Raw genomic sequence first — 113,057 nt, 5'->3', positions numbered from 1 at the left:
GTCACCGCCCGGTCGAAGCCACCGACCTCTTCCTGCCGTTCCTCGTCGGCAACGGCTTCGAGGTCCACGTTTCCGATTCGACAGCCATCTATGCCGATGACCGCGTCATGGCCGGGACCGATCTGATCGTGCAGTGTGTGACCATGTCGTCGATCGAGGCGCAGGAGCTGGCCGGGCTGCGGGCCGCGGTGGCGGCCGGCACCGGGTTCACCGGCTGGCACGGCGGCATCGCCGACTCGTTCCGCGCCTCGTCGGACTATCTGCAGCTGGTCGGCGGCCAGTTCGCCACCCACCCCGGCAAGGACCCGGCCGAACGCCCGGGCGACGAGACCGACAACTTCCTGACCCACACCGTCGACCTCACCCCGCTCGGCCGGGAGCACCCGATCACGGCCGGTCTCGACGACTTCGAACTGACCACTGAGCAGTACTGGGTGCTGCACGACGACCTCAACGACGTCCTGGCCACCACCACCCACCCGGTCCGGCCCTGGCATCCGTGGCACCGGCCGATCACCTCGCCGGCCATCTGGACCAGGCAGTGGGGCCAGGGCCGGATCGTCGTCACCACCCCCGGCCACAGCGTCGACGTGCTCCAGGACGCCAACGTACGGACCGTCATCGAAAGGGGCATGCTGTGGGCGAGCCGCACCGCATCGGCATCGTAGGCACCGGGTGGATCTCCGGCGCCTACCTGGGGACCCTGCGGGACCACCCGTCCGTGACGATCGCGGCGGTCGCCGACCTCGACGCCTCGCGGGCCGCGTCGGTCGCCGCCGGCATCGAGGGCTGCCGCGCCCTGCCGGTCGACCAGCTCCTCCGGGACGACTCCATCGGGACGGTCCTCAACCTCACGGTCCCCGCCGCCCATGCCTCGGTCGCCCTGGGCGCCATCGACAACAACAAGCAGGTGTACGGCGAAAAGCCGCTCGCCGCCGACCTGCCCGCGGCCCGATCCGTGGTGGAACGGGCGGCGGCGCTCGACGTCGCGGTCGGCTGCGCCCCCGACACCGTCCTGGGAACCGGCGTGCAGACGGCCCGCGCCACCATCGACGCCGGTCTGATCGGCCGCCCGCTGTCCGCCCTGGCGGTGATGGCGACCCCCGGCCATGAGCGCTGGCATCACCACCCCGACTTCTACTACGCACCCGGGGGTGGCCCGCTGCTCGACATGGGCCCCTACTACCTGACCGCCCTGGTGCACCTGCTCGGCCCGATCGTCGCCGTCACCGGCGCCTCCTCGCGTCGCCGCAGCACCCGGGTGATCGGCTCGGGCCCCCGTGCCGGGGAGGTGATCCCGGTGTCGGTGGACACCCACGTGACCGGCGTCCTGCACCACGCGGACGGCGCCCTCTCCACGATCACCACCAGCTTCGACGCGGTCCGCACCACGGCCGCACCGATCGAGGTGCACGGCGAGACCGGCACCCTGGCCGTCCCCGACCCCAACCTGTTCGCCGGTGACGTCCGCCTCTTCGAGCTGGGCGCCACCGAATGGCGCACCGTGGAGCCGTCCGCCGGATACGCGGACGCGGCCCGGGGCATCGGCCTGCTCGACATGCTGACCACCCCGGCGCCCCGGGCCGGTGGCACCCTGGCCCTGCACGTCCTCGACGCCATGACATCTCTGCTCCGCTCGGCCGACGAGGGCCGCCGCATCGAGCTCACCACCACCACCGAGCGGCCCGACCCGGTCCCCCTGGTGCCGGCCGCGACCTGGCGTTCCCAGCGCCCCGGGTCCCGGTAGGCCCACCGGACCGCGAACGGATCAGCACGCCACCGCCGTCAGGACGACGTGGTCCGCACGCACCTCACCGACCATGGCGAACCCGCACCGGTCGACGTCGCGGCAGAAGGGAAGGTCCCTCGACAGGTCCACGCGCTCGGACGCGGTGGCTCGCGATCCATCTCGCCGTGGCGCCGACGCTGCGCCCGGACACCGCCAGCAGCGCCGCCGGATCGGGACACCGGGCGAGCCCCCGGGTCCCGTTCGACGTCGCCAGGATCAGACGACGGCCGTCGAGCCGCGCCGCCGACATCTCGGCCGGCGAGTTCCCGAAGTCGAAGTCCGCGGGCTTGAGTCCCCTGCTCTCCCCGACCAGAAGGCGATCGGGAGACCGGCGCCGGAGGTCCCGCCCGGCCTCGACCGACGAGCGCAGGCTATCCCCGTCACGCCGCGCTCGAAGGCGACCGCGGCTGTCGTGAAGGCCCGGATGACATCGATGACGACGACCACCCGGTGGGGCGGGAGGTCGGCGTCCATACCCACGATCGACACAGCAACTGATCGTTCCTCGACGCCGTCCCCCTGGCCATCGGTTTTCCACCGCTCGATGCCCGCAACACACCGCCTAGGGCATCCTAGGATCCTGGTCTGATATCTGACGGTCGGGCCGGCCTTGTTCGGCGCGTCACATCGGCTCGACCGCGGGCGCGGCCGGCCGATGGCCGGGACATGAGCGCACGAGGCATCCGCTGGTTCCTGGTCCTGGCCGTGGTGGCCGTCGTGGCGTCCATGGCCACCTACGGATCCGACGGGGGAAACGTCCTGTACGTCGGGACGTACCTGATCCTGGCCGGGCTCGGCTGGCGCGCGGCCCGGCGCGCCGGCGCCGGGTCGCGGCTGCCCTGGGTGCTGATCGCGGTCGCGATCACCCTCTGGCTGGCCGGCGACGCCCTCGAGGTCGCGCAGTACTACTTGGGTACGGTCCCTTCGGTGGGGCTGGCGGACGCGTTCTGGCTGGGCGGTTACCCGCTGGTCGCCGTGGCCCTGACCCTGATGGCCCGCCGCCGGGCGCCGGGTCGTCTGCGCGCCGCCGTCCTCGACAGCCTGACCCTGACGCTGGCCGCCGCAGCGGCGAGCTGGCAGTTCCTCATCGAGCCGGTGCTGCAGGCGGGCTACGGCCTCGCCGACTCGGTGGTGCCCGCCCTGTATCCGGTGGCCGACGTGGTGCTGCTGGCCGGCGTGCTCTTCATCGCGTTGTCGCCGGGTGTGCGGACTGCGCCGACCCGGTTGCTGCTGGCTGCCATCGGCGTCTACCTCGGCATGGACATGGCCTACAACCTTCTCCCGTACGTGCTCGACGGGTCGCTCGTCGATCGCCTGGGCCCGCTGGTCATGCTGGGCAACGCGCTGATGGTGGCGGCCGGCCTGCACCCGGACCGGGGCGAGCTGACCCGGGCCGCACACCGGACCGGCGTGCTGCACCCGGCCCGGGTCCTGTTCCTGGGCCTCGCGCTGATGACCACTCCCCTGCTGACCATGCTGCAGTCGGGCTTCGGCCGCGGTGAGATCGTGCTGATCGCCGCCACCGTCGGGTGCGCCGCCTTCGTGCTCGCCCGGTTCACCGTGGCCGTGCGCGAGCAGGAACGCAGTCAGGCCCAGCTGGCGTTCCAGGCCCGGCACGACCCGCTCACCGGGCTGCCCAACCGCACCGAGCTGACCGACCGCCTGGGCCGCCTGCTGCCCGCCGCGGACGCTCCCGTCAGCCTGCTCTACCTCGACCTGGACGGCTTCAAGCAGATCAATGACGAGCACGGGCACGAAGCCGGCGACGCCGTCCTGCGGGTGGTGGCCCGGCGGCTGTCGGCCGCCGTCCGCGAGACCGACCTGGTCACCCGGCTCGGCGGCGACGAGTTCGTGCTGCTCTGCCCGGCCGCGCCGACGGCCGATGCGGTCGGCCTGGCCGACCGCATCGTGCACGACCTGGCCCAGCCCATCTCGTGGCAGGGTTTGACCCTGCGGGTCGGCGCCAGCATCGGCATCACCTCCGGCGCCCACGACGGCGGGACCGCCCCGGCCGATGTGCTGCGCTGCGCCGACCTCGCCATGTACCAGGCCAAGCGTGCGGGCCGCGGACGCTGGGTCCTCGCCGACGCGACCGCCCCGGCTGCGACCTCATAGCCGGCGCCGCGCCGGTCAGCACCGCAGCCGTTGTGTGCCGAGAGCGAGATCGTCGATCCACAGGTCGAACTCGTTCGGCGTGGGGCCGGCCTGGTAGAGCTGCCAGCCGACCTTGACGGTGTCCACGGCGGGCAGGACGAAGGGAACGTCGTTGCCGCCGTGGTCCGTGGTGGATGCGGTCAGCTCCGGGTTCGCCACACCGTCGATCCAGACGGCGACGCGGTTGCCGGCCCGGTCGAGCTTCCACTCGAAGCACTGCCAGGCGTCCTCGACGACCGGGGCCGATTCCCGCCAGGTGGTCCAGTCCCCGGTGGGTCCGCCGTCGGCGCCCACGCCCCAGAAGACGCCGGGGACGGTCGGGGCGTACTGGCCGCCGACCGGGCGGACGACCTCCGAGCTGCCGCTGCCGGTCGCCTCGACCAGCGTGAAGTGAGCCCAGTCGGGGGCGGTGGGGAAGGCGTCGACGCGCAGGCGCATCCGGCCGAAGAGACGGTCCCCCGGTACGGCGAGGTCGTCGACGCGCAGGAAGGCCCGCCCGTTGCCGACCGTGTGGACATGCAGCACCTTGTCGCCGCGATGAGCCCGCTCAACCGTGAGCGTGCCGCCGCGCGTGTCGACGCCCCAGGCGAGCGTGCTGGGGCCGCCGGTCGGCAGCTGTTGGAAGTCCTCGCAGAAGAGCAGGGCGCGGTGGCAGGTGCCGTGGTGCCCGGCGCCCGCCGCGGCGGCCGGGACGCTGCCCGCCGTGGCGCCGAGGGTCAAGGCCGCGGTGAGCGCGGCGAGAAGATGACGCATGGTTCCTCCTGACAGATGGTCGGAATCAGCGGCGGCTGTCGGCCAGCACGCGATCGCCCGTTGCCACGGCCGGTACGCCACGGCGGCGGGTGATGACCGCGTCAGCCGACCAGGGACCGGCCCCGAGCACCGCGATGGCCAGGAACGCCCAGGCGTAGAGGGCCGGGGTGACCCCGCCGTTCTCGATCGGCAGGAGGCCCTGCGGCTGATGGACCACGAAGTACGCGTACGCCATCGACCCGGAGGCCAGGAGGGCCGCGGGCCGGGTGGCCAGACCGACGAGGACAAGGGCGCCGCACACCAGCTGGATCAGTCCGGCGTACCAGTGGGGCCAGGTGCCCGGCTCGATGGCCTGGCCGGTGCCGCGGCTGCCGCCCAGCACGCCGAAGACCGACGCGAGCCCGTGACACAGGAAGAGCAGACCGACCACGATGCGGAACAACGACCACGCCGGCGCGGTGAGACGGTGAGAGGACATGGGTTCTCCTAGCGGAAACCGAGGGGGACCGAGGGACCGGGGATGCCCGGAGGCTAAACAGGCCGGCCATGCTTACGCAACGACGTTCATCAATGCCTAGGTGACCGACTGGGAGCGCTCCCAAACAATGGGAAAGGTCCGCCGGGTTAGCGGCCGACCCGGGGCACATTGATCACGGCCGCTCGGTTGCTGGCGCCGAACCGCTGGGTTACCGTTCGGGAGCGCTCCCAAACCGGACGTCCCCTTCGGAAGGAAGCACCTTGTCCCCCACTGTTTCCCGGCGCTCCCGGCGGCTGACCCTCCTCGCCGCCTCGATCGCCTGCGCCACGGCCGGCGTCACGATCGCCGGCGCCGCCTCGGCCGGCACGCTCAGCGGCACTCTCTATCGCGACCCGGACACCGCCGTCGCGCGCTGGGTGGCGGCCAACCCCAACGACTCCCGTACGTCGCTGATCAGTTCCCGGATCGCGAGCCAGCCGGCCACGCGCTGGTTGTCGAACTTCAACCTCGGCACCGTCCAGTCCGAGGTTTCGGCCTACGTCGGCGCCGCGGCCGCCGCCGGGCGGGTTCCGGCCCTGACCCTGTACGGCATCCCGAACCGCGACTGCGGCGGCGCCAGCGCGGGCGGCGCCCCCGACCTGGCCCAGTACCAGACCTGGGTCAACGGGATCGCCCGGGGCCTGGCCGGCCGCACCACGCTGATCCTGCTCGAGCCCGACTCGATCGCGCTGCAGACCTGCCTCAGCGCCGGCGAGATCACCGCCCGCGACCAGGCCCTGGCCACCGCGACCCGGACGCTCAAGGCGGCCGGCGCCAAGGTCTATCTGGACGGCGGGCACTCGGCCTGGAACAGCGGGGCCGAGCAGGCCCGGCGGCTGGCCAACGCGGGCGTGGCCGACGGCGACGGGTTCTACACCAACGCCTCGAACTTCCAGTCCACCGCGAACGAGGCCGCGTTCGGCCGCTCGGTGCTGAGCGCACTGTCCGGCCGCGGCATCACCGGCAAGCGACAGGTCATCGACACCAGCCGCAACGGCGGCGCGGCCGGCGACTGGTGCGGCGACGACAACACCGACCGGCGGATCGGGCGCTACCCCACGCTCGACACCGGGGACGCGAACATCGACGCCTACCTCTGGATCAAGCCGCCCGGCGAGGCGGACGGCTGCGCGTACGCGGCCGGCTCGTTCCAGCCCGCCCTGGCCGCGAGCCTGGCGACCGGCGCGGCCGCCCCGCCGAACACCCCGTCCAACCCCACCCCGCCGACGTCCGCACCGACCACACCGCCGACGACGCCTCCGACCGGCCAGCCGGCCGGCGCGTGCGGCGCGACGTACGTGACGTCCAGTACCTGGCAGGGCGGCTTCCAGGGCCAGATCACGGTCAAGGCGGGCGGCGGCGCGGTGAACGGCTGGTCCGTGTCCTGGACGCTGGGCTCCGGCCAGTCGGTGAGCCAGGTCTGGGGCGGCACCCTGTCGGTCAGCGGATCGACGGTCACGGTCCGCAACGCCGGCTGGAACGGGTCGCTGCAACCCGGCGCGACGGCCGAGTTCGGCTTCATCGCCTCCGGCGCGGCCGGCACCCCCGGTCTGACCTGTACGGCCTGACAGTCCGGTGACGGCGGCCCGGTGGCGGGAACACCACCGGGCCGCCGGTCACTTCGCGGTCCGGGCGTCGGCCCGGGTGTCGGCCCGGGGCAGGCGGACGGCGACACGCAGGCCGCCGCCGTCCAATGAGGTCGCGGTGATCGTGCCCCCGTGGGCCCGCACGATCGAGCGGGCGATCGCCAGGCCCAGCCCGCTGCCACCGCTGTGGTCGATCCGCCCGGTGGCGAGCCGGGTGAAGGGCTCGAACAACCGGGCCACCTGCTCGGGTGGGATCACCGGACCGGTGTTCTCCACCGTCAGCGCGGCGTCGGCCGCCCCGACGGTGACGGCGACAGTGCCGCCCGGCTGGTTGTACTTGATCGCGTTGTGCACGAGGTTGCGGACCAGTCTTTCCAGCAGCACCGCGTCACCCTCGACCTCGTACGGGCTCGCATCGGCGCTGAGCTTCACGTCGGCGTCGGCGGCGGTCCGGGCGTGAGAGTCGACGACGCCGGCGGTGATGTCGTCGAGCGGCTGCACGGCCGTCGAGCGAAGGCCCTGATCGGCCTGGCTGAGCACCAGCAGACCCTCGATCAGCCGCTCGTTGCGGGCGTTCGTCTCCAGCAGCTGACTCGCCAGCAGGGTCGACTGGTCGGGCGTCAGCGGTTCGGCCATGCCGACCTCGATCAGCGTCCGCTGCAGGGCCAGCGGGGTGCGCAGCTCGTGGGAGGCGTTGGCCGCGAAGCTGCGCTGCCCCTCGTAGCCGGCCGCGATGCCGTTCATCATCGTGTCCAGCGCCCGGCCGAGCTGTTTGATCTCGTCCCGGCCGCGGCGCGGGCGGATCCGGTGGCCGAGGTTCTGCGGACCGATCTGAGCGATGGCCGGCAGGAGCCGGCGCACCGGGGCCAGCACCCACCACACCAGCAGGCCCACGAGTGGCACGGAGGCCGCCAGCACGATGCCGAACTGGGCGAAGTCGCCGATCGGGATCTTCCGGGTGACCCGGCACACCATGCTGTCGACCTCGAAGCACGGGGTGTAGGTCGGCGGCACCCAGGGAATCTCCCAATAGACGAAATGGGCGACGAAAACGAAGGTCACCGTGCCGAACAGGGCCACGGCCAGACGGGCGCGCAGCCCCATCAGGCCGGCCCGACGCGGTAGCCGGCCCGCGGCACCGTCAGTACCACCTGCGGTTCGCCGAGCTTGCGGCGCAGTGTCGAGACGGTCACCCGCACGACGTTGGTGAACGGGTCGACATGCTCGTCCCAGACCTGCTCCAGGAGGTCCTCGGTGGTGACCGCCTGCCCCTGCGCGCGCATCAACGTGTGCAGGACGCCGAACTCCTTGTGGGTCAGGGCCAGCGGGCGGCCGTCCCGGCTCGCGGTCCGCGTCGCCACGTCCAGCACGATCCCCTCGCGCTCGAGGACCGGGGGCAGGGCCGGAGCCGTACGCCGGGCCAGCGCCTGCACCCGGGCGACGAGCTCGGCGAAGGCGAACGGCTTGGTCAGGTAGTCGTCGGCCCCGAGCCCGAGCCCCTCGACCCGGTCGTAGATGCCGACGGCCGCCGTGAGCATCAGCACCCGCGTCTCGAGCCGGCGGTCGGTGATCCAGCGACACACGTCGTCGCCCGTCTCCCCCGGCATGTCGCGGTCGAGCACCGCGACGTCGTACCGGTTGACCTGGATCTTCTCGATCGCCTCGCCGCCGTCGTAGGCGATGTCGACCGCAATGGCCGCACGCCGCAGACCCACCGCGATCGTGTCGGCCAGCAGCCGTTCGTCGTCCGCCACCAGTACTCGCACCCGAGCAATGCTGCCATGATCGGGATAAGGCGACGATAAGGTCATGGCTTCCAGAGCCAGACATCGCGGACCGTTTCCGGCGGGCCGTACACCTGCGAGACCAGCGATCGCAGCGGCAGGTTGAAGGCCTCCGCGCGCATCACGACGGCCTCCCCGTGCCACCGGGCCAGGTCGGCCCGGACGGCGGCCCGGTGGCTCTCCGGCAGAGCGGGAGCGGTGCGTGTGCGATACGTCTCGATGACGAGCTGCGTCGTCCGGCTGACGGTCGCCGGGCCCATCCGGCCCACGCCGTCCGGGCCGGGGCCGAGGAAGTAGCCCTCGGGCACGGCGAACTCGTGCCGGGCCTGCGCGCTCCAGCCCAGCGTGTCGCGCCCGAGCCAGTTGCTCGGCAGCGGCACCGGGACCAGGGTGCCGCCGGGGCGGACGTACTCACGCCAGGCGCCGCTCGTGACGAACTCGGGCGCCGGCCGTTCCGGCATCGCCGGCACGGGGGTCGGGATCAACGGGACGAGGGCGGCCGCCACCAGGAAGCGAGTGGGGCGCAGCCGGTCCCAGGCCACCGCGACCAGCAGGACGGCGGCGCCGATGACCACGTACGTCAGACGGCTCGGCATCAACAGGTCGAACAGCGGCAGGCCCTCGGGCAGCAGCCCCAGAGGACCCCGGTGCGCGGTCTCCTCACCGCCGAAGCGCAGCACCGGGCCGAGCGAGAGCACCGCGAACACCGCCGCCACCAGGGTCGCCACCCGCGCCGGCACCGAGCTCCGCCACAGCGCGACGGCGAGCACGAGCAGCACCACCGTCAGGGGCCAGCCGAACCAGCTGTTCTGCTCGGTCACGCCCTGCGCGGCCTCGCCGAGAGGACTGCCGGCGAGCGTGTCGCGGGAGAACGTCAGGTACGTGACCGGATCCTCGCCCCAGTGCGTGAACAAGGGCAGACCGGCGAACGACTGCGGCCCGTGGAACTGGAACGCGATCGGGTACGCGCAGAGCGCCCCGGCCACGACCGCGGTCACGCCGAGCCCCCGCAGGAAGGCCGGCGCCCGCCGCCGCGCCCCGGCCGGCCGGAACACCGCGATCAGGATCGTGGCCAGGCCGCACGCGAGCGCCGTGGCCAGCAGCAGCTCCTCGTTGATGAACAGCTGCCACGTCACCAGCAGACCCAGCACCACGCCGTCACGCAGCCACCGTCTACCCGCGCCCAGTCCGAACACCGCCGCGACGATCAGCGGCAGCAGGAAGTTCGACACGAAGTTGGGCTGACCGTTGGCGTGATGCACCACCCCGGGCGCGAACCCGGCGAGCGCCCCGCCCGCGAACGCCGCCGCCCGCGACCGCACGACGAAGCGCTGCAGCACCCAGTACGTCGTCGCGGCGGTGCCCGCACACGCGAGGATCATCCAGATCACGTAGGTGGCGCGGGGCCCGAGCAGCATCGTCAGCGGCGCCAACGGAACGGTCACGCCGAGCACCGAGGTGTTGGCCATCATGTTCACGCCGAGCGGGTAGTTCTGAGCCGTGGAGAACAGCGGGTTGCCGCCGTGCGCCACGACGTGCGCCCCGTGCGCCAGCAGCCACTCGAACCAGGTGTGGTCGATCGGCAGGTGCGCCGAGACCCGCTCCCCCGGCCGGCCGGCGAACCGTCCCATCACGACCACCCCGAGCAGGACGTACGCCGAGACGGCGGCGAGGTGCGGCAGGCGCGGCCGGGCGGGCGGCGCCGGGCGTACCGCCGGTGGTGCGTTCTCCGCAGCGATGGTCATGATCGGCGACCGTAGGGACGGGGAGCTAAGCCCCGGATAAGACAGCGTGGCTCGGATCAGCCGGGCAGCAGGCTGCGCTCCCCGCCGTGGACGCCGACCACCGTCCCGTTCACATAGCTGCTGCGCTCCCCGACCAGGAACAGCACGACATCGGCGATCTCCTCCGGGTCACCGATCCGGCCGCGCGCGGTCACCTGGTCCATGGCGTCGCCGACCGCGGCCAGCAACGGCGCCGTGCCCGGGGTGCGGACCGGACCGGACGAGACGCCGTTGACCCGGATCCCGGCGCCACCGAACTCCGTGGCCCAGTAGCGGGTCAGGGTCTCCAGCGCCGCCTTCGATGCGCCGTAGGCCGCGCCGACCGGTGCGACCGAGGTCGCGGCGGTCGAGCTGATGTTGACGATCACGCCGTGGCCGCGTTCGATCATGCCCGGGACCAGGGCCCCGACCAGCTGGAAGGGCGCGCGGGTGTTGATCGCGAGGTGCCGGTCGAAGCTGTCCGCGCTGGTCTGAGCAGTCGCGGTGAACTCGTACACCCCGGCGTTGTTGACCAGGATGTCCACGTCGCCGGCCTCGGCCGCGAGCCGCTCGACGTCCGCGGCGGCCGAGAGGTCGGCCGCGACGAACCGCGCCCGTCCGCCTCGCTCGGCGATCGCCGCCACCAGGTCCGCGCCTCGGGCGGCGTCGCGGCCGTGCACCAGCACCTCGGCTCCGGCCTCCGCCAGCCGCATCGCGACGGCCCGGCCGATTCCCGCGGTGGCGCCGGTCACCAAGGCCGTCTTACCTGCGAGTTCCGACATGAGAAGCCCCTTTCTGGGTTGTTGAACCCATTCGTATCGCAGATTTATGGGTTTTGCAACCCACTCTGCGGAATGCGCCTTTCTGCAGGTTTGCCTCTGTCGGCTAGAGTGCGGTCTGATCAACATCTGGAGGTCTGATGCACTACGTCTTCATCCCTGGTGCCTGGCACGGCGGATGGTCCTGGCATCCGGTCGGACACCGGGTCCGCGCGTCCGGCCACGGGGCCACGGCGCTCACCATGCCGGGCCTGAGCCTGGGCGACGACCCGGCCGGCCTGCGGCTGAGCGACGCCGTCGACCACATCGTCACCGAGGTCGAGCGCCGCGATCTGCGCGACGTCGTCCTGGTCGGGCACAGCTGGGGCGGCATCCCGATCACCGGCGCCGCCCACCGCCTGGGCGACCGGCTGGCCGGCCTCGCGTACTTCAGCGCTTTCATCCCGCTCCGCGGCCAGTCGATGGCAGCGGCCATGGGGCCGATGGAGGGCTTCGTCACCGACACCATCGCCGCCTCGCCGGACGGCACCATCGGGCTCGACTTCCCCACGTTCCAACAGGGTCTGATGCCCGGCGAACCCGAGGCGCTGCAGCGCGTCGTCTTCGACCAGCTGATGCCGCAGCCCGGCGGTTACATGCTGGACGCGCTCGACGTGGAGGGGGTGGAGACGCTCGGCCGGCCGATCACCTACGTCCTGGCCGAGGACGACATCTCCCTGGCCGCCCCCGGAGAGGAGCTCGCGGCCCGCGTGGGTGTGCGACCGGTCCTGGTGGGCGGTGGCCACGAGGCCCTGCTGACCAACCCCGACGAGGTGGCCAAGGCCATTCTCTCGGCCTGAGCCGGACAGCGCCTCGGCCCTTCGGGGCGCGCAAGGCGGTCATCAACCGCCAGGCCCAGACGCCGCTGATCCCCGGCCGGCCCGTCATGGGCTCCTAAGCAGCTTCGACGCCCTGCGGGCGTGGGCCGACGCGGCCATCGAGCATCAGGAACACGACAGCGGCCGCGGCGACTGCACGCTGACCTCGCTGGCCGGCGAGCTGAGCCCCACCGACGAGCAGGCCCGCGAAGACCTGTGCGACGCCTTCCTGCGGTGGCAGGGCTTGCTCCACTACGGTCTGCGGGCCATGCGCGAGACGATCAGGGTCGGCCGGCGGGAAGGAGGTCGGCCAGGAGTGCCTCGATCCGGGTCCTGATCTCGTCGCGGATCGGGCGGACGGCCTCGACACCCCGGCCGGCCGGGTCGTCGAGCTTCCAGTCCTCGTACCGCTTGCCGGGGAAGACCGGGCAGGCGTCGCCGCAGCCCATCGTGATGATGACGTCGGAGTCCTGCGCGACCTCGTACTGAAGGATCTTGGGCTGCTGGTCGGTGATGTCGATGCCGACCTCGCGCATGGCCTCGACCGCGGAGGGGTTGACGGTGTCGGCCGGGGCGGAGCCGGCCGAGCGGACTTCGACGGCGTCACCGGCGAGGTGCCGCAGCCAGCCGGCCGCCATCTGGGAACGGCCGGCGTTGTGGACGCACACGAACAGGACGCTGGGCTTGCCGGTCATGATGTCGATCCTCCGGTACGGGTGGTGGTCAGCGGGTTCGGGCGGGCCGGGCGACGACGACATCGTCGGCGGCTCGACCGGCCGTGGGGTACAGGGCGAGCAGCAGGCCGGTCCCGACGACCAGGCCCCCGAGCTGGGCGAGGACGAAGCCGGGCACGGACGCGGGCTGAATGCCGGCGAAGGTGTCGGTGAAGGCCCGGCCGACGGTGACCGCCGGGTTGGCGAAACTGGTGCTGCTGGTGAACCAGTACGCGGCCCCGATGTAGGCGCCGACCGCGGCGGGAGCCGCCGAGGCGCGTCCGGAGCGGGCCAGCGCGAAGATCAGCAGGAGCAGTCCGGCGGTGGCGACGACCTCGCCGAGCCACAGGTGCCCGGCCGACCGTTCGCGGGTCGAGAACGTCACCGCGGGAAGGTCGAACATCAGGTTGGCCAGCACCGACCCGGTGATCGCCCCGGCGGTCTGCGCGGCGGCGTACCCGGCGAGCTCGGCGCCGGTCAGGCCGGTGCCGGCGCGACGGCCGAGGAACCAGTCGGCGGCCGACACGACCGGGTTGAAGTGGGCGCCGGAGACCGGCCCGAAGGTCAGGATCAGCGTGCCGAGCGCGAACGCGGTGGCCACCGCGTTCTCCAGCAGCTGCAGGCCGACGTCGCCGGGCGAGAGGGTGACGGCCATGATGCCGGAGCCGACCACGGCGGTGACCAGCAGGGCCGTACCGAGAAACTCGGCGAGCAGGCGGCGCCAGGCGGCGATGGGGTGCATGACACGGAACTCCGGTCTCGGCGGGTCGAGGTGCTGGGCCAGGTGGGTGCGGGCGGCTTCGCCGGGTCCGTCACTCCGCGGCGGACCCGATGTCGAGCAGGGCGGAGAGCTGCCGCATCAAATCTGGCCGGGCCCGGTAGTAGACCCAGCTGGCCCGGCGCTCGGCGGTCACCAGGCCGGACTCCTTGAGCACCCTGAGGTGGTGCGAGATGGTGGGCCCGGAGATCGCGAACGCCGGCGTGAGGTCGCAGACGCAGATCTCGCCACCCTCGGCGGAGGCGATCATCGACATCAGCTGCAGGCGGATCGGGTCGCCGAGAGCCTTGAACGCCTGCGCCAGCGGAACGGCCGCCTCGGCCGGGACGCGGCTGTGGGCCAGGGGCGGGCAGCACGGCGCCACGTCGGCATCGGTGACGGCGGGCGCTGATTTCGACATGCTTCGAGGTTGACAGATATCGAATCCGCGTGCAACTGTCGGTTTCGACGATCGTCAAGTTCGACGGTTTTCGAATCCGTTTCGCCTTGGAGGAGGACGGTCATGAGCGACCAGCATGTCGCCGGTAGTGCCCGGCTGGACACCCTGCCCGTGGCCGTCATCGGCGCCGGGCCCGTCGGTCTCGCCGCCGCCGCGCACCTCGCCCAGCGGGGCATCGCCTTCGTCGTCCTCGAAGCCGGCGACAGCCCCGCCGCGGCCGTGCGCCAGTGGGGTCACGTGCGGCTGTTCTCGCCGTGGCGCTACAACATCGACGCGGCCGCGGCCGGGCTGTTGACCGAGGCCGGCTGGGTCCGCCCCGACAACGACAAGCTGCCCACCGGCGCCCAGCTCGCCGCCGACTACCTGCAGCCGCTGGCCGACCTGCCCGCCCTCAAGCCGCACGTGCGCTACGGCGCCCGGGTCATCGCGGTCACCCGCCTCGGCCTCGACCGCCTGCGCACCACCGGCCGTGACCGGGCCCCGTATCTGATCCGGCTCGCCACCGGCGAGGACGTGCTCGCCCGCGCCGTCATCGACGCCTCCGGCACGTGGGGAAAGCCCAACGTGCTCGGCGCCTCCGGCATCCCGGCGCACGGCGAGACCGAAGCCGCCGCGTACGTCGAGACCGCCCTGCCGGACGTGCTGGGCCGCGACCGGGACCGCTTCGCCGGCCGCCGCGTCCTCGTGGTCGGGGCCGGGCACTCCGCCGCCAGCACGCTGCTCGACCTGGCCGAGAACGCCCTCGGCACCACCGTCACGTGGGCCATTCGCGCGGCCACCCCCGCCCGCACCTACGGCGGCGAGTCCGCCGACGCGCTCCCGGCCCGTGGCGCGCTCGGCACCCGCCTGCGCGAGCACGTCGAAAGCGGCGCCATCACGCTGCTGACCGGTTTCAGTGTCCAGTCCGTCACCGCCGGCCCGGACGGGGTCGAGGTGTCCGACGGCACCCGCACGGTGACCGCAGACCGGGTCGTCGGAGCCACCGGCTTCCGGCCCGACCACGGCATCGTCAGCGAGCTGCGCCTCGACCTCGACCCGATCATGGGTTCCACCCGCGCCCTGGCGCCACTGATCGACCCGAACGAGCACTCCTGCGGCACCGTCCCGCCGCACGGCGCCGACCAGCTCACCCACCCCGAGCCCGGCTACTACGCCATCGGCGTCAAGTCCTACGGCCGCGCCCCGACCTTCCTGCTCGCCACCGGCTACGAGCAGGCCCGCTCGGTGGTCGCGGCCCTCGACGGCGACTGGGCCGCGGCCCGCGACGTCCAGCTCGACCTGCCCGAGACCGGCGTCTGCAACAGCAGCCAGGATCTCGACAGCGACACCATCGACGCCGGCGGCGGCTGCTGCGGCGCCCCCGCTGCCGTGCCCGAGCCGGCCGGGCGCGGCCTGGCCACCGGCGTCTCCGGCGGGCTGCTCCGCACGCCCCTCACGGTCATCACGGCGCCGCCCACCCCCGCCGAGCAGTCCGGCGGCTGCTGCGGCTGACCGCGCACCCTCGGCGCGCGACGGTTGCCTCAGATCAGGAATCGGCCAAGTCGTTCCGCCTGCGAAGCCACAACCGCCGCGCCGTGGCGGTCAGTTCTGGCCGGCCGGGTCGCGGCGGGTGCGGTGGCGGGCCCGGAGCAGTTCGACGGCCACCGGGAGGACCGAGACGACAACGACGCCGATCAGGATCAGTTCGATGTTCGCGCGGACGAAGGCCACCTGCCCGAGGAAGTATCCGAGCGTGGTGACACCGCAGGCCCACAGCGTCCCGCCGATCACGTTGTAGGTCACGAACCTTCCGTACGGCATGTGGCTCGCACCGGCCACGATCGGGGTGAAGGTTCGGACGACCGGCACGAACCGGGCCAGGACGATCGAGCGGGCGCCGTACCTCTGGAAGAAGTCCCGGGCGCGCGCGAGGTTCTCCTTCTTGAACAGCCTCGAGTCGGGCCGCCGGAACAGCGCCGGGCCGAACCGGCGGCCGAACAGGTAGCCGGTCTGGTCGCCCAGCACGGCGGCCGCCGACACCAGCAGGCACATCAGCCACAACGGCTGGTGCAGATAGGTGCCTCCGGCGACCAGCAGGCCCGTGGTGAACAGCAGCGAGTCACCGGGCAGGAAGAAGCCGATCAGCAGTCCGGATTCGGCGAAGACGACGGCGAGGATGCCGATCAGGCCGAACGTCGAGATCAGGTGTTGCGGGTCGAGGACCGACGGCACGTCGCCACGCCTCTCCGGAGGAGGACCAAAACCCCATCATCACCTCGCCTAGGGCCGGTAAACCCCCGTGGGGCCGCCGGGGTGGTGTCCACCGCCACATCGAGCCCGTCGCCCGGGTATCGACCAGGGTCTCCGACGGGCGTGAGTGGCCTCGAATCTCGCCAGGCTTGGGGACGTCGCGGACGCCCGAATCGAGAGGCGGCGGTGGAAAAGCCGCCGGGGGCCGCGCGCCGAATCCGACCCAAGGGGAGTGCGAGCCATGACCACGCTCGAACAACAGACCGGCCAGGCGATCCGACCGTTCACGGTGCGGTTCCGCGAAAAGGCGCTCGACGAGTTGCGCCACCGCCTGGCCACCACACGCTGGCCGACCCGGGAGCTCGTCGGCGACCGTACGCAAGGGGTGCAGCTGGCCACCATGCGGGCGCTCGGCCGCTACTGGGAGAAGGAGTACGACCTGCGGCGGGTGCAGTCCCGGCTGAACGCGCTGCCCCAGTTCACCACCGAGATCGACGGCGTCGGCCTCCACTTCGTGCACGTCAGGTCCCGGCACCCGGACGCCCTGCCGCTGATCATGACGCACGGCTGGCCCGGCTCCGTCATCGAGATGCTCGACTCGATCGGCCCGCTCACCGACCCGACCGCCCACGGCGGCACCCCCGCCGACGCCTTCCACCTCGTCCTGCCCTCCCTGCCCGGATACAGCTTCTCCGCCGAACCGGCCGAGATCGGCTGGGACCTCGTCCGCACCGCCCGGGCCTGGGCCGAACTCATGAACCGCCTCGGCTACCACCGCTACGTCGCCCAGGGCGGCGACGTCGGCGCCGGCGTCACCGACGCCCTGGGCCGGCTCGGCCCCGAGGGCCTGGCCGGCATCCACACCAACCTGCTCGTCACCGCGCTCAACGACCCGGCCGCACTACCGAACACCACCGAGGAGGAACGCGCGGCGCTGGAGGCCATCAAAGTCTTCCAGACCAGCGGCAACGGCTACTTCGTCGAGATGGCCACCCGGCCGGAGACCATCGGGTACGCGCTGCTGGACTCTCCGTCCGCGCTGGCCGCCTGGATGATCGACCACGACACCGACTCCTACCACAAGATCGCCCGCGCCTTCGTCGACGGACAGCCCTCGGGCAACCTCACCCGGGACCACCTCCTCGACAACATCACCGCCTACTGGCTGACCGGCACCGGCGCCTCCACGGCCCGGTCGTACTGGGAGGCGTACGGACCGGACGCTCCCGCCGCGGGCCGCCCACCGCTGCCGGCGCCCCGCGTCCCGGTCGGCTTCAGCACCTTCCCCGGCGAGATCTGGCGGACGCCCCGCAGCTGGGCCGAGGTCTCGTATCCCACGCTCAACTACTTCGGGGTGGCCGAACGCGGCGGCCACTTCGCCGCCTGGGAGGAACCGGAACTGTTCGCGGCGCAACTGCGGGCCGCCTTCCGCCCGCTGCGATGACCGGCTGTCCGCTCCCGTCCGGCCGGACGAATCCCAGAGAAGGTGGCAATTGATGACCTCGTCCACGTCCCAGCCCACTCGACGGCAACTCCTGCAGGGCAGCCTGGCCGCCGGAGTCACCGTCGCCGCGGGCGCCGTGCTGGGCCCGGCCCCGGCCGGTGCGGCACCGGCCGCCGGCCCGACCGCGATCCGCCCGTTCCGGGTTGCCGTCCAGCCGGGCCGGCTGACCGAGATGCGCAGCCGCGTCGCCGCGACCCGCTGGCCGACCCGCGAGCTGGTGAACGACCGCTCGCAGGGCGTGCAACTGGCGACCGCCCAGGCTCTCGCCCGGTTCTGGGCGACCCGCTACGACTGGCGCCGGCTCGAGGCGAAGCTCAACGCCCTGCCACAGTTCACGACCGAGATCGACGGCGTCGACGTCCACTTCATCCACGTACGCTCGCGGCACAGCAACGCTCTGCCGCTCATCATGACCCACGGCTGGCCCGGCTCGATCGTCGAACTGCTCGAGACGATCGGTCCCCTGACGAACCCGACCGCGCACGGCGGCGCCGCGGCGGACGCCTTTCACCTCGTCCTGCCGTCGATCCCCGGCTACGGCTTCTCCGGCAAGCCCGACGAGCTCGGCTGGGACACCACCCGGACGGCACGGGCCTGGGCCGAATTGATGCGCCGCCTCGGTTACCGGGACTACGTCGCCCAGGGCGGGGACGTCGGCGCGGCCGTCACCGACAGCCTGGGCCGCGTCGCCCCGGCGGGCCTGCTCGGCATCCATCTGAACCTGCTCGTCCCGGCGCTGAACGGCACCACCGGCCTGCCGAAGAACACCAGCCAGGAGAAGGCCGCGCAGGCCGCGCTCCAGGTCTTCTCCGCGAGCGGCCGGGGTTATCTGGTCGAGCAGTCGACGCGGCCGCAGACGATCGGCTACGCGCTGCTGGACTCCCCGGTCGCCCTGGCCGCCTGGATGCTCGACCACGACACCGACAGCTACCTCAAGATCTCCCGGGCGTTCCGCGGCGGCCCACCGTCGGGCAACCTCACCCGCGAGCACATCCTGGACAACATCTCGCTCTACTGGCTGACCGGCACCGGCGAGTCGGCCGCCCGGGCGTACTGGGAGAGAACGCAGAGCGCCGGCCAGAGCCATCCGCCGGTGGGCGTCCCGGTCGCCTTCAGCGCCTTCCCCGGTGAGATCTTCCAGGCGCCCCGCAGCTGGGCCGAGATCAGCTATCCCACCCTCAGCTATTACGGCACAGCGCCGCGGGGTGGGCACTTCGCGGCCTGGGAGGAGCCCGGACTGTTCACCCGCGAGCTCCGTGCCGCCTTCCGATCGACCCGCTGAGCCGGGCCCCGGGCGCTCCGCCGTTAGCTGGTGAAGCGCCCGGGACTGCTACGACACGTTCTCTCTCCGATGACGAAGTCAGGAGCAGTCATGTCCGTCGCAGTTGTGACCGGGGCCTCCCGGGGGATCGGCGCCGCCACGGTCGCCGCCTACCGGCCGGGACCCACGAGGCGCTGGCCGGTCTGCACCCGGTGGGCCGGATGGGCGAGATCAGCGACGTCACCGACGCGATCGTCTATCTCGAGAACGCGCCGTTCGTCACCGGCGAGATCCTGCATGTCGACGGTGGACAGAGCGCCGGCGGACAGTGAGGGGCAAAAGATGAACGACCACCTCGACCGGGCCGTGCTCCGTGGCGTCCTCGACGCCTGGCGGGAGGCCGTCGACCGGCATCTCCCCGACCAGGTCGCCGACCTCTTCGCCGAGGACGCCGTCTTCCAGGGGTTGCACCCCTACAGCGTGGGACGGGCCGGCGTGAAGGAGTACTACGCCGGACAACCGATGGGCATGACCGTCGCCTACGACCTCCTGCGGGCTCGCCGGCTGGCCGACGATGTGGTGCTGGCCTGGGTGGCCGTCGAGTTCACCTTCGCGGCGGGCACCCGGGCGCCGCTGCCGCTCGCCCTCACCGTCATCGCGCGCCGGGACCGCGGGACGTGGCGGATCGCCCACTATCACGTGTCGCCGCGGATCGACTGATCCGGACCGGTTCCGTCGGGCCCCCCGTCGAAGCTCCGGAGCCGCCGGACGAACCAGGCGGGGTCGGCCAGGTGGGGGTAATGCGTGGTGACCGGCGCGGTCTCGACCACCGCGCCGGGGATCCGGTCGCTCAGCCACGTCGCATAGTCGTCCTCCACGGGCAGGCCGTGCAACGACAGGTACGGGGTGGGGCGGGCCGGCGTCAGGTCCGCCACGAACGCGGCCAGCTCCTCGGGTCCCCGATCGATCAGGGGCGCCCACACCCCGAGCAGGACGTCGTGATCGACCTTCCGGCGCCGGCTGAGGTCCTCGGCGACAGCGGGGTCCAGCTCGCCGTACATCTGGGCGAAGACGGACGTCAGGAACTCGCGGTGACCCGGACCACGGACGGTCTCGGCCACGTGGCCGGGCAGAGGTGTGGCGGGGAGCGTCTGATCGACGTTGACCACGCCCCGCACCGGGAACCGCGCGGCGTAGGCGGTGGCCACGATCCCGCCGTAGGAGTGACCCACGATCAGCGGCGTCTCCTCGACTCCTAGGCTGTCCAGGACAGCGCGGACGTCGCCGGCCATCGTCAGCGGGTCGTACGGCGCCGCGTGCGGCGACGCGCCGTGCCCGCGCAGATCGACGCGCACGGTGCGGAAGTGCTCGGCCAGCGGCACCCGGTCCCAGAAGTGGCGGTCCTCGGTCAGGCCGTGAACGGCGACGAGGAGCGGCCCGGAGCCGTCGAGGTCGTAGGCGAGCGGAACGGTCGAGATCATTCGCGGAACCGTAGCAGTGTCCGCGCCGACCGGTCCGGCCGTGACGGTCCCGGCCGGGTCACCCGTGTCCGGGCCCGTAGGTCACCCGGGGTGGCCGGCCGCCCGGAGGGCCGAGGCTGGGCCTGTCGAGCCCCGAACCCCGGCCTGCCGACAGCTGCCCGAGGAGCTGCGGTGACCGCGGGAGCGGCGCGAGGCGTACCCACCGGCATCCTGATGGAAGGGCTTTCCCATGGCAACTCTGGGCAACAGCGGCATCGACGTGTTCCCGCTCAACCTGGGCGGTAACACGTTCGGCTGGACCAGCGACGAGTCCACCTCGCACCGGGTGCTGGACGCGTACGTCGACGCCGGCGGCAACTTCGTCGACACGGCCGAGATCTACTCGGCCTGGGCTCCGGGCAACCCCGGCGGCGTGTCCGAGACGATCATCGGCAAGTGGCTCGCGGCCGGAGGCGGCCGGGAGCGGATCGTCCTGGCCACCAAGGTCACCGGGAAGCACGGAGGGCTGTCCGCCGCCACGGTCGCGGCCGCCGCCGAGGGTTCCCTGAGCCGGCTCGGCACCGACTACATCGACCTCTACTACGCCCACTACGACGACCCGGACACGCCGCTGGAGGAGACCGCGGGCGCCTTCGACGCGCTGGTGCGAGCGGGCAAGGTCCGGGCGATCGGGGTGTCCAACTACAGCGCCGACCGTATCCGCGCGTGGTTCGAGGTGGCCCGGCGTCACGGCTTCGCCGTTCCCGTCGCCGTTTCCCCGCACTACAACCTGGTCAGCCGGACAGCGTACGAGCAGGAGATGGCTCCGCTCGCCGCGGCCGAGAACCTCGCCGTCCTGCCCTATTACGGCCTGGCCGGCGGGTTCCTCACGGGCAAGTACCGGGCCACGGGCGATCAGGCGGCCGGGCCCCGCGCGAGCGCCGCGCGGGAGTACCTGACACCCGACGGCCTGGCCGTGGTCGCGGTGCTGTCCGACATCGCCGGCACCCACCGTGTCGCCCCGGCCACCGTCGCGCTGGCCTGGCTGCGCACGCGGCCGGACGTCGCCGCCCCGGTGGCCAGCGCCCGCGCCGTCGACCAGCTCCCGGCCCTGATCGCCTCGGCGACGCTCGACCTGACGCCCGACGAGCGGAAGGCCCTCGACGACGTCTCGGCCCGCGTGACCGGGTGACCGCGGGCCAGGGCGGGCCTGCCCTCAGCCGGCTGCGGCGACCTCGTGGGCGCCGGTGGCGCCGGGCCCGCCCGCCCGGGCGAAAGGATCCGACGGCCGGCGATCGGCGCCGAGCGCATCCCGCAGCGCCGTCCGGTTCGAGATCTGGAGTTTGTCGTAGACCCGGCGCAGATGGGCGCTCACGGTCCGGTGGGACAGATAGAGCCGCATGCCGATCTGCTTGTCGGTGAGCCCGGACGCGGCCAGGTCCGCGATGGCCCGTTCCTGAGGGGTGAGCGCCTCGGCGTGGGTTTCCGCCGCCCCGATCCGGACAGTCCCGGTGGCCCGCAGCTGCCGGTCCGCCCGGGCCTGCCAGGGCTGCGCGCGCAACTCGAGAAAGGTGGCCCGGGCCTCGCCCGAATGCCCCCGCGCGGCCCGGACCGATCCGCTCCGGCGAAGTCGCTCGGCATAGGCGAGCTGTACCCGGGCCCGGTCGTACCGCAGGTCCTTGATGCCGGGGACCGACAACGACCGCTGGAAATGATCGGTCTCGTGCGGGTGCGCCAGAGCCGTGGCGCAGGCGGTCAGCAGGTTCATCCGCGGCGACAGGACCGCGGGGTCGGCGGTTCGTAACAGGGTCACGTAGGCGCGGGCGGCTTCCCGGCGGCCGGTGCGCAGGGCGCAGTCCACGAAGTCCACCGAGGCGGCCATAGCGAGCGGAAGATGGTCGGCGAAGGTGGCCGGCACGGCGAGCTCGGACAGACATCGGAAGGCCTGCTCGAAGTCGTCTTGGGCCTGCGCCATCAGGCTCTGGACGTAGAGGGCGTAGAGCCGGACGGTGGCCGATCCCCGGCGGCTGGCCCAGTCGGCCAGCCGGTCCGCGAGATCCCCGGCCTGCTCGTCCTGGCCCCGCAGGGCGGCGATGACGCCGCTGACCACCCAGAGGGGCCACCGCAGTTCCTGATAGCCGTGCCGGTCGCACATCTCGAGGCCCGCGCCGGCCAGTTGCAGCGCTTCGTCCCAATCGCCGGTGAGCAGATCGTCGAGGCACAGAGCGACCACGGCCTGGATCGCGGTCTCGGTGACCCCGGAGGTGCTGCCGCGCCGGATCAGCGCGTCGTTCATCAAGTCCCGGCCCGGCCCGTCACTCAGCGCCGGTCGCCGCCCCCGTTCCGGGCTGCCGGTCGCGAGCAGCCGCCCGTCGCGGGCAGCGAAGGTCAGTATCGTGGGCGGCTCTTCCCGCAGCGTCTCCGCTTTCATGCCAGCTCCTCCGTCTCCCGATCCCGCCGACGCTGGTGGACCGTTGAGACCACTGTGGTTCACAGCGCGGGCGGGCGACCCCGGGGAACTCACGGGTGACGCCCCCGTGTGCCCTACCGGGCGATGGGGTCGGCCGCCGGCTCGATCAGGTCGTGGATGAGGGTGTGCCGGGTGCCGGCGTCGGCGATCACCTCGGTGGCGAAGACGAGGGCGCCCAGAGCGGCCAGGAAGGCGGCGACCTGGAGGAGTTGCCGGCTGACGACCAGAGCCGGATCACCGAGACCGATCGACAGCAGTACGCCGTCCGGGCGGCCCGACCACTCGGCCACGAGGCCGGCGTCGACCGAGATGACCCCCACGACGACGAAGGTCAGGAAGAGCGCTGCCCCGAACGCCACGACTTCGGCCGCGACCCGGACCACCGCGCGCCCGGCCGCCGCCGACGGACCGAGCGTGTGCCGCAGTCCCAGCACGACAACCAGCAGCGCCGCGACGAAGGTGGCGACCTCCAGCACCACCAGGCGGAAGGTGGCCAGCCGGCCGATGTAACGCCACGTCTCCGAGGTGATGAACAGGATCAGCAACAACCCGAGCATGAGACGCAGTTCGCGCACGGTGACGAGAACAACGTCGGCGCCGCGGGAGGCGAGCTGGGAGCGCACCGTGCCGGGGCTGTGCGGCCGAGAGCGGCGTTTGGTCGAGACGATGGTGTCACCTTGTGCCTGTTGTGGATGCCGGGTGGCGTTCCGGCATCGCCGCTGTCGCTCTGGCCCTCACCCTGACACCGCGATCGGCCGGCGTCCAAGACCGGATAGCTCTCACAGCGAGTGCGAATTTGTCATGACAGTCCCCTACCGTCTACGCCGACCCCCGGGAACGATGAACCCGTCCGGCACCGGGGTGGCGGCACGAGGCCCTCCCCGGGAGTTACCCGGGGTCGCACGCCCGCTTCAGGGCCGAGGGTGGACGACGAGACCGGCGAACGCCGGCCGATGGTGACGAGCTGAGGAGCTGGCATGACGGCGACAACGGGAGACCCGCGTGGCTCGGCCGGCAGTGACTTCGCCGAGCTGAACCGGCGGATCAACGCCGCCGGGCTGCTCCGGCGGAAGCCGGGCCACTACGCCGTACGGCTGGTCGTCGTCTCGCTTCTGCTGGCCGGCGGCTGGGCCGCGTTCTTCGTGATCGGGTCCTCCTGGTGGACGCTGGCCGTGGCGGTCTTCCTCGCCGTGGTCTTCGCCCAGGTGGCGCTCGTCGCGCACGATGTGGCGCACCGGCAGGTGTTCCGCACCAGGCAGGCCAGCGAACGCGCCGGGCTGATCGCGGCCAACCTGGCCATCGGCATGAGCTACGGCTGGTGGGCGGAGAAGCACACGCGCCACCACAACAACCCGAACCACGACGACCTCGACCCGGACGTCGCCCACGAGGTCCTGGTCTGGTCGCCGGCGGTCGCCGCGGGCCGTAGCGGTCTCCGGGCGTTCGTCACCCGCAATCAGGCCTACTTCTTCTTCCCGCTGCTCACCATGCTCGGGATCAGCCTGCACAAGTCGAGCATCGACGCCCTGCGCCACGGCGACGTGAAACACCGGGCGACGGAGTCCGTCCTGCTCGGCGTGCACATCGCCGGGTATCTGGCGGCCCTGTTCCTGGTGCTGACGCCCGGGCAGGCGCTGGCCTTCCTCGTGGTGCACCAGGCGCTGTTCGGGGTGTACCTGGGCCTGACCTTCGCGCCCAACCACAAGGGCATGCCGCACCCCACCGGCAACGAGGACTACCTGCGCAAGCAGGTTCTCACCTCCCGCAACGTCCGCGGCGGGCGGTTCACCGACCTCGCGCTGGGCGGGCTGAACTACCAGATCGAGCACCACCTGTTCCCGGCCATGCCGACGCCCAACCTGGCCGTCGCCCAGCCGATCGTGCGGGCGTACTGCGCGGAGATCGGCGTGTCCTACGAGGTGACCGGGCTGGTCGAGTCGTACCGGCAGGCGCTGCGCCACCTGCACGAGGTCGGCGCACCCTTGCGCGAGTCCCGCCTGGTGCTCCCCTGATCGGCGCCGCGTGCCCTTGGGCGTCCCGGGCACGGCCGGCGCGCGCGTCCCACCCCGGCCGGCTCAGCCGGCGAAGGGCCGGACCGGGAGGCCCTTGACGCCGACGTCGGCCCGGAACAGGGCGCCGGCCAACGGGTCCTCGCCGGTGTCGACGTCCTCCTGCGAGGTGGTGATGAACAGCTGATCGAGCTGCTCGCCGCCGAAGGTGCAGGCGGTCACCTTGCTCGCCGGTACGGCGATCCTCTCCTCGAGCACGCCGTCGGGGCTGTACCGGTAGACGGCGCCGCCGTTGGCGACCGCGGTCCACAGCCCGCCGCCGGCGTCGACGGTCAGGCCGTCCGGGTGGCCGTCGTCGGGCAGCGCCGCGAAGGTGCGCCGGTTCGTCAGCCCGGACGCGGTGTCGTAGTCGAACACGGCGATCGCGCCGGTGGCCGTGTCGTTGTAGTAGGCCCGCGACCCGTCCGGGCTCCACTCCAGCCCGTTGGACACCGTGACCCCTTCGAGAACGACTCGCACGGAACCGTCCGGATCGAGGCGGTAAAGGCGAGCCGCGCCGGGCGTCTGGTCGTACGCCATGGATCCACAGTAGAAGCGGCCGTCCGGGTCGCAGCCGCCCTCGTTCATCCGGACGCCGGTGTCGCTCCACAGCTCGGGCAGTGCCGTCACGGCGCCGTCGGCGTCCTCCAGGGCGAAGCCACGCTCCACGCCGATCACCGCCCCACCGGCCCGGCGGGGCCGGATCACGGCGGCCACCGACCCGACGTGGCGGCGCTCGAACGACCCGTCGGCGGCCAGCGACACCACGTCACCGGCCAGCATGTCGACGAACCTCAGGCCGCCCCAGCCGGAATACCAGACCGGGCCCTCGGCGTGGTAGAACACCGGCTCGGTCACCTGCTCGACATCCATGGAAGACCTCCCGGGGCCATCGTGCCACGAGAGACCGGCGCTCGCCCGGCGGCTCCGGGTGGAGCCGGCAGCGGCGCCGGCGGCGCGCGGTCCCTCGTACGGGCTCAGTACCGGAAGTTGGAGACCAGTGCGGTGAGGTCCGCCGACATCCGTGACAACTCGGTTGTCGCCTGCCGGGTCTCGGTGACGCCTTCGCTGGTGAGCCGGGCCGCCTCGGCGACCCCGGAGATGTTCTCGGCGATCTCACTCGTGCCGGCCGCGGCCTCGTTGACGCTGCGGCTCATCTCGGCCGTGGTCGCGGTCTGCTCCTCCACCGCCGAGGCGATGGTGGTCTGGAAGTCGCTGATCCGGGCGATCACCCGGGTGATCTCCTCGATCGCCGTCACCGCCCCGCCGGTGTCGGACTGGATGGCCTCGACCCGCCGGGAGATGTCCTCGGTGGCCCGGGCCGTCTCCTGCGCGAGATCCTTCACCTCGGAGGCCACCACGGCGAATCCCTTGCCGAGTTCGCCGGCCCGGGCGGCCTCGATCGTCGCGTTCAGGGCCAGCAGGTTCGTCTGCTCGGCGATCGCGGTGATGGTCTTGATGACGTTGCCGATCTCGATGGAGGACTCCCCCAGCTTGTTCATCGTGGCCGCGGTGGCCGCGGTGACGTCGACCGCCTCGGCCGCCACCCGGGCCGCCTCACTGGCGTTCTGGGAAATCTCCCGGATCGCCGCGCCCATCTCCTCGCTGCCGGCCGAGACGCTGTCCACGCTGCGGGAGATCTCCTCGGTGGCCGCCGACACGGTCTCCGCCTGGGCGGAGGCGGCCTGCGCCGAGGCCGCGATCTGCTCGGAGGTGCTGGACATCTGCTCCGACGCGGACGCCAGCGACGCGGCGGACTGGTCGATCGTCGACACCGTCTGCCGCAGCTTCACCATCGCCGTGTCCAGCGACCGGCCCATCAGACCCGGCTCGTCGCGGGAGGTCAGACCCGTCGTGCGGGTCAGGTCACCGTCGGCCAGACCGTCACAGACCCCCTTGACCTTGGTCAGGGAATGCACGATGCTGCGCGCCACCAGCAGCCCGAGGCCCAGCGCGAGCAGACAACCGAGCACCAGCAGCGAGATCGACAGCAGCCGGCCGGACTCGTATCCCGACTGAGCCGCCTGCGCCGAGCTCTTCGCGTCGTCCGACTCCGCCTTCGTCAGCGTGACCAGGTCTTCCCCGACGCCACCCATCAACGGGCTGACCTGGGTGTCGCGAGCGGTCTGCCACGCTCGCAGGTTGTTGTTCTGGCTGGCCGGCACGAGCGTGTCCTGCACGATCTTGCTGTAGGACTGCCAGTCCGCCCGCAGCTCCGCGATGACCGTCGGGTCACCCGTGGGGTCACTGCCCTCGTACGCCGCGATCGCCGCCTCGACGGCCTGCATATCAGCCGCGATCATCCGCTCGTACTTCACCATGGTGGGCCGGTCCTGCGAGATCGCGTGGTTGGCCACGTCGAGCCGGGCCGTCGCCATCGTCGACCTGATCTCACCGACCGCCTGGACGCTGGTGAGGTTGCTGGTGTAGATCGACTGCGCCGCGGCGCTCGCGGCGCTCAGCGCCCGCAACGCCACGATCCCGACCAACACGGCGACCGCCACCGCCAGGCTGATCGCCGTGACGATCTTGAGATTGACGCTCCAGTCACCGAAGGACCGCCGCCCCGCCGTCGGCGCGGCGTTCGCTGTCGTCGTCTTCATCTGTACCCCCGTGTCGTACGAAGGTCCCGGACAGGATTTTCCGCCCGGCACCCATCACGGCGGCCCCCGCCATCCGCAAGGATCCCATCGGACCGATTGCGGAAGTGCTGAGCCGTAAGCGAGGTAACCGCCCCGCCGGAGCGGTCACGCGCCTCCCGGGCCGGTCGGTGCCCACCGCGGACGCGAAGGTCTGAGGTTTAGTCGGGTGGGAAAAGGTTAGCCAAGCGCCCCACCCCCATGGCGAAGAACAAGACGGGAGTTCGACATGTCTGACCAAGAGAACAGCGCCGGAGCGAAGCAGGGCGCCCTGGCCGGCAGCGACGCTCATCCGGAACGAGCCCAGGGCCGGCCCACCGTGACCCCCGAAGCGACCGCGCGTCCCACCCACGGCGGCGCCGCCGGGGACCAGCCGGCCCGCTCCCTGCCGGACGAGCCGCTCAAGCCGCAGGACTGACCCGAGGGCGAGACAAGCCGAAGAAAGGCATGACCAGGCCCGTAACCATCGATGACAACCACATTTAGGGTGAAAACGTACCGTTCGGCCTCGCTCGGGCGTTGAGGAGTGCATGGCTAAGTTTTCGAAGCTCTTCCGTACGGCGGCGATGGTCGGCCTGACCCTCTCCGCGATCACCCTGCCGGTCGCCGGGGGCACCGCCTCCGCCGCTCCGGCCGCACCGCCCGCTCCGGTCGTGACCGTCAAGGCGCCGATGCTCAGCCCCGCGGCCAAGATGACGATGATGCGCAACCGCGGCACCGTCTGCGTCAACGCCCACGTGCAGAACATCGGCTGGCAGGGCTGGCGCTGCTCCACCAACCGCCGCGCCGCCGTCGCCGGCACCGTCGGCCAGTCCCTGCGTCTCGAGGCGCTGGCCGTCTCGACCCGCCGCGCCGGCGGCGTGTGCGCCCAGGCCCACGTGCAGAACATCGGCTGGCAGCGGGCCCAGTGCACCGGCCGCACCGGCACCCTGGCCGTCGGCACCCAGGGCCGCGCCCTGCGCCTCGAGGCGCTGCGGATGACCGCCCGCCCCGGCGTCTGCGCCCAGGCCCACGTGGCCAACGTCGGCTGGCAGAAGTCCCAGTGCGCCGGCCGTAACGGCCACCTCCAGGTCGGCACCGTCGGCCGCTCCCTGAGCGTCGAGGCTGTCCGCGTCCTCGCCTGACCCTGTCCCTCTCCTACCCGGTGACGCCTGCGGAGGCGATCAGTCTCCGCAGGCGTTGCCTTTTCCGGGCGGCCTGCGCACGCCGCAAGCAGCCCGACTCCGAAGGGGCCACAGCGGAACCGGACGACGGTGACGGCACGTCCCAGGGGAATGACGAGACGTTTCGCGGCGCCGGCCCTGCTGCTGATGCTGGCCATCGCTGTCGGCGGCTGCGCTTCCGCCGACACTCCGCCTCCGGGCCGGAACACGAGCCCGACCGGCACCCCGCCGCCCGGCCCGGACACGAGCCCGCCCGTCGCCGACGAGGTCCTTCCGCTCGACTTCTCCCGTACGGGAGGTCTGGCCGGTGTCGACGAGCAGGTGCGCGTCGGCACGGACGGAACGGTGACGACCTCGGAGCGGAGCCCGTTCCGTCTCGACGCCGACCGGCTCGCCGCGCTGAGGCAGGCACTGTCCGAGCCCGCCCTGAGGAGCCCGGCCTCCCGGTCCGCGACCGGCGCGGTCTGTTCCGACGGATACCTCTACCGCGTCCGCACCCCGTCCTGGGCCCGGACGGCCGACGACTGTGCGCCGCGTCAACCGGCGTTCGACCGGGTCGTGGCGCTTCTCCTGCCTCTGGTGCGCAGTGACCCCGCCGAGACACCTTCATCCCGCTGAACCGCCGGCTGTGAGGGCTCCGAGCCGGCTGTTGTCCTCCGGCGGTTCAGTCTCGCCGGGCGGCGACAAAGGCCAGACCGACGACCACTGTGTCCTCGAGCAAGGCGGCGGCCACCGGGGGCCACGACCTCTGATCGGCCCACGTACGCCACCGGGCTCCGACCAGGCTGCCCGCGACGGCGCCGGCCACGGCGGGCAGCAGGGCCCTCGCCGGTTGCGCCCCACCGCGCACGGCGGCGAGGCCCGCGGCGGTCGCGGCCGCAGCCGTCCGCCCGGCCAGCGAGGGTGGGGACAATCTGCTCGGCACCCGCGGGAGCTTGTCCGCGATCAGCTCGCCGATCGCTCCGGCCACCAGCAACGAACGCGCCTTGCGACTGGTGAGACCGGTCCACGGGGCCACGGCGTCACCGGGCGCCGTGGTCAGGGCCACCGCGGTCAGACCGGTGAGACTGCGGCCGCCGGAGACGACACCGAGGACGAAGGACCGGAGAACCGGGCTGATCACGCGCATGGGGCACGGCTACCCGACCGTCCCGATGTCAAACCGGCGCCGTCGCCTCCCCCCGGGCGGCGGAGGCCGCTCGGCGTAAGGGGATCGTAAGCAGCGTGGTCCTGGCGCGAACGGCCCGGCCCCGGTTGGCTGGGGGTCGTGATCCGCAGAGTGCTCTCCAAGCCCATCACCTGGGTCGTCCTGGCGCTGCTGGGCGTCGGCGGCGCCGGGGGCCTGTACTGGTTCCAGCCCTGGCGGCTGGTCACCGACACGACCGTGACGGATACGTTGTCCGTCGAGACGTCCGTGGCCCCTCGCCCATCGGTGTCCTCTTCGAAACCAGCCGCGCCGCCCGCGCCGGCCGCAGTGGTGCTGGCGCGGGGTTCCTTCGTCACGCACGAGCACGACACCGCCGGGACCGCCCGGGTGGTTCGCAACGCGGACGGCAGCCACCAGCTCGAACTGGTCGGGCTGTCCACCTCGGACGGACCCGATCTGCGGGTGTGGCTGTCCGACCAACCGGTGAGCCGCGACGGCTGGCACGTGTTCGACGACGGCCGGTACGCGGAGCTGGGACGGCTCAAGGGCAACCACGGCAATCAGGTGTACCGTCTCCGCTCCGGCATCGACCCGAGCGACTTCAGCAGCGTCAGCATCTGGTGCAAACGCTTCTCCGTGTCGTTCGGCGCGGCCGCCCTGACCTGACCCGGAGCGTCAGCTGTCCGCGGCCAGCGCGTACGAGCCTTTGCCGCCCCGTTTGACCGCGTACATGGCGTGATCGGCCTCGCGCAGCAGGGCGTCGCCGTCCCCGGTCAGATCGGTTGCTGTCGCGATGCCGATGCTGGCGCCGACCCGTGCCGAACCACCGCCGTCGACCGGCACCGGGACCTCCACCTCGCGAACGATCCGGGCGGCCACCTCGCGGAGGTCGTCGTCCGGCTCGGGCCGCAGCAGGATCGCGAACTCGTCGCCGCCGAGCCGGGCCACCGTGTCGGTCGCCCGGACGCAGGTCTGCAGGCGCCGGGCGACCTCCCGCAGCAGGGTGTCGCCCGCCGCGTGCCCCCACCGGTCGTTGACCTGTTTGAAGTCGTCGAGGTCGATCAGCATGGCGGCCACCGGGCCGGGTGTGGTGAGCGCCGCGTCCAGCCGTTCGGCGTACAGCGTGCGGTTGGCCAGGCCGGTCAGACCGTCGTGGAAGGCGTGGTGGCGCAGCCGGGCAGCCAGGGCGTCCCGCTCGGCGAGCGAGGCCCGCAGTCCCTCCTGTGTCACGTGCAGCTCCCGTACCTTGGTGTCGAGCTCACCGAGCAGGCGGGCGTTGTCGCGGAAGGCGGCCAGCTGGCGCAGCACGACCAGCAGCGTGCTCACCGCCGCGCCGCCCAGGGCGATCGTCACGGTCGCCGGCCGGTCCCGCACCACCGCGACGGTCAGCAGCAGATAGGTGACCGCGATCGCCCCGTACGGGAGAAGGCTGTAAGGCTTGGCCCGCCGGGGCTCGAGAGCCGCCGGGCGACCGGCGAGCTGGAGCTGGTTGACCCGCAGGGCGATCGCCAGCAGGGCGTGGGCAGCCACCGTACACGCCAGGTACCAGTGCAGCCGGTTGCCGGCCAGACCGTCGCGGCTCATCGCGTCGGCGCCCGACTTGAGCACCGCACCGCCCGCGGCGATCAGGCCGCAGGCCCGGGTGAACGGCGCGGTGCCGGACAGGACGAGCTTCGCCACCACGAACACGCACAGCATCAGGATCACCGGGCCGGCCAGCACCGGGGCGGCCATGTCGAGCAGGGCCGCGGGCCGGTCCGGCACCACCAGGTACCAGCCGACCACGGCCGCGGCGACCATCACGGTCGCCGTGTCCATCCAGAACCGGGCGCGTTCGCGGCGCGAGCCGAAACCCAGCGGCACCGTGAGCAGCGTCAGCATCAGCAGCGCGCTGCCGGCCGACAGGGTGACCGTCTGGACCGCGCCACCGGTGGCCGCCGGGCCGGCGGCGGGATCGCGGGCGGCGATGACGACCTGCGCGAGGTCACCGGCGAGGTAGATCGCGCCGGCCACCGCGACGACGCGCCAGAACCGGCGGGCCGGCGCCCGCAGGCCGGGCAGGCCGGCGGTGGAACGGGCGACCCAGGCCAGCCCGACGTGAATGGCCGCCACCGCGATCCAGGCGATCACCACCCCGGCCCGCGAGCCCACGACGCCGGTCGCCAGCAGGACGACGACCGCACCGGATCCAGCCAGCAGCGTGGCCAGCAGGCGGTCGGAGACGGCTCGCCGCCCCTGGCCATCCTGCTCCGATACAGCGTTCACCTGGGCCATAATCGGTCGCGCGGCACCACGCTCAAGCACTCGGCGCCGACTGGGGTCTTCGGCACACCCCGGCCCGGCCGGGCTCAAGATGACCGCCGGCGTTCCGATAAGAGCGTTGAGCGGCCGCCGATGAGGACGAAGGACAGCGACCATGGAATCCGCCATCATGACGCCGGCCGGCAGCACGCCCGCGCGAGCCGGCAGCCCGGCCGATCCGCAGATCGACCGGCTGCTGGCGCTGGCCCGCACCCACCTGGGCATGGAGGTCGCCTGGCTCTCGTCGTTCAGCGCCGACCAGCAGGTGATCACCTCCGCGTCCGGCAACACCGCGGCCATGAACGTGGTCGTCGGGGAAGGCACCGAGCTGGCCGGTTCGTTCTGCGCCCGGGTGCTCGTCGGCACCCTGCCGACTGTCATCACCGACGCGCGACGGCACCCGATCACCCGCGACCTGGCCGTGACCCGCGAGCTGAACATCGGCTCCTACGTCGGCGTGCCCTGGCGCGACGCCGACGGCACCGTCGCGGGCATGCTGTGCTGCCTGAGCCGGTCCGCGGAGCCGGACCTCGACGACAGTGCCGTGCGCTACCTGAGCCTGCTCACCGACCTGATCACCGACCACCTCGGCAGCCCCGCGGCCCGGGCCCGTAAGCAGGCCCACCACACCGAGGCGGTCATCCGCGACGTCCTGCGGACCAGCGCCGTCCGCACGGTCGTGCAGCCCGTGGTGCGCCTGGCCGACGGCGTCACCGTGGCCGTCGAGGCCCTCTCGCGGTTCGACCCCGACCTGTTCGCCACCCCGGACCGGGCCTTCGCGGCCGCGAACGAGTGCGGCCTCGGCGTCGAGCTGGAGCTGTTCGCCGCCGAGCGCGCCCTGCAGTTCCGGGACCACATCCCGGACGGCATCTGGCTCGGGCTCAACCTCTCGGCCGAGGCCGCCGGCGACCCCCGTGCCCACGACCTGCTCATGCGGTACGCCGGCCGGGAGATCGGCGTCGAGATCACCGAGCACACCCCGATCGCCGACTACGACGGGCTCAACAACCGGCTGCGACCGCTGCGGGACGCGGGCTTCCAGATCGTCGTCGACGACGCCGGGGCCGGCTTCGCCAGCCTGAGCCACATCCTGCAGCTGCGGCCCGACACCATCAAGCTCGACATCGCCCTGGTACGCGGCATCCACCACGATCCCGTGCGCCGCGCCCTGGCCCGGTCGCTGGTGGCCTTCGCCCGCGAGATCGGCGCCGCGCTGCTCGCCGAGGGCGTGGAGACCACCGCCGAACGCGACACGCTGCTGGAGCTCGGCGTCACCTTCGGCCAGGGCTATCTGTGGGGCCGGCCCCAGACCCTGCCCGCCTGACTCCGCGGCCCGGCCACGGCCGAGCCCGGTGACAACAGGGCCCGACCGATCGCCGGGCCCTGCTCGTCGCGCCGGCTCAGCCGAGGTACTTCTCCCAGGGGCCGGTGATGGCCAGGGTCAGGCCGGGGTCCTGCATGTTGACGAAGAGCACCTTGCCGTCGTCGGTGAAGGTGGGCCCGCAGAACTCCGAGTCGTTGAGCTGGTTGCGGGCGATGGCGTACGTCGGGCCGCCCGGGAACGAGCTCAGCACGTGCGAGGCGCCGGCGCCGTCCTCGGCCAGCACCAGGCTTCCCCACGGGGTGACGGTCACGTTGTCCGGGCCGTCGAAGGTCAGGTCGGTGTACTTCGCCGGCGCGCCCTCCTCGGCCGTGCTCTGGTGGGGGAAATAGGTGACCAGCTGGATGGTCTGGGCCCGGAAGTCGTAGAACCAGACCATGCCGTCGTGCGGGGCCGCGTCGGCCGGCAGGTCGCCGTCCTCCCAGGCGTACGAGTTGACGACGTACACGCCGTCGTCGGTGGCCCAGACGCCCTCGAACTTGCGCCCGCGGGTGACCTGGCCGTCGGCGAACTGCTCCCGCACCGGCTTGGCGCGCGCGTCGCGCTCCGGCACGTCGATCCACCGTACGGGGAAGGGCCGGCCCAGCTGGGCGGAGGTCAGGTAGGCCACGTCCGGCAGCACCGAGCCGTCGTCCATGATGATCTGCATCGCGGCCAGGACGCCCGCGTCCGAGGCCAGCCGGGTGAGCACCCGCGGGCCCACCTTGACGCCGCGCGGCGCGGTCCAGCGGTAGAACAGCCCGTTGGGCCCGTCGGCGTCCTCGGACAGATAGATGTGAGTGCGGTCCCGGTCGATGGCCAGCGCCTCGTGGGCGTACCGGCCGAGGCACTTGATCGGCCGCGGGTCAGTGGTGCCGTCGGCCCAGACCTCGAAGACATAGCCGTGGTCCTTCTGGAAGACACCCTTGCGGTCGCCCTCGGTCCACGGGTCGCCGGCCCGGTCCTCGGTCTCCTCACAGGTCAGCCACGTCCCCCACGGGGTCGGGCCGCCGGCGCAGTTGGAGACGGTGCCCGAGATGGCCACGAACTCGCCGTGGTTGCGGCCGGCCCGGTCGGTCGTGATCACCGTGCAGCCGCCGGCGTCGATCGCGCCCGGGTCGTAGACGGTGCCCCGGACGTGCGGCACGCCGAACTCGGCGCCCGGGTCGATCTCGTGGTTCTGGATCAGGGTGTATCGGCCACGGCCGGCGTCGAAGGCCGCCATGCCGTCGTGGTCGGCCGGGGTCACGCCCTGGCCGCGGTCGAGCCGGGTGACCCCGGTCCGGGTGACCACGGCGTAGCTGAAGCCCTCGGGCAGGGCCAGGATGCCGTCGGGGTCGTCGACGAGCGGCGGGAACGGCACGTGCCCGTTCCGCGCGGGACCGGCCGGGCGGCCCGGGTGCGCCTGGGCCAGGGACGGGACGGCGCCGGCGACGGCGAGGCCGACACCGGCGGCGGCGCCACCGGCCAGAAAGGTACGACGTGAGGCAGGCACGTGAGTCAGCTCCTCTTCCACGAGTGGGACACGGGGAGCCAACTCCGGCCGGCCGACGCCGGCGCACCGTCCGCATGAGGGCCCGGCGACATCGACATGAAGATTCAGGTCTTCGCACCTATCGATCCGGTGACGTGGCTGTGACGAGCAGGACCGTCACCGTGAGCGGCGCCGCCGGTGGGCCGGGCAGTCCGATGTCGGCCAGGGCGGCGCCGCTGATCGCGACGGTGGGCGTCTCGTACACCGGCCACGCCGCCGGGTCGATGCGCCGGACCCGGTAGCGGGCCGTCCGGGACAGGCCGGGGATCCGCCAGCGTGGTGGTTCGTGAGCCAGCTCGTCGAGCTGGACGTAGGCCACGATGGCGGCCGACCGGTCGGGGGCGAGGACCCCGTGCACCCAGACGTCCTCGACGGTGCTGTCCAGCCGGACCGTCCGGCCGGTGTGCAGCAGGCGCCGGTGGGTCCGGTAGAGCTCGATCCACCGGGCCAGCGTGGCCAGGTCGTCGCCGGTCGCGGTGGTCAGGTCCCATTCGATGCCGAAGTGGCCGAACAGGGCTGTGGCGGCCCGGAAGTCCAGCGGGAGAACGCGGCGGGTCTGGTGCGACTCCGGGCCGCTGACGTGCGCGCCGAGGTATTCGGGCGGGACCAGCTGGGCGGTCCACCGCTGGATGGCCTGGCGGGCCAGCGCGTCGTTCTGATCGGAGGTCCAGACCCGTTCGGCCCGCTGCAGCACCTCCAGGTCGATGCGGCCGCCGCCCGAGGCGCAGCTCTCCCACTCGACGTGCGGGAACCGGGTTCGCAGTTCGTCCAGCAGCCGGTAGAACGCGGTCGTCTGGGCGTGGATGCCGGGCCGTCCGTCCACGACGGCCGAGCCCGCGTCGACGGCGTCGCGGTTGTGATCCCATTTGACGTAGTCGATCGCGTGGTCGGTCAGGATCGCGGTCATCTGCTCGAGGACGTGGGCGTACGCCGCCGGCTGGGCCAGGTCGAGGATCTGCTGGTGGCGTTCCTCCGGTGGGTTGCGGCCCGCGGTGGCCAGGATCCAGCCGGGGTGGGCCCGGTAGAGGTCGGAGTCGGGGTTGACCATCTCGGGTTCGAACCACAGCCCGAACTGCAGGCCGAGCCGGTGGACGTGGTCGATGATCGGCGCGAGGCCGTCGGGCCACACGTCGGGCGAGACGGTCCAGTCGCCGAGCCCGGCGCGGTCGTCGCGGCGGCCGCCGAACCAGCCGTCGTCCAGGACGAACCGTTCCACGCCGATGCCGGCGGCCCGGTCGGCCAGTTCGCGCAGCACCGGGAGGCGATGGTCGAAGTAGACGGCCTCCCAGACGTTCAGGGTCACCGGGCGTTCGGTCCGCGGGTGCGCGGGCGTCGAGCGCAGGAAGCCGTGGAACCGGGCAGCGAGCCCGTCGAGCCCGTCGTCGGCCGCCCCGACGTACACCCAGGGGGTCGAGTAGCTCGCGCCCGGAGCCAGGATCACCTCGCCCGGCAGCAGCAGCTCTCCCCCGCCGAGGGCCGTGACGGCCGGGCTGTTCTTGGCCGGCGCCACGCGTTCGAGCCGGTGCCGGTGATTGCCGCTCCAGGCGACGTGGACGCCCCAGACGTGGCCGTGCCCGAAGCCGAATCCCGGTGTGCCGGCGGTGAGCACGGTCGCCGCGTCGAAGCCGGTCTTGCCCCGCACGTTCTCCCGCAGCCACAGCCCGTCGGTGACCGGCCGGCGCTGGGGCGTGCGTTCGCGGGTCCACCGGCCGGTGAAGTCGAGCGACTCGACGGCGTGGTCGGGCACCGGGACGACGGCGTCGAGCGCCTCGAGGTGGTAATCGGTCGAGCCGGTGTTGGTCAGGGTGTGCCGCAGGCGCAGCAGGCCACCGGGCATCGCCTGCACGTCGGTGGCCACAGCCAGCCCGGCGTCCTTGTCGGTGCCCTCGATCGTCGCGCCGCCGGCGTCGGCGCGCAGCGAAGCCGGCCCGAAACGCGTGGACCAGGCGCCCGGTTCGGCGGCGCCCCGGTGGCCGGACAGGCCCGCACGCCCGTACCAGACGTGCGAGCCCTCGGGCAGCATCGGCAGCCCGGCCGGACCCAGCGCGGCCAGGTCGCCGGCGGTGACCGCCGGATCGACCACACCGCACCAGGCGACGGTGGGCAACCGGTCGGGCTGCTCGATCAGGACCAGGCCGGTGTCGCCGGGCCGGCCGATCAGATGCGCGGTCATGCGGTGTCTCCTCGCTGGTGTCCGGGCTTCACTTCACCGCCCCGCGCGTGACACCGGAGATGACCCAGCGCTGGGCGAAGACGTACACGATGAGCAGCGGCGCCATCGCCATCAGATAGCTGGCGAAGGCGGCCGGATAGTTGGTCTGGAACTGGCTCTGGAACACGTACTGGACCAGCGGCAGCGTCGCCGACCCGGGATCGGACAGGATGACCAGCGGCAGCAGGAAGTCGTTCCAGGCCCATAGACAGGTCAGGATGCCCACGGTCGCGTTCATCGGCGCGAGCAGTGGGAAGATGACCCGCCAGAACACCGCCCAGGTGGAGGCGCCGTCGATGGCCGCCGCCTCCTCGAGCGCCCGCGGGATGCTGTTGATGTAGGCGGTGAAGATGAAGATGTTGAACGCCAGGCCGTACACCACGTACAGCAGGATCAGCCCGAGCCGGTTGTCCAGGTGCAGGATCGCCGTCTCCTTGGCGACCGGCAGCATGATGATCGGGAACGGTACGAACAGCGCCGAGACGAAGTAGTAGTACAGCCCCTTGAACAGGCGCCGGTTCATGTTGCGGGCGATGGCGTAGGCGACCATCGAGTTGGTCAGCAGGGTCAGCACGACCGCGCCGACGGTGATGAGGGCGCTGTTGAGGGCGGTGGTGGGAAAGTCGGTGAGCCGCCACGCGTCGGCGAAGTTGGCCCACCGGATGTCGGTGGGCAGCCCGAAGCCGGTGCCGCCGAGCTGGTCGGTGGTCTTCAGGGCGGTGACCACGGCGAAGTAGAGCGGGATGGCGATGGTCAGCGCCAGGACCATGAGCAGCGCGGTGAGCCACCAGTTGACGCCCGGGCCGCCCCGGTCGCGGCGCCGGCGCCGCCAGGTGCGCACGGTCGTGGGGGTGTCGGTACGCCCGACGAGGGTCCCGGTCTCGCTGGCTGAGGTGGACATCAGACCTCGACCTCCCGGCGCCGCAGCACCCGCAGCTGAACGATGGAGAAACCGACGATGACGATGAAGAAGACGACCGAGTTGGCGCTCTGGTAGCCGTACTCGCCGCCCTGGAACCCACCCTTGTAGATGAGCAGGGCCACCGATTCGGTGTCGGTGCCCGGACCACCGCCGGTGAGCGCGACGATGTGGTCGAAAATCTGCAGGAAGCCCTTGAGCGACAGCACCATGTTGATGGTGAAGAAGCCGGCGATCATGGGGAACGTGATGCTGCGGAACCGCCGCCACGGGGACGCGCCGTCGAGGTCGGCTGCCTCGTACATCTCGGTCGGCACGGTCTGCAGCCCGGCGATGTAGATGATGATGTTGAAGGCGGCGGACTGCCACACCGCCAGGATCACGATGGCGATCCAGGCGGTGCTCGCCTTGGTCAGCAGCGACGTCGCCAGCGAGTCGATGCCGATCTTGGTGGCCAGCGCGGGCAGCGAGTTGGAGAACAGGTAGTTGAAGATGTACCCGATGACCAGGATGGCCAGCACGTTCGGGATGAAGTAGATCGCGCGCAGCCCGTTCTTGAACTTGATCCGGCTGTTCAGCCCGACCGCGATGGCCAGCGACACGATGTTGACCAGGATGGTCGCCACCGCGGCGATGAGGAACGTGAACCAGTACGCGTGCAGCACCCGCGGATCGGTGAACAGGGCGATGTAGTTGCGCAGCCCGACGAAACTCGACGGCCCGTAGCCCGGTGAGTCGGTGAAGCTGTAGTAGACGCCCTGCAGGACCGGGATGGTGTGGAAGACGAAGAACAGCAGGAACGCGGGCAGCACCATGAGGTAGAAGGCGCCGGCCAGGCGTACGCCCGGTTTGCGGTGCGACTGTTCGCGGCCGTCCCGCGTACCGGAAGAAGTACCGGCTTGTTCGTCACGGCTCGGTGTCTGGATGCTCATGACGCGATCACCGCTCCCAGTCCCCAGGTCCGTCGTTGGGCGACCTTGTCCCAGTCGTCGTCGAGCTTGCGCAGGAACGTGTTCTCGTCCCCGGTGATCAGGAACTCCTGCAGCAGCGGGCCGAGCGGGATGGCCTGGATGAACTGATGATCGGTGAAGCCGACGATGCGGCCCGACTCGATGTAGCTCTGCACGCCGGTCAGGGCCGGATCGTTGTTGGTCAGGCCTTTCAGCGTCGGGATGGCCACCTGGGCGGCGCAGTAGTCCTGCATCACCTTCTTGTCCATCAGGAACTGGATGAACTTGCTCGACTCGGCCGGGTGCGCGCCGTCGCGCGAAGCGGTGAGGACCACGTCGACCCCGGAGACCAGGGTGGTCTTGGCCGGGTCGTCCGTGGCCGGCAACGCCATGCTGCCGATCGTGAAGTCCGGCTTGCCGTCACGGATCTGCGGTACGGCGTAGCTGCCCAGCAACAGCATCGCCGACTCGCCGCGGGCGAAGGCGGCCGTGCCGTCCTCGTAGCCCTTGGACAGCGGGTCGGGCTGGGTGTACCGGTACAGCTGGGCCAGCTGCTCCGCCGTGCTGCGCCAGCCTTCCGCGAAGGTCGTCGTGCCCTCGAAGCGCTGCTGGAAGAAGTCCGGCGGCTGCAGCTGGGCGGAGAGCGGGGCGAGCGGGGACTGGGCGGTCCAGGCGTCGGCCAGCGTGCCGTAGAACGGGGTGACCCCGGCTGCCTTGAACGTGTCGGCCGCCGCGATGAGCTCCTCGAAGGTGGTCGGGACGGCCACCCCCTGCTCGGCGAACAGCTCCTTGTTGTAGAGCAGCCCGCTCGCGTTGGCGGCGAACGGGACGCCGTTGACCTCGCCGCGGGAGCCCGCGCCGAGGTTGCCGATCACCGACAGGTACGCCGGGGTGACGTCGGCCAGCACCGGGTCGTCACGGAAGTCGCGGAAGATCCGGGCGCTGGCGAACTCGCCGAACGTGCCGTTGGCGTTCAACGTCATCACGTCCGGCACGTCGTTCTTGACCAGCCGGGTGCGCAGCGCCGTCTCCGGGTCGGCCGGATTGTCGACGACCACCCGGATGTCGGGGTTGGCCTGCTCGAACTGGGCCGCGAGCTCCTGGAAATACTGCTGGGCCTCGGCCTTGAACTGGAAGAACGTGATGGTGGTGCGGTCGTCGGAGGAACATGCGGCGAGGACGGCGCCGGCCAGCAGGACGAGGGCGAGCATCGAGCGGGCCGGGCCCGCGGGGGACGAACGTGAGTGTGGGCGGGGCGCCGGCCTCGGTTGGCTGGAGACCGTCGGTGGACGTGGCTGCACGGCAACACCCCCAACATCGATTAATTTCAATCAGAATGAAACTAACCACATCACCGTCCACAGGCAAGAGTCGATCCGTAACCTGGGCACGTGGCTCCCAGCAGCATCGCACCGCCGGCCGACGCGCGCCTGTCCACCGGCGCCCTGGCGGTGACCCGGCACCTGCTCGCTCACGGCCCGGCGACCCGGGGTGACCTGGGCGATCTGCTCCGGGTCTCGTCGGCGTCGATGTCCCGGCTGGCTCGCGCTCTGGTCGAGGAGGGCCTGGTCGCGGAGAACGCCGAGCCGCTTCCCGGAGTGGGCCGGCCCCGGCAGATCCTGTCCGTGGTGCCCGGCGCCCGGCACGTCGCCGGCTGCAAGATCACCGGCAGCACGGCGTACGGCGTGGTGTGCGACATGCTCGGCGACGTCAAGGCGATCACGAAGGCCGCTTTGCCCGCGCGGTCGGCCGACGGCTCCGTGCCGGCGGCGGCCACGGTGCGGGTGATCAGCCAGGTGGTGGCCCGCCTGGGCCGCCGGGTCCCGTCCCTCGACGGCGTCGGCGTCTCGGTGGGCGGCGTGATCCACGATCGCTCCGTCGTACGGGAAGGCACCTTTCTGGGCTGGCGCGACGTCGACCTCGCCACTCCCCTGCGCGACCGCACGGGCCTGCCGGTTGTGGTCACCAACGACGTGACGGCGCTGGCCCGCGAACAGCTGTGGTTCGGCGCCGGCCGGACGCATGCGACCTTCGGAGTCGTCACCGTGGGCGCCGGCCTCGGGTTCGGCGTCGTCCGCGAGGGTCACGTCGTCGACCAGCTCATCGACAACGGGCACCTGCTCGCCCACGCGCCGCTGGACAGCCACGGCCCGCGATGCGGCCTCGGCCATGCCGGCTGTGTGGCGGCGTACCTCAACCGCGACGACCTGGAACGGCACGCCTCCGCTCTTGCCGGGCGGCCGGTCACCCTGGCCGGACTCGTCGAACGCGCCACCGGCGACGCCGCCGCGGCCCGGCTGCTGGACGACGCTGCGCGCGCGCTCGGGCATCTGGCCGCCACCTTCGCCGGCGCCCTGCAGACCACCCGCATCGTGCTGGCCGGTGAGGACGTCGCCACGATCGCCGCCTCGCCGGTGCTGGCCGAGACGGTTGCCGAGCGGCTCCGGCCCGGGCCTCAGGAAACCCAGCGGTGCAAGCTCGACATCACGGTGGCCCCGTCCACGTTCCAGGACTGGGCCCGGGGGGCGGCCGTCACCGGCATCCAACATGTCCTCGGTGCGGTCTGACCCGCCTTTCGCCGCCGCTCCTGACTACGGTGACACGATGGCGCGACTCGTCCACCTGAACGGCCCGCCGGGCATCGGCAAGTCCACCCTGTCGGCGCTGCACATCGACCGGCATCCCGGCACGCTCAACCTCGACATCGACACCCTGCACCGACTGGTCGGCGGATGGCAGAACGAGCAGACCGACAACTGGCCGGCCGTGTGGTCCCTGGCCCGGGCGATGGCGGCGGCCCACCTGGACGGCGGGCACGACGTCGTCCTACCGCAGTACTCCGCCACCCTCGACCAGATCCGGGGCTTCGAGGAGCTCGCGCGCCGGCACGGGGCCGGCTTCCGCGAGATCGTCCTGCTCGACGACCGCCAGCCGGCGATCGACCGGTTCCACCACCGGGCCGCGACGACCGAGGACCCGTGGGTCCGCCACCACCACGAGCTCGTCGAGCGGGGCGGCGGACCCGTGGTGCTGGGCCGCATGTACGACGAGCTGATGGCGGTCGTCCAGCTGCTCCCGAGCGCGACAGTGGTGCCGAGCGTCCCGGGCGAACCCCAGAAGACCTACGAGCTCCTCGAGGAGGCCCTGAGCCGCTGATCCACCCGCGGCGGCCCTCGATCCCGGGACGGGCGGCCACGGGGCAGGACCCGTGCGAGAGCCCCGACATACGGTCATGTGTCGGATGCCCACGCCTTTCCCGGCGGGCAGCATCGTGTCGTACTCGCGATCCGCGACCGACAGCTGAAAGGCAGTTCCATGACCGAGCCTGTCCGACCCGTTCTCGAGCCGGCGGCGCAAGCCTTCGCCGACGCCAACGCCAAGCCGCCCTTCCTGTACCAGCTCACCCCCGAGGAAGGTCGTAAGGTCGCCATCACGGTGCAGACCGATCCGCCGTTCCCGGTTCAGAACGCCGACGTGTCCGACCTGGAGATCGACGGCGGCCCGACCGGCAAGATCCGGGTGCGCATCGTGCGTCCGGCCGGCGCGACCGGGCTGCTGCCGGTGATCCTCTACGTGCACGGGCTGGGCTGGGTCTTCGGTGGCCCCGAGACCCACGACCGGCTGGTTCGTGAGCTCGCCGACGGCACGAACGCGGCCGTGGTCTTCCCGGACTACGACCTGGCGCCGGAGGCCAAGTACCCGACCCAGATCGAGCAGGTGTACGCCGTCGCCGACTGGATCACCATGAACGGCCCCGAGCAGGGCCTGGACACCACCCGCATCGCCGTCGCGGGCGACTCGGTCGGCGGCAACATGGCCACGGTCACCACGATCCTGGCCAAGCAGCGCGGCGGCGTGGAGTTCAAAGGACAGCTGCTGTACTACCCGGTGACCGACGCCGCTTTCGACACCGGCTCCTACACCCAGTTCGCCGAGGGCTACTTCCTCGCCCGCGAAGGCATGAAGTGGTTCTGGGACCAGTACACCACCGACCCGGACCAGCGGAACGAGATCACCGCGTCCCCGCTGCGGGCGACGACCGAGGATCTCACCGGGCTGCCCGAGGCGCTGATCATCGTCGGTGAGGCCGACGTCCTGCGCGACGAAGGCGAGGCCTACGCGGCCAAGCTGCGGACCGCGGGCGTGCCCATCACCACGGTTCGCTACGCCGGCATCACTCACGACTTCGTCGGCCTCAACCCGCTGCGCCGTACCTTCGCGGCCGAGGCGGCGATCACCCAGGGGATCGGCTTCCTCCGCCGGGTGCTCGGCACCGACCTGTAGGGCCTCTCGCCGGCCCGATCCCGACCGGGGCGGGCCGCACCCGCACCGCCGTCGGCCCCGGACCATGCGGGCCGACGGCGGCGACCGACCCCAAGGACGAGCGCATGACCATCGACACCGCTGAGCATGGGGTGGGCAGTAAGCCCGCGCGACGACGCGCTGGACCCGTCCGTCGCCTCGTCGCCGTTCTGCTCTGGATCGTGGCGACCCTGGCCGGCCTCGTCGCCGGCCTCTGGCTGTTCGTCCTGACCGCCGGGGTGTCCGCCGTCCCGGTTGTCTTCGCCGCGGCCGCGGTGGCGGGGTGTTTCCTGGCCGTGGCGGCGCTGGGCCGGCTGGCCGGGCTGGTGGCGGGCTCCGGCCGGCGTTCGCTGCGAACGAGCGCCGTCATCACCGCCGTCCTCGCCGTCGTCGGCGGCTCGGTGCTGTTCTGGCCGCTGACCCGCGACGAATCCCACCCGGAGGCCGCCGCCGGGGTGCGGTACTGGGATCTGGACACCGGCTCACGCCTGGCCTACTTGAGCTACCCGGCCACGACGAAACGCACCACCGGTACGCCCATCGTCTTTCTGCACGGCGGTCCGGGCGGGCCGCTGCGCCCCTTCGAGTACGACTTCTTCCCGCAGTTCACCCGCGACGGGTACGACGTGTATCTGTTCGAACAAGCCGGCGTCGGAGCCTCGCGGGCGCTTCCCCACGCCGCCGATTACACCGCCGCCCGCGCGGTGGCCGACCTGGAGGCTGTCCGGCGGAAGACCGGCGCGGAGCGGATGGTGCTGATCGGCCAGTCCTGGGGCGGTTCCCTGGCCGCCCTCTACACCGCCGCCTACCCGCAGCACGTGGCGAAGGTCGTCTTCAGCGAGCCCGGCACGCTTCCCGGGCCGCCCGACGCGGCCGAGGCCGCCGCGACCGGTACGGCGGCCCCGGGCTCAGCCCCCGGCGCCGCTCCCTCGTTGCTCGCACCCCGCTTCCTCATGGCCGCAGTCCTGGCGCAGACGGCTCCCGCGGCCGCCGAACGGTTCGCGCCCCGGGCCGAGGTCGACCATTACCTGGACCAGAACATTCCCGGCTTCATCCGGCAGTCCTTCTGCGCCCGCGACGGGAACCGCATCCCCGAAGTGGACCTCGAAGGCTTCGACTTCTATGCCAACACGGTCACCAGCAGCACGATCGGCGACCTGCCCGATCCGCGACCGGCCCTGCGCCGTTCCTCCACCCCCGCGCTCGTCCTGCGCGGAGAGTGCAGTTACATCCCGTGGCCCGACACCTACGCCTACACGCGCGTGCTCCGTGGCTCGTCCCTCGTCTACATCAAGGACGCGGGTCACGTGCTGTGGGCCAGCCGCCCCACGGAGACCGCGGCGGCGATCCGGGCGTTCCTGCTCGACCGGCCGCAACCCGTGGCGCCCTATCGGGGCGACAAGGACCCCGCTGCCCGCTGACCGGATGGGAGCGACCGTGCGCCGCTGAGAGCCGGTCAGCGGCGCAGGACATCGCTCAGCTGGGCCCGGCCGGAGACGCCGAGCTTGGGGAACGCCCGGTAGAGGTGGGCGGCGACCGTGCGCGGGGACAGATAGACCTGGTCGGCGATCTCCTTGTTGGTCAGACCGGACGCGGCCAGCTGGGCGACCGCGAGCTCCTGCGGAGTGAGGATCGCCGTGACATCCGGGCCGGGCTCGTCCCGGCCCGCGACCGGCGCCGGGGCGGCCACCCCCGCGGCCCGCAACTCGGCGGACGCCCGGTCAGCCAGCGCCTTCGCACCGCAGTCATCGAAGATCCGGTGGGCCTGCTCGAGGTGCTCCCGCGCCTGCACGATGCGGCGCCGGCGGCGCAGCCACGCACCGAAGGCCAGCTCGCAGCGGGCGATCTCCAGGGCCTCACCGGCGGAGCGCGCCTCCCGCAGCGCCAGCTCGTACAGCTCCCCGGCGCCGTCCTCCGGCGCCAGCACCGCCTGGGCGCGGTGGACGACAGCCCAGATGTACGGCGCGTCGAAGGCCCGCGCCTGCCGTTCCGCGTCGGCGACCACCTCGCGTACGGCCGCCTCGTGCCCACTGCGGAGGCCCACCTCGGCCAGATCGGCGACCACCCAGATCGCCGTCGTCGGATGCACCGACACCTGCCGCAGCTCCAGCCAGGCGTCGCCGTAGCGCCCCTCGGCCATCGCCACCAGCCCGGCCGCCCAGCCGGCCCGGCAGCTGATGATCGCGTGCGGCTGGTGATCCCGCAGGTCGCCGCTGTCCCGGATCCGGGCCGTGGCCTGCTCGAAGTCACCCCGGAACGCGTGCACCAGGGCCGACATCGAGGCCCCGGAGGCCGAGGAACGCCGCGAGTTGCTCAGCACGCCCAGCTCCATGACCCGCTCGCTGTCGGCGAGCGCGCCGGCCAGATCCCCGGCCAGCAGTCGCAGCATCGAGCGTCCGTGCAGGGCGGGCGCCTCGTCGGCGATTGTGCCGCTGGAGTGGTGGTAGCGGCGATACTCCTCCCAGCTCGCCCGGGCGGTCGCGTAGTCGTGCACGGCCTCCGCGACCCGGGCGAGGATGTGGAGCCACTGGTTGGTTCCGGGCGCCCGTTCCCGCCCGTCGATCATCGCCTCGTCGAGGACCCGGGTGTAAAGGCTGGGCAGCATCGGCCTGACCCGGGGAGCCTGCGCGACCGGATCGACCATCGTGAGCACCGCCTGCTGCGCCCAGCCGTCGTGCGAGGCCGACAGCTTCGCCGCCGCTGCCCGCAACCGCGTGGCGACCGCCGCCTCGACGCCCATCCCCCACGCCCGGCCCGCCGCAGCGGCCAGGGACAGGGTGCGCAAAGCCACCGTCTCGGCCGGGGTGGAGGCCTCGAGGCGTTCGACGATCGCGATCAGTTCGTCCAGACTCCGCATCGGGTGGCCGGCCGTCAGCCCGAGCCGGGTCTCGGTGATGATCACGAGCGTCACGTCGGCCGGCCGCCGGACAACCGGGATGAGGTCGCCCAGGATCGCCGAGGCCTCCTTGATCTGCCCGGCCCGCCGTACCAGTTCGGCCGCCAGGGCCAGGCGGTGAATCCGGTCGCCGGGGTCGGGTGAGAGCTCGGCGGCCCGGCGCAGAGCGGCCACGGCGTCGGGGAGCGCGCCGCGCCCCTGCGCGATCCGGGCCACCGCCTCCAGCTCGGCGGCGACCGGTTCGTCCCGCTCCAGCAGAGCGGAGGCGCGGTGCCAGACGGCGCGGACGGCGTCGTTCTCCACGCTCGCCAGCCGGCGATGAGCCGCAGCCCGCTCGACGGTCGAGGCCGCGCCGTAGACGGCCGAGCGAACCAGCGGGTGCATGAATTCCAACCGGTTGCCCCGGACCGTGACCAGCCGGTTGTGCTCCAGCGGGAGCACGTCGGAGGGCGTGATCCCCTCCTCGGCCCCGGCCGCCAGCAGATCGGGCAGGTGAGTGCTTTCGTCCCCGGCCGCGGCCAGCAGCAACAAGGCTCGGCTGGGGCCCGGCAGCACCGCCAGGTCTCCGACGAACGCCTGTTCCAGGCGCCGCGACGTCGGCAGCCGCAGCGGTGGGGCGGACTCCTCGGTCGTCGCCCCGAGTGCCGCCGCGTACTCGTGCAGAGCGAGCGGATTGCCGGCCGCCTCGAGCAGGACACGCCGGCGTGAGCGCCCGGTCAGCCGCGGCGCGACCTCGTCGAGCAGCCGCTCGGACTCGTCGTCGGCCAGCGTCCCCAGCGACAATCGCCGAGCGTCCGGCCCCCCGAAGCTGTCGTCCGGCCCCTCGCCGGGACGCACGGTCGCCACCATCAGCACGGCAGCGTTGCTCAACCGCCGCGCCACGAAATCCAGGGCCGCGGCGCTGGACGGATCCAGCCAGTGCAGATCCTCGACCACCGCGAGGACCGGGCGGCGCGCCGCGACCTCCTCCACCAGCCCCAGCGCGGCCACGTTGATCAGCAGCGGATCGGCCGGACTGTCGGCGACCGCTCCGAACGCCGTCAGCAACGCCTCCTGCTGACGGGACGGCAGGACACCGGCCAGGTCCAGGACCGGATGCAGCAACTCGTGGAGAGCCGCGAACCCCGAACGCTGCCGATCGACGCCGGTGCACCTCAGAACCTCGCAGCCGCCCTCCTGCGCCGCCGTCTCCAGCGCCGCCACCAGGGTGGTCTTACCGATACCAGCCGTTCCCTCGATGACCACGAACCGGCCCCCCGGGCCGATGGCGCCGAGCGAGCGGAGCAGGAAGGCGAGCTCGTCCGAGCGTCCGATCATGCTCTGTTTCTTACCAGGATCTTGCCGATCCGACCGAACCCCACCCGGACCGGGCGCCCGACGGCGATCAGGGGGTCAAGTGACGGATACCCGCCCCAGCCGGCTCGCGCACACTGGGAGACGACGGAAGGAGCGGTCTCGTGGCGGTCGGGCGGTCGGAAGTGGCCCTGCATGGTTCGCAGGCCGGCGCGGGGAGCACCGGCGACGTGACGCTCGAGACATCTCCGGAGGAAACCACTCTGCTGGGCCGGGACGAGGCGCTGGCCGTCCTGGACTCCCTGGTGGCCGGGCTGTCGGGCAGCGGCACCGCCGTGGCCATCACCGGTGCGGCCGGTACGGGCAAGACGGCGCTCCTCGACCACGTCGCCGACCGGGCCGGATCGCGCGGCTACCTGATCCTGCGGGCCGCGGGGCTGCCGTGCGACCGGGCCGGAGCCGGCGCCGGGCTGCACGAACTGGTGCATCCTGTGCTGGACGAGGCCGACGACCTGCCCGGCCCGCAACGGTCGGCCCTGCTGGGACGCTTCCTGCTCTCCCACGACCCCGCTCCCGAGCGGCTGGCCCTCGGCCTGGCCGTCCTGAGCCTGCTGGAGAGACTGGGACGGCGGGGACCGCTGCTCGTCCTGATCGACGACCTCCAGTGGCTGGATCAGGTGACCGTCGAGGTGCTGACCTTCGTGGCCCGGCGCTTGCGGGCGGCGCCGATCCTCATGGTCGGCGCCCTGCGGAACGGCGGGCCGGGGACGGACCAGAGCGTGCGATGGCCGTTCCGGCGTATCGACCTGGGCCCGTTGCCCGACGACGTCGCCCAGCGACTCGTGACGTCCGTCGCACCGGCGCTCTCCGCGGCGGCCCGGCGGCGAGTCCTCAGTGCCGCCGAGGGCAACCCGCTGGCCCTGCGGGAGTTCGCCACGGCGCTGAGCGCCGAGCCGGCCCACCAGGAACAGCCGGCCGGCCGTCCCCTCCCGGTCACGCACCGGATGTCCGCGAGCCTGCTGGCCGGAACCGACGATCTCCCCGAGCCGACCCGCCGGTTCCTGGTGCTGGTCGCGGCGGCCGGGCAGCACCTGTTACCGGAACTCGTACCGGCGGCCCGCCGGATCGGGCTGCGTCCGGAAGACCTCGATCCGGCCGAACAGGCGGGACTCCTGCTCGTCACCGGCGACCGGGTCCAGTTCCGGCAGGAGCTGATGCGGTCGGCCGTCTACAGCGCCGCCACCTGGTCCGAGCGGGCCGAGGCGCACGAGGCTCTCGCGGCCACGACGACGGACCTCGTCCGAGCCACCTGGCATCGCACGGCCCTGGCCCACGACGAGGACGAGGACGCCGCGGCGGATCTCGAGGGAGCCGCCGATCGGCGGACGCGGCGCGGCCGGCTGCCGGAAGCGGTGGAGCTGCTGCGGCGTGCGGCGGCTCTGTCCGCCGGCGGCGCCGAGCGGTCGCGGCGGCTGGCGATCGCCGCCGAACTCGCCCGCCAGGCGGGGCACGGCGCCGAGGCGCACGAGCTGATCCACGAGGCGATGGCGTTGTCGCCCGGCCCTCAGGTGATCGGGCGGTTGCTCGTCACCCGCGCCGCCCTCTCGCTGACCGAGGGTCTGGACGGGCGGTCGGCCGCCGAGGCTGTCGACGCCGTGGCCCGGGAGGCGTCGTCGCATGCCGATGACGGCCGGTGGGACCACGAGACCTGGGCCGCTGCCATGATCGCCGCCGGGTCCCTCGCCTGGTACCACGACCTCCCGGCACCGACGAGAGCCGCGTTGATCAAGGCCATGGACGATGCGGTGACGGCGATCGCCGGCGCCGGGACGGCCGGCTCCGAGCGTAGGGCCGGGCTCACCGAACTGGCTGCGGCCGAACCGACGACGGCGACGCTGCTGACCATCGCCCGGTCCTGGAACGATCCGCTCGGTGACGCCGCGACGGTCCGTCGCCGGCTGCCACCGTTGATCGCGGCCCTGCGGGACCGGCTCCTGACCGGCGCGCCGCCGCCGCGCGACACCAGCCACCTGCTGATCGCGGCCGCCCGCACCGCCGAGTCGCTGCACGACGTCGACCTGTCCGTCCAGAGCTGGAACCTGGCCGCCGACGCCCTCACCGTGACCCGGGGAGCAGCCGGCGACCACGTCCGCCAGCTCACCGAGCGGGGACTGACCCGGATCCTGTCGGGACGGCCCGCCGACGCCGGGGCCGACGCGGCCTGGGCCGGCGAGCTCAGCGCGGAGCTGGGGTTGCCGCTGCTGGGTGATCTGGCCGCGGCCACCCGAGCCCTCGCGCTGGCCTGGACGGCTGCCGGCCCGGCGGCCGCGGGTGAGATCCGCCGCACCCGTTCGTTCCCGCCGCGGACGCACTCCGCCCTGGTCACGGCCATGGCCGGGTGGGCGAACGGGCTGGCGGCGTTGCGGGAGAAGCGGTTCGGTGAGGCCGGGAACGAGCTCACCTCGCTCGGCCCGCACCGGACCATCGCCTGGAACGCGGTCGGCGACCTGGCCGAGGCGGCCGCGGGCAGCGGTGACCCGGAACTGATCACGCTCGCCCGCCGGCAGGTCGACGTGGTCCGGCAGGCCGCCGACGTCCTGGACTCCGACCATCTGCGCGCCGTCGCCCTGCGGGGCGCCGCGGTCCTCGACGACACCGGGGCCGAGCGACATTTCCAGGAGTCCGCGGCGGCCGGCCGCCGGGGCGGCGTACCGCTGGAGCTCGCCCGGACCCTGCTGGCCTATGGCGCCTGGCTGCGCCGGACCGGGCAGATCGTGGCGGCTCGCGAGCACCTGGGCGAGGCCCGGTTCCTCTTCGGCAACGCGGGGGCCGCGCCCTGGGCCGAGCTGGCCACCGCCGAACTCCGGGCCGCCGGCGTCACCGCGAGCGGCAGTGGAGTCCCGAGATCCGGTGCCGACGTGTTGTCGCCGCAGGAGTTGCGGGTCGCCCTGCTGGCCGCCGAAGGGTTGACCAACCGGGAGATCGGAGCGCGCATCGACGCCTCGCATCGCACCGTCGCGAACTACCTGTACGACATCTATCCGAAGCTGGGAATCACCAGTCGCCTTCAGTTGCGGGCCGCCGTCGGTGACGTCGCCTGACCGGTCGGTGCTCCCCCGCCGGATCAGACGCCGGAGGGGAAGGTCTCGGGCTCGCGCGCGTCCGTGACCGGCAGGTGCAGCGGCCGTACGGCCTGCGACTCCGCGATCCAGCAGAAGGCGTCGTAGCGGTCACCCAGCACGGTCGGCACGTAGTTGCCGTGCCTCTCCCGGTCCGGGTGGTAGACCACGCCGATCGCGCGGTGGTCCAGCTCTTCGGTCAGCACGCCCGGCCGGTCGCCGGACGGGAAGACGAAGAGCGCCTGATCGGGCGCGGTCGCCCGCAGCACCTCCTCCAGGGAGTGCCGGCGCGCCGGCGGCACCCGCATGACCTCCATCGGCGCGCCCCAGGCGTCCCCGGCGATGACGGTCCCCCGGTACGTGCCCAAGCCGACCAGCACGACCTGATCGGCGCCGTACCGCTCGCGGGCCAGTTGACCGATGTTCACGTGGCCCGCGTCGGCCATGTCGGTGGCCCGGGCGTCACCGACGTGGGTGTTGTGCGCCCAGACGATCGCCTTCGCGCCGGCCCCGTAGTGCCCCAGCAGCCGGTCCAGCGTCTCGTCCATGTGCCGGTCCCGGACGTTCCACGACTCGCGCCCGCCACGCGCCATCGCCCGGTAGTACCGCTCCGCGCCGGCGACCACCTCGGCGTTCTGCCACGCCTCGAAGCGGCTCGGCTCCTCGGCCGCCCGGCGCCGGAGGTCGACCAGCAGGCGGATCACCTCGTCCTCGCAGTGGGTGGGGACCAGGCGGGTGGCCCAGGCGTACTCCTGGGGGTCTTCGCCGTACGGTTCGAAACAGCGATAAGCGGCCAGCGCCGCCGGCACCTGCTCGGGGTCGTGCTCCCGCAGAAAGGTCAGGATCTCGCGCAGCGACTCCCACAGCGAATAGACGTCCAGGCCGTGGAATCCGGCCCGGGCGCCCGCCTCCCGGGTGCTGTTGTGGTCGCGCAGCCACCGGGTGAAGTCGACGATCTCCTCGTTGGCCCACATCCACGTCGGCCACCGGTCGAACGCCAGCAGCGCCTCCCGGGGATCGACCGGCGCGTCCGGCCGGCACCGGACGCTGCGATCCACCCGTTCGCAGTCCGGCCAGTCCCCCTCGACAGCGACGAACGAGAAACCCTTCTCCTCGATCAGGCGCCGGCTGATCGCCGCCCGCCAGGTGTAGAACTCGTGCGTGCCGTGGCTGGCCTCGCCCAGCATCACGACCCGGGCGTCACCGACCCGGTCGAGCAGCACGTCGAGATCACCGGGGTCCGTGAGCGGCGCGGCCAGAGCGGCCACCTCGTCGCCGTACCGTGCCATCGGCCTGCCCTCCTTCGCTCGCCGGGCCGTGACGCATACCCCAGCGCTCCCGCGGTATGCCAGGGCGGTGGCGCCGCGTTCGTCGCCGGCTCGCGAAGCGTCGTTTCCGATCTGACGGGTACGCCATAGTCATGACGTCACAACCGCAGGAACCGGCCACCGACGACAACGCCGCGACCGACGAGGCCGACGCGCCGACACTGCCGGCCGGCGACGACGTCCGGGTCGGCCCCGACCGGTCCGACGAGCCCGAGGCCGGGGCGACCGAACCCCCTGACTGAGCCCCGGCAGCGACCCCGTCGCATGAACAGTCACACCCCGGGTACGCGCCCGGCATGACGACGGATGAGGGAAACCGGAACGGCGAGCTGCCCATCGACCCGCAGGCCAAGCCGGAAGAGGGCGCCCCGCTCACCCAGGTCGAGACCGACCGCCGGCCGGCCGGCATGCCGGACAGCGACATCGTCACCGAGCCGGACGGCTCGGGCACAGCCGGCGGCGCCTCGGGAAGCAGCGGTGGCGGCTCCAGCATGCCGGGCCATCCGGACGCCGCCCGCTGATCGCGTCGGGCCCGAACGACGACGGCGCCGCCTGGGCCTGCTCGAACCTCACGCCGCGCCGCCGTTGACGAACAGCACCTGGCCGTTGATCCACCGCGACGGGCCGGCCAGGTCGGCCACCACCTGGGCGATGTCCTCGGGCCGGCCCAGCCGCTCCATCGGGTTGGCCTTGGCCGCCGTCGCCACCTGCTCGTCGGTCTTGCCGTCCAGGAACAGCGGCGTCTCCACCGGGCCGGGCGCGACCGTGTTGACGGTGATGTCGCGCCCGCGCAGCTCGCGGGCCAGGATCAGCGTCATCGCCTCGACCCCGCCCTTCGCGGCCGCGTAGGCCGCGTAGGCCGGGTACTGCAACCGGGTCACGGTCGACGAGAAGTTGACGATCGCGCCGCCGGAACGGACCTGCCGCGCCGCCAGCTGGCTGACGACGAACGTCCCGCGCAGGTTCGTCCGGATGATGCGGTCGAACGTCGCCAGATCCATCTGGGCGACGGGGCCCAGCGGCATCGAGCCCGCCGCGTTGACCACCACGTCGACGCCGCCGAAAGCCTCGGTGGCGGTGGCGAACACCGCGGCCATCGCCTCCTCGTCGGCCACGTCCCCACCGGCGGCGACCGCGCGCCCGCCGGCCTCGGCGATCAGGGCCAGCGTCTCGTCGGCCCGGTCCCGGTTGCCGCCGAAGTGCACGACGACCGCCATCCCGTCGCGGGCCAGCCGCACCGCCGCCGCCCGCCCGATGCCACCGGACGCCCCGGTCACGATGGCCACCCGCTCCTGCTTCGCCATGACGACACTCCCTTATCTGAACAAGCCGTATATGAACAAGCTGTCCATATGAAGATAGCACCCGAGCGGCATCGCGACACCGGTGAACAAGGCAAGAGACGGGCTTCACAGCACCGCCGACGACCACCCAGGTGCCGTGATCGGTCAGCGCTGCCGCGTGGGCCGGACGACGACCTCGTTGACGTCGACGCCGTCCGGTTCCCCGATCGCGTACGAGACGGCGCGCGCGATGGCGTCGCCCGGGATGGAGTTCGCCCGGTAGACCCGCATCTCCCCCCGGGCCACCGGGTCGCTGATCGACTCGGCCAGCTCGGACTCGACGACCCCGGGCGAGATGGTGGTCACCCGGATCGACGGATCGACCTCCTGGCGCAGGCCCTCGGTGATCGCCCAGGCCGCGTACTTGGTGCCGCAGTAGACCGCGGCCGTCGGGGACACCTCGTGGGCCCCGATCGACGCGACCGTGACGAAGTGGCCCGAGCCCTGCCGCTGGAAGTGCGGCAGCGCGGCCGCGATGCCGTGCAGCAGGCCGCGCACGTTGACATCGATCATGCGGTCCCACTCGTCGACGAGCAGGGCGTCGAGCCGGGACAGCGGCATCACCCCGGCGTTGTTGATGAGCACATCGACGCGGCCGTGATTCCGGACGGCGGCGTCGACGAACCGGGTCACGTCCGCGCGGTCGGTGACGTCGAGCCGGTCGACGTGCACGTCGCCGCCGGCGTCACGGATGGCCTCGAGCCGGTCGGTACGCCGCGCGCCGAGGACGAGGGTGTGGCCCTGGTCCGCGAGAAGCCGCGCCGTGGCCGCCCCGATGCCGCTGCTCGCGCCGGTGATGAGAATGGTCTTGGCGTCAGTCATGCCTCAACCCTCACCGGACGGACGGTCGCCATCCAGGGCGAAGTGCACCCAGGCTGAGCGCCGCCCCCGGATCAGGGCTGCCCGGCGAACGCTCGGTGGTTGTCGGCCAGCCAGGCCCGGAAAGGACGGGCGGGTGTGCCGGTCAGCACCTCCACGTCGTTGCTCGGGGCCAGCCCTCCGGCGCCCGCGAAGACCTCGAGGAACGAGGTGCGCATGAAGTCCGGCATGTCGTCCAGGAAGCCCACCCCGGTATCGGTCTCGCCGAGCTCCTCGACGACGTACGAGCGGCCCAGCGCCGCGTTGATCTCGGCGACCTGCTCCCGCAGGGATCCGCTCTCGGGACCGGTGATCGAGTACGCCCCGGGCACCGGATGCGCAGCGGTCAGGAGGGCGACCGCCGCCGCTGCGATGTCCGCCGGATCCACGAACGGCGTCCGCATGTCCGGAGACGGCAGGCGTACGACGTCGTCCCGGGCGGCGGCCACCCACGGCACGATGTTGTAGTCGAACCCGGCCGCCCGGAGAAAGGCCGACCGGACCCCGGCCTTGGTCAACGTCTCACCACGGACGAACGCGACCATCTCTACCACCTGGCCGGGCACCACGCGCCCCCGGCCGGCGGCGCCGGGGAACACGTCAGCCCGAGCCTGCTCCGCCTGCTGGACGCCCTCACCACCATGCCGGCCCAGGTCGGCACCGACCTCGGGGTCACCCTGGCCCAGAACCGCCTGGCCGTCGCCCTGATCGGTGACCAGGTCTCGGCGTTCAGCGGTCCCGCGCGAAGCTTCATCCACCGCTTCTTCACCGACCCCGCCACCCGCGGTCAGTACCCGGTCGAGGACCAGGCCGACCAGGCCCGCATCCTGGTCGCCGATCTGCGGGCCGCCATCGCCCGGCGCCCGGAGGACCCGGAAGCCACCACGATGGTCCGCACCCTGCGAGCGGCCAGCGGGCACTTCGCCGAGCTGTGGGACCGTCACGACGTCGCGGTGCGCCGCGCGGACCGCAAACGCATCGTCCACCCTCTGGTCGGCGTCATCGACCTGGACTGCGAGGTCCTGGCCACCCAGCACCAGGACCAGCGCCTGGTCATCCTGAGCCCCCGGGCCGGCACGGAGGCGGCGGGTCAGCTCGAGCTCCTCCGCGTGATCGGCCACCAGGACCTGACCGCGGAGGAGCGGACCGCCACCCCGCCGCCTCGCTGAGCAGACCTGCCCGGCTCGACAGTGCGCCGCGACGCACTCGGACCCGCACGCCCGCGGCCGGCCGGACGCGTACCGGGAAAGTTCTTTACTGATTGACCTTCAGGTCGCCGGCGCCCGGCCGATGGAGACGCTCAGCATCGAGAGACAGCGGGGTGGCCATGGGCCGGTTGAGAAAAGTCAGCGCCTTCACGGCGGCGGTAGCGTTGGGCGCCGGAGCGCTGGGTGGTGGAGCAGCTCCCGCCGCCGCGGCGGAACCGGCGACACACTGGGCCAGTTGGCTGGGGTCGGCCGGCATAGTGCAGGGAACGACGCTCAAACAGATTCGTACGGTCATCGGGGCCGACACCGGCGCGGCTGCCACGCTGACCGGCAAGGGCGTGGGCGTCGCCCTGATCGACACCGGGGTGGCGCCGGTCAGCGGTCTCCCGGCTGCGCAGATCGTCAACGGCCCCGACCTGTCCATGGAGTCCCAGGCGCCCGACCTGCGCTACCTCGACACCTTCGGGCACGGCACCCACATGGCCGGCATCATCGTCGGCAACGACACCGCGACCGGCACCAAGGGGCTGGCGCCGGGCGTCAAGCTCACCTCGGTCAAGGTCGGCACGGCCAACGGGACCGTGGACGTCACCCAGGTCATCGCGGCCGTGGACTGGGTCGTCAAGCACCGCAACGACGACGCCGCCAACCCGATCCGGGTGATCAACCTGTCCTACGGCTCCGGCGGCACGCCCAACACCTGGAACGACCCCCTGGGTTTCGCCGTCGAGAAGGCGTGGCAGGCCGGCATCGTGGTGGTCGCCGCGGCCGGCAACGACGGCAACAGCGCCGGTTCGCTGGCCAACCCGGCGTCGGACGACTACATCCTGACGGTGGGCGCCACCGACACCAAGGGCACCGTGAGCACCAGCGACGACCAGCTGACGTCGTTCACCAACCTGGGCAACGGCGGCAAGCAGATCAACGTGCTCGCCCCCGGCGCCTCCGTCCTGTCGCTGCGCGACCCCGGCTCCTACATCGACGCCACCTACCCGGGCGCGCGCTCGGGCGACACGCTGTTCCGCGGCAGCGGCACCTCGCAGGCCGCCGCGGTCACCTCGGCCGCCGCGGCCCTGCTCGTGCAGGCGCGCCCGTCGGCCACTCCCGATCAGATCAAGAACTGGCTGGTCAAGGGCTCGGTCCGGGTACCCAACGGCATCGCCGCCATTCTCGGCCTGCAGGAGATCAGCGTGAACGGGGCCCTCGCGCGCTCCACCCTCACGACCACGACCACGGCCCAGTCCTGGATGAAGTCCAACGGCAGCGGCACGCTCGACAACTCCCGCGGCGACAGCCGGGTCATGATGGACAACACGCCGCTCGCGGGTCAGCGCAGCGTCTGGGGCAACCTGCCGACCACCACCTGGGCGGCCCGCAGCGCCGCCGGCACCGCCTGGACCGGCGGTGTGTGGATGGGCAACCGGCTGGCCGGCGACGACTGGACCGGCGCGTCCTGGGCGTCGCGGACCTGGGCCCCGGCCGTCTGGTCGGACAGCACGCCGTGGAGCGCCAAGGCCGCGTGGAGCGACCCGTCCTGGGCCGGCCGGCGGTGGACCGGCCGGTCGTGGACGGCCGGGTCGTGGTCGGGCCGCTCCTGGTCGAGCGACGACTGGTCGTCGGCTTCCTGGAGCTGAGGCGGGCTGCCCGGGCCGGGATGCTCATCCCGGCCCGGCTGCTGCCGATGGGGAGAAAGCGGGCGACGACAAGGAGATCTGCCGATGAAGGCAGTGCGGCGGCTATCCGCGGCCGGCCGCACCGGCGTACTCACGGCTGCCCTCACGCTTCTCACCCTGGGCCTGGTGGCGTACCTGTTGTGGCAGGAACCGCTGTCGTACGGGGCGAGCCCGGCGCTGCTGGTCGTCGTCGCGGTGTTGTTCGCTGTCACCGAGCGCTTCACCGTCACCTTCCCGGTGCGGCGCGGGTCGCACACGATCAGCCTGAGCGAGATCCCGCTGGTGCTCGGCCTGGTCACCATGGCTCCGGCGGCGCTGGTGCTGGTGCGGGTGATCGGTGGGGTGGCCGGCCTGACGCTGCTGAGCCGTCAGGGCGGCACCAAGCTGGCCTTCAACACCGCCCTGTACGGCACCCAGGCGGCCGCGGCGGCCCTGCTGTTCCACGTGCTCGTCGGCCCGGCCGACCCGCTGGGGCCGCGCGGCTGGCTCAGCTGTTTCGTGGCGACCCTGGTGGCCGACCTGATCTCGGTCGTCCTGATCAGCGCGGTGATCGCCCTGCACGACGACACCGAGGAGTGGCGGCGGCTGCTGACCGCCGATCTGCGCGACATCCTGCAGCTGCCCCTGGTGGTCGTCACCACGACACTCGGCCTGATCACCGCGATCGTGGTCCGCGACCAGGTCGCCGCCGCGGTGCTGCTGGGCATCCTGGCCTTCGCCGTCTACCTGGTCTTCCACCAGTACGCCCGGCAGACCCAGGGACACGCCCAGGTCGAGGCGCTCTATCGCTTCACCCGGGCGGTCAGCGGCTCGAACGACGCCACCGCGGTGGCCCACGAGGTGCTGAGCCAGGTCCGCGATCTGGTGCGCGCCGAGACGGCGGAGCTGATCCTGCCCGGCGACCCGGACAGCACGCGCATGGCGCTGACCGATCAGCGGACGTTCCAGGTGCACACCGACGCGCCGGACGACGACGCCTGGTGGTCCGCGGCCGGTCGCGGTGAGCCGCTCATGGTGTCCGGTCCACGCGACGCGATGGCGGCGCCGGTGACGCTGGGCGGCACCGTCGCCGTGCTGGCCGTCACGCAGAGCCTGCCCGACATCGAGACGTTCGACCGCGACCACCTGCGGCTGCTGGAGGCGCTCGCCGCGCACGCCGGCGTCGCGCTGACCAACGCCCGGCTCGTGCAGCAGCTGAGCCACAGCGCCCAGCACGACGCCCTGACCGGCCTGCCCAACCGCCGCAAGCTGCTGGCCGACCTCGGCGAGGCGGTCGGCGACGGGCGGGACCCCGCCGTGCGGGTGGGGGTGATCCTGCTCGACCTGGACCGGTTCAAGGACATCAACGACGCCCTCGGGCACACGATCGGCGACGAGGTCCTGCGCCAGGTCGGTCACCGGCTCCAGGCCCGGCTGGGCGACCGGGCGAGCGTGGCCCGGCTCGGCGGCGACGAGTTCGGCCTGATCGCCCGGGCCGCCTCGGAGGCCGACGTGCTGGCCCTCGCGGCCGAGCTGCACGAGACGCTCGGGGAGCCCACAGCGGTGTCGGGTCTCACCCTGACCACTCAGGCCAGCATCGGCGTGTGCCTGTCCCCCCGGCACGGCAGCGACCCGGACCGGCTGCTGCAGCGGGCCGACGTCGCGATGTACGTCGCCAAGCAGGCTCGTACCGGCGTGCACGTGTATCAAGCCGAGGACGATCAGGACACGCCACGCCGGCTGGGGCTGCTGACCGATCTGCGCAGCGCCGTCGAGCAGGGCGCGGTCCGGGTCGCCTTCCAGCCCAAGGTCGACCCGGCGACCGGCCGGGTGATCGGCGCCGAGGCGCTCGCGCGATGGTCGCGCGCCGACGGTCCCGTCCGCCCCGACGAGTTCATCCCGCTGGCCGAACGCTCCGGCCTCATCGCGCCCCTCACCGAGCACATCCTCGACACCGCCCTGGCCGCGTGCGCGTCCTGGCGCCGGGCCGGGCATCAGCTGTCGGTCGCGGTCAACCTGCCACCCCAGATGCTCACCGGCCGCACCGTGGTCCAGGACGTGGTGGAGCGGGCCCTGAGCAACCACGACGTGCCCGCTCACGCGCTCACCCTGGAGATCACCGAGACCGGGCTCATCGCCGACCCGGCCAACGCCGTACGCGTCCTGCAGGCACTGCGGAACCTAGGCGTCACACTGTCGGTGGACGACTTCGGGACCGGCCAGTCGTCGCTGAGCCGGCTCACCGAGCTGCCCGTGCAGGAACTCAAGATCGACAAGAGCTTCGTCGAGGACATCACCCACCACCGCGACCGGCAGGCGGTCATCGCGGCCGCCCAGCAGCTCGGCCACGCGCTCGGCCTGCACGTCGTGGCCGAGGGGGTCGAGACCCGGGCCGAGTTCGACCACGTACGCGACCTCGGCTGCGACTCGGTGCAGGGCTACTACGTGTCGCGGCCCCTGTTCGCGGCCGACTTCCTGGCCTGGCTGGCCGCCCACCCCGGGAGCGACGCGACCGCGCTGACCCTCAGCGGCACCCACCCGCCCACCTGAGGTCCGTAGCCGGCACCGATCGGGCGACGGATAGTTCTCGTACGGCTGGGAATCAACGCGGCATGCCTGACGTCCGCACCCGGCGCCCGAAGGGCCGGCCGTGAGCGAGGGACCACGACTGCCGCGGCGGCCGCCGGAGAGTCCCACCGCCCTGCCCCGGGGCGCGTGGTGGGCGACGCTCAAGCGCACCGTCAAGGAGTTCGACGACGACGGTCTGGCCGACTGGGCCGCGGCGCTGACCTACTACGGCGTGCTGTCCGTGTTCCCGGGACTGATCCTGCTCGCGTCGGTGCTCGGCCTGCTCGGCCAGTCCGCCATCGGACCGCTGGTCGACAGCCTCGGGGCGGTGGCGCCCGGCCCGGTCGAGGAGATCCTCACCAGCAGCCTGACCAACCTGGGCGAGAACCAGCAGACCGCCGGCTCGCTGGCGATCATCGGCCTGGCCGGCTCGCTGTGGTCGGCTTCCGGGTACGTCGGCGCGTTCATGCGGGCCTCGAACGCGATCTACGACGTACCCGAGGGCCGCCCGATCTGGAAGACGTTGCCGATCCGCCTGGCCGTCACCGTCGTGGTCGGCGCGATGCTCGCGGCCGGCGCCCTGATCGTCGTTTTCACCGGTGAGCTGGCGGAGTGGCTCGGCCGTCTCATCGGCGCGGGCCCCACCGCCGTCACCGTGTGGTCGATCGTCAAATGGCCGGTGCTGCTGGTGTTGATCAGTGTCGTGTTCGGCCTGCTCTACTGGGCCGCGCCCAACGCACGCCAGGCCGGGCTGCGCTGGATCAGTCCGGGCGGCGTCGTGGCCGTGCTGCTCTGGGTGGCCGCCTCGGTCGGGTTCGCCGTCTACGCCGCCCACTTCGGGTCCTACAACAAGACGTACGGCACCCTGGGTGGGGTCGCCATCTTCCTGGTGTGGCTGTGGATCTCGAACATCGCGATCCTGCTGGGGGCCGAGCTCGACGCCGAACTGCACCGCAGCCGGGCCATCGCCGCCGGGCTCCCGCCCGGGCAGGAGCCGTACGTGCCCTTGCGCGACACCGAGGCCCTGTGAGCCACTCCGGTCATGCCGGAGCCGGGCCCTCAAGCGGAGCGGCCGCGGCGGACGGCCAGCACGGCGATGTCGTCGGTCGGCTGGTCGCTGCCGATCCGCGCCATGACCGTGGCGCAGACCTCGTCGGGCGGCCCGGCGTGCACGGCGCCGACCAGCGCGGCGATGCCTTCGTCGATGACGCGGCCCCGGCGCTCGACGAGGCCGTCGGTGTAGCACAGCATCAGGGCCTCGGCGGGCAGGTCGACCGGCGTCGTCCGCCTGGCCCGGGTGCTGCCGGTGCCCAGCGGGACATCGATCGGCATGTCGATCAGCTCGGCCGGCCGCCCCGGCGCCGTCAGCACCGGGCGCAGGTGACCGGCCGACGACAGCCGCACGGTCCGCTGGTCGGGGGCGATGGTGGCGTACAACGCGGTGGTCAGGTTGCCGGCCTCGAAGTGGCGGATCTTGCGGTCGAGCAGCGTCAGCACCTCGGCCGGGTCATCGGTGACCAGCGTGTACGCGCGCAGGGCGCTGCGGATGCGGCCCATCACCACCGCCGAGGCCAGGCCGTGCCCGGAGACGTCGCCGATCACCAGCCCGAGCCGGCCGGACGGCAGCGTGAACACGTCGTACCAGTCCCCACCGATGCCGAACTCGTGGCCGGGAACGTACCTTGAGGCCAGCTCCAGACCGTCGACGGCCGGCAACCGGGCCGGGAGCAGGCTGCGCTGCAGCGCCAGGGCCGCGGTCTGCTCGAGCTTGCGGGAACGGATCTGCCCGGCCACGCCGGCCCGGTCGGCGGCCAGCTGCAGCAGGCGTACGTCGTCGTCGCTGAACTGCCGGGGCCGGCAGCTGCCGATGTGCAGAACGCCCACGACCTCCCCGGCGGCAAAGATCGGCACCCCGAGCAGGGAACGGACGCCCTGCTCGATCAGGACGGGACTCACCACGTCGGCGGCGGTCACCTCGGACAGCACGACCGGCTCACGGACCTGCGCGACGTGCCCCGAGAACCCCTCGCCCAGCGGCACCCGGATGCCGCGCCGGATCTCCTGCTCCAGCCCCTTGGCCGCGGTCGGGATCAGCTGCCGGGCGTGCGGGTCCACCAGCATGATCGCCGCGGTGTCGGCGTCGAGCAGCTCGCGGACCCGCTCGAGCAGCTCGTCGAGCAGGTCGACGACGTCGAGCCGGGACAACGCCGCGTCGGTGACCGCCTCGAGACGGCGCAACCGCTCGTCGTCGCGCATTCCGCCGCCGAAAGTCACGCTCACAGCGTACTGAGGCGGTTACCGGCCCATATCGGGAGGCATCGCCGTCACGCCGCGCCGCGGTGCATGATCTCGTGCGGGAAATGCAGCCGGACCGAGGTGCGTCCCGGCTCGCGGCCGATGATCACCACGTCGGCGAGCTGACGGGCCAGCCACAACCCGCGGCCATCGGGCGCCGCGTCGGCGCGTCCGGGCCGCCGATAGCCGGCCGTGACCGGAAGGGGACGGCCCGCGCTGTCGTCGCACTGGACGACGAGGGTGTCCTGGTCGTGCCAGGCGCGGACGCGGACCGGAGCGGCGCCGTGCCGCAGGCCGTTCGCGGCGACCTCGACCACCGCGACGACGACGTCGTCGATCGGTTCGTCGGCGAAATCCCGGTCGGCCGCCCAGGTGTGCACCACCGAGCGCAGCCGGCGAAGGTCGGCCACGCCGGCCAGGATCACCTCCTCGTCGACCTCGGCCGGCGCCGGCGGCCAGGGATCCCTCCGGCCGGCGAGGTAACGCTCCGCATCCTGGTAGGAGCCGGACCGGACGGGCCCGGTCGCGGTGAGCAGGTGCGGGTGCGTGGCGCGGGCCCCCTCGAGAACGGCGGGTGAATGGTGCTGCTCGCCCCAGACGCAGGTCACGGCGCAGCCGTACGGGGCGTAGGTCTCGTTGCACATCGCCTCGTAGGACAGATATGCGGAGGCGCGCAGGCCGGGGTCGGCGCCACCGGTCAGATCAGGCTCGGCGATCACGTGGACGCGGCGGCCGGCCTCGGCCTGGCCGGCCAGATAGCGGCGGAACGACTCGTAGGCGAACCCGAGCCGCTGGTAGAACCCTCGTGGGTCGCTCCAGCGGACGTTGCCGTCGAGCTCGCCGACCTGCCCCTGCAGGGCCGCACGGGTGTCGTGACCGACCACCAGCAGGACCTCGTCGTACCGGCCGGCCGAACGGCGCAGCTCCGGAACGAGCACCGCCGGCAGGTCGGCCGCCGAGCCGACGATCGCGGTGTGCGCGAGATCCGAGCCGTGTTCCCGCACCGATGGCATGGTCATGGTGCGGTCGACGCGAGCACTGCGGACCTCTCGGCGGTGATGGTGGTTGTCATGTCGCGGATCCTCACACTGTTGCTCAGCAGGTCCGATGGCTGAGCACACGAGTAGAACGGTATGAGGTTTCCTTACCCGGCCGGCGTCGCCCTACACCGCCACCCCTCACGCGGTCCAGGACGGGTCGCGGCCGATGAAGCCCAGCAGCCGGGTCTGCGCGTCGGCGCCGGCCGGCACGGGTACGCGCGGACCGTACTGGCCGGAGGCGCGCATCAGCTCCTCCATCGGCTCCATCCCGGTCACCAGCAGCGCCGCGTAGCCGGCGTCGAGCCGGTCGTCCTGGCCGGTGGCGCGGGCCAGGTCCCAGGTGTGCATGAAGACGTCGGTGGTGTAGAAGCGGTCGACTGCCTGGTCCAGCGGCAGCTCGCCGATGTGCGGGTTGGTGAACGCCCGTCCCGGCGTCGCCGGATCGTCCAGCACCGCCTGCACCGCGTCGGCCTGGGTCTGCCAGGCGGCGACCGGGTCCTCGGCCACGCCCGGCCCGCGGGGCAGCTCGAGGCCGGCCCCACCGGCGAGGAACCCGGGGAACCACTCCACGAGGTGGCCCACCACGTCGCGGGCCGTCCAGCCGGGCACCGGCGCGGCGGCGTCCCAGGCCCGGGCGGCGCGGACCCGGTCGGTGAACGTGCCCGCCACGACCCGGTGCCGTTCGGCGGCGGTCAGCTCAGCCAGCATCATCGCTCAGCATCCTCTCCAGTTTGTGGTGACCGTCCCGCAGGCCGATCTCCATCCCGCTGCGCAACCAGCCGTCGCGGGTCTCGAAACTCTCCACCAGCGACTGCGTACGAAGCCTGGTCCGGCCGTCGCCGAGATCGTCGAACCAGGACGTGTTGAGCGCCACCCCGTCCGGGTCACCCTCGTACGTGAAGGTCTGCACCAGACGGTCCGGCCGGATCTCGTGGAAACAGCCGTGGAAAGCGTATTCCTCGGCGCCCCGGACGGAGACGTAACGGAAGCTTCCCCCGCTCCGCGCGTCCCAGTGGTCGATCCGGGTCAGCATGCTGTCGGGGCCGATCCACCGGGCGAACAGATCGGGATCGGTGTGCGCCCGCAGCAACCGCGCCGGGGAGGCCCGGAACTCGCGGACGACCCGGATGATCGGCAGCTTCGGGTCCGCCTCGATGTGGGTCATGATCCGGTCTCCTCGTCCTCCATCGCGCCCAGCACCCGATCGAGACGCTGGTAGCGCTCCTCGGCCCGGCGACGGTACTGCTCGATCCACTCGTCCATCAGGTCGAGCGAGCCGACCTCGAGGCGCACCGGCCGGGGCTGAGGTCCCGGTGGGCGGTTGACCACGCCCGCCTCCTCCAGCACCCGCAGGTGCTTGTAGACGGCCTGCAGGCTCATCGCGTACGGCTCGGCGAGCTCGGCGACGGTGGCGTCGGCCACCGACAGGCGAGCCACCATGTCGCGCCGGGTGGGGTCGGCCAGCGCCGCGAACGTCCGCGACAGGGTGTCGGCCGGCATCCTGATCCGCCTTTCAACTGACTGGTTGAAAGCCAAGCTAGTCGCCGGACTCGACGCGGTCAAGGGTTGTGGTTCCTCATACTACGTTTGACGTTATATCTCGTCACACTTATCATCGTCGCCATGCAAGAAGCCACCTTCCTCATCCTCACGGCGCTCGCGGCTCAACCGCGGCACGGTTACGGGATCATCCAGTCGGTCGAGGCGCTCTCCGACGGCGACGTGAAACTGCGGCCGGGCACCCTGTACGGCGCGCTCGACCGGCTCGCCGGGCAGGGCCTGATCGCGGTCGACCACGAGGAGGCCGTCGACGGGCGACTGCGTCGCTACTACCGGCTCACCGACACCGGCACCGACCTCCTCGCCCAGGAGGCCGAGCGATGGCGCCGGCGGACAGCGGCGGCCGAGGCCCAGCTGGGACGCCGCCCCGGGCTCACGGGCGGTGCCGCGTGACCATGCGGCACCGTCTCCTGCTGGCCTCGTACCCGGCCCACCTCCGCCGCCGCCACGGCGGCGAACTGATCTCGACCCTGGCCGAGATGACCGACGGCCGCCCGACCCGCGCCGATCGCCTGCGGCTGGTCGCCGACGGGCTGCGCGAGCGGTTCCGGCTGCCGGCCGGACGGCCGTGGGGCGCGCTCGCGCTGGTGACGGCCACGCTGGCGACCCTGATCGGCGGGGCGGTCGGCCTGGCCGCCGGCTCGCTGGCCGGCGCGCGGACCTATCCGTCGATGCCCGCGGTGGCTCCCCTGGCCACGCAGATCCTCGGTCCCGAGGTTCAGCCGGAGCGGCTCCGGCGCGAGGGCTCCGAGCTGTCGTTCACGGCCCCCTTGAGCCCGGCGGCCGGCGGCGCCCCGGCCGAGCAGCGGGTACGGGAGATCCACGAGCGGCTGGCCACGGCCGGCTGGGACGTCACCGCGGTCGAGCGCTATCGCAGCTCCGACCAGTGGAGCTTCTCGGCCCGGTCGGGCGGCCTGCGGGTCTCGGTCGTGGGCAACGCCGGGCCCACCGGCTCCGTCGAGGTCCTCGGTCATCCGGTACGCCCCGCGACGTACCTGCCGCTGGTCCTGCTCGGCCTGCTGGCGGGACTGGTGGCCGGCTGGCTGGCGGGCGCCGCGACGGCCCATCGGCTGGCGGCCTCCCCCCATCGGGTGCCGGCCGCGGTGCTGGCCGCGGTGGGCCTGGCCGTTCTCGTTGCGCCGACCGCTCGCCTGTACCAGGGCCTGGTTCTCTTCCTCCGCGAGAACGACGACGTCGGTGCCCCGGTGCACCAGGCGCTCGCCTGGATGCCGTGGCCGTTCCGCGACGCGACCGTGTTCCCGGACAGCATCATGCCGGGCCTGCGGACGCTTCTGATCGGATTGTCGATCGCCGCGGTTGCCGCGATGGTCGCCTACCATCCTCCCGGCGACAGTCCCGAGCCGGTGAGGGGAGCGCCTCACCGGTCCCCTACCCCGGGCGGCGAGGAGTAAAAGCGACCCGCCCGCGGGCTCGCCGACGGCGTACTCTGTGGTTCGCATCCCGGCTCTGGAGGTGCGATGGCCGGATACGGTCGGCGAACAGCCCGGATCATGACCGCCGCGGCGGCAGTCATGGTCGCGGTCGCTTGCGGCTCGACAGACGATGCGAGCCCGCCGCCCTCCTCCCCCACGGCCCTGCCGGCGAGTGGCACCGGCACGGTGGAGTTCGGTGGACGGCCGGTCACCGTGCACGTCCCGGCCTCGTCCGATCCGGCCCGGCCCGCGCCGCTGGTCATCGCGCTGCACGGCTTCGGGTCCAACCCGGACGAGCTGGAGTCCTACCTGAGGCTCACCCCCGAATCCGAACGGCGGGGATTCGTCTACGCCTACCCGGAAGGAGCAACCGACGACCGGGGCGACCGTTTCTGGAACGCCACCGACGCGTGTTGCGTCTTCACCAGCGCGGTGCCCGACGACTCCCGTCACCTCAGCGAGCTCATCTCCACGATCCAGGACACGTATCGGATCGACCCGGCCCGCGTCTATCTGATCGGCCACTCGAACGGCGGCTTCATGGCGCACCGAATGGCCTGCGACCACGCCGAGCAGATCACCGCGATCGTCTCCCTGAATGCCGCGACCTGGAACGACGCGACCCGATGCCGCCCGTCCGAACCGGTGGGCGTGCTGGCCGTGCACAGCACCGCCGACGAGACCGTCGCGTTCGGCGGCGGGGTTAACGGCAGCGCCACCTACCCGTCGGCGGCCACCACCGTCGCCCGCTGGCGCGACCACAACGGGTGCGCCGGCGCCGGCAGCGAGGCTTCCGCTCGCGATCTGGTCGCCACCCTGCCGGGTGACGAGACGTCGGTCCGCGCCTACACGCAGGGCTGCGCCGGCGGGTCGAGCGTGCAGTCGTGGACGATCAACGGCGGCACCCACGTGCCCCAGCTCGGACCGGATTTCGCCCCGGCCGTGACGGAGTTCCTGCTCTCCCAGGTCGATCCGGCCCGGTAGCCGGCGCACCGCCTTCGGCTGTCACAGCGTGACCGCGGTGACCACCAGACCACCGGCCACGGCGAACCTTCCCGTCAGCCGGGTCAGCGACGGGCCGCCGTCGGTGCGGGTGCCGTCGACGAGCAGGCGCGCCCCGAAGGCGCCGGCCGCGGGATCGATGCTCAGCCGGGCCTCGTCGAAGCCGAGCCAGCGGCCGGTGAGCGGATACCACGCCTTGTAGACGGACTCCTTGGCGCTGAACAGCAGGCGATCCCAGTGGATCAGCGGGTCCGTCGCCGTCAGGGCGGCCAGCATCTCAGGCTCACCGGGCACCGTCACGGCATCGTGTACACCGTCAGGCAGCGGGCCGTGCGGTTCGGCGTCGATGCCGATACCGGTCAGCAGCGTCCGGGGAGCGACAGCCGCGGCGCGATAGCCGCGGCAGTGCGTGATGCTGCCGACCACCCCGGGCGGCCACAGCGGCTCCCGCCGGGCGCCGGACCGGATCGGAGCCGGTGGGTGGCCGAGGACGGCCAGGGCCTCGCGGGCACACCGCCGCGCCGTGACGAATTCCCGGCGGCGACCCTCGACCGCGGTCGCGACGAGGTCCTCCTCGCCCGGGAAGGGGGCCTCGCCGGGAAGGTCGTCGAACGCCTCGACGCTCACCACACCCGGCGGGAGCAAGGTGCCGATCACGGGAACACCCTCTTCGGCAGCTGCGGCGCGTCGGCCCGGCTCCGCCACTCCCGGGGGTAGCCGAGCGACACCTCCTCGAAGCGCACGCCGTCGTAGTGGGTCGTCCGCGGTATGTGCAGGTGGCCGTAGACCGCCACGACAGCGCCGAACCGGGTGTGCCAGTCCGCCGTCCGGTTCGTACCGCACCATTGGGCGAACTCGGGATACCACAGCACGTCCGTGGGCTGCCGGACCAGCGGCCAGTGACTGACCAGCACCGTACGGGTGCCGGGCGCGAGCGCGGAGAGCCGCCGCTCACTCTCGTCGATGCGGGCCGCGGACCAGGACTCCCGATCGGGGTACGGATCCGGGTGCAGCAGCATCTCGTCGGTGCACACGACCCCGGTCGAGTACGCGTACTCCAGGGACTCCTTCTTCCCGGTCGTCCCGGGCGCCAGCCACGAGTAGTCGTACAGCTGGAAGAGCGGCGCTACGGTGACCGGCCCGCCCGCACCGGCCCAGACGGCGAACTCGTCCTCCGGGGTCAGGACGCCGTTGTCCCGGCACATCCGCACGAGGGCGTCGTAACGCTCGGCCCCGCGCAGCCGCACCGGGTCGTCGGGGAGCGTCCACAGTTCATGGTTGCCGGGCGCCCAGATGACCGTGGCGTAGCGCTCGCGCAGCAGCCGCAACGTCTTCTCGATGTCGCCGAAGGTGTCACCGACGTCGCCGGCCACGATCAACCAGTCGTCCTCCGACTCCGGCGTCAGGGCGTCGACGACCCGGCGGTTCTCCGCGTAGGACACGTGCAGGTCGCTGACCGCGAACAGGTTTCCCTCGGACACGTCGTCGACTCTATTCACGTCGTGACCCGCGAGCACCGGCGGCTCCACCGTCCGACCGAATGGCCATCGAAAGCAACCTCTCACCAGCGCATTCTTGAGCCCGTCCGGCATTTCCTGTGCGCCCGCACCATTGCACCACCTGGCCGACAGATCTTCAAGATCCATGAACATCATAAATGCGTGAACCATCGTTCACATCGACGCCTTTTTTCGTTCAGGTCCGCGCGCATCACCATCGGTTGACATGAATTGATCCACCCGCATAAATTTGAATCTCTTGCCGATCACGTCCTCGACCATTGTCGCCACGTCGATGCCGGACAGAACCGTCAACTGCCACCACGACAGGATCACGGTGAACAACGCAGGAAATCCGCAATTCCGGCCGGGCTTTTCCGACTCCGCCATCGGCACCGGGCCGCTTTCCCGGCAACAGGAACAGGTCTGGTTCCGGCACAAGTTCGCACCGGACAGCGTCGCCCACAACGCGCAGACGACGATCCGGGTCGTGGGCGCCTTCGATCTCGACCGGTTCGACCGGGTCATCACGGAAATCGACCGGCGGCACGAGACATTGCGTACGACCTATGCGGAGATCGACGGTGAACCGGCGCAGACCGTCCACCCGCCGCGACCGGTCCGGGCGAGACGGATCGACCTCGGCGAGGTGCGCGACGGACAGCAGGAACTGCTCGACCAGGTCCTCACCCGGGAGATGCACACTCCCTTCGCGGTGGCGGTTCCGCCGCTGATCCGCTGGACCGCGGTGCGGCTGGCCGAGGACGAGCACGAGATCGTCCTGGTGGAGCACCACCTGCTGCACGACGAGCGGACCACCGCGCTGCTGATCCGTGAGGTGGAGACCCTGTACAACGCGTCGGCCGAGGGAGTGGAGCCGCCCCGGGCCGAGCCGGCCGTCCGCTACCGGGACTTCGCGCGGTGGCAACGCTCCGCGCTGGAAACCGCGCCGATGCGGTCGCAACTGGCCTACTGGAAGGACCGGCTCGGCGACGCCCCGCCTCGCCTCGATCTGCCGGCGGACCGGCCCAGGCCCACGACGCAGACCTTTCGCGGCGAGACACTGCGGGTCGACCTGCCGCCCGACCTGGTGGCCGCGCTGAGCTCCTTCTGCCGCGACCGGAAGCTGACGATGTTCGGCACCATGCTGGCGGCCTTCTCGGCGTTTCTCCACCGTTACACCGGTCAGCGGGACCTCTGTGTCGGTTCGTCCTTCGCCGGCCGGCGGCCCGGCACAGCAGACGCGATCGGGATGTACGCCAACACGGTGCTGCTGCGGTGCGATGTCGATCCCACGCAGGACTTCGCGAGCCTCGCCGGACAGGCGCACAACGTCGTACGGGAGGCGGCGGAGAACGAGCTGCTGCCGTTCCCGGAACTGGTCCGGGTGCTCAATCCCACCCGGGAACCGGGCCGCAACCCGTTGACCGACATCTTGTTCAGCGCCGACGAATCCGCTCGTCCGAGCCTCGATCTGGCCGGAGCGACCGGGACGGTTCTCGAGCGCGGCAACAGCTCGGCGCGGACCGACCTGAACGTCGTCGTCCTCCCTCGGACGGAAAGCCGAAGCGGTGTCGCCGCACTGCCGGACGGCCGGATCACCATGCTGTGGGAGTACGCCGCCGATCTGTTCGACGACGGGACTGTCCGGCGGATGGCGGACAGCTACCTGCGGCTGCTGGCCGACGCGGTCGCCCGGCCGGCGGCGCGGCTGTTCGAGCTGGCCCTGCTCAGCCCGTGGGACCGCGCCCTGGTGCTGGACGAGGTCAATGCCGACCGCCATCCCCCGGCCGACGCCCCGCCGGTGCACGAGGCGGTCCGGGCCCAGGCGCACCGGACACCGGACGCTCCGGCCATCCGCGACGGCGCCCGCGAGATCGGGTACGCCGAGCTGGTGCGCCGGGCCGACGCGCTGGCCGACGTCCTTCGCCGGAACGGTGTCGCACCCCGGACGGTGGTGGGTGTGTGCCTGCCGCGCGGCGCCGACCTGGTGATCACCGAGCTCGCCGTGCTGTGCGCCGGGGCCGCCTACCTCCCGCTGGATCCCGACAATCCGCCGGCTCGCCTGGCCGGCCAGTACACCGCCGCCGGGGCCGTCCTGATCGTGACCAACGGCGCGGTCGCGAACCGGCTCCCCCGTGACATCGCCCACCTGCTGCTCGACCGGCTCCCGGACCGGGCCGACGTGGGTGCCGCCGGTCCGCCGGATCCGGTGCAGCACAACGATCTGGCGTACCTCATCGCGACGTCCGGCTCGACGGGCCAGCCCAAGATCGTGACGGTCGAACATCGGTCGCTGTCCAACGTGGTGACGTGGCGGCGACGACGCTGCGACCTCGGGCCGGCTGACCGGGTCGCCCAGATCGCCTCGCCCGGTTTCGATCCGTCCGTGACCGACATCTGGCCCACCCTGGTCGCCGGCGCCACCCTGTGCGTGCCCGACCAGGACACCAAGCTCGATCCGGAGCGCCTGGGGTCGTGGCTGGCCGACGAGGGCATCACCGTCACCGAACTGCCGACCGCCCTGGCCGAGCGGGTGCTGACGCTGAACTGGCCGGCCGGAGCGGCCCTGCGGATCCTGATCATCGGAGGGGACCGGCTCCGGATCCGGCCGAGCGCCGGACTGCCGTTCCGGGTGCTCAACGAGTACGGCCCGACCGAGACCACGGCGACCGCGACGGCCGGGGAGATCGAACCGGCCGGCCCGCCGGCCGGGCCACCCGACATCGGCCGCCCCATCACCGGCGTCAGCGCGTACATCCTGGACGGGTGGCGGCAGCCGGTGCCGCCCGGGGTGACCGGTGAGCTCTGGATCGGTGGCGTCGGGGTCGCCCGCGGCTACCACGGCGCACCCGGGCTCACCGCGCAACGTTTCGTCCCCGACCCCTTCTCCGGCGTCCCCGGCGGACGGATGTATCGCACCGGCGACCTCGCCCGGCACCTGCCGGACGGACGGATCGACTTCATCGGCCGGCGGGACCGCCAGATCAAGTTGCGGGGCTACCGCATCGAACCGGCCGAGATCGTCGAGGCGCTGCGCGCGCACCCCGCCGTCACCGACGCGGTGGTGCTGGCGGTGACCGACGAGCGCGGGGACAAACGTCTCGTCGCCTATGTCGAGGCGGAGAACCGACCGGCCCTGCGGCAGGAGGTGCGTGAGCACCTCGTCGTGCGCCTGCCGCGATACATGATGCCGACCGACTTCGTCGTGCTGGACTCGTTGCCGATCAACCGGAACGGCAAGGTGGACGAGCGTGCCCTGCCGGCCCCCGGACCGGCCGAACCCGACCCCGGTTTCCGGGCGCCCGGCACCGGTACGCAACGACTGCTGGCCGATATCTGGTGCCGGGTGCTGCGGCTGGAACGGGTGGGTCTCGACGACAACTTCTTCGACCTCGGCGGACACTCGCTGCTGCTGGCCGCGGTGCAACGCGAGCTGGCCGGCCGGGGCCACGCCCTGTCGATCGTGATGTTCTTCGAGTACACGACGATCCACGACCTGGCCAAGTTCCTGGACGATCGGCACGTGGTCGTGGGCCAGGACGACGAGTCCGGCGCGGCGGCGCGACGAGGCGCCGGACGGGCCCGCCTGGACCGGCGCCGGGCCGCCCTGCGCACAGCCGAGCCGACGACCACCGGCGACTCCGGCACCAGCTGAGCGGGGAATCGGGGCGGCGACGGCACGGCCGGCCGAGGGCCCGGGGCAGTTGCGTCGGCGCTCAGCTGCGTTCCAGCCGCCTGATGAAACGCACGCCCTTCCTCAGGTAGGCGCGCGGATTACTGTCGACGAAGCGAGCCCAATCCGGACGCGGCTCGCCGCGCATCATGGCGTAGCGGGCAAGCGCGTAGCCGTACATCGGCTCGGTGAGCAGGCCAAGGCGGCTTGCCGACCACTGGCCGCGACGGCTGTCCTGATCCGTGGTGTGGGAGAACTCGAACGCTGCGTTCGCCGTGATGACCCCGAAACCGAGGAACACCGTCAACAGCTCGGATACGGGCTGCAATTCTCTGTTGACGAGCCTGCCCTTCCCGGTGAGGAGCCGGTCGTACGCCAACTCGCGCGCGATCGTGGCCAGCAGCAGCAGCGGGTGCCGGCCGAGCGTCGGGTCGAGCGAGATACGTGCGTTCCTGCCGATCCTGCGGTAGCTGCTAGGAGCGTCCGACCGGGTATACGTGTCGGCGGACGTCGCTGCGGGCGACATGCTGCTCGTGCCGGCGACCCTGGTCCATCGCCTCGCCGTCCCGGCCTCCCTCGAGATGGCCTCGGGGAACTTGACGAAGATGCGCGAGTCGTCGACGCCCATGAATCCGCAAACGGCGACGACCGCCCGACGCATGTCTTGCTCGGTGCCGGTATAGGCGCCCGGGAAGAACTCCGCGGTGGGCAAGATGACAGGCGAGCCGAGCCAGCTGGTGCCGAACCGCTCGAGGAACCGGGCCATGCGGCCGTCGATCCACTCCTGCTCATCGGCAGCAACCGGGCATTTAGCCGTGAACAACACCGTCTCCGCGCCTCCCCCGCCGGAGACTAGTGATGGCGAAGAGCGGCGTGATCATGCGAGCATCCGGCTTTCCCGGCCATTCGGATGACGCCTGCGCTGAAGTGACGCTCGCGCCGACGAGGACGTGATCCCGACGGCATCCGCATCCGCCCCTGGGCGACGGTCTGCTGGTGACTCACGGGTACGCAAAGACGCCGCGTCACAAGGCGTCCACCACCCTCCACTGACGACTGGGCCCTGACGAAAGGGAGAGGCTTCCCGACGAAGCGGTCGTCCGAGCCGGCACGGTCCGGCTGGACCACGGCGACCCGGCGGCCGCGCCGGCCGTCATCGACGAGGTCACCGAGCTGTGGACTTTCCGGTTTCCACGGCCGGCTCCTCGGCACTGTGGTGGACGACCTCGCGAAGCCGGTGGATCTTCGACAGCCACGGCGGGATGAAGGAGAGGGCGTTCAGCGCGGCGGCCAGCCAGAACACGCCGCGCAGGCCGATCGCATCGACCAGGAGCCCGCCGCCGGCCGCCCCCAGCGGGATGACGCCCCAGGTGGCGAACCGGAAGACCGAGTTCATCCGCCCGAGCAGGTGCGGTGGCGTCACGGCCTGGCAGAGGCTGACCTGCAGGACGTTGAACGTGAAGGCGCCGAGGTAGGCGATGAACATGCCCAGCGCGAACGTCACCGGCCCGGTGGAGATCGGCAGGATGGCCGAGCCGGCGGTGAACAGCACGATCGAGACCAGGAAGGCGGTCCCGGTCCCGAAACGGCGTGCGAAGGGTTCCGCGAGGAGCGATCCGACCACACCGCCGCCGTTGCCGACGGCCAACGCGACACCGATAACCACCGGGCTCAGGAGCAGGACCTCGGCGGCGTAGACCACCTGCAGCGCGAGGATGATCGCGGAGGCCAGCTCGGCCAGCGTGGCGCACCACAACAGCGGCCGCATCAGGGGATGACCGAAGACGAACCGGAGGCCCTCGCGGATGTCCTGGCGGAGACTGGCCGGCTCGGCCGGCCGGGTCACCGGTGGCGGCTTGCGGATGCGCAGCACGTAGTAGGCCGACGACAGATAGGTCACCGCGTCGGCGAGCACCGCGAGCGGGGCGGTGAGCACCTGCACCATCAGACCGCCGACGGCCGGGCTGCCGACCTGCGCCACCGACCGGGACAGTTCGAGCTTCCCGTTGGCGTCGACCAGGCGGTCGTCGGCGACCAGCGCGGGCAGGATCGACAACTGCGCGACGTCGTAGAACAGCGTGCCCAGGCCGATGAGGAACGTCACGACGTACAGCAAGGGCATGCTCAGAACGCCGAGGCCCAGCGCGATCGGTACGGCGAGCAGAGCCACCGCCCGCATCACGTCGGCCCCGACCATCACGGCGCGCAACGGCAACCGGTCCACCCAGACGCCGGCCGGGAGACCGATCAGCAGAATCGGCAGGTATTCGACCGCCCAGAGCAGGCCGACCTCGAACGGCGACGCGTCGAGGAGGAACAGCGCCACCAGGGGAAGGGCCAGAAGGGTGATGCCGGTGCCGAACAGGCTGGTCGTCTGGGACAGCCAGAGGTTGCGGTAGTCCGCGGCGCCCCACAGGCTCCGGCGCAGGCCCGATCGCCACCCGGTCATTCCACGTCTCCGTCCACATCACGCCGGTCAACAACGGGAAAGATTGCCGACTCCAGGCTTCACGCACGTCACGGGATATCAGGTCACCGTCAATGGTGAAACGAATGGCGGTCGAATGGTCGGCGAGCCATTAGTAGATCCAGCCGTGCCACCTTTGTCAAGCAGCAACGGCAATGGGCGGCGACCCGCACAGTATTAACGCGATTCACCGCATGTCGATCGAAATTCCCCTGATCTTCACCTGATCATCCGTTGTGGACGTCCGAGTGTCCGATCGTGTTGCCACCAAACCTGTCCCGCAACGGTCACGAACGCCCGACCGAGGGGCGTTTTTCCTTCTCACGCGCGATCAACCGTCAGCATGCGGCGTCGACGTTGACAGATGTAAACGGCTGAGGTATTCGATAGCATTGCCAGCTGTCGATCGAATTTGCCGGATCTTCACCTGCTTATTCCCTGTTTCGACAGGGGTCTCTGACTACGCTCCCATGGACGCTGCCCTCCCAGTTCCCCAGGCGATTGCCCGTTCGACGTCACTGCCGTCGGGCCGGCGTCCCGATCGATTCCGACCGGAGAACGAGGTATATGAGCACCGAAGACGTCGCCGACAGCGGTTTTGTCGCCGTCACGGCCATGGCGGGCCGGTTCCCCGGGGCCGAGGACATCGAGGCCTTCTGGGACAACCTCTGTGCCGGCCGGGAATCGGTCTCCGTGCTGTCCGACCAGCTCCCGGCGGCCACCGACGGATACGTGCCGTCCTACGGCCGGTTGACGGACCCGGAATTCTTCGACGCCGACTACTTCGACTACACCTCCGAGGACGCTCTGGTCACCGATCCTCAGCACCGGCTGTTGCTGGAGTGCGCCCACGAGGCTCTCGAACGCGCCGGGCACGGCGGTGCGGAACGCCTGCCGACCGGGGTGTTCGTCGGGGGGTCGATCACCGACCACGGCGCACTGGTCCGGGCCTGGGGCCGCGCCCGGGGTGTCCCGGTGTCGGACTCCCGCGTTCAGCAGGGCAACGACGTCGACTTCCTGGCCACCCGGATCGCGTACAAGCTGGGCCTGACCGGACCGGCCCTGGCGGTGCAGTCGGCCTGTTCCTCGTCGTTGGTGGCGGTGCACGTCGCCATCGGCTCGCTGCTCGCCGGTGACTGCGCCATGGCCGTGGCCGGTGGCGCCTCGGTGCTGGCCGCGATCCCGGAGCTGGTGCACGATCCGGAGGACATCTTCGCCGACGACGGGCGGACCCGTCCGTTCGACGCGCACGGCCGCGGCACCGTGCGGGCCGGCGCGGTGGGCCTGGTGGTCCTCCGGCCGCTCGCCGAGGCGCTGGAGGACGGCGATCCCGTGCACGCGGTCATCCGGGGCACCGCGGTGAACAACGACGGCCGGCGCAAGATGGGCTTCCACGTCCCGAGCGTGGCCGGGCCGGCCGGCGCCGCGCGCACCGCCCACCTGGTGGCCGGGGTCGACGCCGGCGACATCGGCTACGTCGAGGCGCACGGCACCGGCACCGCGCTCGGCGACCCGGTCGAGGTGGCCGGCCTGACCAAGGCGTTCCGCCAGAGCACCGACCGGACGGGCTACTGCCGGATCGGCTCGGTCAAGGCCAACATCGGCCACGCCGACGCGGCGGCCGGCATCGTCGGACTGATCAAGACGGTGCTCTGCGTGGAGCGCGGCGTGCTCCCCGCCAGCCTGAACTTCAGCGCGCCGAACCCGGCGATCGACTTCGCGTCCTCGCCCTTCGTCGTCAACGACCGGACGATCCCGTGGGAATCCGGAGGGCGGACCCGGATCGGCGCCACGAACGTGATCGCCTTCGGCGGCACCAACGCCCACGCGGTGGTGGCCGAGCCGCCGGCCGGACTGCCGACGACGTCCGCCCGACCGGACCAGCTGCTGGTGCTCTCGGCCCGGACCGGGCCGGCCCTGCACACCATGGCCCTGTCGCTGGCCGACCACCTCGAACGCCATCCGGACGCCGACCTGGCCGACGTCGCCTGGACGTTGCAGACGGGCCGGGCCGGGCACTCCCGGCGTCACTTCGTGGTCGCCTCGAACGCCCTCGAGGCGGTCGCCGCCCTGCGCGGCAGCCGACCGGGCGACGGCGGCGAGGGTCGCCCCGGCCGGGGACGCACCGTGTTCCTGTTCGCGGAGCCCGGCGGCGACCCCGCGGGCTCGGTCGCGGCGCTTGCGGCACTCCATGGCGCCGAGGAGGTCTTCCGCGCCCAGCTGGACGCGATCGCCGAGGCCGCGCGACCACAGCTCGGCCACGACCTGCGCCGGGAGCTGCTCGAGACCCCGGCACCGGGCGCGTCGACGGGTCCGGCCGCGCACCTTGCTGTGCAGTACGCGACGGCGAGGCTGCTGATGTCCTGGGGGGTGCTTCCCGACGCCGTGGCCGGGCACGGGCTCGGCGCCCGCTGCGCGATGGCCCTGGCCGCCGAGCTGAGCCCGGCCGAAACAGCCCTTCTGCTCGTCACGGGGACCGCCGGCGCGCCGGTGCCGGGCGGTCCGATGCTGTGCGACGTCGCAGCGGCCCTGGACAGCCCGCCGGGGCAGCTCGTCGTGCGGATCGGACGGCAACCGGGGGCCGCGGCCGCCGGCGATTTCGAGCCGGTGCCGGTCGACGTCCTGGACGGATCCACCCGGTCACCGGCCGGTCTGCGCGCCGCGCTCACCGCGGCCGGCCGGCTCTGGGCCGCCGGGGCGACTGTCGACTTCGCCGCCCTGCACACGGGCGAGCGCCGGCGCCGCCTGCACCTGCCGACCTACCCGTTCGAGCGCCGTCCCTACCTCGTGCCCCACCCCACCCCCCACCTGACGCAAGGAGAGCGACTTCAGTGAACGACATCGAGCGAGCCATCGGATCCATGCTGGTCACGGATCTGTTCGTGGAGATCCCGGAGGACCGGATGAACCCCGAGGACCGGCTCCGGGACCACTTCGGGCTGGACTCCCTGGGCTTCGTCGAGCTGCGGGTCCAGTGCGAAAACACGTTCGGGATCACCATCTCGGACGCCGAGTTCACGCCCGAGAACTTCACCAGCATCCGCAGCGTGGCCGCCCTCGTCGGCACCCTGCAGGGCCGTCCCAAGGTCAGTGCGGATTGACGTCCACGACTCCGACCACCACCACCCGAGAGGACACCTCCATGTCACCTGCCGGCGTGCTCCGCTCGGCCGGGTCGTGGTTCGACCGCGACGTCCAGTTCGACCATTACGGGGGAGAGCCGCTGCCCTTCGGGTGCACCGGGGCGACCGGGCTCGTCCAGCACTTCGTCGAGCTGAGCGGTCAGGACCAGGGACGTACCTTCGACGTGCTCGACGCCAGCGGCGGGTACGGGTCCGCCTGCCTGGGCGCCGGCTCGGAGGTCATCGCCTCGGCCATGGCCACCGCGGTCCGGCAAGCGGGCTACGTGACCGACGAGATCGCCTCGTCGGAACGTTCGCTGCTCCTGGAACGGCTGTTCGGCGCGGGCGGACTGTTCGCCGACCGGTTCCCGGCGGCCGACTACCGGGTCAGCGGACGCAACTCGGGCTCCGAGGGCATGGAGCTCGCGCTGCGTCTCGTCCTCGAGTCGCGCTTCGACCGGCGGCGCCTGCGCGCCGTCGCCGGGGCCGAGCGCCGGGACATCGTGCTCGGGTTCCAGGGGGCGTGGCACGGCTGGTCGGGCGGGCTGCTTCCGCTGCTCAACCGCCGGCACTATCGCGTCGGCCTCCCGACGGTCGACCCCGAGCAGTTCGGCTTCCGCACCGAGCACCTCCCGTTCGGCGACGTCGAAGCGGCGGAGCAGTGGTTCAGCCGCAACGGCGACCGGCTGCTGGCGGTGGTGGTGGAACCCGTCCAGGGCGACGCGGGAATCCTCGTACCGGAACCGGGCTACCTGCGCCGGCTGGCCGCGCTCACCGAGCACAGCGGCGGCCTGCTGGTGGCCGACGAGGTCCTCACGTTCGCCAAGACCGGCCGGTTCTTCGCGATGTCGGACGACGAAGGTCCCGTTCCCACCGACATCACCGTGATCGGCAAGAGCCTCGGCATGGGCGCCCTGTCGACCTCGATGGTCATCGCCCGCCGCGAGCTCGGGGTCCGCCCGACCGGCACGGTGGCGACGTCCGACCTGCGCCCGCTCACCTGTGCGGTGATCCGCGCCGGTCTCGACCACGTCGTGGCCGAGGGCCTGGTCGAACGCTCGGCCGAGCTGGGGGCCGGGCTGGGCCGGCTGCTGCGCGACCGGGTGGTGGCCGAGTTCCCCGACCTGTACCGGGAGGCGCGCGGGGTGGGCCTGCTGTACGGGGTCGAGCTGACCGAGGCGGCCGCGAACCGGGTCGGCGACCTGCGGACCGCCATGATCCGCAGCGGCGTCTACGTGGAGTTCATGTCCGGCGCCGGGCGGCGCTCGCACAACCTGCGCTACGTCCACCCGACGATGCGGGTCGCCCCGCCGCTGGTGGCCACCGCGGACGACGTCGAGGCGATCGTCGCCCGGCTGGTCGCGGGCTCGCGAGCTCTGCGCGAGGCGGCGCCGTGACGGTCGTCCCGGCCGCCGCCCAGCGGGCGCGTCTGCTGCCGGTCCGCCGCAGCGTCGAGCACGCCGACACCGACGCGTCCGGCGTCGTGCACTTCGCCCGGTACCCGGCCCTGCAGGAGACCGCCCTGCTGGCCAACCTCGAACGGCTCGGCGTCGGGCTCGGCGTGCTCGCGAGCGCGGGCTTCGACCTGGTCGTCACCGAGGCGACGACCCGGTACCTCGCGCCGGCCCGCTACCCCGACGAGCTGAACCTGGAACCCGTCGTCGGGCGCTTGAGCGTGGCCCGGGCCCGGATCGACACGACCGTACGGCGGACCACCGACGGCGCCGAACTCGCCACCGGATCCCTGGTCGTGGCCCTGACCGACCGTGCCACCGGCGCACCGTGCGCGCTGCTTCCCGTCCTGCACGCCGTCCTCGAGGAGAGCCGCTCCGATGTCCACCGCTGAATCCGCCGTCGCGACCGAGCAGGACCCGTCCTCCGGGCCGAGCCGGACGATGGGCTTCACCGAGATCAAGACCTGGCTGCGTCACCGGCACCCGATGCTCTACCTGGACCGCGTGCTCGACTACGAGCCCGGTGTCCGGCTGGTCAGCCGGCTCTCGGTGTCGGCCCAGATGGACGCGATCGCGGGACACTTCCCGGAGCGCGCGATCTTCCCGGCCAGCCACCTGAGTCAGGCGTTCGCGCAGTCCGGGATCATCCTGTTCCAGCTGAGCACCACGCGTCTCGCCGAGGACGAGCTGACGCTGGTCGGCGCCATGAACTCACGGTTCTTCCGGATCGTCGCCCCCGGCGACACGGTGACCTTCACCGTGTCGGTCGACCGCCTGCTGGGTCCCACGTTCTTCTTCTCGGGCCGGGCCGTGGTGGGTTCGACGACCGTCGCCGCCTTCCGCGCCAACCTGGTCCGGCGCAAGGCCGCGGACATGGAGCCCCAGTGGTGGTGAGCGAGCCGGGCGGGCACCGGGGCGCGCTGGTCACCGGGATGGGCTGGGACACAGCGCTGGGCTCGGACCTCGACGAGGTCTGGCTGGCGCTGCTGTCGGGGACGAGCGGGGTGGTGACCGTGCCCAGCCCGCACCCCGTGCGCAACGAGCGGGCGGCGGTCGTGGCCGGCCTGCCGATGGACCTCGATCCCGGGCGGCGCCAGTACGAGCTGGGCGCGCGAACCCTGCGGGCCGCGGTGACCGACGCCGGGCTGGAGGTCACCGACCCGAGGCTGAGGCTGATCGCCGGCACGAGCTACGGGCCGCATCTGGATGTCGTACCCGAAGGGCTGGACCGGTGGGGCGACGCCCTCGCCGAAGGGGTGGGCCTGGCCCGGCGCCCGATCACGGTGAGCACCGCCTGCTCGGCCGGCTCGGACGCGATCCTTCTCGGCGCCGCCCTGATCGCCGAGGGGGCGGAGGAAATCTGCGTCGTCGGCGGCGTGGACGTGCTGACCCAGGCCAAGCGGCTGGGGCACTCGGCGCTGGGCACCATGTCCCCCACGGCGCTGCGGGCCTTCGACGAGAGCCACGACGGCACCGTTCTCGGTGAGGGCGCGGGGTTCCTGGTGCTCGAGCGGGACAGCTCGGCCCGGGCGCGCGGGGCGCGCGTCCGGGGCCGGCTCTCCGGCGCCGGCTCGGCGAACGACGCGGCCGGTCCGACCGCCCCGGACCTCAGCGGCGACACCGTCGTCCAGGCGGTACGCGCCGCGCTGACCGCGGCCGGCCGCGGCGCCGGCGAGGTCGGCGTCGTCAACGCGCACGCCACCGGCACCCCGGTCAACGACGCCGTCGAGTGCCGGGCCTTCACGAGCCTGTTCGCCGGTCCGTCGGGCCCGGTGGTGTTCGCGACCAAGGGCGCGTTCGGCCACACCCTGGGCGCCACCGGGGCGCTGGAGGCGGTGGCCGTCCTGCTGGCCCTGCGGGATCAGCAGGTGCCGCCGGTGTGCGGGCTGAAGAACGTGATGCCGGGGTTCCCGCTGCCCCTGCCCGGCGGTGGCCTGGCGCTGCCGTTCACCGGCGAGGTCGGGGTCAGCGTCACCCTCGGGTTCGGCGGGTTCACCACCTGCCTGGTCCTGGAGACAGCCGCGTGACCGGCCACCGGATGCCGGAGCTGAGCGGCGACGGCCTGGTCCGGTTGGCCGAGGCCGCGCTGACCCGGCCGTCCACGACGCCGCCGTCCCGGCGAATCCCCTCCCTGTACGCGGACCCGACCTCCTGGAGCGTCCTGGCGGCCGTCGACGAGGCGTGGGCCCGGTGCCCGGCCGGGGTGCGGGCCGCCCCCGAGGCCACGGGGATGGTCCTGGTCAGCGCCCACGGCACCACGGCGACCATGACGGCGATCGCCCGCGCGGTGCCGGGCGGGCGGCTGTCCCCGTTGCGCTTCGCCGGTGCGAGCGCCGGTGGCCCGGTCAGTCTCGTGTGCCTGGTGCACGGCTTCCGCGGGCCGACGCTCGTGATCACCGCCGAGCCGGACGAGGGCCACCCGGCCGCCCTCACGGTGGCCCGGCACTGGCTGCGGACGGGCGCCGCCGGTCACGTGGTGGCCGGTCTGCACCAGCACGACCCGCACGGGCACCAGGTCCGCTGCGTCGTGCTCGGGGCTCAGCCGTGACGGCCGGCCTGCGACGCTCGGCGGTGCTGACCTTCCTGGACTCGGCGGTGGACGCCGGCCCCGGTCCCGGCGGCACCGCGCCGGCCCGGGCCGGCGCGGCCGCCGTCATCGACGACGTCGCCGGTCTCGGCCTGCCACCCGGCTCCCCCGTGCTGATCGCCGTGCCGAACGGGACGACTACCCTGGCCGTCTTCTTCGGAGCGTTGCTGGCCGGGGCGGTTCCGATACTGCTGCCGCCCGCGGCCGGAGCGGCCCGGATCACCGAGATCGGCCGGCGGCTGGGCGGGGCGGCGCTGATCGCGCCCCGGATCGACGCGGCCCGGTACGGCGCGGCGACGGTGCGCCCGATCGGCGGCCGCTGCGAGGCGGCGCTGCTGGACGACCCGGCGCGCCGGCGATATCAGCCGGGCGAGGTCGTGCTGATGACCTCGGGCACCTCCGGGATCGCCAGCGGCTGCCTGCACGGCCTCGACGCGCTGCTGCGCAACGCCGGCCGGCACGCCACCGCCATCGGCCAGCGCCCCGACGACACGGTTCTGGTGTCCCTGCCCCTGTACTACTCCTACGGTCTGGTCGCCCAGGCGCTGGCCGCGTTCGTCCGGGGCTCGCGGCTGGTCGTCTCCGGCCCGCCGTTCACCCCCCGGTCGTTCCTGGACACGATCCGCCGCCATGACGCCACGGTGTCCTCGCTGACGCCCAGCGCGGCGGCTCTGCTGGCCGCCGACCCACCGGCCGGGACAGCCGCGCTGCGGGTGCTCACCGTCGGCGGCGACGCGCTGGAGCCGGCCCACGTCCGTTCGCTGCTGGCGGGTGATCCCCAGCGGGAGCTGTACCTCACCTACGGCCTCACCGAGGCCGGCCCGCGGGTGACGACGCTGGCCGCGCACCGGGAGCCGGAGCATCGGTGGGGCTCGGTCGGGGTCGCGCTGCCGGGGGTACGGACGTACCTGCGCGACTCCCCGGACGACGGACCGGGCGGGGAACTGGTCGTCGAGTCCGACACGGTGCTGCGCCGGCGACTCCCCGGAGGCGCCCCGACCGTCGCGGGCGCCGTCGCCACCGGCGACCGGTTCGACCTCGACGCCGACGGCTACCACTATTTCCGCGGGCGCTCCGGCGACTCGGTCGTCGTGGGCGGGGAGAAGGTCTGGCTGCCCTCGGTGCGCCGGCTGGCCACCCAGCTGCCCGGGGTCCGGCACGCCAGCACCACCGTCTTCCGGGACGAACGCGACGAGCTGCGCTACAGCCTGGACGTCGCCGTGGACGAACCCGGGCCGCGGCTGGCGGCCGAGATCGAGCGGGCGCTCAACCGCGTCCTGCTGCGCGCCGAGCGACCGCACCGGATCACCCTGTGCCGGGCGACGACCGAGGAGTGGCGTAAATGAATCCCTATCCCGACCCCGTGACCACGACCGTCCCGGCGCTGCGGGCCGTGGCCGAGCGCGTACGGCGGTCGCCGGACGCCGAGGCGGTCCGCTCCGCGCGCGAGGCGGTCGACTACCGCACCCTGTGGGAGCGGTCCGCGCGGGTCGCGGCCCGGCTGGCCCAACTCGGGGCCACCCCCGGTACGGCCGTCGGCGTCCACCTGGAACGGTCGGTGGATCTGGTGGTGACGCTGGTGGGGCTGCTGCGCTCCGGCTGTGTCGCGGTGCCGCTGGACGTCGGCTACCCGGCCGAGCGGCTGCGGTTCATGTGCGCCGACGCCGGGGTACGCCTGGTCGTCGGCCATCACGATCCGCTCGACCGGCTGGGCGGCTTCACCACCGTCGTGACCGACCGGGCCCTCGTCTACGCCACGGCGGGGCCGGCACGGTCCCTACCGGACTCCGTCCCGGCGTTCGAGGCCCCCGAGGTGGCCGGCGAGGACGTCGCGTACGTCGTCTACACCTCCGGCTCCACCGGCCGCCCGAAAGGCGTGCGCTACGCCCACCACAACCTGGCCAACCTCGTGGCTTGGCAGGCCGGCGCCGGCGTGTGCGGCGTGGGCGACCGGACCCTGCAGTTCGCCCCGGCCTCGTTCGACGTCACGTACCAGGAGATCCTGCCCACGCTGGGCGAGGGCGGCACGGTGGTCTGCTGCGACGAGGACGAGCGGCTGGACCCGCAGCTGCTCTGGGACCTCATCGAACGGGAGCGGGTCAACCGGCTGTTCGTGCCGTTCGTGATGATCCAGTCGCTGGCCCTGTTCGCCGACGACACGACCCCGGCGACCCACCCGCTGCGCGAGATCCTCACCTCCGGGGAACAGATGCAGTGCACGGCGGCGATCCGGGCGATGTTCACCCGGCTGCCGGACTGCCGCCTGGTGAACCAGTGGGGCACGACCGAGACCCACGTAGCCACCTGGTACCAGCTGCCCGCGGACGTGTCCGGCTGGGTCGACCTGCCCTCGATCGGCACGCCGATCACCGGCACCGGCGTACGGGTGTGTGACCCGGACGGCCGGCCGGTGCCGGACGGCGAGGTGGGCGAGCTGTGGATCACCGGTGCCGCCGTCGGACCGGGCTACCTCGGCCTGCCCGAGCGCACCGCGCGCAGCTACCGCACCGATCCGCTGGACCCGGACGTGCCCGCGTACCTCAGCGGCGACCTCGGCCGGGTCGGGCCGGACGGCCGCCTGGAGTTCCTCGGCCGGCGGGACACGCAGGTCAAGGTGCGCGGTTTCCGGATCGAGCTCGGGGAGATCGAGAGCGTGCTGTGCTCCGACCCCTCCGTCGCCCAGGCGGTGGTGGTGGTCAGCGGCTCCGCGGCCGAGGAACGTCACCTCCGCGCTTTCCTGGTGCCGAAGGCGGCGCCGGCGGACGCCCCGGCCTGGACCGCCGGTCTCCTGGCCGGCCTGCGCGAGCGGTTGCCCGCGTACATGGTGCCGGTCGGGGCCGAGGTCGTCGCCTCGTTGCCACGGACCCCCAGCGGGAAGGTCGACCGGCTGTCCCTGGCCACTCGAGACACGGCGCCGGCCACGAGCGGAGGAGCAGCGTGATGGACCGGGTCACCGCCGAGCCGGAGATCCCGGCGCTGGACCGGACGGCCGGGCCGTTGCCGATGTCGGGCGCCCAGCGGGCGCTGTATCTGGTCGAGCTGCTGCACCCGGGCACCCCGATGTACAACATCACGGTGGCGGTGCGGCTGGCCGGGCCGCTCGACGTTCCGCGGCTGCGGGGGGCCGTCGCGCACGTCGTCGCCCGGCACGAGGCGCTCCGGACGACTTTTGTGCCCAGTGCCGACCCGCCGTTCGAGCCGGTTCAGCGGGTCGGCGACCTCGGCGTGGACCTGCCCGTCGCCGAGCTCGACAGCGACGGGGACGCCGCGGCGCTCCAGCGGGCCCAGACCTGGGCGGACGAACCGTTCGACCTGGCGCGCGGGCCGCTGCTGCGCACCCGGCTGCTGAAGACCGCTCCCGGGCGGCACCTGTTCGTCGTCACCATGCACCAGCTCGTCTCGGACGGCCCGTCGCTGCAGGTCTTCTTCGACGACCTGGCGCGGGCCTATGCCGGTGAGCCCGGCGCGCGCCCGCTGGATGTGCAGTTCGCCGACTACGCCGCCTGGCAACGGGCCCGCCCGGTCGACGCCGAGCAGCTCGGCTGGTGGCGCGAGCGCCTCGACGGCGTCCCGACGGTGCTGCGGCTGCCGGCCGACAAGCCGCGCCCGGCGGTCGCCGGCCCGCACGGCGGCACCCACCGCCGGACCCTGCCGGCCGAGGTGATGACGCCGGCGCTGACGCTCGCGCGGCAGCTGCGCGTCACGCCTTTCGTGCTCATGCTGACCGCGTACGCGACCTTCCTGTCCCGCCTCGCCGGGGTCCGTCAGGTCCTGGTCGGCGTGCCGGTCAGCGCCCGCGACCGCGTCGAGCTGGAAAGCCTGATCGGGTTCTTCGCCACCACCCTGCCGGTGCTGGTCGAGGCGCCCGCCGACCGGAGCTTCGCCGACCTGTGCCGGTCGGTGCAGGACGAGCTGCTGGATGTGCTGAGCCACAGCGACGTGACGATGGAGCAGCTCGCGCAGGAGCTCGCGCCCGAGCGTGACCCCGGGCACGCCCCGCTGGTCCAGACCTTCTTCTCGTTCGAGCCGGAGCCGGTCGTGAGCCCGCGCCTGGCCGGCCTCGAGGCCACGGCGGTCGACCTGCCGCCGGCCGGGGCGAAGGTCGACCTCGACATGCAGATCTTCCGCGCGGCCGCGAGTGGCGACGACTTCGACCTGACTCTCACCTACCGCACCGATCTGTTCGAGGCGGACACGGTCGCGCGGATGGCCGACGACTTCCAGCGGCTGCTCGTCGCGGCCGTCGCGGAACCGAAGGCCGCGATCGGCTCGTTGCCCGCTCCGGCCGTACCCCGCACGAGGTCCGTGGCGGCGCCGCCGCAGCTACGCCTCGACCTGCCGGCGTCGTCCCACGCCGGGCTGGAACAGCAGCTCGCCGGGATCTGGCGGGAGGTGCTGGACCGGGCCGACATCGGGCTCGACGACAACTTCTTCGACCTCGGCGGCACGTCCTTCGCCCTGGTCACCGTGCACACCCTGATCGGCGCCCGCACCGGAGCCCGCACCTCGCTGGTGTCGTTGCTGGAGTTCCCGACGATCGCCGCGCTCGCGCGGCACCTGAGCGGCGAGCCCCGGACCGAGCCAGCGGCGCCCGAGCCGGCCGGGCCCGCGCGTGCGGCCCGGCTGCGCGAACGCCGGAACCGTTTGCAGCAACGACGACCGGGAGCAGACCGATGAGCCTCGAACAGCGATCCGACGACCTCCGAGCCACGACCACCGCCGCCGTCACCGCGGTCTGGTGCGAGCTCTTCGGGGTGGCACGGGTCGAGCCCGGCGACGACTTCTTCGCCCTGGGCGGGCATTCGATGGTCGCGGTCCGCATGGCGTCGCGGTTGCGGGCCGAGCTGGGGCTGCGGGTGCCGGTCCGTACGATCCTGGAGAACCCGACGGTGGACGGCCTGGCCCAGCGGCTGGCCGAGGCCATCGAGGCGACCACTGCCCCGGGTGCGCCCGGCGCCTCCACCGCTTGACGGATCGAGCGCAGCTTGCCGTTCCATCTCCGTCGCGGCAAGGGATCGGGAGTCAAGCCGGGTCGAGCGGGACAACGAGGTCTTCATCGGCGATGAGGATTTCGCCGTCAAAGGCCGATCGGGCCGCGGCCACGGAGACGGCCCGATCGTTACCCGGCCAGAAGTGGGTGAGCATCAGTCTGCGTGTGCCGGCCCGGGTGGCCCAGTGCCCTGCTTCCTCGGCGGTGAGCAGGTTGCGGTGGGGCTCTCGCAGTTCGCCTTTCCGGTCGGTGGCTTCCATGATGTACAGGTCGCTGTCTCGGCCGAGTTCAGCCAGCAGCGGGTCGGGGCCGGTGTCACCGGTGTACGCCAGCACGACCTGGTCATTCCGCAGACGGACACCGGCATTGGCCACATGGTGCGGAAGCAGGACGCCGCCGAGCTCGAACGGACCGACTGGATACGCTCCGGGCAACTCATGGACGTCGAAGACGGTACGCAGGTCGGCCTCGGGTTCCAGCCCGCTGAGACGACTCAACACGCCTGGTGTGCAGTACAACGGCAGTCTGGAACCGTCTCCTGCACCGTAGAGGCGCATCCGGAACAACCCGTGAAGGTCGATGCAGTGGTCGGGGTGTTCATGAGTGATGACAACGGCGTCCACGGCGCCGTCGGGACAGTGATTCAGCAACCGCGGCAGGGTGGCGTAGCCGAGGTCGAGCACGAGGCGAAAGCCGTCCCATTCCACCAAGAAACCGCTGCAGGCCCTACCCGGCTCCGGGTAGGCGCCGCAGCTTCCGAGCACCGTGACTTGTCGCATCGACACAGCATGCCGCCTCTGCCGCGATGACGGTGATCGCGTGATCGCTCATCGGCATATCCACGAACCCGAGTCGCTGTGGGTGGTAGGCCCGGGTCAGTCCATGGCGTCGAGTTCGGTCCGGAGGCTGTCCGCTTGGTGCCTCAGCTCGCTCGCCCGCCGTTTGTTCGCCTTGTTCCGGCCCGGCCCAGCGGCCAATCGCCGGGCCTGCGCGAGCAGCGCGTCGGCCAGGCCTCCGAGTCCGGCTGCCCGATGCGTGCCGAGCGCTTGCCGAGCGACCCCGACGGCCTCCTCCCCGAGGGCCAAGGCTTCGGCCGCCCGGCCTGCCCGATCCAGCCGCTCGGTCTGCTCCTGCACCAGGTACGCGTACCGCGGCAGCACGCCGGCCCGGTTGGCTTCGGCGGCCTCGCGGATCAGGCGTACGGACTCGTCACCGGTCTCCAGCGCAGCAGCCGGCCGGCCGGCCGCGCCCTGCTTGTCCGCCAGGATCGACAGCGACAGCGCCAGACCCGGCAGGTGCACGGCTCGGTTGTCGGCGACCAACTCCCGACGCAGATCGACCGCTTCTTCCACGAGCGCTGTGGCGTTCTCGGTGTCGGAAACAGCCGCCAGGTCGCTGACCGCCTCAGCGAGCCTGGGCAGGTAGCTGCTCCGCTCTTCGGCGGCCAGTTCCCGGTAGATGGCCACAGCCTCCGCGACCATTTCCACCGATTGTTCGGCCTGGCCGAGGGCAGCAAGCCGGCCGCCATGCGACCGTAACGCCGAGGCGAGCTGCGCTCGGTGCCCGGACTGGGCCGCCACCAGGATGCGGCTGATCGCGACCGCCTCCGCGGTCATCGCCGACGCCTCGTCATGGCGCCGGATCCGGGACAGGACGATCGAACAGTTGCTCAACGCCATGGCCAGCTTCTGCAGCCGGACCAAGCGGTCCACGCCCGGAATCTCGCGATGGAAGGCGACCGCCCGGGTGGCGGTCTTCGCCGCCTCCGTCCAGCGGCCGATCGCGTAGAGCCGATTGGCGTGGTTGAGCAGAATCCGCCCGGACACGGCGTGAACCGCCAGGGACGGCTGCTCCGCGGCGAGCGTCTGCCACATGCGCAAGGCCCGCTCGCTGATCTGGTACGCCTCTTCAGGTTGCCCGGTCTCGGCAAGTGACGCCGACAGAGTCGCCAGGCTGTCGGCCAGCCCGGTGTCGGATCGCAGGCGGGGCAGCTCGATCAGCTCCCGGCTGCGGGCCAGGGCCTCCTGCGCTCGGCCCGATTCGAGCAGCCTGTCGGCCGCGATAATCAACGCCCTGGCCAGCAACGGGACGTCGTGGGCAGTGCGTGCCAGGCTCAGTGCCTCCTCGGCGAGCTCGAGCGCGGCCCTGTGCCGCCCGATCCCGGCCAGATACCACGACTGGTCGGCCGTGGCTCGAGCGAGCAGGGGCAACGCTTGCCCCGGGGCCCGCCGGGCGACGTCGCGCACCATCCGAAGCCCGCGTTCGCCAGTCTCGGCCGCCTCGTCCCGGCGGCCCGCGATGGACAGCCGGGTCGCCTCGTCGATCAGCCGTCCAGCTTGCCGCAACTGTTTGTCCGAGAACGCCTGCCGCCATCGTCCGACCATCGGGCGATCCTAAGTTCTCCAAGGGCCGAACACACCAGACCTACATACCACCGAAGACGAATCCATGATCCGCAGGACCGTCCACCCATGGCTCGACCCCATCTGCTCAGCCCGGATACGACAGTCGAAGCCCTGGTCCTCCTGATCGGAGCCCTTCCGGCAGGTCGGCAACCGCCGCACCCGACACGCTGATGGCCACGGTTACGGACTCGGCCTGGCGATTGTGCGCGCGGTAGCCGAAGCGCACGGCGCGACCATCACCGTCGGCCCCGGCCCGCCGGGGGCATCGACATCGACGTCACGTTCCCCGACCGGGACAGTCGACTCGATGATCGGACTCCCCCGCTCGCCGACGCTCCGGGCCGCCGGGTGCGTGCCACCAGGCTCGCGGGGTAGAGAGCACTTGTGTTCGAAGATTTCGCAGACGAGCAGGTCGATGTGGGTGAGGTGGCCTTACGGGTCAGACACGCCGGCGAGGGGCCGCCCGTTCTCCTGATCCATGGCCATCCCCGGACCGGCTCCACCTGGCACGCCGTCGCCCCGCGACTGCTGGCGCGGGGTTTCGCTGTCGTGTGCCCGGACATGCGCGGCTATGGCCGGTCCGACAAGGCCGTCGTGCGGAGCGATCACTCACAACAGTCCAAGCGCGCGGTGGCCCTCGACCTGGTCCGGCTGATGCAGAGACTGGGTCATGCGACGTTCGCCGTGGTCGGGCATGACCGCGGCTGTTACGTGGCCCTGCGACTGGCGTTGGATCACCCCGCCGTGGTGAGCAGGCTGGTGGTGATGGACGGAGTGCCGATCAGCGAGGCCTTGGCAAGGTGCGACGCCAAGTTCGCCCGGGATTGGTATCACTGGTTCTTCTACGCTCAACCGGACAAGCCCGAGCAGGCGATCCTCGCTGACCCGGAGGCCTGGTACGGCGGTCATCCGGACACCATGGGCGCGGAGAACTACCAGGAGTACCGCGAAGCCATTCGGGATCCGGCGACGGTCGGAGCGATGCTGGAGGACTACCGGGCGGGTCTCACCATGGACGTCGAGCACGAGCAAGCCGACCGACGTGCCGGGCGGACCATCTCGTGCCCGACGCTGTTCGCGTGGTCGACCGAAGACGACATGGAAGACCTTTACGGCGACCCGTTGAGCATCTGGCGAGGGTGGACGAACGATCTTCGCGGCACGCCGATCCCATCCGGGCACCACCTGGCTGAGGAGAACCCGGCAGCTCTCAGCGCTGCGCTGATCGACTTCTTGACGCCACCGGCTTCCCCTGAGGGCGCCTCGCCTTCACGTTCGTGATGACACGGGAGCCGGCTCGTCGCGGCCCAGCGAGCGCAGCCCGATCAGGTCGTCGGGCGTGGCGTCGGGGCTGTCGTCGACCAGGTGGGGCAGCCGCGACCGGACCGCGGCCACGGCCAGCAGCGTGACGGCCACCGCGAGCAGCACGTACAGCAGGGCGATCTCCCGCCCGGGACCGGCGCCGACCAGCCCGGCGGCGGCCGGCAGCGACCCGGGCAGTACCGCTGCGTACACCGCGACCAGCCCGAAGCCGACCGGCAGAGCCGACCACGCGACCATCGTGCCGAGCGCGAGCACCGGGCCCAGGTACCGCTGCGGCACCTTGACCTCGACGATGGCGGCGTGGATGCCGTTCAGCACGGTCATCGCCAGCGCGAGACCGAACACCCCGGCGCCGATCGCCACCAGCCCGGTTTGCAGGCCCGTCACCAGGGCCGAGGCGGCCACCCCGAGCGTGCACAGCAGCACCGCGCGCATCCGGTGCCGCGCCGGTCCGCCCCACACCGTCATGACGGCTCCACCCAGCGCGCCCGCCAGGCCCGAGCCGAGCAGGACCCAGCCGAGGCCGGCCGGTGTGCCGGTCGCGAGCACCAGCGGCGCGATCAGTAGGAACAGCGGGGACGCGACGAGGTTGAGCACCGCGAAGAAGATCAGCATGCGGCGCAGCCGGGTGTCCCCCCACGAGTAGCGGAACCCGGCCTTGATGTCGGCCGTCATGGTCCCCGCTCCCGGCCACGCCCGGGTCTGCGGGAAGCGGACCAGGACCGTGATGGTGATCGCGACCGCAGAGGCCAGCACAGCGACGACCAGGGCGCCCGCCAGGCCCACGGCGGCGGTCAGCCCGGCCGCCGCGGCCGGCACGATCAGCCGGCCCGCCTGCCGGGCCACGTCCACGACGCCGGTGACGTGGCCGAGGTACCGCTTGGGGGCGAGGTGCGGCAGGGCGGCGTGGAAGGCGAGCCACTGGAAGGCGACCGCCACCGACAGCAACGCCAGCAGCGGGTAGACGAACCCGATCCGGAGGTTGCCGGTCCAGACCAGGAGACCTGTCAGCAGCTGCAACGCGCCCGCGCCGGCCTGGCCGGCGATCAGGACGGTACGGCGGTCGACGCGGTCCACCACCGTTCCGGCCCGCGGCGCGACCAGCAACGCGGGCGCCAGTGCGGCCACGCCCGACGCGGCGAACTGCACGAGCGAGCCGGTGGACTCGTAGATCCAGAACAGGACGGCCAGCGCGGTCAGCGCCGAACCGAGGATCGAACCGAGCTGTCCCGCTCCCGCCGCCAGGAATCGGCCCACCGCGGGCCGGGGTTCGCCGGCCACGTCGGGCGGGTCCGCCTGCGAGACGTCGACCAGGCGCCACCCGTCGCCACCGGCCGTCCCGCCGGCTCGGACGGCCGGATGGGTGGTCGTGACGATCTCGGCCAGTTCGGCCGCGCGGTACTGCTGGAAGTAGTGCCCGGCCTCGTCGAGCACCACCATGGCGGTGGTGTCGCTGAGGAAGTGCCACTCGCGGAAGCGTTCCGGGTAGTGGTCGGAGGCCGGGTCGTGCTCCCCGGCCACGCTGATGACCGGCGCCCGCAGGCGCGTCACCGAGGTGCCGAAGAGCCGGGTGAAGTAGTCCTCGGCCGCCTCGGTGTCGCTGCGGGTGTCGCGGACGATCTGCCGGGCCCGGCCGGGGTCGATGTCGCTCAGGTCGAGCCCGAGGCCGGTCAGCCCGTTCGCGTACGCGCGGTCGCTGCGCAGGGCGTCGGGGTTGGCCAGCCGGCCCAGAGCGGCGACCAGGCCCTGGCGGGGCCGGGCGAACGGGAAGATGGCGCCGATGTAGACGGCTTCCGGGACGCGCCCGGCCGCCTCCAGCTGCCGGGCGATCTCCACGATGAGCGCCGAGCCGACACCGCAGTGCCCGTACAGCGCGATCGGCCCGGCGACCTTCTCCTGGATCTCGCGGACGCATTCCGCGGCGACGTCCTCGATCGGCGTGCGCTGCTCGTCGACGCCCACGTCGCGGCCGGGGATGGCGACCGACCACAGCGCGTGCGTGGCCGGCAGCGCGTCGGCCAGTGCCTTGTAGGCCATCGCGCTGCCGCCGCCGTACGGGACGGCGACGTAGCTGAGCACGGGCCCGGCCGTCGCGTGCGGCGTCAACCGGTGCAGCAGCGCACTCTCGGTGCTCGTACCGGCGTCGAGCCGGGCCGCGAGCCGGTGGATCGTCGGATGGGTGAACAGGTCCATCACGGCGATCTCTCCGACGTCCGGCAGCGCGCGCCGGAGCCGCTCCACCACCTTGATCGCGAGCAGCGAGTGGCCGCCCAGGTCGAAGAAGTTGTCGTCGATCCCCACGTCGTCGCGGCCGAGAACGTCCGCCCACACCCCGTGGATCGCCCGCTCCACGTCGGTGCCGGGCGACGTCGGCGCGCTCCCCCGCCCGGCGGGCGCCTCGGGCGCGGGCAACCGTCCGCGGTCCACCTTGCCGTTCGCGGTCAGCGGCAGCCTCGGCAGGACGACAAAAGAGCTGGGCACCATGTACGCCGGTAGCCCCTCGGCCAGGTGTGACCGCAGCCGCGTCGGGTCGGGGGCGGCTCCGGGCTCGGCTACGACGTAGGCCACGAGCTGGGCTCCGCTGCCGGACCCGTACGTGGTCACCAGGCACTCGGCCACCTCGGGGTGACGGCTCAGGTGGGCCTCGATCTCCCCCAGCTCGATCCGGTAGCCGCGGATCTTGACCTGGGCGTCGGCCCGGCCGAGAAACTCGATCACGCCGTCGGACCGGTACCGGCCGAGGTCACCGGTGCGGTAGAGGCGTTCGCCGGTACGCGGGTGGGTGACGAACGCCGCCGCGGTGCGCTCCGGGTCCTTCCAGTAGCCGGTGGCCACTCCGGCGCCACCGATGTAGAGGTCGCCGGGCACCCCGACCGGGACGTCGCACCGGCCGCGGTCGAGGATGTGGAACTGCTGGTTGGTCAGCGGCCGGCCGTACGGGATCGAGGTCCACGACGGGTCGACCGGCCCGATCGGATGGAAGATCGACCAGATCGAACCCTCGGTCGCCCCGCCGAGGCTGATCACCTCGACGTCCGGGGCGAGGGCACGGATGCGGTCGGGCAGCGTCGGCGGGATCCAGTCGCCCGACATCATCACCAGCCGCAACGAGCTGAGGTCGGTTCCCTCCTGCTCGGCGTGCTCGACCAGCAGCTCCATCAGCGCCGGCACCGAGTTCCACACGGTGACCCGCTGATCGGCGACGATCCGGGCCCACGCGGCCGGGTCCTTGTCCTCGGCCGGCCGGCCCAGGACCAGCGTGGCGCCGGCGGCCAGCGTGCCGTAGACGTCGTAGACCGACAGGTCGAAACTCAGCGCGGACAAGGCGAACACGCGGTCGCCGGGTCCCACCCGGAACCGCCGGGTGATGTCGCGGACGGTGTTGAGCGCGGCCCGGTGCTCGATCATGACGCCCTTCGGCGTGCCGGTCGAGCCGGACGTGAAGATCACGTACGCGAGGTCGCCGGGCTCGGCCGGGCCGGCCGGCGGCGTGCCGCCCGACTGCTCGGTGACCGGCAGTACGACCAGTCCCTCCGGCCAGGTCAGCCGGGAGCTCAGCGCCGGCTGGGTCAGCGCCACGGTGCAGCCGCCGCGGGCGATGAGCTCGTGACGGCGGCGCTCGGGCAGGTCGGAGTCGACGGGCAGATAGGCGGCGCCGGCCTTGTTGATGGCCAGCACCGCGACAACCTGCTCCCATCCCCGTTCCATCACGACGGCCACCAGGTCACCCTTGGCGACCCCGGCGGCGACCAGCTGCGCGGCCAGGTGATCGGCCCGCCGGTCGACCTCGCCGTGGGAGAGCTGACCGCCGGGGTGGATCAGCGCCGGGCGGTCCGGGGTCCGGTGCGCCTGCTCCTCGACCGGCGTGTGCAGGCACTGGTCGGCGCCGAGGTCGGCGCCGGTGTCGTTCCACTGTGTACGGGCAAGGCGCTCGTCGGCCGTCAGCAGTTCGTAGCTCGAGATGGGGGCGTCCGGGTCGGCGGCGATCCCCTCGAGCAGGACGCGGAAGTGCTCGCCCAGGCTCGCGACGGACTCGGCGGTGAACAGCTCGGTCTTGTAGGTGATCAGGAACTCGCCGTCGCCGGCGGTGTGGAGCTCGAGGTCGAACCGGGTCACGACGTACGGCAGGTCGACGTCGCCGGCGACGGTCAGCGACGGGTGGCTGGGCCGGGCATCGTCATAGCTCTGCAGCGACAACACGACCTGGAACAGCGGCGACCGTGACACCTCACGCGGCACGTTGAGTTCGGTGACCAGGCGCTCGAACGGCACCTCCTGATGGGCGTACGCGTATGCGGCCGTGGTCCGGACCCGCTGGAGCAGCTCGACGAACGTCGGGTCCCCCGACGAGTCGACCCGCATCGTCAGCATGTTGACGAAGCAGCCGATGAGCCCGTCCAGCTCGGGCACCGGCCGACCGGCCGTGGGCGAGCCGATCGTCACGTCGTCCTGCTGCGCCCGCCGGCCCAGCAGCATCGCGAACGCCGCCAGCAGGACCATGTACGGCGTGGCCCGGTGCCGGCGCCCGAGCCGGAACACTGCGTCGAGCACGTCCGGCGCGACCGAGAAGTGGTGCGCGGCGCCGGTGTGGGTCGGCACCGGGGGCCGGGGCCGGTCGGTCGGCAGTTCGAGCGGCACGACGCCGGCGAGCTGCGTCCGCCAGTAGGCCACGTCGCGGTCGGTGTCGGGCCGGGCGCGCTGCCACGCGGCGAAGTCGCGATAGCGCACCGGCAGGTCCGGCAGCGGCTCGCCGGCCAGGCCGGTCAGCACCTCGTCGAGAAGGAGCTCGGTGGACCAGCCGTCGGCCGCGATGTGGTGCACCGCCAGGGCGAGCACGTGCTCGTCCGGGCTGATCGTGATCAACTTGGCCCGGGCCACGGGGCCGGCGGCGAGGTCGAACGGTTCGGCCAGGAAGGCGTCGACGAGCGCGGCCAGGGCGTCGCCGGACCCGGCCTGCGCGGTGCTGAGCGGGATCGCGCCGTCTTCGTCGATGAGCGCGACGGGCCGGCCGTCGACGGTGGCCGGGAAGCGGGTCCGCAACGGTTCGTGCCGCGCGGCGACCCGGTTCAGGGCTTCCGCGAGTGCGGCCGGATCGACCGTGCCGCGCAGCCGCCACGCCTCCGGGATCGTGTACGCCGTCGTGCCGGGCGCGTACGCCTCCATGAACCACAGGCGTTCCTGGGCGAACGACATCACCGGTTCGCCGTCGGGCGCGACGGGGATCGTCGCCGGGGTCGCCGGCAGCTCGGTCTGATCGTTCACGGGGCTTCCTCCGAGGTCGGCACGTCGGGACCACTCACCAGCGCGGCCAGCTCGCGGATCGTCGAGTGGTCGAAGAGGTCCATGATGGTCAGTGGTGGGATGTCCGGTCCCAGTGCGGAACCGAGCCGGGTGATGACGCGGGTCGCCTGCAACGAGTGCCCGCCGATCTCGAAGAAGTCGTCGTCGACGCCCACGCGGGGCACGCGGAGCACCTCGCACCACACCTCGGCGATGGTCTTCTCGGTCGCGGTACGCGGGTCCGTGTCCGACGCGCCGGCCCCGTCCGGCGACGCGGGTGTCCCCGGCGTGGGCTCGTCCACCGCGAAGCGCTCCCGCTGGAACGGGTACGCCGGCAGCGGCACCCGCCGGGGCGACCGGCCGCTGTGCAGCGCGGCCCAGCGCACGGGGAGCCCGGCCTGCCACAGCGCGCCGGTGCTCCGGAGAGACTCGGCATGCCCGGCGGCGTCCGGCAGGCTCCGCAGGGTGGTGCGGCCGGATCCGTACCCGGGATGCTGCCGGGCCAGGCGACCCAGCGAGTCCCCCGGGCCGACCTCCAGCAAGATGCCGGCGGAGCTGTCGAGCAGGGTCCGCAAGGCGTCGGAGAACCGGACGGGCTGCCGCAGACGCCTCACCCAGAAGGCCGGGTCGCCCGCCTCCTGCGCCGTGACCGGCGCACCGGTCCGGTCGCAGACCCAGGGAACTCGCGGCGGGCTCAACCGCACGGCCGCCACCGCCTCGGCGTACTCCTCGAGCATCTCGCCGGTGAACAAGGGTGCGTCGGCCCGAGGTGAACGACTCAGGATCCGGGCCCGCGTGAGCACCAGGGACAGCGCGCCGGCCCCGGTCAGCACGCCGGCCGAGACCGCGGCGGCGTACCCGCCGGAGCCGTACCCGAGAACGGCGTGCGGACCGACTCCCCGGGACTCCCACAGCTCGGCCAGGGCGCGCTGAACGGCGAACAGCGCGGGCTCGGCCACGGCCGGCGTGGCCAGCCGGGCCTGCGCCTCGGCCTCATGGCCGGCTTCCGGACAGAGCACCGTTCGCAGGTCGAGGCCGAGATCCGCGGCGGCCCGATCGGCGCAGTCGTCGAGGACCGCACGGAAGACCGGCTCCTGCCGGTAAAGCTCCCGGGTCACTCCCACCGGCAGGCCGTCCGGGCCCGGAAAGAGGAACGCGACCTGCGGGGTGTCCGTCGCCGGGGTCACGGCCGCCTGCGGTCGTCCGGCCAGCTCGGTCAGAGCCCGAACCGCCTCGTCGCGGTCGCGGCACACCACGAAGGCCCGGTGGGCGAACTCCGCACGGCCGGACTGCAGCGTCCACGCCACATCAGCCAGGGCGACCGGGTCCCGTCGCAGCCGGGCGCTCAACCGCGCCGCCGACTCGGCCAGGGCGCGGGCCGTCCGCGCCGACAGCGGCAGCAGGTGGTGGCGGTCGTCGCCGGAGGACAGATGCCCGACCGGCGCCTCCTCCACCACGAGGTGAGCGTTGGTCCCGCCGATCCCGGTGGAGTTGATCCCGGCGCGGCGGGGCTGCTCACTGCGGGGCCACGGCGTCGCGTCGCTCGTCACCCGGAACGGGGTGGCCGGCAGATCGAGGTGCGGATTCGGACTCCGGAAGTGCGCCGTGCCCGGAAGAACGCCGTGGCGCAGCGACAGCACCACCTTGATCAGGCCGAGGACGCCGGCCGCGGCGTCGGCGTGGCCGATGTTCGACTTGACCGACCCGAGCAGGCACCGCTGCGGCGTTCCCGGCCCGAACGCCTCGGAAAGCGCGCGGACCTCGATGGTGTCGCCGATCGCGGTGCCGGTGCCGTGCGCCTCGACGTAGGCGACGGTGTCCGGCTCCACGCCCGCGAGCAGGTACGCCGAACGGGCCGCGGCCACCTGCCCGGACACGCTGGGTGCGGTGAAGCTCACCTTGCCCGAGCCGTCGTTGCTGAGCCCCGATCCCAGGATCACGGCGTCGATGTGATCGGAGTCGGCAAGCGCGTCGGAAAGCCGCTTGAGCACGACGACTCCCGCCCCGTCCGCGCCGACCATGCCGTCGGCGTCCGCGTCGAAGGGCCGGCAATGGCCGTCCGGCGAAAGGAGGTCGTCGGCCTCCTCGGCGCCGGCCGCGCCCCGCAGGGTGACTCCCCCGGCCAGAGCGAGGTCGGTCTCGCCGCCGAGCAGAGCCTGACAGGCCAGATGGACCGCGACGAGCGAAGTGGAACAGCCGGTGTGCACGGTGACGGCCGGGCCCCGGAGGTTCAGCTGGTATGCCACCCGGCCGGTCAGGAAGTCACGGCTGGCGGCCAGCCGCAACTGCTCCTCCGACTTGCCCGGGAACCGGTGGCGTTGCGCCCGCAGCACGGCGAAGTGGTCGGTCTCGCCGCTCCCGGCGTAGACGCCGATGGCGCCGGAGTAGGTGCCGGGGTCGTAGCCGGCCTGCTCCAGGGCTTCCCAGGCGCATTCGAGGAACACCCTGTTCTGCGGATCGAGCACCTGCGCGTCGGACGGCGCGATCCCGAAGAACGCGGCGTCGAACCGGTCGCTGCCGGCGATCAGGCCGTACCGGCGTCCGGTGCCGGAACGAGTGGTCAGGTCACGACCGGCGACGAGCGCGGCCCAGAACTCGTCGAGGTCCGCGACACCGGGTATCCGGGCGGCCAGTCCGATGACGGCCACGGCGTTCTGCAGGTCCTCGTCAGCTTCGGCGGTAACGGCCATGTCTCCTTCACAGTCGTCCGCGCCCCGGTGGAGGCGCTGTCGTTCGGTGGATTCGACAGCGAAAGCCTCACGGCGGCCGGTGAACGCGGCGTTGATCCGCTGTGGACACGGCCGGTATAGATAGGGAGCGATGGTCTCCGGCGCCGGCCCGGCCTCCGGTGCGCACGACACGAGCGAGTGGGATCATGCGGTCATGGATTCGGGGGTCCTCGTTCTGGTCACGGGCGTGGTCCTGGACTGCGTCGGAATCGTCCAATTCTGGCGAATCGGTAAGCGGCGGCGGACGAGCGTCGCGTCGGTCGGCACAGTGGTGGGCCACGACGAGAGCCACGACGACGGCACGCTCTATGCCCCGGTGATCGCGTTCGTCGACGAGGACGGCGCCGCGCGGCGGTTCACACCGGCCCTGCGCTCCAGCCGGCGGATGCACCAGGTCGGGCAGGAGGTCCCGGTGACGTACCCGCCGGGGCGCCCGGACGCCCCGCGGCTGAGCTCGCTCACCCACAACGCGTTGCTGGCCGGTCTGCCGCTGGCTTTCGGCGCGGTGTTCACCGTCTTCGGCCTGTTCGGATTGCTGCAAGGGTGACCGCCCCGGCCGCCCGCGACGAGGAGACGGACGTCTCGGTACGGTCCCGGGCGCGCGAGCGCTACCAGGACTAGCGTCGGGTGGGTAGCTACACGTAGTGACGCGCGAAGGAGTCAGGGTGAGCACACCACAAGCCGGTGCAGCGGGCACCATCGACGTCGGCGGCGACTTGACCGTCAACCGTCTCGGCTACGGCGCCATGCGGATCACCGGGGACGGCATCTGGGGCGACCCGAAGAGCCGCGACGAGGCCAAGGCCGTTCTGCGCCGGGCGGTCGAGCTGGGCGTCAACTTCATCGACACGGCCGACTCGTACGGACCTGACGTCAGCGAGACGCTGATCGCCGAGGCCCTGTACCCGTACGCCGATGACCTGGTGATCGCGACCAAGGGCGGTCTGGTGCGCCCCGGCCCGGGCAACTGGCAGCCCGACGGGCGCCCGGAACACCTGAGGGAGGCGCTCGAGGGCAGCCTGCGCCGGCTGCGGCTCGAGCAGATCCCGCTCTACCAGTTTCACCGGCCCGACCCCCGGGTGCCGCTGGAGGACTCGATCGGCGCGCTGGTCGAGCTCAAGGACCAGGGCAAGATCCGGCACATCGGGGTCTCCAACTTCTCCGAGGAGCAGCTGCGCGCGGCTCAGCGGTTGACCCCGATCGTCTCGCTGCAGAACCGCTACAACGTCGACGACCGCAAGTCCGAGTCGCTGGTCGACCTGTGCGAGCAGGAGCAGCTGGTCTTCCTGCCGTGGGCGCCGATCCAGAACCTGGACAGCAACTCCGCCGTCCAGCAGGCCGCCGCGAAGTACGGCGCCACGCCGCACCAGATCGTGCTGGCCTGGCTGCTGGCCCGCTCGCCGAACATCCTGCCGATCCCCGGCACCGGTTCGATCGGCCACCTGGACGAGAACGTGGCAGCGGCCGAGGTGCACCTGACCCCGTCCGAGGTCGCGGCGATCAGCGGTCTGCGGAGCTGAGAGCGACGCCCCTCGCCCCGTCGCACCCGGCGGCCGCGAGGGGCACGCCGCACCGGCCGGCGACATTTATCAGAAGGCACTGAATGGCCTCTTATTTGTCAGTGAATTGGCACTTTTATTAGCGTGCGGACGCGCTTTCAAGGTAGCTTTCCGAGCGTGTCGAATTCTTCTGTCAATGTCGATGTGCCGCCGTCGGGAACAGGCTGCGTCGAATGCCTCGCCACCCGGAGCTGGTGGCTCCACCTGCGCCGATGCGCCGAGTGCGGCCACGTCGGGTGTTGCGACAACTCGCCGTCCCAGCACGCGACCGCTCATCACCGGGCCACCGGGCATCGGGTGATCCAGTCGTTCGAACCGGGCGAGGACTGGTTCTTCGACTACCGCGACGGGCAATTCGGGTCGGGCCCCGCCCTGGCGCCGCCGTCCAGCCACCCGGCCGATCAACCCGTGCCGGGACCGGCCGGCGCAGTGCCGGTCGACTGGGAGTCGCGGCTGCACGACTGACGCCGGCCGACGCCACCATCCGGGAGGCACGCCCATGCTTGGCGACCACCCCCGCCCGCCCGGGATACCGGCTGCTGCGCGGGCAGGTCCGGGTGTCCGGCGGCGCCGTGCGCTTCGGCGGGCACGACCCGCTCCGGGTGCGGGCCCGGCCCGGGGGCGCCCGGCGCCCACCGGTCCGGCTTCCGTCGCCGAAAGCCGGACCGGTGGCTCCGCTGGTGGATCAGCTCGGCGGGGAGCTCGGCGCGTACAGCCGCCACACCTGGGCCGGCGCCGGCGACGAGAAGTTGTAGCTCGAGGTGTAGACGCGGTAGAGGTTGCCGGCGTACGGATCGGCCGCCGAGGTGCTCAGCTGATAGCCGCTGGAATCGTTCTCGAGGCGGAAACGGTTGGTGCCGGACTCGAATTTGATGTCCCACTGGTGACTGGAGATCGGGTTGTTGGCAGCCGTGTAGGCGCCGTAGGTGCCGCTCGCGCCGCCGGAGGGAGTGCTCGTGTTCCCGCTCAGCTCCCATTCGAAGCCGTCCCAGGTCTGGCGGTTCGTGATGGTCGTGGTGCGCCCGTAGACGGACGCCCAGTCGGCGTAGATGTACCACCACTGGCCGATCGTGGCCGCGTTGCAGACCGCCAGGTAGACCTTGTGCGTTCCCGCGCCGCTGGGCGAAGTGTCCCCGTTCGCGCTCAAGCAGTGCCGTTTCCCGTCGCCCACGTCCCCGTCGTAGTAGTCGTTCATCAGCATGTACCAGCCGTCGGCCGCGGCGAAGGCCGGCGATCCGCCGATCAGCGCGACCGTCGTGGCGACGAGGGTGAGCAGGCCGGCGAGGGCGGCCGAGGCGAGGCGCCGCCCGGCTGGGAAGGACTTCTTCATGGATCTCCTGTCCGGAATGGATCGTCGGGACCAGGACCGATCATCGATGAACGTCATCGGCGGCACCGTCCCGCACGGCGACGCCGGGGTGAACACGAGATGTACTTCGGCCGCGCGCGAATGGCCGGGGTCCGGGGGCTTGACCGGCCCGCGTCGTCGCCACCGGCGAACCCTGTGGGACGCGGACGTGATTAACCGGTTAAGACCGGCGACAGTCCGGGTACCCATGGATGCATGTCGATTGATAACGAGGATTTGAGGAACTGCCCGGCCCGGATCACGCTCGACGCCGCCCAGCTGGCCTTCTTCAACGAGCTGCCGGCGGACGCGCCCAGCGTGCAGTCCGAGCTCGGCTGCGAGCTCGAACTGGGACATCCCGGTTCGCACGCGGCGCTCGGCCATCACGTCGACACCACGACGTGGTGGATCCAGTGGACCCTCAGCGCGTCCGAGATCAACCCCTACACCTGGTGCCCGGCGAAGACCCCGACCCAGGCGGAAAGCCGCGGCGAGGAGGACTGCGCGCTCTTCGACGGGCACCCCGGCAACCACGTCTCCCTGCGGCTCCACCGGCGCGACGAGGCCGCCTGAAACGGTTCAGCGGCGGCACGGCACAGCGGCTCGCGGGCGCTCCACGCCCGGCGAGTAAGGTTGGAGGGCTGGGCACGACATGCTGTCGGGCCGGCCGGCGCTATCGAGCGGCGGGATGCGCGTTCGACGCGTCGAGACTGTGGATGTCGAGGAGTGGTTCGTGAGTCAGGTGCTGGCGTCGGGTACAGGGGTCGCCGTCGAGGCGAAGCGCAGGCGGACCTTCGCGGTGATCTCGCATCCGGATGCCGGCAAGTCGACGATGACCGAGGCGCTGGCTCTGCACGCGCGGGTGATCGGGCAGGCCGGCGCGGTGCACGGCAAGGGTGACCGCCGGGGCGTGGTCTCCGACTGGATGTCGATGGAGCAGCAGCGAGGCATCTCGGTGACCTCGGCCGCGCTGCAGTTCTCCTACCGCGACACCGTGATCAACCTGCTCGACACCCCGGGCCACGCCGACTTCTCCGAGGACACCTACCGGGTGCTCACGGCGGTGGACAGCGCGGTCATGCTGCTGGACGCGGCCAAGGGGCTGGAACCGCAGACGCTCAAGCTGTTCGAGGTCTGCCGGCAGCGCAGCATCCCGGTGATGACGTTCATCAACAAGTGGGACCGGCCCGGCCACGACGCGCTGGCCCTGATGGACGAGATCGAACAGCGGATCGGGCTGCAGCCCACCCCGCTGACCTGGCCGGTCGGGGTCGCCGGGCACTTCCAGGGCGTGATCGACCGTCGCACCGGCGTGTTCACCCGGATGCAACGCTCCCCCGGCGGCGCCGATCTGGCCATCGAGGAGGAGATGAGCGCGGAGGAGGCGGCTCAGCGGTACGGCGCGGACTGGACCGCCGCCACCGAGGAGCTCGAACTGCTGGCGATGACCGGCGCCGACCACGACCAGGCCTCGTTCCTGGCCGCCACGAGCACGCCGGTGCTGTTCGGCGCGGCGGTCGCCAACCTGGGCGTACGGCAGCTGCTGAATCTGCTGGTGGAGCTGGCCCCACCGCCGGCGGCGCGTCCCACCGTGGCCGGCTCTGATCAGCCGGTCGACGGCCCGTTCTCCGGGTTCGTGTTCAAGATCCAGGCGAACATGAACAAGGCCCACCGCGACCAGGTGGCGTTCATGCGGGTCTGTTCCGGCCGTTTCGAACGCGGCATGATCGTCACCCACGGGACCACCGGGCGACCGTTCACGACCAAGTACGCCCAGCAGATCTTCGGCAAGGACCGCGACACGATCGACGAGGCGTACCCCGGCGACGTGGTCGGGCTGGTCAACGCCACCGCGCTCGGCATCGGCGACACCCTGCACGCCGGGACCCCGGTGCAGTACCCGCCGCTGCCGTCGTTCCCGCCGGAGCACTTCGCGGTCGTCCGCACCTCCGACACCTCGGCCTTCAAGCGCTTCCGTCGTGGCATCGAGCAGCTCGACGGCGAGGGCGTGGTCCAGGTGCTGCGCTCCGAGCAGCGGGGCGACCAGGCCCCGGTGCTGGCCGCCGTGGGCCCGATGCAGTTCGAGGTGGCCACCTACCGCCTCGAGGCCGAGTTCGGCGTGCAGGTGCAACTCGACCATCTCCCGTACGAGGTGGCGGCCCGCACCGACGCCGCCGGCCGCGACATCCTGCGCTCCGAGGTCAACGTCGAGGTCATGACCCGCGTACGCGATGACGCCCTCCTGGCCGTGTTCCCCCACCGGTGGCGGATGCGGACGATCGCCGGCCGGCACCCGGACCTCCGACTCGACGCCTGATCCCACCAGGGAAAGCGCCGCCGCCCGTCCCGCAAAGCCGAATGATCACCCTATTCACATTCGCTTTTGCGCGCGGCCGACCGCATTTTCCGTCCCCTCTCGGCGCTTTCGGCGATCACCGATCCGATAGATCCGCACGACCGCGCCGACCCTCCTCGGCCCGGGATCCGGATCGTCCGCAGACGGTGGCCAGCAGGACCATAACCTGGGCCCGGGCCTTCTGTCACCGCCGGTTCACCCCATTAGATGACACGGCCCAGCATCGAGTCCGAGCGATTCATCAGATTGATGCCGGGCGACATTCCCGCCTTGGTGGCGCACCGTCCGGCCATTAAAGTAAGGGCCTTCACACGGACATTGCCGCATCACCAAGAACAAGGATGCTCATGCCCGACACTCCTTATCTGATCGCCGTCCTGGCGGTGCTGGCCGCGGTCGTCTTCGCCGTCTGGGCTTTCCGGCGGTCGAGCGGACCGGCTGCCCCGGCCGTCGAGGACCGGTCCCCCCTCGCCGAGACGCGGTCGGACCTGGCCGCGGCCCGTTTCGAGGTCGACCGGCTCACCGAGCGGCTCCGGCAGGCGCAGGCCCAGGCGCTGGAGGCCGCCTGCGGGCCGGCGGGATCCGCCGGCGGACGGCACGTCGAGGTCTTCGTCAACCTGTCCCGGCGGCTGCAGTCGCTGGTGCACCGGGAGATCAAGCTGCTCGACGCGCTGGAGAACGAGGTCGAGGACCCCGACCTGCTGAAGGGCCTCTTCCAGGTCGACCACCTGGCGACCCGCATCCGGCGGCACGCGGAGAACCTGGCCGTGCTCGGCGGGTCGGTGTCGCGCCGGCAGTGGAGCCGCCCGGTCGCGCTGACCGAGGTGCTGCGTTCCGCGATCGCCGAGGTGGAGCACTACTCGCGGGTGAAGCTGGTGCCGCCGATCGACGGCACGCTGCCCGGGCACGCCGTGGCCAGCGTCATCCACCTGATCGCCGAGCTGATCGAGAACGCGACGATGTTCGCGCCGCCGCACACCCAGGTGCTGCTCCGCGCCCAGCAGGTCACCTCCGGGATGGCGATCGAGGTCGAGGACCGGGGGCTCGGCATGCAGCGGGCCGACCTCGACCGGGTCAACCAGCTGCTGGTCAACCCCGAGGACACCAACCTCGACGACCTGCTCCGGGACGGGCGGATCGGGCTCTACGTGGTCTCGATGATCGCCCGGCAGCACGGGATCGTGGTGCAGCTGCAGACCAACATCTACGGCGGCACGCAAGCCGTGATCATCGTGCCGCAGCTGCTGATCGGCTCGTCGCCCGAGTCCGAGCCGGAGGCGCAGCGGCCCCGGAGCCTGCCCGCGGCGCAGGAGCAGCCCACGATCCAGGAGGAGCGGCCGCCGCTGCAGAAGCGTGTTCCGGGGCGGGAGCGGCTCCCGGTGCGGGAACGGCCGCTGAACCCGGCCGAGGACGCCGGCGTGACCATCCAGCAGTCGCTCTGGCCGGCCACCGTGCCGGCTCGCCCCCGACCGGCTCCCTATCCCGCGGCGACCGTTTCCCCGGCCCATGCCCGGCGGACTCCGGCCGGGCCGGGACCGGCCGGATCCGGTCAGGCCGCCGTGCCCCGGCAGGTGTCCACCGCGACCGCCTCCGAGCAGCCGACCCAGCCCACGCCGTCGCGGCCGCCGCTGCCCCGCCGCCGCAGCCAGACCCACATGGCCCCGCAGCTGCAGCTCGGCCCGCCGCGGCCGGCCACGGAGCCCGCCGGTGACCATCAGCCGGGCCTGATGGCGTCGTTCATGAACGGCGTCTCCCAGGGCGAGGCCGACCCGCCCGGTCCCCGAAGTCATGGCTGATCCCCGCCCCGTCCTCAAGGAAGGCCCGGCTCTCATGTCGCGCACCGATTCCGCCCGTACGTCGCAGGACCTGGTCTGGTTGTTGTCCGGCCTGGTCGACCGCGTCCCGGACACCAGGAGCGCCCTGCTCCTGTCGTCCGACGGGCTGCGCAAGGCCGCCCACGGTCTCGACGACGACGGCGCCGACCACCTGGCCGCGGTCGCCTCGGGTCTGTTCTCGCTGGCCCGCAGCGCCGGCGCCCGGTTCGGCGGCAGCGACGGGGTCCGGCAGGTGGTGGCCGAGCTGGACGATGCGTTGCTGTTCGTCTCGGCGGCCGGCTCCGGGGCCGTGCTCGCCGTCATCGCGGGGAAGGCGGCCGACCCGGGCGTGCTCGGCTACGAGATGGCCCAGATGGTCAAGAGCGTCCGGCCGTACCTGTCGACGCCGGCCCGGCAGGAGCCTGACTTCCCGGGCGTGCGCGGACGGTGACTGTGCTGGGGACCGACGAGGAGCACTGGTTCGACGACGCCGCGGGACGGCTCATCCGGCCCTACACGGTGAGCGACGGCCGGACCGAACCGACCACCCGGATGGAGCTGCTGTCGATGGTGATCGCGACCGGCCACCGCCCGCACGGTCAGCTCGGCCCCGACCACGCCCAGGTGCTCGGGCTCTGCGGCAGCGTCACCACGGTCGCCGAGGTCGCGGCGCGGCTGAGACTGCCCGCGGTGGTGACCAAGATCCTGCTCTCCGATCTCGTGGACTGGGGCGCCGTGGACGCCCGCTCCCCCGACCCGATGGCTGATTCGACCAACCTGGCGGTACTGGAGACCATCCTCAATGCTCTCGAACGACGGCTCTGACGGCTTCCCGTCCGCGCTCAAGCTCCTGATCGCGGGCGGCTTCGGCGTGGGCAAGACGACGTTCGTCGGTGCGGTCAGCGAGATCGAGCCGCTGCACACCGAGGAACTGCTCACCACCGCGAGCGTGGGCACGGACAAGCTGACCGGCGTCGAACGCAAGTCGACGACCACGGTCGCGATGGACTTCGGCCGGATCACGATCAGCCAGGACCACGTGCTCTACCTGTTCGGCACCCCCGGGCAGGAGCGCTTCTGGTTCATGTGGGACGAGTTGTCCAGCGGCGCGATGGGCGCGGTCGTGCTGGCCGACACCCGCCGGCTGGAGGACTGCTTCCCGGCCGTCGATTTCTTCGAGTCGCGCGGCATCGGGTTCCTGGTCGCGGTCAACGAGTTCGACAGCACCTACCGGTACGAGTCGGACGACGTACGCAGCGCTCTGGATCTGAAGCCGGACATCCCGATCATGCTCTGCGACGCGCGGAACCAGCGCTCCGCGACCGGCGTGCTCGTCAATCTGATGCACCACCTCATCACCTCGCAAGCCTGTCGATGACCGAACGGAGCCCCGGCATGATCTACGACCTGTCCGGACACCATCCCCTCACCCCGGCCGACCCGGAGGTGCCGGCCCGCCTGAGCCGGCTGCGGGAGCTCGGCCTGGGCGAGGGCCCGGATGCGCAGCTGGACGAGTTCGCGCGCCGGGTCGGCGACATCACCAGGGCGCCGCTGGCGATGGTGAACTTCATCCAGGAGGACCGCCAGTATCTGGGCGGCCTGTACACCGGCTCGTCCATCCCGACGGCTCTCCAGGTCGGTCTGGGCGGCCGGACGTTCTCGCGCGAGCACGGGTACTGCCCGCACGTCGTCGTCCGGCGCAAGGCTCTGGTGCTCGACGACGTCTGCGACTATCCCCGGTTCGCCGGCAACCCGGTGGTCGACGAGATCGGCATCCGCTCCTACCTGGGTGCGCCGCTGATCGATCGGACCGGCGTCGCGCTCGGCACCGTCTGCGTGGTCGACATCGAGCCGCGCCCCTGGGGCCGGCCGGGGCTGGAAACGATCAAGGCGCTCGCCACCGAACTGGTCGCCCAGATCCAGGCCCGCGAAGGAAAGTAGCGAAACTTCACTGAGGGCGACGAGGCGACCCCATTGAGCAACGGGGGGTCCGGCTGTAGAGTTCGGTCGGAAATAGACCGACTCACATTGAAGGGTTCAGATCGGCCGGATCACGCCTCGCGCATCTCGACCACCACCTGGACGGTAGGGCCGCCCAGGACTCGCGGCGACCTGCCGCCACACCGGACAGCCGCCCACGCGCGGCCATGACCGCCCGTCGGAGCAGCGACAGCATTCCTGCCCGACCGATTGCGGCATCCCCGGGGCCACGGTCCCTCCGGTTCAGTTCCATGGATTCACAGGACGAGTGCGCGCGCCTGAAACCAAGAAGGAATGCACCGCCGGCCATTCCCCGGCCGCGGCATTCTGGTAAGAATCCCCCCGAGGAGCGCACGATGGACACGGAATTCCTCAGTCAGGACGCCGTTCTCCCAGCAGCTGCGAGTGACTGGCCGGAACCGTCATCGACGACGGGGATGCTTCATTTCCTGCGCGAATACGCTCAGAACTTCCTGAACTCCCGATTGATGGACGAGCGCCGCGCCCTGCCTCCGGCGATGATCGCGGATTTCGCCGAGGTCGGCCTGCTCGGTCTGCAGGTCCCCCGGCACTACGGGGGGCAGGACCTCTCCCACACCGACATGAACCGGGTGTTCACCCAGCTCGGAGCGATCGATGCCAACCTCGCCGTGTTCTGCGCGGTGCACAACACCCTCGGGATAGCCCCGATCCTGTTGTCCGCGACCGACGAGGTCAAGGCCTGCGTGCTGCCTCGCCTGGCCAAGGGACAGGCGCTGACGACCAGCGCGATCAGCGAGCCGGGCATCGGCTCCCACGTCCGGGGCATGACCACCGGCGCGATGAGGAACTCCGACGGCTCTTACACGATCAACGGCACCAAGAAATGGATCTCCCTGGGCGGCGACGCGCGCTATGTGAACGTCTTCGCCGGTCTCCGGGATGAACACGGCCGGTCCCTGGGCATCACCGGCTTCCTGGTCGACAGCCGCACACCCGGTTTCGCCATCGGTCCGGAGATGCTGACGCTGGGCCTGCGCGCGGTGCCCCAGTACGACCTCAGCTTCACCGACCTGCGGGTGCCCCCGTCGGCGCTGCTGGGCGTCGAGGGAGACGGTCTGGCCACGGCCAAAGCGGCTTTCATGGGCGGCCGGGTGGTGCTCGCCGCGATGACGCTGGGAGCGGCCATGCGGTCGCTGGAGCTGGCCCAGAGATTCGCCAAGGGCCGGGAGGTGGCCACCGGCTCCCTGGCCGAGAACGGCCGCGTACGGGAGATGCTCGCCGAGGCCGGTGCCGCGGTCCAGGCGGTGGAGGCGCTGATCGCCCGGATCGCGAGGTGGCGGGACGCGGGCCGGGAGGTGCCCGACGCCTGGTATTTCTGCGCCAAGATCCTGGGTTGTGAGCTGGGCTGGAGCGCCATCGACACGGCCCTGCAGGTGCTGGGCGCCCGGGGCTTCCTCGACACCAACACCGTCGGCCAGCACTTCCGCGACTACCGGTTGTTCCGGATCTTCGAGGGCTCCACCGAGGCGATCATGGTGTATCTCGGCACCACGCTGGTCCGGGCTCCCGACGAGTTCACCCGGCTCGTCGACCAGGCGAATCCGGCCGCGCACGTGCTCAAGCTCATCGACCAGGTCGCCGACATCGCCGCCGATCGCCCGGTCGACGCCGCCGCCCGGCACATCCACGCGGCCGTCGTCGGCGAGCTGGTGTGCTGGACGCTGCTCACCATGGTGACGAGCGACGCCGCCCATCGGTCGGCGATGCACGGCTACACCGCCTCGTGGGCCGAGCACCAGCTGCAGCAGAGACTTCGCAACGCGCAGCTGGGTTTCCACCGGGATCTGCCCACCCGCGCCGAGTTCGCGGACCACGTGGCCGGCTACGCCGAGGTCATCGGGGATGTCGGCCAGCGGCGCTGGCCCGGCGAGGAGTGGCGGGCCGATCCGCTGCTGGCGTGACGCGATCGGGGAGCCCACGCCCCGGCGAACTGCCGCCTCCTGTTCCGCCGGCCTGTCGACAAACATGCGGGCGTAATCAGCCGCGTCCTGTTTAGCGCATAAACCTCGCCGGGCCGGCCACACGGTCCCGATCGGATGATCGGGGCGCAGCCACGCCCTGGTGAGCGAAAAAATGCGTACGGACGTGATTGAGCAATGCCCGGGTGGGGACTCTTGAGTCTGCGGCAGGCCCTGTCGCAAGCGCACGCCTTTCCGGCACCACTCCGAGCCCTCGGGTTCGGTCCCGAGCACGAGGGCCGCCGGACGACAGCATCGGGGAAGGGCAGCGGACAAGGGCCGAGCACCGCATGACCGGACGAAACGACGCCGCACCGGGGAGGCAGGCGATGAGGCTCGTGGTGAAGAAGATCAAGCATGGACAGCTCCAGTTCGCCGTCATCGCGCGCGGCCAGATCGTCGCCGCGCGGGAGACTCCGACCCGGCAGAGCTCGGCGACCGAGATCATCGCTTCGATCCGGGACAACAGGCAGCAACACGAGAGGACAAACCCATGAAGGTGATCAGATTCGCGGCCGGCCTCGCCGTCGGATACGTGCTCGGCAGTCGCGCGGGCCGGGAGAAGTACGAGCAGATCGTCGCCGCGGCCCGTAAAGCCCAGTCCCACCCCGCCGTGACGCAGGCGCAGGAGAAGGCCAAGACGCTCCTGAGCGCCGATTCCGGCTCGTCGGATTCGGCCACGGACGGGCAGCCCGCCGGAACGCCGAAGTCGTCCCTCGAAGCGGCGCCGACCACGTCGCCGGACGTGACCACCGAACCGGCGCCGGAAAGCTTCGAGGTGACGGTTCCGACCGGTAACGCGGTCCCGCGGCCACCGCGCCGGTCGACCAAGAGCACTCCTCCGGCGGCGGCGCCGACCGTGATCGTGGACCCGCTGGCCTGACGCTCGGGCGCACGCGTGCAGTGAGGGCCAAGCGACGTGTCGCTTGGCCCTCACTTCGTCTCGACCGATGTTCTCCTCAGCCGAGGGTGGTCGGTGGCCGGCCGGGCAGGTCGACCTCGATCCGTTCCTTGAGCACGTCGCCGGTCGCGATGTGCTGCTCGGTCTGCACCAGCTTGGCCAGGCGGACACGTTCCACCGGCACGATCTCGGTCGTGATGACCGGCCGTTCCTCGTGCAGGACGACCTCGAAGATCACACCACCGTCGGGGCCGCCGAACTCCTCGAGGGTGCCGAAGACATCGGGATCCTCCACCGGCGTCCGAAGGTGGTCGCCGATCGGCTCGCGCTCCAGGCGGAGCTCCTCACGACGGATCTGCACGGTGATCTGCACGTCCTCGGTGACCACGTACTTCCGCAGTCGCGCCCGGCCGGTCTCGAAGACCTCGGTGCCGGCGACCAGGCGTTGCTCGGAACGGGTCATCGCATCGTCGCTGCCGGGCACCGCCGGCGGCTCCGTCGGGTTCATGTCGCCTCCGCCTTCGTCGAGTTCGGTTCTCGTGCCGTGAAGCTGGGCCGGCGGGCGGTCAGCGCCGGCCGTCGGGGCCGTCGAACTCGATCTGCTCCTTGCGCACCTCGCCGCTGACCGTCTCCTCGTCCCGCACGGTTTCCTTGTCGAGCCGCACCCGCTCGACCGGCACGGTCTCCGTCTCGACGACGGGCCGCTCGGCGCGCAGGGTCACCTCGTGCTCGGACTCGGTGATCTCTGCGCCGGCGTACGCGTCACCGCGGTTGGCGTCGGTGATCGGTTCCCGCTCCAGCCGCACCTCTTCCCGCGAAACCGGCACGCGGACCTGCTGCTGCTCGGTGACGACGTACTTGCGCAGCCGCGCCTTGCCGGTCTCCTCGGTACGGGTGTCGGCGACCAGACGTTCCTCCGACCGCGTCATGGCGTCGTCGCCCGTCGTCGACCGGGTGCGGTGCTGCTCCTCGTCCTGCCGGGCGTGGCCGCCGGTCGTGCCGGTGCCGTAGTCCGCACGGCCCGACCCGGTGTTCGTGGAACCCACCTTGTAGTAGCTGTAGAGCTCGTTCTCCTCGGTGTGGCTCAGGTTGCCGTCCGGGTCGATCCGCGGAGCGTCCTTGACGGTCGCCTTGTCGTAGGCGACCGTGATCCGGTCGTCCGAGACACGAGCCTCCTGCAGCGGGACGAAGGTCTCCTTGGTGCCGAACAGCCCGGTGCGGACGGCCACCCACTCGGGGTCGCCGGTGTCGGTGTCGAGGTAGATCTGGCCGACGGAGCCGATCTTGTCACCGTCGGTGCCGTACACGTCGGCGCCATCGAGGCGGGCGAGATCGTTCTGCGTGATCACAGTGCATCCTTCCGGGGGGTTTACAACGTCCACAAAAGAGGGCGGAGAGCGTCGTGGAATCGAGTCGGAAAATCGCTCGATCCGGGTGACGCCCTGCCCTGACTCTTGAAACGTGCCCCGGCGTTTACGCGATAAACAGCATCGCCGGAATTTCCCCCTGACCCGGTCGGGTCACTTGCCCTCGGTGAGCCGGGGCGGGCGCCGGCGACGGGGCAACAGCAGCGCGACCCGGTCGAGAAGCGCCTCGAGGGCTTCCTCGAAGTCCTCGGCCGCGACGTCGACCGACAGGTGCGGCTCCAGGCGCTGCAGGATCGGATAGCTGGAGAGATCCTCGAGCGGCGTGACGTCGGGTTCCTCCACCGGCCCGGTCTCGACGCCGCGCGCGGAGACCTCGAGCAGCAGGTATCCCAGCAGGAAGCTGCTGAACGCCCGGTAGACGGCGGCGGCGTTCTCGTCCGAGAAGCCGGCCTCGATCATGACCTCGAGCAGGGACTCGATCCAGCGCAGGCTGCGCAACGGGGGCCGGACCCAGGGCGCCGCGGGCGGGCGGGTCGCCACCAGGGGAAAGACCTCGGGGTGGGCCAGCGCGATCCGGCGCAGCCCGTGAGCCAGGCGTTGCAGGTAGTCCACCCACCCGGCATGGGCCTGCAGGTGCACGTCGGGGTCGGAGAACAACTCGTCCACGACCGATTCCACGACGCCGTCGAGCAGGGCTTCCCGGCCGGGTACGTGCCGGTAGAGCGCCATACCCTCCACACCGAGGTACGCGCCGAGCCGTTGCATGGTGAGCATCCGCAGGCCGTGCTCGTCGATGAAGCGGACGGCGGCCTCGATGATGCGACGCTGGTCGAGAGCGCTCCGGCCGGTGCTCGCGGTGAACGGCACGGCCGCGGACGCCCCGCGGCCCCTGGGTGTGTCCCGCTCGGTCACGGTGCGCCTTTCCGCTACGTCGGTGACGGCTTACCGGCCAAGTCTTTCAGAGATCACGTCGCGGACATCGAGGGACGTTCCCACTTCCCCGGTCCGGGTCGCCCGCCGGCATCGCTGGTGGAGCCGTCGAGCCGGCTCGGGACCGGATGACCCACCAGGGCCCCGGCAAAGTCGTGATCATGTCCGACTTGGGTCGATCAGGGTAGAAGCGCCTCGGTTGGCGGCAGCAAGACGGGCATGACCGGTTCAGAAGATCATCAAGGTTCCTACGCCATGCTGATC

Annotated in this window: 103 protein-coding genes and 1 pseudogene (1 of these 104 running past the window's edge); 58 read left to right on the top strand and 46 right to left on the bottom strand. The window is 72.0% G+C overall.

From position 1 onward, the window contains the following. Together HJC40_RS04265 and HJC40_RS04260 are read left to right on the top strand one after the other, a co-directional pair. Nucleotides 1–668 carry the 3' portion of a ThuA domain-containing protein gene (locus HJC40_RS04265; protein WP_249998330.1) on the top strand. It extends 37 nt beyond the left edge of the window, so only the last 668 of its 705 coding nucleotides appear in the window; its start codon lies off the left edge, out of view; it ends in the stop codon at nucleotides 666–668. Continuing rightward, a complete protein-coding gene (locus tag HJC40_RS04260) occupies nucleotides 638–1,747 on the top strand; it encodes a Gfo/Idh/MocA family protein (protein ID WP_249998329.1) in 1,110 nt (369 codons plus the stop codon). Before HJC40_RS04265 ends, HJC40_RS04260 begins: the two co-directional genes overlap by 31 nt. A gap of 64 nt (nucleotides 1,748–1,811) precedes the next feature. On the opposite strand, the gene HJC40_RS46550 is transcribed toward HJC40_RS04260, so the two are convergent. Beyond that, entirely contained in the window at nucleotides 1,812–2,327 is a 516-nt protein-coding gene (locus HJC40_RS46550; protein ID WP_374271059.1) for a 2-phosphosulfolactate phosphatase, read from the bottom strand. Between the two features lie 128 nt (nucleotides 2,328–2,455). Between HJC40_RS46550 and HJC40_RS04255 the strand changes: the two genes are divergently transcribed. Continuing rightward, nucleotides 2,456–3,904, top strand: a complete 1,449-nt coding sequence (locus HJC40_RS04255) for a GGDEF domain-containing protein (RefSeq protein WP_249998328.1) — start codon at nucleotides 2,456–2,458, stop codon at nucleotides 3,902–3,904. Nucleotides 3,905–3,919: 15 nt separating this feature from the next. Here the strand turns inward: HJC40_RS04255 and HJC40_RS04250 are convergent, their stop codons facing one another. Beyond that, entirely contained in the window at nucleotides 3,920–4,696 is a 777-nt protein-coding gene (locus HJC40_RS04250; protein WP_249998327.1) for a hypothetical protein, read from the bottom strand. A gap of 25 nt (nucleotides 4,697–4,721) precedes the next feature. Then, complete coding sequence (locus tag HJC40_RS04245; protein ID WP_249998326.1) at nucleotides 4,722–5,174, bottom strand: DoxX family protein; 453 nt, start codon at nucleotides 5,172–5,174, stop codon at nucleotides 4,722–4,724. 260 nt (nucleotides 5,175–5,434) lie between these two features. Between HJC40_RS04245 and HJC40_RS04240 the strand changes: the two genes are divergently transcribed. Next, complete coding sequence (locus tag HJC40_RS04240; RefSeq protein WP_249998325.1) at nucleotides 5,435–6,781, top strand: glycoside hydrolase family 6 protein; 1,347 nt, start codon at nucleotides 5,435–5,437, stop codon at nucleotides 6,779–6,781. Between the two features lie 48 nt (nucleotides 6,782–6,829). Here HJC40_RS04240 and HJC40_RS04235 read toward each other — a convergent pair whose 3' ends face one another. The 4 genes from HJC40_RS04235 to HJC40_RS04220 are packed head-to-tail and all read right to left on the bottom strand — an operon-like array spanning nucleotide 6,830 to nucleotide 11,128. Next, complete coding sequence (locus HJC40_RS04235) at nucleotides 6,830–7,903, bottom strand: HAMP domain-containing sensor histidine kinase (protein WP_249998324.1); 1,074 nt, start codon at nucleotides 7,901–7,903, stop codon at nucleotides 6,830–6,832. After that, complete coding sequence (locus tag HJC40_RS04230; RefSeq protein ID WP_249998323.1) at nucleotides 7,903–8,565, bottom strand: response regulator transcription factor; 663 nt, start codon at nucleotides 8,563–8,565, stop codon at nucleotides 7,903–7,905. The genes HJC40_RS04235 and HJC40_RS04230 overlap by 1 nt, the downstream gene beginning before the upstream one ends. Nucleotides 8,566–8,606: 41 nt before the next feature. Beyond that, a complete protein-coding gene (locus tag HJC40_RS04225; protein ID WP_249998322.1) occupies nucleotides 8,607–10,328 on the bottom strand; it encodes a glycosyltransferase 87 family protein in 1,722 nt (573 codons plus the stop codon). A 56-nt stretch (nucleotides 10,329–10,384) separates the two neighbouring features. After that, a complete protein-coding gene (locus tag HJC40_RS04220; RefSeq protein ID WP_249998321.1) occupies nucleotides 10,385–11,128 on the bottom strand; it encodes an SDR family NAD(P)-dependent oxidoreductase in 744 nt (247 codons plus the stop codon). Nucleotides 11,129–11,265: 137 nt separating this feature from the next. Between HJC40_RS04220 and HJC40_RS04215 the strand changes: the two genes are divergently transcribed. Continuing rightward, on the top strand, nucleotides 11,266–11,964 hold the full coding sequence (locus tag HJC40_RS04215) for an alpha/beta fold hydrolase (protein ID WP_249998320.1): 699 nt from the start codon (nucleotides 11,266–11,268) through the stop codon (nucleotides 11,962–11,964). A 112-nt stretch (nucleotides 11,965–12,076) separates the two neighbouring features. Further along, complete coding sequence (locus HJC40_RS46545) at nucleotides 12,077–12,319, top strand: hypothetical protein (RefSeq protein WP_374271221.1); 243 nt, start codon at nucleotides 12,077–12,079, stop codon at nucleotides 12,317–12,319. Here HJC40_RS46545 and HJC40_RS04210 read toward each other — a convergent pair. The 3 genes from HJC40_RS04210 to HJC40_RS04200 form a co-directional block, all read right to left on the bottom strand. Continuing rightward, nucleotides 12,264–12,677 (bottom strand): arsenate reductase ArsC, encoded by a 414-nt coding sequence (locus HJC40_RS04210; protein ID WP_249998319.1) that lies wholly within the window; start codon nucleotides 12,675–12,677, stop codon nucleotides 12,264–12,266. The genes HJC40_RS46545 and HJC40_RS04210 overlap by 56 nt on opposite strands. Nucleotides 12,678–12,705: 28 nt before the next feature. After that, complete coding sequence (locus HJC40_RS04205) at nucleotides 12,706–13,437, bottom strand: MIP/aquaporin family protein (protein WP_249998318.1); 732 nt, start codon at nucleotides 13,435–13,437, stop codon at nucleotides 12,706–12,708. A gap of 70 nt (nucleotides 13,438–13,507) precedes the next feature. Then, nucleotides 13,508–13,873 carry a metalloregulator ArsR/SmtB family transcription factor gene (locus tag HJC40_RS04200; protein WP_249998317.1) on the bottom strand — a complete coding sequence of 122 codons (366 nt, stop codon included), beginning with the start codon at nucleotides 13,871–13,873 and terminating at the stop codon, nucleotides 13,508–13,510. A 102-nt stretch (nucleotides 13,874–13,975) separates the two neighbouring features. Between HJC40_RS04200 and HJC40_RS04195 the strand changes: the two genes are divergently transcribed. Further along, nucleotides 13,976–15,403 (top strand): FAD-dependent oxidoreductase, encoded by a 1,428-nt coding sequence (locus tag HJC40_RS04195; protein ID WP_249998316.1) that lies wholly within the window; start codon nucleotides 13,976–13,978, stop codon nucleotides 15,401–15,403. A 90-nt stretch (nucleotides 15,404–15,493) separates the two neighbouring features. Here HJC40_RS04195 and HJC40_RS04190 read toward each other — a convergent pair whose 3' ends face one another. After that, nucleotides 15,494–16,123, bottom strand: a complete 630-nt coding sequence (locus HJC40_RS04190) for a DedA family protein (RefSeq protein ID WP_249998315.1) — start codon at nucleotides 16,121–16,123, stop codon at nucleotides 15,494–15,496. Nucleotides 16,124–16,382: 259 nt separating this feature from the next. Here HJC40_RS04190 and HJC40_RS04185 point away from each other — a divergent pair, with 259 nt between their 5' ends. The 3 genes from HJC40_RS04185 to HJC40_RS04170 all read left to right on the top strand — a co-directional run bounded on the left by HJC40_RS04185 (nucleotide 16,383) and on the right by HJC40_RS04170 (nucleotide 19,626). Continuing rightward, a complete protein-coding gene (locus tag HJC40_RS04185; protein WP_249998314.1) occupies nucleotides 16,383–17,585 on the top strand; it encodes an epoxide hydrolase family protein in 1,203 nt (400 codons plus the stop codon). Nucleotides 17,586–17,637: 52 nt separating this feature from the next. After that, complete coding sequence (locus HJC40_RS04180; protein ID WP_249998313.1) at nucleotides 17,638–18,927, top strand: epoxide hydrolase family protein; 1,290 nt, start codon at nucleotides 17,638–17,640, stop codon at nucleotides 18,925–18,927. 321 nt (nucleotides 18,928–19,248) lie between these two features. Continuing rightward, nucleotides 19,249–19,626 carry an SgcJ/EcaC family oxidoreductase gene (locus HJC40_RS04170; RefSeq protein WP_249998311.1) on the top strand — a complete coding sequence of 126 codons (378 nt, stop codon included), beginning with the start codon at nucleotides 19,249–19,251 and terminating at the stop codon, nucleotides 19,624–19,626. On the opposite strand, the gene HJC40_RS04165 is transcribed toward HJC40_RS04170, so the two are convergent. Then, complete coding sequence (locus tag HJC40_RS04165) at nucleotides 19,602–20,387, bottom strand: alpha/beta fold hydrolase (RefSeq protein ID WP_249998310.1); 786 nt, start codon at nucleotides 20,385–20,387, stop codon at nucleotides 19,602–19,604. The genes HJC40_RS04170 and HJC40_RS04165 overlap by 25 nt on opposite strands. A 229-nt stretch (nucleotides 20,388–20,616) precedes the next feature. Between HJC40_RS04165 and HJC40_RS04160 the strand changes: the two genes are divergently transcribed. Further along, a complete protein-coding gene (locus tag HJC40_RS04160; protein WP_249998309.1) occupies nucleotides 20,617–21,558 on the top strand; it encodes an aldo/keto reductase in 942 nt (313 codons plus the stop codon). Nucleotides 21,559–21,582: 24 nt separating this feature from the next. Here HJC40_RS04160 and HJC40_RS04155 read toward each other — a convergent pair whose 3' ends face one another. Together HJC40_RS04155 and HJC40_RS04150 are read right to left on the bottom strand one after the other, a co-directional pair. Beyond that, complete coding sequence (locus HJC40_RS04155; protein WP_249998308.1) at nucleotides 21,583–22,797, bottom strand: LuxR family transcriptional regulator; 1,215 nt, start codon at nucleotides 22,795–22,797, stop codon at nucleotides 21,583–21,585. Between the two features lie 113 nt (nucleotides 22,798–22,910). Continuing rightward, nucleotides 22,911–23,459, bottom strand: a complete 549-nt coding sequence (locus tag HJC40_RS04150; RefSeq protein ID WP_249998307.1) for a hypothetical protein — start codon at nucleotides 23,457–23,459, stop codon at nucleotides 22,911–22,913. Between the two features lie 354 nt (nucleotides 23,460–23,813). On the opposite strand from HJC40_RS04150, the gene HJC40_RS04145 reads away from it, so the two are divergent. Further along, the gene (locus HJC40_RS04145) at nucleotides 23,814–24,848 is read left to right on the top strand and encodes an acyl-CoA desaturase (protein WP_249998306.1); all 1,035 of its coding nucleotides are present in this window, start codon (nucleotides 23,814–23,816) and stop codon (nucleotides 24,846–24,848) included. Nucleotides 24,849–24,911: 63 nt separating this feature from the next. Here HJC40_RS04145 and HJC40_RS04140 read toward each other — a convergent pair whose 3' ends face one another. Both HJC40_RS04140 and HJC40_RS04135 read right to left on the bottom strand, forming a co-directional pair. Continuing rightward, nucleotides 24,912–25,757, bottom strand: a complete 846-nt coding sequence (locus HJC40_RS04140) for an SMP-30/gluconolactonase/LRE family protein (protein ID WP_249998305.1) — start codon at nucleotides 25,755–25,757, stop codon at nucleotides 24,912–24,914. Between the two features lie 104 nt (nucleotides 25,758–25,861). Continuing rightward, nucleotides 25,862–27,487, bottom strand: a complete 1,626-nt coding sequence (locus tag HJC40_RS04135; protein ID WP_249998304.1) for a methyl-accepting chemotaxis protein — start codon at nucleotides 27,485–27,487, stop codon at nucleotides 25,862–25,864. A gap of 265 nt (nucleotides 27,488–27,752) precedes the next feature. Between HJC40_RS04135 and HJC40_RS04130 the strand changes: the two genes are divergently transcribed. The 3 genes from HJC40_RS04130 to HJC40_RS04120 all read left to right on the top strand — a co-directional run bounded on the left by HJC40_RS04130 (nucleotide 27,753) and on the right by HJC40_RS04120 (nucleotide 29,304). Further along, nucleotides 27,753–27,941, top strand: coding sequence for a hypothetical protein (locus tag HJC40_RS04130; protein WP_249998303.1), 189 nt, complete (start codon nucleotides 27,753–27,755; stop codon nucleotides 27,939–27,941). 112 nt (nucleotides 27,942–28,053) lie between these two features. Continuing rightward, entirely contained in the window at nucleotides 28,054–28,647 is a 594-nt protein-coding gene (locus HJC40_RS04125) for a hypothetical protein (RefSeq protein ID WP_249998302.1), read from the top strand. Between the two features lie 150 nt (nucleotides 28,648–28,797). After that, the gene (locus tag HJC40_RS04120) at nucleotides 28,798–29,304 is read left to right on the top strand and encodes a hypothetical protein (RefSeq protein ID WP_249998301.1); all 507 of its coding nucleotides are present in this window, start codon (nucleotides 28,798–28,800) and stop codon (nucleotides 29,302–29,304) included. Nucleotides 29,305–29,350: 46 nt separating this feature from the next. Here the strand turns inward: HJC40_RS04120 and HJC40_RS04115 are convergent, their stop codons facing one another. Beyond that, nucleotides 29,351–29,815, bottom strand: a complete 465-nt coding sequence (locus tag HJC40_RS04115) for a hypothetical protein (RefSeq protein WP_249998300.1) — start codon at nucleotides 29,813–29,815, stop codon at nucleotides 29,351–29,353. A 138-nt stretch (nucleotides 29,816–29,953) separates the two neighbouring features. Between HJC40_RS04115 and HJC40_RS04110 the strand changes: the two genes are divergently transcribed. Continuing rightward, entirely contained in the window at nucleotides 29,954–30,499 is a 546-nt protein-coding gene (locus HJC40_RS04110; RefSeq protein ID WP_249998299.1) for a DM13 domain-containing protein, read from the top strand. Between the two features lie 9 nt (nucleotides 30,500–30,508). Here the strand turns inward: HJC40_RS04110 and HJC40_RS46025 are convergent, their stop codons facing one another. Then, complete coding sequence (locus tag HJC40_RS46025; protein WP_249998298.1) at nucleotides 30,509–32,098, bottom strand: GGDEF domain-containing protein; 1,590 nt, start codon at nucleotides 32,096–32,098, stop codon at nucleotides 30,509–30,511. Nucleotides 32,099–32,249: 151 nt separating this feature from the next. On the opposite strand from HJC40_RS46025, the gene HJC40_RS04100 reads away from it, so the two are divergent. Then, nucleotides 32,250–33,458 (top strand): EAL domain-containing protein, encoded by a 1,209-nt coding sequence (locus HJC40_RS04100; RefSeq protein WP_249998297.1) that lies wholly within the window; start codon nucleotides 32,250–32,252, stop codon nucleotides 33,456–33,458. A gap of 76 nt (nucleotides 33,459–33,534) precedes the next feature. On the opposite strand, the gene HJC40_RS04095 is transcribed toward HJC40_RS04100, so the two are convergent. From HJC40_RS04095 to HJC40_RS04075, 5 genes are all read right to left on the bottom strand, one after another. Beyond that, nucleotides 33,535–34,989, bottom strand: coding sequence for an alkaline phosphatase PhoX (locus HJC40_RS04095; RefSeq protein WP_249998296.1), 1,455 nt, complete (start codon nucleotides 34,987–34,989; stop codon nucleotides 33,535–33,537). 118 nt (nucleotides 34,990–35,107) lie between these two features. Beyond that, entirely contained in the window at nucleotides 35,108–37,201 is a 2,094-nt protein-coding gene (locus tag HJC40_RS04090) for an alpha-galactosidase (protein WP_249998295.1), read from the bottom strand. A gap of 28 nt (nucleotides 37,202–37,229) precedes the next feature. Further along, the gene (locus tag HJC40_RS04085; RefSeq protein WP_249998294.1) at nucleotides 37,230–38,141 is read right to left on the bottom strand and encodes a carbohydrate ABC transporter permease; all 912 of its coding nucleotides are present in this window, start codon (nucleotides 38,139–38,141) and stop codon (nucleotides 37,230–37,232) included. Then, a complete protein-coding gene (locus HJC40_RS04080; RefSeq protein ID WP_249998293.1) occupies nucleotides 38,141–39,091 on the bottom strand; it encodes a carbohydrate ABC transporter permease in 951 nt (316 codons plus the stop codon). The genes HJC40_RS04085 and HJC40_RS04080 overlap by 1 nt, the downstream gene beginning before the upstream one ends. Further along, complete coding sequence (locus tag HJC40_RS04075; RefSeq protein WP_249998292.1) at nucleotides 39,088–40,320, bottom strand: ABC transporter substrate-binding protein; 1,233 nt, start codon at nucleotides 40,318–40,320, stop codon at nucleotides 39,088–39,090. The genes HJC40_RS04080 and HJC40_RS04075 overlap by 4 nt, the downstream gene beginning before the upstream one ends. A gap of 180 nt (nucleotides 40,321–40,500) precedes the next feature. On the opposite strand from HJC40_RS04075, the gene HJC40_RS04070 reads away from it, so the two are divergent. The 4 genes from HJC40_RS04070 to HJC40_RS04055 all read left to right on the top strand — a co-directional run bounded on the left by HJC40_RS04070 (nucleotide 40,501) and on the right by HJC40_RS04055 (nucleotide 44,832). Further along, a complete protein-coding gene (locus tag HJC40_RS04070; RefSeq protein WP_249998291.1) occupies nucleotides 40,501–41,676 on the top strand; it encodes an ROK family transcriptional regulator in 1,176 nt (391 codons plus the stop codon). Between the two features lie 37 nt (nucleotides 41,677–41,713). Further along, a complete protein-coding gene (locus HJC40_RS04065; protein ID WP_249998290.1) occupies nucleotides 41,714–42,265 on the top strand; it encodes an AAA family ATPase in 552 nt (183 codons plus the stop codon). A gap of 159 nt (nucleotides 42,266–42,424) precedes the next feature. Then, nucleotides 42,425–43,393 (top strand): alpha/beta hydrolase, encoded by a 969-nt coding sequence (locus tag HJC40_RS04060; protein WP_249998289.1) that lies wholly within the window; start codon nucleotides 42,425–42,427, stop codon nucleotides 43,391–43,393. A gap of 104 nt (nucleotides 43,394–43,497) precedes the next feature. Further along, complete coding sequence (locus HJC40_RS04055) at nucleotides 43,498–44,832, top strand: alpha/beta fold hydrolase (RefSeq protein WP_249998288.1); 1,335 nt, start codon at nucleotides 43,498–43,500, stop codon at nucleotides 44,830–44,832. Nucleotides 44,833–44,867: 35 nt separating this feature from the next. Here HJC40_RS04055 and HJC40_RS04050 read toward each other — a convergent pair whose 3' ends face one another. After that, nucleotides 44,868–47,624: an AAA family ATPase gene (locus HJC40_RS04050; RefSeq protein WP_249998287.1), complete on the bottom strand. Its 2,757-nt coding sequence runs from the start codon at nucleotides 47,622–47,624 to the stop codon at nucleotides 44,868–44,870. A 140-nt stretch (nucleotides 47,625–47,764) separates the two neighbouring features. On the opposite strand from HJC40_RS04050, the gene HJC40_RS04045 reads away from it, so the two are divergent. Continuing rightward, a complete protein-coding gene (locus HJC40_RS04045; RefSeq protein WP_249998286.1) occupies nucleotides 47,765–50,701 on the top strand; it encodes a LuxR family transcriptional regulator in 2,937 nt (978 codons plus the stop codon). A 23-nt stretch (nucleotides 50,702–50,724) separates the two neighbouring features. Here HJC40_RS04045 and HJC40_RS04040 read toward each other — a convergent pair whose 3' ends face one another. Beyond that, complete coding sequence (locus tag HJC40_RS04040) at nucleotides 50,725–52,008, bottom strand: erythromycin esterase family protein (protein WP_249998285.1); 1,284 nt, start codon at nucleotides 52,006–52,008, stop codon at nucleotides 50,725–50,727. 131 nt (nucleotides 52,009–52,139) lie between these two features. On the opposite strand from HJC40_RS04040, the gene HJC40_RS04035 reads away from it, so the two are divergent. Continuing rightward, nucleotides 52,140–52,289 carry a hypothetical protein gene (locus tag HJC40_RS04035; protein WP_249998284.1) on the top strand — a complete coding sequence of 50 codons (150 nt, stop codon included), beginning with the start codon at nucleotides 52,140–52,142 and terminating at the stop codon, nucleotides 52,287–52,289. A 54-nt stretch (nucleotides 52,290–52,343) separates the two neighbouring features. Further along, entirely contained in the window at nucleotides 52,344–52,568 is a 225-nt protein-coding gene (locus HJC40_RS04030) for a preprotein translocase YidC (protein WP_249998283.1), read from the top strand. Between the two features lie 48 nt (nucleotides 52,569–52,616). Here the strand turns inward: HJC40_RS04030 and HJC40_RS04025 are convergent, their stop codons facing one another. The 3 genes from HJC40_RS04025 to HJC40_RS04015 form a co-directional block, all read right to left on the bottom strand. Continuing rightward, nucleotides 52,617–53,351, bottom strand: a complete 735-nt coding sequence (locus HJC40_RS04025; RefSeq protein WP_249998282.1) for an SDR family oxidoreductase — start codon at nucleotides 53,349–53,351, stop codon at nucleotides 52,617–52,619. 144 nt (nucleotides 53,352–53,495) lie between these two features. Next, nucleotides 53,496–54,212, bottom strand: coding sequence for an SDR family oxidoreductase (locus HJC40_RS04020; RefSeq protein WP_249998281.1), 717 nt, complete (start codon nucleotides 54,210–54,212; stop codon nucleotides 53,496–53,498). A 71-nt stretch (nucleotides 54,213–54,283) separates the two neighbouring features. After that, nucleotides 54,284–54,793 carry a hypothetical protein gene (locus tag HJC40_RS04015; protein ID WP_249998280.1) on the bottom strand — a complete coding sequence of 170 codons (510 nt, stop codon included), beginning with the start codon at nucleotides 54,791–54,793 and terminating at the stop codon, nucleotides 54,284–54,286. 9 nt (nucleotides 54,794–54,802) lie between these two features. On the opposite strand from HJC40_RS04015, the gene HJC40_RS04010 reads away from it, so the two are divergent. The 4 genes from HJC40_RS04010 (at nucleotide 54,803) to HJC40_RS03995 (ending at nucleotide 60,706) form a co-directional block, all read left to right on the top strand. Beyond that, nucleotides 54,803–55,417, top strand: a complete 615-nt coding sequence (locus HJC40_RS04010) for a hypothetical protein (RefSeq protein WP_284042738.1) — start codon at nucleotides 54,803–54,805, stop codon at nucleotides 55,415–55,417. A 296-nt stretch (nucleotides 55,418–55,713) separates the two neighbouring features. After that, on the top strand, nucleotides 55,714–57,090 hold the full coding sequence (locus HJC40_RS04005) for a S8 family serine peptidase (protein WP_249998278.1): 1,377 nt from the start codon (nucleotides 55,714–55,716) through the stop codon (nucleotides 57,088–57,090). An 84-nt stretch (nucleotides 57,091–57,174) separates the two neighbouring features. Beyond that, nucleotides 57,175–59,658, top strand: coding sequence for a bifunctional diguanylate cyclase/phosphodiesterase (locus tag HJC40_RS04000; RefSeq protein WP_249998277.1), 2,484 nt, complete (start codon nucleotides 57,175–57,177; stop codon nucleotides 59,656–59,658). 100 nt (nucleotides 59,659–59,758) lie between these two features. After that, on the top strand, nucleotides 59,759–60,706 hold the full coding sequence (locus tag HJC40_RS03995) for a YihY/virulence factor BrkB family protein (RefSeq protein WP_374271058.1): 948 nt from the start codon (nucleotides 59,759–59,761) through the stop codon (nucleotides 60,704–60,706). A 29-nt stretch (nucleotides 60,707–60,735) separates the two neighbouring features. Here HJC40_RS03995 and HJC40_RS03990 read toward each other — a convergent pair whose 3' ends face one another. The 5 genes from HJC40_RS03990 to HJC40_RS03970 form a co-directional block, all read right to left on the bottom strand. After that, nucleotides 60,736–61,950, bottom strand: a complete 1,215-nt coding sequence (locus HJC40_RS03990; RefSeq protein ID WP_249998276.1) for a GAF domain-containing SpoIIE family protein phosphatase — start codon at nucleotides 61,948–61,950, stop codon at nucleotides 60,736–60,738. 50 nt (nucleotides 61,951–62,000) lie between these two features. Continuing rightward, nucleotides 62,001–62,990, bottom strand: a complete 990-nt coding sequence (locus HJC40_RS03985; protein ID WP_249998275.1) for an ATP-binding protein — start codon at nucleotides 62,988–62,990, stop codon at nucleotides 62,001–62,003. A 159-nt stretch (nucleotides 62,991–63,149) separates the two neighbouring features. Continuing rightward, on the bottom strand, nucleotides 63,150–63,722 hold the full coding sequence (locus HJC40_RS03980; protein WP_249998274.1) for a TIGR03086 family metal-binding protein: 573 nt from the start codon (nucleotides 63,720–63,722) through the stop codon (nucleotides 63,150–63,152). Continuing rightward, complete coding sequence (locus HJC40_RS03975) at nucleotides 63,709–64,176, bottom strand: SRPBCC family protein (protein WP_249998273.1); 468 nt, start codon at nucleotides 64,174–64,176, stop codon at nucleotides 63,709–63,711. Before HJC40_RS03975 ends, HJC40_RS03980 begins: the two co-directional genes overlap by 14 nt. Further along, a complete protein-coding gene (locus tag HJC40_RS03970) occupies nucleotides 64,173–64,511 on the bottom strand; it encodes a metalloregulator ArsR/SmtB family transcription factor (protein ID WP_249998272.1) in 339 nt (112 codons plus the stop codon). The genes HJC40_RS03975 and HJC40_RS03970 overlap by 4 nt, the downstream gene beginning before the upstream one ends. 123 nt (nucleotides 64,512–64,634) lie before the next feature. Here HJC40_RS03970 and HJC40_RS03965 point away from each other — a divergent pair, with 123 nt between their 5' ends. The 3 genes from HJC40_RS03965 to HJC40_RS03955 all read left to right on the top strand — a co-directional run bounded on the left by HJC40_RS03965 (nucleotide 64,635) and on the right by HJC40_RS03955 (nucleotide 66,988). After that, a complete protein-coding gene (locus tag HJC40_RS03965; RefSeq protein WP_249998271.1) occupies nucleotides 64,635–64,964 on the top strand; it encodes a PadR family transcriptional regulator in 330 nt (109 codons plus the stop codon). A 2-nt stretch (nucleotides 64,965–64,966) separates the two neighbouring features. Further along, entirely contained in the window at nucleotides 64,967–65,983 is a 1,017-nt protein-coding gene (locus HJC40_RS03960; protein WP_249998270.1) for a hypothetical protein, read from the top strand. A gap of 66 nt (nucleotides 65,984–66,049) precedes the next feature. Beyond that, nucleotides 66,050–66,988 (top strand): PHB depolymerase family esterase, encoded by a 939-nt coding sequence (locus HJC40_RS03955; protein ID WP_249998269.1) that lies wholly within the window; start codon nucleotides 66,050–66,052, stop codon nucleotides 66,986–66,988. Nucleotides 66,989–67,009: 21 nt separating this feature from the next. Here HJC40_RS03955 and HJC40_RS03950 read toward each other — a convergent pair whose 3' ends face one another. The 3 genes from HJC40_RS03950 to HJC40_RS03940 all read right to left on the bottom strand — a co-directional run bounded on the left by HJC40_RS03950 (nucleotide 67,010) and on the right by HJC40_RS03940 (nucleotide 68,841). After that, nucleotides 67,010–67,663 carry a 4'-phosphopantetheinyl transferase superfamily protein gene (locus tag HJC40_RS03950; protein WP_249998268.1) on the bottom strand — a complete coding sequence of 218 codons (654 nt, stop codon included), beginning with the start codon at nucleotides 67,661–67,663 and terminating at the stop codon, nucleotides 67,010–67,012. Beyond that, nucleotides 67,660–68,487, bottom strand: coding sequence for a metallophosphoesterase (locus HJC40_RS03945; RefSeq protein WP_249998267.1), 828 nt, complete (start codon nucleotides 68,485–68,487; stop codon nucleotides 67,660–67,662). Before HJC40_RS03945 ends, HJC40_RS03950 begins: the two co-directional genes overlap by 4 nt. A gap of 192 nt (nucleotides 68,488–68,679) precedes the next feature. Then, nucleotides 68,680–68,841 carry a hypothetical protein gene (locus HJC40_RS03940; RefSeq protein WP_249998266.1) on the bottom strand — a complete coding sequence of 54 codons (162 nt, stop codon included), beginning with the start codon at nucleotides 68,839–68,841 and terminating at the stop codon, nucleotides 68,680–68,682. Between the two features lies 1 nt (nucleotide 68,842). Here HJC40_RS03940 and HJC40_RS03935 point away from each other — a divergent pair, with 1 nt between their 5' ends. Beyond that, entirely contained in the window at nucleotides 68,843–72,163 is a 3,321-nt protein-coding gene (locus HJC40_RS03935) for an amino acid adenylation domain-containing protein (RefSeq protein ID WP_249998265.1), read from the top strand. A 61-nt stretch (nucleotides 72,164–72,224) separates the two neighbouring features. On the opposite strand, the gene HJC40_RS03930 is transcribed toward HJC40_RS03935, so the two are convergent. After that, entirely contained in the window at nucleotides 72,225–73,007 is a 783-nt protein-coding gene (locus tag HJC40_RS03930) for a hypothetical protein (protein ID WP_249998264.1), read from the bottom strand. A 339-nt stretch (nucleotides 73,008–73,346) separates the two neighbouring features. Then, entirely contained in the window at nucleotides 73,347–74,630 is a 1,284-nt protein-coding gene (locus tag HJC40_RS03925; protein WP_249998263.1) for an MFS transporter, read from the bottom strand. A gap of 585 nt (nucleotides 74,631–75,215) precedes the next feature. Between HJC40_RS03925 and HJC40_RS03920 the strand changes: the two genes are divergently transcribed. From HJC40_RS03920 to HJC40_RS03870, 11 genes are read left to right on the top strand one after another with little or no spacing between them, the layout of a single operon-like run. Continuing rightward, a complete protein-coding gene (locus tag HJC40_RS03920; RefSeq protein ID WP_249998262.1) occupies nucleotides 75,216–77,483 on the top strand; it encodes a type I polyketide synthase in 2,268 nt (755 codons plus the stop codon). After that, a complete protein-coding gene (locus tag HJC40_RS03915) occupies nucleotides 77,480–77,749 on the top strand; it encodes an acyl carrier protein (protein ID WP_249998261.1) in 270 nt (89 codons plus the stop codon). The genes HJC40_RS03920 and HJC40_RS03915 overlap by 4 nt, the downstream gene beginning before the upstream one ends. Nucleotides 77,750–77,790: 41 nt before the next feature. Then, on the top strand, nucleotides 77,791–79,167 hold the full coding sequence (locus tag HJC40_RS03910) for an aminotransferase class III-fold pyridoxal phosphate-dependent enzyme (protein ID WP_249998260.1): 1,377 nt from the start codon (nucleotides 77,791–77,793) through the stop codon (nucleotides 79,165–79,167). Further along, entirely contained in the window at nucleotides 79,164–79,616 is a 453-nt protein-coding gene (locus HJC40_RS03905; RefSeq protein ID WP_249998259.1) for a thioesterase family protein, read from the top strand. Before HJC40_RS03910 ends, HJC40_RS03905 begins: the two co-directional genes overlap by 4 nt. Beyond that, a complete protein-coding gene (locus HJC40_RS03900) occupies nucleotides 79,603–80,118 on the top strand; it encodes a 3-hydroxyacyl-ACP dehydratase FabZ family protein (RefSeq protein WP_249998258.1) in 516 nt (171 codons plus the stop codon). The genes HJC40_RS03905 and HJC40_RS03900 overlap by 14 nt, the downstream gene beginning before the upstream one ends. Beyond that, nucleotides 80,109–81,251 (top strand): beta-ketoacyl synthase N-terminal-like domain-containing protein, encoded by a 1,143-nt coding sequence (locus HJC40_RS03895; RefSeq protein WP_249998257.1) that lies wholly within the window; start codon nucleotides 80,109–80,111, stop codon nucleotides 81,249–81,251. The genes HJC40_RS03900 and HJC40_RS03895 overlap by 10 nt, the downstream gene beginning before the upstream one ends. Next, entirely contained in the window at nucleotides 81,248–81,772 is a 525-nt protein-coding gene (locus tag HJC40_RS03890; protein ID WP_249998256.1) for a hypothetical protein, read from the top strand. The genes HJC40_RS03895 and HJC40_RS03890 overlap by 4 nt, the downstream gene beginning before the upstream one ends. Next, nucleotides 81,769–83,157, top strand: a complete 1,389-nt coding sequence (locus HJC40_RS03885; protein ID WP_249998255.1) for a class I adenylate-forming enzyme family protein — start codon at nucleotides 81,769–81,771, stop codon at nucleotides 83,155–83,157. The genes HJC40_RS03890 and HJC40_RS03885 overlap by 4 nt, the downstream gene beginning before the upstream one ends. Continuing rightward, nucleotides 83,154–84,752 carry an amino acid adenylation domain-containing protein gene (locus HJC40_RS03880; protein ID WP_249998254.1) on the top strand — a complete coding sequence of 533 codons (1,599 nt, stop codon included), beginning with the start codon at nucleotides 83,154–83,156 and terminating at the stop codon, nucleotides 84,750–84,752. Before HJC40_RS03885 ends, HJC40_RS03880 begins: the two co-directional genes overlap by 4 nt. Further along, nucleotides 84,752–86,488 (top strand): condensation domain-containing protein, encoded by a 1,737-nt coding sequence (locus HJC40_RS03875; protein ID WP_249998253.1) that lies wholly within the window; start codon nucleotides 84,752–84,754, stop codon nucleotides 86,486–86,488. Before HJC40_RS03880 ends, HJC40_RS03875 begins: the two co-directional genes overlap by 1 nt. Beyond that, nucleotides 86,485–86,781: a phosphopantetheine-binding protein gene (locus HJC40_RS03870; protein ID WP_249998252.1), complete on the top strand. Its 297-nt coding sequence runs from the start codon at nucleotides 86,485–86,487 to the stop codon at nucleotides 86,779–86,781. The genes HJC40_RS03875 and HJC40_RS03870 overlap by 4 nt, the downstream gene beginning before the upstream one ends. Before the next feature lie 52 nt (nucleotides 86,782–86,833). Here HJC40_RS03870 and HJC40_RS03865 read toward each other — a convergent pair whose 3' ends face one another. Together HJC40_RS03865 and HJC40_RS03860 are read right to left on the bottom strand one after the other, a co-directional pair. Next, nucleotides 86,834–87,580 (bottom strand): MBL fold metallo-hydrolase, encoded by a 747-nt coding sequence (locus tag HJC40_RS03865; RefSeq protein WP_249998251.1) that lies wholly within the window; start codon nucleotides 87,578–87,580, stop codon nucleotides 86,834–86,836. 96 nt (nucleotides 87,581–87,676) lie between these two features. Then, the gene (locus tag HJC40_RS03860; RefSeq protein WP_249998250.1) at nucleotides 87,677–89,185 is read right to left on the bottom strand and encodes a hypothetical protein; all 1,509 of its coding nucleotides are present in this window, start codon (nucleotides 89,183–89,185) and stop codon (nucleotides 87,677–87,679) included. 211 nt (nucleotides 89,186–89,396) lie between these two features. Between HJC40_RS03860 and HJC40_RS46540 the strand changes: the two are divergent. Next, nucleotides 89,397–89,681: pseudogene (locus HJC40_RS46540) on the top strand (hypothetical protein); the annotation flags it as partial. Further along, on the top strand, nucleotides 89,591–90,487 hold the full coding sequence (locus HJC40_RS03855) for an alpha/beta fold hydrolase (RefSeq protein ID WP_249998249.1): 897 nt from the start codon (nucleotides 89,591–89,593) through the stop codon (nucleotides 90,485–90,487). The pseudogene HJC40_RS46540 and the gene HJC40_RS03855, both read left to right, overlap by 91 nt. Here the strand turns inward: HJC40_RS03855 and HJC40_RS03850 are convergent. Further along, entirely contained in the window at nucleotides 90,476–95,791 is a 5,316-nt protein-coding gene (locus tag HJC40_RS03850) for a non-ribosomal peptide synthetase/MFS transporter (protein WP_249998248.1), read from the bottom strand. The two genes, HJC40_RS03855 and HJC40_RS03850, sit on opposite strands and share 12 nt — an antisense overlap. After that, nucleotides 95,788–98,499 (bottom strand): type I polyketide synthase, encoded by a 2,712-nt coding sequence (locus HJC40_RS03845; RefSeq protein WP_249998247.1) that lies wholly within the window; start codon nucleotides 98,497–98,499, stop codon nucleotides 95,788–95,790. Before HJC40_RS03845 ends, HJC40_RS03850 begins: the two co-directional genes overlap by 4 nt. A gap of 193 nt (nucleotides 98,500–98,692) precedes the next feature. On the opposite strand from HJC40_RS03845, the gene HJC40_RS03840 reads away from it, so the two are divergent. The 3 genes from HJC40_RS03840 (at nucleotide 98,693) to HJC40_RS03830 (ending at nucleotide 100,562) form a co-directional block, all read left to right on the top strand. Next, on the top strand, nucleotides 98,693–99,085 hold the full coding sequence (locus HJC40_RS03840) for a DUF3592 domain-containing protein (protein WP_249998246.1): 393 nt from the start codon (nucleotides 98,693–98,695) through the stop codon (nucleotides 99,083–99,085). 118 nt (nucleotides 99,086–99,203) lie between these two features. Then, nucleotides 99,204–100,058 carry an aldo/keto reductase gene (locus HJC40_RS03835; RefSeq protein ID WP_249998245.1) on the top strand — a complete coding sequence of 285 codons (855 nt, stop codon included), beginning with the start codon at nucleotides 99,204–99,206 and terminating at the stop codon, nucleotides 100,056–100,058. 156 nt (nucleotides 100,059–100,214) lie between these two features. Further along, nucleotides 100,215–100,562, top strand: coding sequence for a UBP-type zinc finger domain-containing protein (locus tag HJC40_RS03830; RefSeq protein WP_249998244.1), 348 nt, complete (start codon nucleotides 100,215–100,217; stop codon nucleotides 100,560–100,562). Nucleotides 100,563–100,782: 220 nt separating this feature from the next. Here the strand turns inward: HJC40_RS03830 and HJC40_RS03825 are convergent, their stop codons facing one another. Next, the gene (locus HJC40_RS03825; RefSeq protein WP_249998243.1) at nucleotides 100,783–101,427 is read right to left on the bottom strand and encodes a hypothetical protein; all 645 of its coding nucleotides are present in this window, start codon (nucleotides 101,425–101,427) and stop codon (nucleotides 100,783–100,785) included. Nucleotides 101,428–101,661: 234 nt separating this feature from the next. On the opposite strand from HJC40_RS03825, the gene HJC40_RS03820 reads away from it, so the two are divergent. The 10 genes from HJC40_RS03820 (at nucleotide 101,662) to HJC40_RS03775 (ending at nucleotide 110,478) form a co-directional block, all read left to right on the top strand. Next, nucleotides 101,662–102,018, top strand: coding sequence for a hypothetical protein (locus HJC40_RS03820; protein WP_249998242.1), 357 nt, complete (start codon nucleotides 101,662–101,664; stop codon nucleotides 102,016–102,018). A 160-nt stretch (nucleotides 102,019–102,178) separates the two neighbouring features. Then, complete coding sequence (locus HJC40_RS03815) at nucleotides 102,179–103,762, top strand: peptide chain release factor 3 (RefSeq protein ID WP_249998241.1); 1,584 nt, start codon at nucleotides 102,179–102,181, stop codon at nucleotides 103,760–103,762. 386 nt (nucleotides 103,763–104,148) lie between these two features. Continuing rightward, a complete protein-coding gene (locus HJC40_RS03810; RefSeq protein ID WP_249998240.1) occupies nucleotides 104,149–105,597 on the top strand; it encodes a sensor histidine kinase KdpD in 1,449 nt (482 codons plus the stop codon). A gap of 34 nt (nucleotides 105,598–105,631) precedes the next feature. Next, nucleotides 105,632–106,066 (top strand): roadblock/LC7 domain-containing protein, encoded by a 435-nt coding sequence (locus HJC40_RS03805; RefSeq protein ID WP_249999410.1) that lies wholly within the window; start codon nucleotides 105,632–105,634, stop codon nucleotides 106,064–106,066. Continuing rightward, the gene (locus HJC40_RS03800) at nucleotides 106,063–106,440 is read left to right on the top strand and encodes a DUF742 domain-containing protein (protein WP_249998239.1); all 378 of its coding nucleotides are present in this window, start codon (nucleotides 106,063–106,065) and stop codon (nucleotides 106,438–106,440) included. The genes HJC40_RS03805 and HJC40_RS03800 overlap by 4 nt, the downstream gene beginning before the upstream one ends. Beyond that, nucleotides 106,418–106,993, top strand: coding sequence for an ATP/GTP-binding protein (locus HJC40_RS03795; RefSeq protein ID WP_249998238.1), 576 nt, complete (start codon nucleotides 106,418–106,420; stop codon nucleotides 106,991–106,993). Before HJC40_RS03800 ends, HJC40_RS03795 begins: the two co-directional genes overlap by 23 nt. Before the next feature lie 17 nt (nucleotides 106,994–107,010). Continuing rightward, nucleotides 107,011–107,556 carry a GAF domain-containing protein gene (locus HJC40_RS03790; RefSeq protein WP_249998237.1) on the top strand — a complete coding sequence of 182 codons (546 nt, stop codon included), beginning with the start codon at nucleotides 107,011–107,013 and terminating at the stop codon, nucleotides 107,554–107,556. Nucleotides 107,557–107,951: 395 nt separating this feature from the next. Further along, nucleotides 107,952–109,538 (top strand): acyl-CoA dehydrogenase family protein, encoded by a 1,587-nt coding sequence (locus tag HJC40_RS03785; RefSeq protein WP_249998236.1) that lies wholly within the window; start codon nucleotides 107,952–107,954, stop codon nucleotides 109,536–109,538. A 386-nt stretch (nucleotides 109,539–109,924) separates the two neighbouring features. After that, a complete protein-coding gene (locus tag HJC40_RS03780) occupies nucleotides 109,925–110,092 on the top strand; it encodes a hypothetical protein (protein WP_249998235.1) in 168 nt (55 codons plus the stop codon). Beyond that, nucleotides 110,089–110,478 carry a hypothetical protein gene (locus HJC40_RS03775; RefSeq protein ID WP_249998234.1) on the top strand — a complete coding sequence of 130 codons (390 nt, stop codon included), beginning with the start codon at nucleotides 110,089–110,091 and terminating at the stop codon, nucleotides 110,476–110,478. Before HJC40_RS03780 ends, HJC40_RS03775 begins: the two co-directional genes overlap by 4 nt. A 76-nt stretch (nucleotides 110,479–110,554) precedes the next feature. On the opposite strand, the gene HJC40_RS03770 is transcribed toward HJC40_RS03775, so the two are convergent. The 3 genes from HJC40_RS03770 to HJC40_RS03760 form a co-directional block, all read right to left on the bottom strand. Beyond that, nucleotides 110,555–111,004, bottom strand: a complete 450-nt coding sequence (locus HJC40_RS03770; protein ID WP_249998233.1) for a YsnF/AvaK domain-containing protein — start codon at nucleotides 111,002–111,004, stop codon at nucleotides 110,555–110,557. A 58-nt stretch (nucleotides 111,005–111,062) separates the two neighbouring features. Beyond that, nucleotides 111,063–111,845 carry a PRC and DUF2382 domain-containing protein gene (locus HJC40_RS46020; protein WP_249998232.1) on the bottom strand — a complete coding sequence of 261 codons (783 nt, stop codon included), beginning with the start codon at nucleotides 111,843–111,845 and terminating at the stop codon, nucleotides 111,063–111,065. A gap of 171 nt (nucleotides 111,846–112,016) precedes the next feature. Beyond that, the gene (locus HJC40_RS03760) at nucleotides 112,017–112,775 is read right to left on the bottom strand and encodes a TetR/AcrR family transcriptional regulator (protein WP_249998231.1); all 759 of its coding nucleotides are present in this window, start codon (nucleotides 112,773–112,775) and stop codon (nucleotides 112,017–112,019) included. Nucleotides 112,776–113,057: the final 282 nt, after the last annotated feature.

This window comes from Actinoplanes sp. M2I2 (assembly GCF_023544445.1).
Classification (GTDB): domain Bacteria; phylum Actinomycetota; class Actinomycetes; order Mycobacteriales; family Micromonosporaceae; genus Actinoplanes.
This window is presented reverse-complemented; position numbering and strand designations above follow the sequence as displayed.

Bases quoted from the DNA above. Each gene is read 5' to 3' on its own strand.
- HJC40_RS04255 (WP_249998328.1), top strand. From the start codon at position 2,456: ATGAGCGCACGAGGCATCCGCTGGTTCCTGGTCCTGGCCGTGGTGGCC.
- HJC40_RS04250 (WP_249998327.1), bottom strand. From the start codon at position 4,696: ATGCGTCATCTTCTCGCCGCGCTCACCGCGGCCTTGACCCTCGGCGCC.
- HJC40_RS04245 (WP_249998326.1), bottom strand. From the start codon at position 5,174: ATGTCCTCTCACCGTCTCACCGCGCCGGCGTGGTCGTTGTTCCGCATC.
- HJC40_RS04235 (WP_249998324.1), bottom strand. From the start codon at position 7,903: ATGGGGCTGCGCGCCCGTCTGGCCGTGGCCCTGTTCGGCACGGTGACC.
- HJC40_RS04225 (WP_249998322.1), bottom strand. From the start codon at position 10,328: ATGACCATCGCTGCGGAGAACGCACCACCGGCGGTACGCCCGGCGCCG.
- HJC40_RS04220 (WP_249998321.1), bottom strand. From the start codon at position 11,128: ATGTCGGAACTCGCAGGTAAGACGGCCTTGGTGACCGGCGCCACCGCG.
- HJC40_RS04215 (WP_249998320.1), top strand. From the start codon at position 11,266: ATGCACTACGTCTTCATCCCTGGTGCCTGGCACGGCGGATGGTCCTGG.
- HJC40_RS04210 (WP_249998319.1), bottom strand. From the start codon at position 12,677: ATGACCGGCAAGCCCAGCGTCCTGTTCGTGTGCGTCCACAACGCCGGC.
- HJC40_RS04205 (WP_249998318.1), bottom strand. From the start codon at position 13,437: ATGCACCCCATCGCCGCCTGGCGCCGCCTGCTCGCCGAGTTTCTCGGT.
- HJC40_RS04200 (WP_249998317.1), bottom strand. From the start codon at position 13,873: ATGTCGAAATCAGCGCCCGCCGTCACCGATGCCGACGTGGCGCCGTGC.
- HJC40_RS04195 (WP_249998316.1), top strand. From the start codon at position 13,976: ATGAGCGACCAGCATGTCGCCGGTAGTGCCCGGCTGGACACCCTGCCC.
- HJC40_RS04185 (WP_249998314.1), top strand. From the start codon at position 16,383: ATGACCACGCTCGAACAACAGACCGGCCAGGCGATCCGACCGTTCACG.
- HJC40_RS04180 (WP_249998313.1), top strand. From the start codon at position 17,638: ATGACCTCGTCCACGTCCCAGCCCACTCGACGGCAACTCCTGCAGGGC.
- HJC40_RS04170 (WP_249998311.1), top strand. From the start codon at position 19,249: ATGAACGACCACCTCGACCGGGCCGTGCTCCGTGGCGTCCTCGACGCC.
- HJC40_RS04165 (WP_249998310.1), bottom strand. From the start codon at position 20,387: ATGATCTCGACCGTTCCGCTCGCCTACGACCTCGACGGCTCCGGGCCG.
- HJC40_RS04160 (WP_249998309.1), top strand. From the start codon at position 20,617: ATGGCAACTCTGGGCAACAGCGGCATCGACGTGTTCCCGCTCAACCTG.
- HJC40_RS04155 (WP_249998308.1), bottom strand. From the start codon at position 22,797: ATGAAAGCGGAGACGCTGCGGGAAGAGCCGCCCACGATACTGACCTTC.
- HJC40_RS04145 (WP_249998306.1), top strand. From the start codon at position 23,814: ATGACGGCGACAACGGGAGACCCGCGTGGCTCGGCCGGCAGTGACTTC.
- HJC40_RS04140 (WP_249998305.1), bottom strand. From the start codon at position 25,757: ATGGATGTCGAGCAGGTGACCGAGCCGGTGTTCTACCACGCCGAGGGC.
- HJC40_RS04135 (WP_249998304.1), bottom strand. From the start codon at position 27,487: ATGAAGACGACGACAGCGAACGCCGCGCCGACGGCGGGGCGGCGGTCC.
- HJC40_RS04130 (WP_249998303.1), top strand. From the start codon at position 27,753: ATGTCTGACCAAGAGAACAGCGCCGGAGCGAAGCAGGGCGCCCTGGCC.
- HJC40_RS04125 (WP_249998302.1), top strand. From the start codon at position 28,054: ATGGCTAAGTTTTCGAAGCTCTTCCGTACGGCGGCGATGGTCGGCCTG.
- HJC40_RS04120 (WP_249998301.1), top strand. From the start codon at position 28,798: ATGACGAGACGTTTCGCGGCGCCGGCCCTGCTGCTGATGCTGGCCATC.
- HJC40_RS04115 (WP_249998300.1), bottom strand. From the start codon at position 29,815: ATGCGCGTGATCAGCCCGGTTCTCCGGTCCTTCGTCCTCGGTGTCGTC.
- HJC40_RS04100 (WP_249998297.1), top strand. From the start codon at position 32,250: ATGGAATCCGCCATCATGACGCCGGCCGGCAGCACGCCCGCGCGAGCC.
- HJC40_RS04090 (WP_249998295.1), bottom strand. From the start codon at position 37,201: ATGACCGCGCATCTGATCGGCCGGCCCGGCGACACCGGCCTGGTCCTG.
- HJC40_RS04085 (WP_249998294.1), bottom strand. From the start codon at position 38,141: ATGTCCACCTCAGCCAGCGAGACCGGGACCCTCGTCGGGCGTACCGAC.
- HJC40_RS04080 (WP_249998293.1), bottom strand. From the start codon at position 39,091: ATGAGCATCCAGACACCGAGCCGTGACGAACAAGCCGGTACTTCTTCC.
- HJC40_RS04075 (WP_249998292.1), bottom strand. From the start codon at position 40,320: ATGCTCGCCCTCGTCCTGCTGGCCGGCGCCGTCCTCGCCGCATGTTCC.
- HJC40_RS04065 (WP_249998290.1), top strand. From the start codon at position 41,714: ATGGCGCGACTCGTCCACCTGAACGGCCCGCCGGGCATCGGCAAGTCC.
- HJC40_RS04060 (WP_249998289.1), top strand. From the start codon at position 42,425: ATGACCGAGCCTGTCCGACCCGTTCTCGAGCCGGCGGCGCAAGCCTTC.
- HJC40_RS04055 (WP_249998288.1), top strand. From the start codon at position 43,498: ATGACCATCGACACCGCTGAGCATGGGGTGGGCAGTAAGCCCGCGCGA.
- HJC40_RS04050 (WP_249998287.1), bottom strand. From the start codon at position 47,624: ATGATCGGACGCTCGGACGAGCTCGCCTTCCTGCTCCGCTCGCTCGGC.
- HJC40_RS04040 (WP_249998285.1), bottom strand. From the start codon at position 52,008: ATGGCACGGTACGGCGACGAGGTGGCCGCTCTGGCCGCGCCGCTCACG.
- HJC40_RS04035 (WP_249998284.1), top strand. From the start codon at position 52,140: ATGACGTCACAACCGCAGGAACCGGCCACCGACGACAACGCCGCGACC.
- HJC40_RS04030 (WP_249998283.1), top strand. From the start codon at position 52,344: ATGACGACGGATGAGGGAAACCGGAACGGCGAGCTGCCCATCGACCCG.
- HJC40_RS04025 (WP_249998282.1), bottom strand. From the start codon at position 53,351: ATGGCGAAGCAGGAGCGGGTGGCCATCGTGACCGGGGCGTCCGGTGGC.
- HJC40_RS04020 (WP_249998281.1), bottom strand. From the start codon at position 54,212: ATGACTGACGCCAAGACCATTCTCATCACCGGCGCGAGCAGCGGCATC.
- HJC40_RS04015 (WP_249998280.1), bottom strand. From the start codon at position 54,793: ATGGTCGCGTTCGTCCGTGGTGAGACGTTGACCAAGGCCGGGGTCCGG.
- HJC40_RS04000 (WP_249998277.1), top strand. From the start codon at position 57,175: ATGAAGGCAGTGCGGCGGCTATCCGCGGCCGGCCGCACCGGCGTACTC.
- HJC40_RS03985 (WP_249998275.1), bottom strand. From the start codon at position 62,990: ATGACCATGCCATCGGTGCGGGAACACGGCTCGGATCTCGCGCACACC.
- HJC40_RS03980 (WP_249998274.1), bottom strand. From the start codon at position 63,722: ATGATGCTGGCTGAGCTGACCGCCGCCGAACGGCACCGGGTCGTGGCG.
- HJC40_RS03975 (WP_249998273.1), bottom strand. From the start codon at position 64,176: ATGACCCACATCGAGGCGGACCCGAAGCTGCCGATCATCCGGGTCGTC.
- HJC40_RS03970 (WP_249998272.1), bottom strand. From the start codon at position 64,511: ATGCCGGCCGACACCCTGTCGCGGACGTTCGCGGCGCTGGCCGACCCC.
- HJC40_RS03965 (WP_249998271.1), top strand. From the start codon at position 64,635: ATGCAAGAAGCCACCTTCCTCATCCTCACGGCGCTCGCGGCTCAACCG.
- HJC40_RS03960 (WP_249998270.1), top strand. From the start codon at position 64,967: ATGCGGCACCGTCTCCTGCTGGCCTCGTACCCGGCCCACCTCCGCCGC.
- HJC40_RS03955 (WP_249998269.1), top strand. From the start codon at position 66,050: ATGGCCGGATACGGTCGGCGAACAGCCCGGATCATGACCGCCGCGGCG.
- HJC40_RS03925 (WP_249998263.1), bottom strand. From the start codon at position 74,630: ATGACCGGGTGGCGATCGGGCCTGCGCCGGAGCCTGTGGGGCGCCGCG.
- HJC40_RS03920 (WP_249998262.1), top strand. From the start codon at position 75,216: ATGAGCACCGAAGACGTCGCCGACAGCGGTTTTGTCGCCGTCACGGCC.
- HJC40_RS03910 (WP_249998260.1), top strand. From the start codon at position 77,791: ATGTCACCTGCCGGCGTGCTCCGCTCGGCCGGGTCGTGGTTCGACCGC.
- HJC40_RS03900 (WP_249998258.1), top strand. From the start codon at position 79,603: ATGTCCACCGCTGAATCCGCCGTCGCGACCGAGCAGGACCCGTCCTCC.
- HJC40_RS03880 (WP_249998254.1), top strand. From the start codon at position 83,154: ATGAATCCCTATCCCGACCCCGTGACCACGACCGTCCCGGCGCTGCGG.
- HJC40_RS03875 (WP_249998253.1), top strand. From the start codon at position 84,752: ATGGACCGGGTCACCGCCGAGCCGGAGATCCCGGCGCTGGACCGGACG.
- HJC40_RS03870 (WP_249998252.1), top strand. From the start codon at position 86,485: ATGAGCCTCGAACAGCGATCCGACGACCTCCGAGCCACGACCACCGCC.
- HJC40_RS03865 (WP_249998251.1), bottom strand. From the start codon at position 87,580: ATGCGACAAGTCACGGTGCTCGGAAGCTGCGGCGCCTACCCGGAGCCG.
- HJC40_RS03860 (WP_249998250.1), bottom strand. From the start codon at position 89,185: ATGGTCGGACGATGGCGGCAGGCGTTCTCGGACAAACAGTTGCGGCAA.
- HJC40_RS03845 (WP_249998247.1), bottom strand. From the start codon at position 98,499: ATGGCCGTTACCGCCGAAGCTGACGAGGACCTGCAGAACGCCGTGGCC.
- HJC40_RS03840 (WP_249998246.1), top strand. From the start codon at position 98,693: ATGGATTCGGGGGTCCTCGTTCTGGTCACGGGCGTGGTCCTGGACTGC.
- HJC40_RS03825 (WP_249998243.1), bottom strand. From the start codon at position 101,427: ATGAAGAAGTCCTTCCCAGCCGGGCGGCGCCTCGCCTCGGCCGCCCTC.
- HJC40_RS03820 (WP_249998242.1), top strand. From the start codon at position 101,662: ATGTCGATTGATAACGAGGATTTGAGGAACTGCCCGGCCCGGATCACG.
- HJC40_RS03810 (WP_249998240.1), top strand. From the start codon at position 104,149: ATGCCCGACACTCCTTATCTGATCGCCGTCCTGGCGGTGCTGGCCGCG.
- HJC40_RS03805 (WP_249999410.1), top strand. From the start codon at position 105,632: ATGTCGCGCACCGATTCCGCCCGTACGTCGCAGGACCTGGTCTGGTTG.
- HJC40_RS03795 (WP_249998238.1), top strand. From the start codon at position 106,418: ATGCTCTCGAACGACGGCTCTGACGGCTTCCCGTCCGCGCTCAAGCTC.
- HJC40_RS03790 (WP_249998237.1), top strand. From the start codon at position 107,011: ATGATCTACGACCTGTCCGGACACCATCCCCTCACCCCGGCCGACCCG.
- HJC40_RS03785 (WP_249998236.1), top strand. From the start codon at position 107,952: ATGGACACGGAATTCCTCAGTCAGGACGCCGTTCTCCCAGCAGCTGCG.
- HJC40_RS03780 (WP_249998235.1), top strand. From the start codon at position 109,925: ATGAGGCTCGTGGTGAAGAAGATCAAGCATGGACAGCTCCAGTTCGCC.
- HJC40_RS03775 (WP_249998234.1), top strand. From the start codon at position 110,089: ATGAAGGTGATCAGATTCGCGGCCGGCCTCGCCGTCGGATACGTGCTC.
- HJC40_RS03770 (WP_249998233.1), bottom strand. From the start codon at position 111,004: ATGAACCCGACGGAGCCGCCGGCGGTGCCCGGCAGCGACGATGCGATG.